Origin of the sequence: Acetobacterium tundrae (genome assembly GCF_008086615.1) — a bacterium.
Classification (GTDB): Bacteria; Bacillota; Clostridia; order Eubacteriales; family Eubacteriaceae; genus Acetobacterium; species Acetobacterium tundrae.
Genome location: NZ_RXYB01000001.1, coordinates 173,015 through 288,357, shown reverse-complemented (window position 1 = coordinate 288,357; position 115,343 = coordinate 173,015). Strand labels below are relative to the sequence as shown.

General features: G+C 38.1%; 108 protein-coding genes, 3 tRNA genes and 1 pseudogene (2 of these 112 running past the window's edge). 24 read left to right on the top strand and 88 right to left on the bottom strand.

From position 1 onward, the window contains the following. Nucleotides 1–6: the start of an anthranilate synthase component II gene (locus FZC40_RS01320; RefSeq protein ID WP_148602133.1), read on the bottom strand. It extends 579 nt beyond the left edge of the window; 6 of the gene's 585 nt are visible here — the first part of the coding sequence; it begins with the start codon at nt 4–6; the stop codon falls past the left edge of the window. After that, nucleotides 6–1,469: an anthranilate synthase component I gene (gene trpE, locus FZC40_RS01315; RefSeq protein ID WP_148602132.1), complete on the bottom strand. Its 1,464-nt coding sequence runs from the start codon at nt 1,467–1,469 to the stop codon at nt 6–8. Before trpE ends, FZC40_RS01320 begins: the two co-directional genes overlap by 1 nt. A 531-nt stretch (nt 1,470–2,000) precedes the next feature. Here trpE and FZC40_RS01310 point away from each other — a divergent pair. Next, nucleotides 2,001–3,371 (top strand): PhoH family protein, encoded by a 1,371-nt coding sequence (locus FZC40_RS01310; protein WP_148602131.1) that lies wholly within the window; start codon nt 2,001–2,003, stop codon nt 3,369–3,371. A 129-nt stretch (nt 3,372–3,500) separates the two neighbouring features. Here the strand turns inward: FZC40_RS01310 and FZC40_RS01305 are convergent. From FZC40_RS01305 to FZC40_RS01235, 15 genes are all read right to left on the bottom strand, one after another. After that, nucleotides 3,501–3,588: transfer RNA gene (locus FZC40_RS01305), tRNA-Leu, on the bottom strand. 116 nt (nt 3,589–3,704) lie between these two features. Then, nucleotides 3,705–4,322: a dephospho-CoA kinase gene (gene coaE, locus FZC40_RS01300; protein WP_148602130.1), complete on the bottom strand. Its 618-nt coding sequence runs from the start codon at nt 4,320–4,322 to the stop codon at nt 3,705–3,707. A 9-nt stretch (nt 4,323–4,331) separates the two neighbouring features. Beyond that, nucleotides 4,332–6,974 carry a DNA polymerase I gene (polA, locus tag FZC40_RS01295; RefSeq protein ID WP_148602129.1) on the bottom strand — a complete coding sequence of 881 codons (2,643 nt, stop codon included), beginning with the start codon at nt 6,972–6,974 and terminating at the stop codon, nt 4,332–4,334. Nucleotides 6,975–7,128: 154 nt separating this feature from the next. Beyond that, complete coding sequence (gene gltA / locus FZC40_RS01290; protein ID WP_148602128.1) at nt 7,129–8,511, bottom strand: NADPH-dependent glutamate synthase; 1,383 nt, start codon at nt 8,509–8,511, stop codon at nt 7,129–7,131. 3 nt (nt 8,512–8,514) lie between these two features. Beyond that, nucleotides 8,515–9,399: a sulfide/dihydroorotate dehydrogenase-like FAD/NAD-binding protein gene (locus FZC40_RS01285; RefSeq protein ID WP_148602127.1), complete on the bottom strand. Its 885-nt coding sequence runs from the start codon at nt 9,397–9,399 to the stop codon at nt 8,515–8,517. A gap of 133 nt (nt 9,400–9,532) precedes the next feature. Then, on the bottom strand, nt 9,533–10,030 hold the full coding sequence (gene ilvN, locus FZC40_RS01280) for an acetolactate synthase small subunit (RefSeq protein ID WP_148602126.1): 498 nt from the start codon (nt 10,028–10,030) through the stop codon (nt 9,533–9,535). Between the two features lie 10 nt (nt 10,031–10,040). After that, nucleotides 10,041–11,678, bottom strand: coding sequence for a biosynthetic-type acetolactate synthase large subunit (ilvB, locus tag FZC40_RS01275; protein WP_148602125.1), 1,638 nt, complete (start codon nt 11,676–11,678; stop codon nt 10,041–10,043). A gap of 99 nt (nt 11,679–11,777) precedes the next feature. Next, nucleotides 11,778–12,953, bottom strand: coding sequence for a DUF362 domain-containing protein (locus FZC40_RS01270; RefSeq protein WP_148602124.1), 1,176 nt, complete (start codon nt 12,951–12,953; stop codon nt 11,778–11,780). Further along, the gene (locus FZC40_RS01265) at nt 12,943–13,782 is read right to left on the bottom strand and encodes a CvfB family protein (RefSeq protein WP_148602123.1); all 840 of its coding nucleotides are present in this window, start codon (nt 13,780–13,782) and stop codon (nt 12,943–12,945) included. Before FZC40_RS01265 ends, FZC40_RS01270 begins: the two co-directional genes overlap by 11 nt. Nucleotides 13,783–13,912: 130 nt before the next feature. Then, entirely contained in the window at nt 13,913–14,359 is a 447-nt protein-coding gene (locus FZC40_RS01260; protein WP_148602122.1) for a hypothetical protein, read from the bottom strand. Then, on the bottom strand, nt 14,356–14,853 hold the full coding sequence (gene coaD, locus FZC40_RS01255; protein ID WP_148602121.1) for a pantetheine-phosphate adenylyltransferase: 498 nt from the start codon (nt 14,851–14,853) through the stop codon (nt 14,356–14,358). Before coaD ends, FZC40_RS01260 begins: the two co-directional genes overlap by 4 nt. Then, entirely contained in the window at nt 14,846–15,412 is a 567-nt protein-coding gene (gene rsmD, locus FZC40_RS01250; RefSeq protein ID WP_148602120.1) for a 16S rRNA (guanine(966)-N(2))-methyltransferase RsmD, read from the bottom strand. The genes coaD and rsmD overlap by 8 nt, the downstream gene beginning before the upstream one ends. Nucleotides 15,413–15,420: 8 nt before the next feature. Next, nucleotides 15,421–17,460, bottom strand: a complete 2,040-nt coding sequence (recG, locus tag FZC40_RS01245) for an ATP-dependent DNA helicase RecG (protein WP_148602119.1) — start codon at nt 17,458–17,460, stop codon at nt 15,421–15,423. Nucleotides 17,461–17,495: 35 nt separating this feature from the next. Beyond that, nucleotides 17,496–19,109, bottom strand: a complete 1,614-nt coding sequence (locus FZC40_RS01240; RefSeq protein WP_148602118.1) for a DAK2 domain-containing protein — start codon at nt 19,107–19,109, stop codon at nt 17,496–17,498. 12 nt (nt 19,110–19,121) lie between these two features. Continuing rightward, the gene (locus FZC40_RS01235) at nt 19,122–19,466 is read right to left on the bottom strand and encodes an Asp23/Gls24 family envelope stress response protein (RefSeq protein ID WP_148566620.1); all 345 of its coding nucleotides are present in this window, start codon (nt 19,464–19,466) and stop codon (nt 19,122–19,124) included. A 139-nt stretch (nt 19,467–19,605) separates the two neighbouring features. Here FZC40_RS01235 and rpmB point away from each other — a divergent pair, with 139 nt between their 5' ends. Continuing rightward, nucleotides 19,606–19,794 carry a 50S ribosomal protein L28 gene (rpmB, locus tag FZC40_RS01230; RefSeq protein ID WP_148566621.1) on the top strand — a complete coding sequence of 63 codons (189 nt, stop codon included), beginning with the start codon at nt 19,606–19,608 and terminating at the stop codon, nt 19,792–19,794. A gap of 72 nt (nt 19,795–19,866) precedes the next feature. Here rpmB and FZC40_RS01225 read toward each other — a convergent pair whose 3' ends face one another. From FZC40_RS01225 to FZC40_RS01165, 13 genes and pseudogenes are all read right to left on the bottom strand, one after another. After that, a complete protein-coding gene (locus FZC40_RS01225; RefSeq protein WP_148602117.1) occupies nt 19,867–20,502 on the bottom strand; it encodes a thiamine diphosphokinase in 636 nt (211 codons plus the stop codon). Further along, nucleotides 20,499–21,389, bottom strand: coding sequence for a ribosome small subunit-dependent GTPase A (gene rsgA / locus FZC40_RS01220; protein WP_207724209.1), 891 nt, complete (start codon nt 21,387–21,389; stop codon nt 20,499–20,501). Before rsgA ends, FZC40_RS01225 begins: the two co-directional genes overlap by 4 nt. A gap of 19 nt (nt 21,390–21,408) precedes the next feature. Beyond that, entirely contained in the window at nt 21,409–23,337 is a 1,929-nt protein-coding gene (gene pknB / locus FZC40_RS01215) for a Stk1 family PASTA domain-containing Ser/Thr kinase (protein ID WP_148602116.1), read from the bottom strand. After that, nucleotides 23,327–24,073 (bottom strand): Stp1/IreP family PP2C-type Ser/Thr phosphatase, encoded by a 747-nt coding sequence (locus tag FZC40_RS01210; protein ID WP_148602115.1) that lies wholly within the window; start codon nt 24,071–24,073, stop codon nt 23,327–23,329. Before FZC40_RS01210 ends, pknB begins: the two co-directional genes overlap by 11 nt. Next, nucleotides 24,070–25,101, bottom strand: a complete 1,032-nt coding sequence (rlmN, locus tag FZC40_RS01205; protein WP_148602114.1) for a dual-specificity RNA methyltransferase RlmN — start codon at nt 25,099–25,101, stop codon at nt 24,070–24,072. The genes FZC40_RS01210 and rlmN overlap by 4 nt, the downstream gene beginning before the upstream one ends. Before the next feature lie 299 nt (nt 25,102–25,400). Continuing rightward, nucleotides 25,401–26,723: a 16S rRNA (cytosine(967)-C(5))-methyltransferase RsmB gene (gene rsmB, locus FZC40_RS01200; protein ID WP_148602180.1), complete on the bottom strand. Its 1,323-nt coding sequence runs from the start codon at nt 26,721–26,723 to the stop codon at nt 25,401–25,403. Beyond that, a complete protein-coding gene (locus tag FZC40_RS01195; RefSeq protein WP_186843613.1) occupies nt 26,723–27,421 on the bottom strand; it encodes a zinc metallopeptidase in 699 nt (232 codons plus the stop codon). The genes rsmB and FZC40_RS01195 overlap by 1 nt, the downstream gene beginning before the upstream one ends. 83 nt (nt 27,422–27,504) lie before the next feature. Beyond that, a complete protein-coding gene (gene fmt, locus FZC40_RS01190; protein ID WP_148602113.1) occupies nt 27,505–28,446 on the bottom strand; it encodes a methionyl-tRNA formyltransferase in 942 nt (313 codons plus the stop codon). Next, the gene (gene def, locus FZC40_RS01185) at nt 28,443–28,883 is read right to left on the bottom strand and encodes a peptide deformylase (RefSeq protein WP_148602112.1); all 441 of its coding nucleotides are present in this window, start codon (nt 28,881–28,883) and stop codon (nt 28,443–28,445) included. The genes fmt and def overlap by 4 nt, the downstream gene beginning before the upstream one ends. 23 nt (nt 28,884–28,906) lie before the next feature. Continuing rightward, nucleotides 28,907–31,294, bottom strand: coding sequence for a replication restart helicase PriA (priA, locus tag FZC40_RS01180; RefSeq protein ID WP_148602111.1), 2,388 nt, complete (start codon nt 31,292–31,294; stop codon nt 28,907–28,909). A 124-nt stretch (nt 31,295–31,418) separates the two neighbouring features. Then, nucleotides 31,419–31,595, bottom strand: a pseudogene (gene rpoZ / locus FZC40_RS17645) (DNA-directed RNA polymerase subunit omega); the annotation flags it as partial. A gap of 2 nt (nt 31,596–31,597) precedes the next feature. Then, the gene (gene gmk / locus FZC40_RS01170; RefSeq protein ID WP_243135716.1) at nt 31,598–32,230 is read right to left on the bottom strand and encodes a guanylate kinase; all 633 of its coding nucleotides are present in this window, start codon (nt 32,228–32,230) and stop codon (nt 31,598–31,600) included. 56 nt (nt 32,231–32,286) lie between these two features. Continuing rightward, nucleotides 32,287–33,165: a YicC/YloC family endoribonuclease gene (locus FZC40_RS01165; RefSeq protein WP_148602108.1), complete on the bottom strand. Its 879-nt coding sequence runs from the start codon at nt 33,163–33,165 to the stop codon at nt 32,287–32,289. A 498-nt stretch (nt 33,166–33,663) separates the two neighbouring features. On the opposite strand from FZC40_RS01165, the gene FZC40_RS01160 reads away from it, so the two are divergent. Beyond that, nucleotides 33,664–35,433: an Rqc2 family fibronectin-binding protein gene (locus tag FZC40_RS01160; protein ID WP_148602107.1), complete on the top strand. Its 1,770-nt coding sequence runs from the start codon at nt 33,664–33,666 to the stop codon at nt 35,431–35,433. Between the two features lie 105 nt (nt 35,434–35,538). On the opposite strand, the gene FZC40_RS01155 is transcribed toward FZC40_RS01160, so the two are convergent. The 40 genes from FZC40_RS01155 to FZC40_RS00960 form a co-directional block, all read right to left on the bottom strand. Next, nucleotides 35,539–36,456 (bottom strand): RluA family pseudouridine synthase, encoded by a 918-nt coding sequence (locus tag FZC40_RS01155; protein WP_148602106.1) that lies wholly within the window; start codon nt 36,454–36,456, stop codon nt 35,539–35,541. 24 nt (nt 36,457–36,480) lie between these two features. Next, complete coding sequence (locus FZC40_RS01150; protein ID WP_148602105.1) at nt 36,481–37,218, bottom strand: YlmH/Sll1252 family protein; 738 nt, start codon at nt 37,216–37,218, stop codon at nt 36,481–36,483. A gap of 37 nt (nt 37,219–37,255) precedes the next feature. Continuing rightward, complete coding sequence (locus FZC40_RS17725) at nt 37,256–37,525, bottom strand: YggT family protein (RefSeq protein WP_148566636.1); 270 nt, start codon at nt 37,523–37,525, stop codon at nt 37,256–37,258. A gap of 8 nt (nt 37,526–37,533) precedes the next feature. Next, nucleotides 37,534–38,019, bottom strand: a complete 486-nt coding sequence (locus tag FZC40_RS01140) for a cell division protein SepF (protein ID WP_243135713.1) — start codon at nt 38,017–38,019, stop codon at nt 37,534–37,536. Between the two features lie 10 nt (nt 38,020–38,029). Next, nucleotides 38,030–38,680 carry a YggS family pyridoxal phosphate-dependent enzyme gene (locus FZC40_RS01135; RefSeq protein ID WP_148566638.1) on the bottom strand — a complete coding sequence of 217 codons (651 nt, stop codon included), beginning with the start codon at nt 38,678–38,680 and terminating at the stop codon, nt 38,030–38,032. A 12-nt stretch (nt 38,681–38,692) separates the two neighbouring features. Continuing rightward, on the bottom strand, nt 38,693–39,763 hold the full coding sequence (locus tag FZC40_RS01130) for a biotin/lipoyl attachment domain-containing protein (RefSeq protein ID WP_243135700.1): 1,071 nt from the start codon (nt 39,761–39,763) through the stop codon (nt 38,693–38,695). A gap of 187 nt (nt 39,764–39,950) precedes the next feature. Next, nucleotides 39,951–40,027, bottom strand: a tRNA-Pro gene (locus FZC40_RS01125). Between the two features lie 177 nt (nt 40,028–40,204). Continuing rightward, the gene (gene aspS, locus FZC40_RS01120) at nt 40,205–41,974 is read right to left on the bottom strand and encodes an aspartate--tRNA ligase (RefSeq protein WP_186843614.1); all 1,770 of its coding nucleotides are present in this window, start codon (nt 41,972–41,974) and stop codon (nt 40,205–40,207) included. 258 nt (nt 41,975–42,232) lie between these two features. Further along, on the bottom strand, nt 42,233–43,699 hold the full coding sequence (hemZ, locus tag FZC40_RS01115; protein ID WP_186843615.1) for a coproporphyrinogen dehydrogenase HemZ: 1,467 nt from the start codon (nt 43,697–43,699) through the stop codon (nt 42,233–42,235). Between the two features lie 4 nt (nt 43,700–43,703). Then, the gene (locus tag FZC40_RS01110; protein ID WP_148602102.1) at nt 43,704–44,333 is read right to left on the bottom strand and encodes an MBL fold metallo-hydrolase; all 630 of its coding nucleotides are present in this window, start codon (nt 44,331–44,333) and stop codon (nt 43,704–43,706) included. Between the two features lie 9 nt (nt 44,334–44,342). After that, nucleotides 44,343–44,795, bottom strand: a complete 453-nt coding sequence (gene dtd / locus FZC40_RS01105) for a D-aminoacyl-tRNA deacylase (RefSeq protein WP_148602176.1) — start codon at nt 44,793–44,795, stop codon at nt 44,343–44,345. Between the two features lie 9 nt (nt 44,796–44,804). Continuing rightward, nucleotides 44,805–46,994, bottom strand: coding sequence for a RelA/SpoT family protein (locus FZC40_RS01100; protein WP_148602101.1), 2,190 nt, complete (start codon nt 46,992–46,994; stop codon nt 44,805–44,807). A gap of 34 nt (nt 46,995–47,028) precedes the next feature. Beyond that, nucleotides 47,029–47,547, bottom strand: coding sequence for an adenine phosphoribosyltransferase (locus FZC40_RS01095; protein ID WP_148602100.1), 519 nt, complete (start codon nt 47,545–47,547; stop codon nt 47,029–47,031). 10 nt (nt 47,548–47,557) lie between these two features. After that, nucleotides 47,558–49,666, bottom strand: coding sequence for a single-stranded-DNA-specific exonuclease RecJ (gene recJ / locus FZC40_RS01090; RefSeq protein ID WP_148602099.1), 2,109 nt, complete (start codon nt 49,664–49,666; stop codon nt 47,558–47,560). Between the two features lie 99 nt (nt 49,667–49,765). Next, nucleotides 49,766–50,668, bottom strand: a complete 903-nt coding sequence (gene secF / locus FZC40_RS01085; protein WP_148602098.1) for a protein translocase subunit SecF — start codon at nt 50,666–50,668, stop codon at nt 49,766–49,768. A 14-nt stretch (nt 50,669–50,682) separates the two neighbouring features. After that, the gene (secD, locus tag FZC40_RS01080) at nt 50,683–51,945 is read right to left on the bottom strand and encodes a protein translocase subunit SecD (protein ID WP_148602097.1); all 1,263 of its coding nucleotides are present in this window, start codon (nt 51,943–51,945) and stop codon (nt 50,683–50,685) included. A gap of 155 nt (nt 51,946–52,100) precedes the next feature. Continuing rightward, complete coding sequence (locus FZC40_RS01075) at nt 52,101–52,202, bottom strand: glutamate--tRNA ligase family protein (RefSeq protein ID WP_148602096.1); 102 nt, start codon at nt 52,200–52,202, stop codon at nt 52,101–52,103. A gap of 121 nt (nt 52,203–52,323) precedes the next feature. After that, nucleotides 52,324–53,268: a tRNA epoxyqueuosine(34) reductase QueG gene (queG, locus tag FZC40_RS01070; RefSeq protein WP_148602095.1), complete on the bottom strand. Its 945-nt coding sequence runs from the start codon at nt 53,266–53,268 to the stop codon at nt 52,324–52,326. Between the two features lie 107 nt (nt 53,269–53,375). Continuing rightward, nucleotides 53,376–53,960 carry a ribosome biogenesis GTP-binding protein YihA/YsxC gene (gene yihA, locus FZC40_RS01065; protein WP_148602094.1) on the bottom strand — a complete coding sequence of 195 codons (585 nt, stop codon included), beginning with the start codon at nt 53,958–53,960 and terminating at the stop codon, nt 53,376–53,378. Nucleotides 53,961–53,987: 27 nt separating this feature from the next. Beyond that, nucleotides 53,988–56,330: an endopeptidase La gene (lon, locus tag FZC40_RS01060; protein ID WP_186843630.1), complete on the bottom strand. Its 2,343-nt coding sequence runs from the start codon at nt 56,328–56,330 to the stop codon at nt 53,988–53,990. 282 nt (nt 56,331–56,612) lie between these two features. Then, nucleotides 56,613–57,884 (bottom strand): ATP-dependent Clp protease ATP-binding subunit ClpX, encoded by a 1,272-nt coding sequence (clpX, locus tag FZC40_RS01055; protein ID WP_148602092.1) that lies wholly within the window; start codon nt 57,882–57,884, stop codon nt 56,613–56,615. 11 nt (nt 57,885–57,895) lie between these two features. Continuing rightward, nucleotides 57,896–58,513, bottom strand: a complete 618-nt coding sequence (clpP, locus tag FZC40_RS01050) for an ATP-dependent Clp endopeptidase proteolytic subunit ClpP (RefSeq protein ID WP_148602091.1) — start codon at nt 58,511–58,513, stop codon at nt 57,896–57,898. A 29-nt stretch (nt 58,514–58,542) separates the two neighbouring features. After that, the gene (tig, locus tag FZC40_RS01045; protein ID WP_207724210.1) at nt 58,543–59,841 is read right to left on the bottom strand and encodes a trigger factor; all 1,299 of its coding nucleotides are present in this window, start codon (nt 59,839–59,841) and stop codon (nt 58,543–58,545) included. A 437-nt stretch (nt 59,842–60,278) separates the two neighbouring features. Further along, entirely contained in the window at nt 60,279–60,983 is a 705-nt protein-coding gene (locus FZC40_RS01040) for an ABC transporter ATP-binding protein (RefSeq protein ID WP_148566652.1), read from the bottom strand. A gap of 10 nt (nt 60,984–60,993) precedes the next feature. Then, nucleotides 60,994–61,752 carry an ABC transporter ATP-binding protein gene (locus tag FZC40_RS01035; RefSeq protein WP_148602089.1) on the bottom strand — a complete coding sequence of 253 codons (759 nt, stop codon included), beginning with the start codon at nt 61,750–61,752 and terminating at the stop codon, nt 60,994–60,996. After that, nucleotides 61,749–62,756 (bottom strand): branched-chain amino acid ABC transporter permease, encoded by a 1,008-nt coding sequence (locus FZC40_RS01030; protein ID WP_148602088.1) that lies wholly within the window; start codon nt 62,754–62,756, stop codon nt 61,749–61,751. Before FZC40_RS01030 ends, FZC40_RS01035 begins: the two co-directional genes overlap by 4 nt. 3 nt (nt 62,757–62,759) lie before the next feature. Then, a complete protein-coding gene (locus tag FZC40_RS01025; protein ID WP_148602087.1) occupies nt 62,760–63,638 on the bottom strand; it encodes a branched-chain amino acid ABC transporter permease in 879 nt (292 codons plus the stop codon). Between the two features lie 101 nt (nt 63,639–63,739). Then, on the bottom strand, nt 63,740–64,888 hold the full coding sequence (locus FZC40_RS01020; protein ID WP_243135693.1) for an ABC transporter substrate-binding protein: 1,149 nt from the start codon (nt 64,886–64,888) through the stop codon (nt 63,740–63,742). Between the two features lie 88 nt (nt 64,889–64,976). After that, nucleotides 64,977–65,618: an endonuclease III gene (gene nth, locus FZC40_RS01015; protein WP_148602086.1), complete on the bottom strand. Its 642-nt coding sequence runs from the start codon at nt 65,616–65,618 to the stop codon at nt 64,977–64,979. Continuing rightward, entirely contained in the window at nt 65,619–65,966 is a 348-nt protein-coding gene (locus FZC40_RS01010; RefSeq protein ID WP_148602085.1) for a cupin domain-containing protein, read from the bottom strand. After that, the gene (locus tag FZC40_RS01005; protein ID WP_148602084.1) at nt 65,963–68,236 is read right to left on the bottom strand and encodes a transglycosylase domain-containing protein; all 2,274 of its coding nucleotides are present in this window, start codon (nt 68,234–68,236) and stop codon (nt 65,963–65,965) included. Before FZC40_RS01005 ends, FZC40_RS01010 begins: the two co-directional genes overlap by 4 nt. A gap of 13 nt (nt 68,237–68,249) precedes the next feature. Further along, the gene (locus FZC40_RS01000) at nt 68,250–69,125 is read right to left on the bottom strand and encodes an RluA family pseudouridine synthase (protein ID WP_279233302.1); all 876 of its coding nucleotides are present in this window, start codon (nt 69,123–69,125) and stop codon (nt 68,250–68,252) included. 299 nt (nt 69,126–69,424) lie between these two features. After that, nucleotides 69,425–70,132, bottom strand: a complete 708-nt coding sequence (gene radC, locus FZC40_RS00995; protein ID WP_148602082.1) for a RadC family protein — start codon at nt 70,130–70,132, stop codon at nt 69,425–69,427. 218 nt (nt 70,133–70,350) lie between these two features. Then, the gene (locus FZC40_RS00990) at nt 70,351–71,784 is read right to left on the bottom strand and encodes an aminopeptidase (RefSeq protein WP_148602081.1); all 1,434 of its coding nucleotides are present in this window, start codon (nt 71,782–71,784) and stop codon (nt 70,351–70,353) included. Nucleotides 71,785–71,803: 19 nt separating this feature from the next. After that, nucleotides 71,804–72,406: a DUF896 domain-containing protein gene (locus tag FZC40_RS00985; RefSeq protein ID WP_148602080.1), complete on the bottom strand. Its 603-nt coding sequence runs from the start codon at nt 72,404–72,406 to the stop codon at nt 71,804–71,806. Nucleotides 72,407–72,450: 44 nt separating this feature from the next. After that, nucleotides 72,451–73,755 (bottom strand): methionine gamma-lyase family protein, encoded by a 1,305-nt coding sequence (locus FZC40_RS00980; RefSeq protein WP_148602079.1) that lies wholly within the window; start codon nt 73,753–73,755, stop codon nt 72,451–72,453. A 31-nt stretch (nt 73,756–73,786) separates the two neighbouring features. After that, entirely contained in the window at nt 73,787–74,737 is a 951-nt protein-coding gene (gene miaA / locus FZC40_RS00975; protein WP_148602078.1) for a tRNA (adenosine(37)-N6)-dimethylallyltransferase MiaA, read from the bottom strand. After that, the gene (gene mutL / locus FZC40_RS00970) at nt 74,738–76,768 is read right to left on the bottom strand and encodes a DNA mismatch repair endonuclease MutL (RefSeq protein ID WP_243135680.1); all 2,031 of its coding nucleotides are present in this window, start codon (nt 76,766–76,768) and stop codon (nt 74,738–74,740) included. Nucleotides 76,769–76,884: 116 nt separating this feature from the next. Further along, nucleotides 76,885–79,272: an endopeptidase La gene (lon, locus tag FZC40_RS00965; RefSeq protein WP_148602076.1), complete on the bottom strand. Its 2,388-nt coding sequence runs from the start codon at nt 79,270–79,272 to the stop codon at nt 76,885–76,887. Nucleotides 79,273–79,308: 36 nt separating this feature from the next. Beyond that, a complete protein-coding gene (locus FZC40_RS00960; protein WP_243135620.1) occupies nt 79,309–79,716 on the bottom strand; it encodes a MarR family winged helix-turn-helix transcriptional regulator in 408 nt (135 codons plus the stop codon). Nucleotides 79,717–79,977: 261 nt separating this feature from the next. On the opposite strand from FZC40_RS00960, the gene FZC40_RS00955 reads away from it, so the two are divergent. After that, the gene (locus FZC40_RS00955; RefSeq protein ID WP_148602074.1) at nt 79,978–80,733 is read left to right on the top strand and encodes a peptidylprolyl isomerase; all 756 of its coding nucleotides are present in this window, start codon (nt 79,978–79,980) and stop codon (nt 80,731–80,733) included. 121 nt (nt 80,734–80,854) lie between these two features. Here the strand turns inward: FZC40_RS00955 and FZC40_RS16995 are convergent, their stop codons facing one another. Further along, nucleotides 80,855–81,028: a hypothetical protein gene (locus tag FZC40_RS16995; protein WP_186843616.1), complete on the bottom strand. Its 174-nt coding sequence runs from the start codon at nt 81,026–81,028 to the stop codon at nt 80,855–80,857. A 160-nt stretch (nt 81,029–81,188) separates the two neighbouring features. Here FZC40_RS16995 and FZC40_RS00950 point away from each other — a divergent pair, with 160 nt between their 5' ends. After that, nucleotides 81,189–81,923 carry a MerR family transcriptional regulator gene (locus FZC40_RS00950; RefSeq protein WP_148602073.1) on the top strand — a complete coding sequence of 245 codons (735 nt, stop codon included), beginning with the start codon at nt 81,189–81,191 and terminating at the stop codon, nt 81,921–81,923. 128 nt (nt 81,924–82,051) lie between these two features. On the opposite strand, the gene FZC40_RS00945 is transcribed toward FZC40_RS00950, so the two are convergent. Genes FZC40_RS00945 through pyrB form a run of 8 tightly spaced genes read right to left on the bottom strand, consistent with a single transcriptional unit; the run spans nt 82,052 to nt 88,192 of the window. After that, the gene (locus FZC40_RS00945) at nt 82,052–82,573 is read right to left on the bottom strand and encodes a type 1 glutamine amidotransferase domain-containing protein (protein ID WP_148602072.1); all 522 of its coding nucleotides are present in this window, start codon (nt 82,571–82,573) and stop codon (nt 82,052–82,054) included. Between the two features lie 26 nt (nt 82,574–82,599). Beyond that, entirely contained in the window at nt 82,600–83,175 is a 576-nt protein-coding gene (gene pyrE / locus FZC40_RS00940) for an orotate phosphoribosyltransferase (RefSeq protein ID WP_148602071.1), read from the bottom strand. A 46-nt stretch (nt 83,176–83,221) separates the two neighbouring features. After that, a complete protein-coding gene (locus FZC40_RS00935; RefSeq protein ID WP_148602070.1) occupies nt 83,222–84,127 on the bottom strand; it encodes a dihydroorotate dehydrogenase in 906 nt (301 codons plus the stop codon). Then, nucleotides 84,120–84,821: a dihydroorotate dehydrogenase electron transfer subunit gene (locus FZC40_RS00930; RefSeq protein WP_148602069.1), complete on the bottom strand. Its 702-nt coding sequence runs from the start codon at nt 84,819–84,821 to the stop codon at nt 84,120–84,122. The genes FZC40_RS00935 and FZC40_RS00930 overlap by 8 nt, the downstream gene beginning before the upstream one ends. Next, the gene (gene pyrF, locus FZC40_RS00925; protein ID WP_148602068.1) at nt 84,812–85,672 is read right to left on the bottom strand and encodes an orotidine-5'-phosphate decarboxylase; all 861 of its coding nucleotides are present in this window, start codon (nt 85,670–85,672) and stop codon (nt 84,812–84,814) included. The genes FZC40_RS00930 and pyrF overlap by 10 nt, the downstream gene beginning before the upstream one ends. Next, nucleotides 85,647–86,819 carry a dihydroorotase gene (locus FZC40_RS00920; RefSeq protein WP_148602067.1) on the bottom strand — a complete coding sequence of 391 codons (1,173 nt, stop codon included), beginning with the start codon at nt 86,817–86,819 and terminating at the stop codon, nt 85,647–85,649. The genes pyrF and FZC40_RS00920 overlap by 26 nt, the downstream gene beginning before the upstream one ends. Nucleotides 86,820–86,835: 16 nt before the next feature. Continuing rightward, nucleotides 86,836–87,270 carry an aspartate carbamoyltransferase regulatory subunit gene (locus FZC40_RS00915; RefSeq protein ID WP_148602066.1) on the bottom strand — a complete coding sequence of 145 codons (435 nt, stop codon included), beginning with the start codon at nt 87,268–87,270 and terminating at the stop codon, nt 86,836–86,838. Then, complete coding sequence (pyrB, locus tag FZC40_RS00910; protein ID WP_148602065.1) at nt 87,254–88,192, bottom strand: aspartate carbamoyltransferase; 939 nt, start codon at nt 88,190–88,192, stop codon at nt 87,254–87,256. The genes FZC40_RS00915 and pyrB overlap by 17 nt, the downstream gene beginning before the upstream one ends. Nucleotides 88,193–88,557: 365 nt before the next feature. On the opposite strand from pyrB, the gene FZC40_RS00905 reads away from it, so the two are divergent. Next, on the top strand, nt 88,558–89,451 hold the full coding sequence (locus FZC40_RS00905) for a fumarylacetoacetate hydrolase family protein (protein ID WP_148602064.1): 894 nt from the start codon (nt 88,558–88,560) through the stop codon (nt 89,449–89,451). A 62-nt stretch (nt 89,452–89,513) separates the two neighbouring features. Here FZC40_RS00905 and FZC40_RS00900 read toward each other — a convergent pair whose 3' ends face one another. The 5 genes from FZC40_RS00900 to FZC40_RS00880 all read right to left on the bottom strand — a co-directional run bounded on the left by FZC40_RS00900 (nt 89,514) and on the right by FZC40_RS00880 (nt 94,766). Further along, nucleotides 89,514–90,314, bottom strand: coding sequence for an ABC transporter permease subunit (locus FZC40_RS00900; protein WP_148602063.1), 801 nt, complete (start codon nt 90,312–90,314; stop codon nt 89,514–89,516). Continuing rightward, nucleotides 90,311–91,210 (bottom strand): ABC transporter ATP-binding protein, encoded by a 900-nt coding sequence (locus FZC40_RS00895; RefSeq protein WP_148602062.1) that lies wholly within the window; start codon nt 91,208–91,210, stop codon nt 90,311–90,313. The genes FZC40_RS00900 and FZC40_RS00895 overlap by 4 nt, the downstream gene beginning before the upstream one ends. 81 nt (nt 91,211–91,291) lie before the next feature. Beyond that, entirely contained in the window at nt 91,292–92,155 is an 864-nt protein-coding gene (gene rsmA, locus FZC40_RS00890) for a 16S rRNA (adenine(1518)-N(6)/adenine(1519)-N(6))-dimethyltransferase RsmA (RefSeq protein ID WP_148602061.1), read from the bottom strand. A gap of 117 nt (nt 92,156–92,272) precedes the next feature. Beyond that, a complete protein-coding gene (locus FZC40_RS00885; RefSeq protein ID WP_186843617.1) occupies nt 92,273–92,926 on the bottom strand; it encodes an HAD hydrolase-like protein in 654 nt (217 codons plus the stop codon). Nucleotides 92,927–92,942: 16 nt separating this feature from the next. Further along, nucleotides 92,943–94,766, bottom strand: coding sequence for a sensor domain-containing diguanylate cyclase (locus tag FZC40_RS00880; RefSeq protein WP_186843618.1), 1,824 nt, complete (start codon nt 94,764–94,766; stop codon nt 92,943–92,945). Nucleotides 94,767–94,984: 218 nt separating this feature from the next. Here FZC40_RS00880 and hisZ point away from each other — a divergent pair, with 218 nt between their 5' ends. The 9 genes from hisZ to hisIE are packed head-to-tail and all read left to right on the top strand — an operon-like array spanning nt 94,985 to nt 102,519. Next, complete coding sequence (gene hisZ, locus FZC40_RS00875) at nt 94,985–96,241, top strand: ATP phosphoribosyltransferase regulatory subunit (protein WP_148602059.1); 1,257 nt, start codon at nt 94,985–94,987, stop codon at nt 96,239–96,241. Continuing rightward, on the top strand, nt 96,241–96,861 hold the full coding sequence (hisG, locus tag FZC40_RS00870; RefSeq protein WP_148602058.1) for an ATP phosphoribosyltransferase: 621 nt from the start codon (nt 96,241–96,243) through the stop codon (nt 96,859–96,861). Before hisZ ends, hisG begins: the two co-directional genes overlap by 1 nt. 12 nt (nt 96,862–96,873) lie before the next feature. Continuing rightward, nucleotides 96,874–98,154, top strand: coding sequence for a histidinol dehydrogenase (gene hisD / locus FZC40_RS00865; RefSeq protein WP_148602057.1), 1,281 nt, complete (start codon nt 96,874–96,876; stop codon nt 98,152–98,154). Continuing rightward, on the top strand, nt 98,154–99,218 hold the full coding sequence (gene hisC, locus FZC40_RS00860; RefSeq protein ID WP_148602056.1) for a histidinol-phosphate transaminase: 1,065 nt from the start codon (nt 98,154–98,156) through the stop codon (nt 99,216–99,218). The genes hisD and hisC overlap by 1 nt, the downstream gene beginning before the upstream one ends. Next, complete coding sequence (gene hisB / locus FZC40_RS00855) at nt 99,208–99,795, top strand: imidazoleglycerol-phosphate dehydratase HisB (protein WP_148602055.1); 588 nt, start codon at nt 99,208–99,210, stop codon at nt 99,793–99,795. The genes hisC and hisB overlap by 11 nt, the downstream gene beginning before the upstream one ends. Before the next feature lie 15 nt (nt 99,796–99,810). Beyond that, nucleotides 99,811–100,419 carry an imidazole glycerol phosphate synthase subunit HisH gene (gene hisH / locus FZC40_RS00850; RefSeq protein WP_148602054.1) on the top strand — a complete coding sequence of 203 codons (609 nt, stop codon included), beginning with the start codon at nt 99,811–99,813 and terminating at the stop codon, nt 100,417–100,419. Then, the gene (gene hisA, locus FZC40_RS00845; protein ID WP_148602053.1) at nt 100,416–101,135 is read left to right on the top strand and encodes a 1-(5-phosphoribosyl)-5-[(5-phosphoribosylamino)methylideneamino]imidazole-4-carboxamide isomerase; all 720 of its coding nucleotides are present in this window, start codon (nt 100,416–100,418) and stop codon (nt 101,133–101,135) included. The genes hisH and hisA overlap by 4 nt, the downstream gene beginning before the upstream one ends. Then, nucleotides 101,129–101,887, top strand: a complete 759-nt coding sequence (gene hisF / locus FZC40_RS00840; RefSeq protein ID WP_148602052.1) for an imidazole glycerol phosphate synthase subunit HisF — start codon at nt 101,129–101,131, stop codon at nt 101,885–101,887. The genes hisA and hisF overlap by 7 nt, the downstream gene beginning before the upstream one ends. An 11-nt stretch (nt 101,888–101,898) precedes the next feature. Then, nucleotides 101,899–102,519: a bifunctional phosphoribosyl-AMP cyclohydrolase/phosphoribosyl-ATP diphosphatase HisIE gene (gene hisIE, locus FZC40_RS00835; RefSeq protein WP_148602051.1), complete on the top strand. Its 621-nt coding sequence runs from the start codon at nt 101,899–101,901 to the stop codon at nt 102,517–102,519. Nucleotides 102,520–102,828: 309 nt separating this feature from the next. On the opposite strand, the gene gshAB is transcribed toward hisIE, so the two are convergent. From gshAB to FZC40_RS00820, 3 genes are all read right to left on the bottom strand, one after another. Next, nucleotides 102,829–105,144, bottom strand: coding sequence for a bifunctional glutamate--cysteine ligase GshA/glutathione synthetase GshB (gshAB, locus tag FZC40_RS00830; protein ID WP_148602050.1), 2,316 nt, complete (start codon nt 105,142–105,144; stop codon nt 102,829–102,831). 160 nt (nt 105,145–105,304) lie between these two features. After that, complete coding sequence (msrB, locus tag FZC40_RS00825; RefSeq protein ID WP_148602173.1) at nt 105,305–106,264, bottom strand: peptide-methionine (R)-S-oxide reductase MsrB; 960 nt, start codon at nt 106,262–106,264, stop codon at nt 105,305–105,307. A gap of 68 nt (nt 106,265–106,332) precedes the next feature. Further along, nucleotides 106,333–106,743: a hypothetical protein gene (locus tag FZC40_RS00820; RefSeq protein WP_148602049.1), complete on the bottom strand. Its 411-nt coding sequence runs from the start codon at nt 106,741–106,743 to the stop codon at nt 106,333–106,335. A gap of 142 nt (nt 106,744–106,885) precedes the next feature. On the opposite strand from FZC40_RS00820, the gene FZC40_RS00815 reads away from it, so the two are divergent. Continuing rightward, nucleotides 106,886–107,116, top strand: a complete 231-nt coding sequence (locus FZC40_RS00815) for a TetR/AcrR family transcriptional regulator (protein WP_148602048.1) — start codon at nt 106,886–106,888, stop codon at nt 107,114–107,116. 686 nt (nt 107,117–107,802) lie between these two features. Here the strand turns inward: FZC40_RS00815 and FZC40_RS00810 are convergent. Continuing rightward, nucleotides 107,803–107,879: transfer RNA gene (locus tag FZC40_RS00810), tRNA-Pro, on the bottom strand. Between the two features lie 182 nt (nt 107,880–108,061). Here FZC40_RS00810 and rlmH point away from each other — a divergent pair. From rlmH to FZC40_RS00770, 8 genes are all read left to right on the top strand, one after another. Then, nucleotides 108,062–108,541 (top strand): 23S rRNA (pseudouridine(1915)-N(3))-methyltransferase RlmH, encoded by a 480-nt coding sequence (gene rlmH / locus FZC40_RS00805; protein WP_148602047.1) that lies wholly within the window; start codon nt 108,062–108,064, stop codon nt 108,539–108,541. Between the two features lie 109 nt (nt 108,542–108,650). Next, a complete protein-coding gene (gene hslO, locus FZC40_RS00800) occupies nt 108,651–109,544 on the top strand; it encodes an Hsp33 family molecular chaperone HslO (protein WP_148602046.1) in 894 nt (297 codons plus the stop codon). Nucleotide 109,545: 1 nt separating this feature from the next. Further along, nucleotides 109,546–111,072, top strand: coding sequence for a 4-alpha-glucanotransferase (malQ, locus tag FZC40_RS00795; protein ID WP_148602045.1), 1,527 nt, complete (start codon nt 109,546–109,548; stop codon nt 111,070–111,072). 173 nt (nt 111,073–111,245) lie between these two features. Beyond that, the gene (locus FZC40_RS00790) at nt 111,246–112,412 is read left to right on the top strand and encodes an ABC transporter substrate-binding protein (protein ID WP_148602044.1); all 1,167 of its coding nucleotides are present in this window, start codon (nt 111,246–111,248) and stop codon (nt 112,410–112,412) included. Between the two features lie 109 nt (nt 112,413–112,521). Continuing rightward, nucleotides 112,522–113,415, top strand: coding sequence for a branched-chain amino acid ABC transporter permease (locus tag FZC40_RS00785; protein ID WP_148566775.1), 894 nt, complete (start codon nt 112,522–112,524; stop codon nt 113,413–113,415). Between the two features lie 14 nt (nt 113,416–113,429). After that, entirely contained in the window at nt 113,430–114,536 is a 1,107-nt protein-coding gene (locus tag FZC40_RS00780) for a branched-chain amino acid ABC transporter permease (RefSeq protein WP_148602043.1), read from the top strand. Further along, nucleotides 114,533–115,336 carry an ABC transporter ATP-binding protein gene (locus FZC40_RS00775; protein ID WP_148602042.1) on the top strand — a complete coding sequence of 268 codons (804 nt, stop codon included), beginning with the start codon at nt 114,533–114,535 and terminating at the stop codon, nt 115,334–115,336. The genes FZC40_RS00780 and FZC40_RS00775 overlap by 4 nt, the downstream gene beginning before the upstream one ends. Then, on the top strand, nt 115,323–115,343 hold the 5' portion of the coding sequence (locus FZC40_RS00770) for an ABC transporter ATP-binding protein (RefSeq protein WP_148602041.1). Its footprint extends 693 nt past the window's final position; 21 of the gene's 714 nt are visible here — the first part of the coding sequence; the start codon lies at nt 115,323–115,325; its stop codon lies beyond the right edge, outside the window. Before FZC40_RS00775 ends, FZC40_RS00770 begins: the two co-directional genes overlap by 14 nt.

Here is a 115,343-nt window from a genome sequence, read left to right as displayed (position 1 = left end):
TATCATTATTCAACCTCCTGGGCCCGTTCAAGCGCTTCAAACATCGCTCTCGCTTTATTGTGTGACTCATTAAATTCTTTCTCCGGAATGCTGTCAGCGACAATGCCGGCACCAGCGGAAACGTAGACTTTATTATTTTTCTTCACCGCCATCCGAATGGCGATGCACATGTCCATGTTTCCGGAAAAATCGATATACCCGACGGCACCGCCATACACGCCGCGTTTTTCGCCTTCCAGTTCATTGATGATTTCCATGGCTCTTTTTTTGGGAGCCCCTGACAGGGTTCCCGCCGGCAGTACCGCTGACAACGCATCAAATTGATCCAGATGCTCTTTTAAAATTCCTATCACGGTCGAGGCAATATGGGTAATGTGCGAATATTTCACCACCTGTTTGTATTCCTCAACAACCACCGTTCCAAATTCACTAACCTTTCCCAGGTCGTTTCGTCCCAAATCCACGAGCATGTTGTGTTCGCTCAATTCTTTTTCATCCTTAAGAAGTTCCGCAATAAAAGCTTCATCTTCATTTGATGTCGCGCCCCTTGGGCAGGAACCGGCAATCGGGAAGGTGGAGAGCTTTGAGTTTTTCAGTGATACCAGCGTCTCCGGCGAAGCTCCGGCAATTTGGATTTCGTCAAAGTCGATGTAAAACATATAAGGTGAGGGATTGATGGTTCGCAGCACCCGATAGGTTGACAGCAAATCGCCTTCAAACGCTGCTTCCATCCGGTTGGAAATCACCGCTTGAAAGATATCTCCCTGGTAAATATGTTCCTTCGTCTTTTCCACCATATTGCAGTAAGTGTCTTTGGAGAAAAGATAAGAAAAATCGGATGTGACTCTTCCTGAAAATTTTTCCGTACTGCTGCAATTCTTGATCAAGGATTCTATTTCCATGAGTTTGACGACCCCATCGATATAATTTTTTTCAAAATCATCCGTTTTAATATTAACGATGATCACCATCTTTTGCCGCAAGTGATCATAAGCAATGACTTTATCAAAAAGCATCAGTTCTAAATCATCAAAACCTTCAGCATTGTTATTTTCAAGCGTCAAATTTCTTTCGGTATACTTGACAAAGTCATATGAGACATAACCCACAAAACCGCCAGTGAAATCCGGTAAAAAATCCAGCTTCGGACTTTTCCATTCCGCAATGATTTTTCTAAGCACTTCTAAAGGATTATCTCTAACTCCGTCTTTAACCCTGCCGTTTTTTATTGTTACTTCCCCGTTTAAGCAGGTAACAGATAAGGTGGGATCAAATCCTAAAAATGAATAACGCCCCCATTTTTCACCCCCTTCAACACTCTCCAGCAAATAGCATTTCTTACTGGTCGATTTTAAGCATTTAAGCACCTCAATGGGTGTTTTAATATCCGAAAACAATTCCAAACTGATCGGGATACTCTGGTAGGTTTCACAGTATTTTCTGGCGTCTTCCATGGATGGTTTAATCATATCTTTATCCTTTCTTTTAAATAAAAATTGGTAATAAAAAAGCGCTCGTCCTTGATTAAATAAAATTAATCAAGGACGAGCGCAAAAATTCAGCCCGCGATACCACCTTCATTTACAGAGAAAATCCCTGTACACTCTGCAGAATACTAACATATTCCTCGCAACTTACGTATGCGTCACGTCGTAGAATACTCAGAAAACAAAAAATTCAGTTTCCTTTGGCTACGCCCTCAGTGGTCCATTTGATGGTCTGCGTTGTGCGAGGCTCTCAGCCTTCCTCGCTCTCTGTAACTGCACGATACACCGTTATCTCCACGTCAACGGTTTGAAGATTTATTAAATTAGTTAAAGCTTAATTGATTTCCCTTCTTTTGTCAATTGCTTTTTCTTTGATAAAGCAATCATTAAGTTATTTTAACAAAAAACGCATAATACTATTAAATTTAACATGATCAAAACATTTTAATTCTTTTTTTAGGTTAAAATCTAGTTGAAACTAAAAAACATAAAATAAATTTTATGGAGGTTTTTATGCAAAAAACATATGTGCTGGATACCAATGTTTTGATTCAATCACCTAATGCATTGTTATCATTTGAAGATAACAAAATTGTCCTTCCCATCGCCGTGCTGGAAGATTTGGACAAACTTAAAAACGATGATGGCGAACGTGGTTCCAACGCAAGACAGTCTATTCGATTTTTAGAACAATTAAGAAAACTTGGTAACCTTTTTGAGGGCGTCGAACTTAAAACCGGTGGCACGCTTAAAATCGAAGCAAATTTTGCTTCAGTGGAGCTTCCATATAGCTTTCAAGGCAATTCGATTGACAATCGAATTTTAAAGGTATGCAAAGGTCTGATCGATCAAGGTGAGCCAGTCACGCTTGTTACCAAAGACATTGTCGTTCGATTAAAATCTCAAATGCTTAATATTCCTACGGAAGATTTTTTTGCCGAACAATCACCCCTCTTTGAGGAACAATATACCGGACGCATGAACGTGTTTGCATCCGATGATGACATGGAAGATTTTAAGAAAAAAGGAATTCTTCCCGAAAACATCTATATTTTAAATGATCAGAATACTAAATCTTACATTACCCCCGAATATAATCAGTTTTTTATTATTCAATCTGATACAAAAGATAGAAAAACATTACTCGGACGATTCAACGGGAAAAAGATTGTCTCACTAAAAAGTTTAGATATCGAACCTTTTGGAGTAAAGCCTAAAAATGTCGGACAACGCTTTTTGCAGGAAGCTTTAATGCAAGATGCTGATACTGCGCCTTTAGTGATCATAAAAGGTCCTGCCGGAACGGCTAAAACTTTTTATTCCCTTGCGGCAGGGTTGCATCAAACACTGGAAACAGATTTAAAAGGATATCGAAAAATTTTAATCACGCGGCCCAATGTCCAATTTGATGAAGAAATTGGTTTTTTACCTGGAAATGAGCAGGAAAAAATAGCCCCTTTATTACGCCCAATCATTGATAATCTGGAAGTTTTAATGGATCGTAATGATAAATCCCGATATCAAAATGAAGTTGAAACCCATCACAAAATAGATGAGCTTTTTGAGCGTGGTATTATCACCGCGGAGGCAATGAATTTTATCCGAGGTCGATCCATCACACATACTTTTTTAATAATCGACGAAGCTCAAAATCTGACTCCCAAACAAGTAAAAGGTATTATCACACGGGTTGGAAAGGGTACGAAAGTCGTTCTACTTGGAGATCCAATGCAAATCGACCATCCTTTGTTAGATGAAAAAACCAACGGACTAAGCTATGCTTCAGAAAAAATGAAGGGAAGTCCTCTTTGTTTCCAACTGACTATGTTCACTGATGAATGTCTGCGTTCACCATTAGCTTTTGATGCCGCCCAAAGAATGTAGAAAATAGCTGTTAGCAGTAGCAAATAATTAGCATTAGGAACTCAACATCACTCATAAAGGAAAATACTTTCCTTTATGTTACATAATTAAAGCCGATTGCTTCCGCAATCGGCTTTTTATTCATAATAATGGTGCGAGGAAAGGGACTTGAACCCTCACTGCAATATTTTGCAACAGGCCCCTCAAGCCTGCGTGTCTGCCATTCCACCATCCTCGCATAAAAGGCAGGATTTTTTACCCTGTCTTTTTATTATAAAGGAATCAATGAAAAAGATCAACAGAAATTTTATTTTTTTATCCAGATTGTCGATAAACCATCATACCGATCAATTGTTAATCAATCATATGCGCCATCCCAGGCTTACACCTATTGAAATATACCCTGATTGCCATACGCAAGTCGTCGAGACTGCCATTATTTTCAATAATGATATCTGCCCGTTTTATCTTTTCATCATCTGTCATTTGCATGGCGATCTTTTTTATGGCCAACTCCTGAGAAACTCCGTCTCTTTCCATGATACGCTTAATTCGAATCTCTTCATCTGCCACCACCAGCATGGTTTCATCAACATCGGTCTCAAGGTTTGTTTCAAAGAGGAGCGGACAATCATAAAAAACAAGACTTACTCCGTTATTCTCATAGAAATTGATTAGCTCATCATATAATCTTTTGACTTCCGGATGGACAATCGCATTAAGCTTTTTTCTCGACTCCTCATCCTCAGCAATAATTTCTCCTAAAAGACTTCGGTTCAGTTCGTCCTTTTCATTTAAACAGTTTTCGCCGAAGGCCTCGGCAATCTTTTGAAGGCCCTGGCTGCCGGGCTCAACTGCCTGTCTGGCCAACTTATCCGCATCGATAACCGGATAGTTGAAGCATTCCTTTAATACCCTTATCACTGTGGATTTTCCGGATGCAATTCCTCCGGTAACACCAATTATTTTCATATCAACGCCCTATTTTAACTCATACCAGGATGCTCCGCTGTTAACATCCACAGTGATGGGAACGCTCAGTTGAGCCGCCCCTTCCATTTCTTCTTTAATAAGACGTTCCACCTGTTCCTGCTCATTTTTCGGCGTATCGATGATCAATTCATCATGGACTTGAAGAATTAGCTCGGCTTCCAAATTTTCATCATTTAAGCGATTATATACCCTAATCATGGCCAGCTTGATGATATCCGCTGCGCTCCCCTGAATCGGCGTGTTTAGGGCCATCCGTTCGCCAGCCTGGACAAGGATGCCGTTTCTGGAATTCATTTCCGGGATATATCGCCTTCTTCCCCAAATGGACGTCACGTAGCCATCCTCTTTTGCCTGTCGTTTGACATTTTCCATATAATCCTGCACTTTTGGATAACGGGCAAAATATCGATCGATATAATTTTGAGCTTCATTTCTTGAAATGCCCAACTCTTTTCCGAGACTGAAAGCCTGCTTTCCGTAAATCAAACCAAAGTTAATCGCCTTTGCCTGTCCACGCTGCGTACGAGAGACCTCTTCGAGGGTAACCCCAAATATTTCAGAGGCGGTACGGGTGTGGATATCCTGTTCTTTATTAAACGCATCAATGAGATTTTCATCGCCTGACAGATGAGCCAGTACTCTAAGCTCAATTTGCGAATAATCGGCATCCACTAAAATATGATCCGCATCAGACGGAACAAAAACCCGTCTGATTTCCCTGCCCATTTCGGTCTTTATTGGAATGTTCTGAAGGTTGGGAGCGGAACTGCTTAACCGTCCGGTTGCTGCCACCGTTTGATTAAAAGTTGAATAGATTTTATTGGTTTTTGGCTCAACGAAAGCCATTAAGCCACGACCATAGGTTGAATCCAGTTTGGACAGGGTTCGATATTCGATAATTTTTTCAATAATAGGATGAAAATGGATGAGCTGCTCCAATACCTCAATATTGGTGGAGTAACCCGTTTTTGTTTTCTTCACCACGGGCAGTTTTAGTTTTTCAAACAGAACTTCCCCTAATTGTTTGGGCGAATTAATATTAAATTCGTCGGTTTCAGCCAGCTCATAAATTTCTCGGGTCAAGCCTTCCAGTTTGTCTTCAAAATCTTTGGAAAGCACTTTCAACTGGGATACATCAATTTTAAAACCAAGCTCTTCCATCGATGCCATGACTTCCAGCAGCGGCATTTCGATGGTCTTGAACAAGGTCATCATTCCTGTTTCATTGAGCTCTTTTTCCAGAACCGTTTTAAGCGCTTTCACTGTTTCACAATTTTTCACGAAATAGTCTGCCAAAAGCTGTTCCTCAACATCACCAATTTTAACCAGTTTTTTTCCTTTTCCAAACATCTCTTCATCATCCAGAATATTGCGATCCAAATATTTATAGGCCGCTGTTTTTAAATCGTATCGCTGATCTCCCGGACTCAGCAGATAAGTGGCAATATAGGTATCAAACGCTTCATTGACCTCTAAAATCCCCGCCTGATGGAAAATATGGATCAGATTTTTAAGATCCTGACTGATGATTCCCAGTTTATTGATATTTTGCAGGTTCCGAAGTTGTTCAAAAAAATTAAACTCTTCCACGATTTGAGGATTTAAATAAAAATACTGTTTTTCGATTTCCAATGCTAAATAAACATGACTCTCTTGCTGATGATAATAAATTGTCACTTCTAGAGCTTTTGATAAAGCTGCAAAGAGATCCTCCATTTCCTGACCTGTTTTTATCCACGTAAAATCGATCGCCTTTTCAATGAGTTGAACTTCTTCGGTGGCGTCTATTTTGGAAAGAATGTTTTTAAACTCCAGCTCTTTGAGCATCTCAATACTATCTGGATTAAAAATATTGTGAAAAGAAAGCTCTTCAAAATCACCTTCCCAGGGGACGTCCAGTTTAATGGTTCCCAACATTCGGCTCTTAAAGGCAGCTTCTTTCCCGGCGACTAATTTTTCCTTTTGTTTGCCTTTCTCTTCATCTATATGCTCATAAAGGTTTTCCAGCGATTCATATTTTTGTACCAGCTTAATACCTGTTTTTTCTCCGATCCCCGCGATTCCAGGGATATTGTCGGATTTATCCCCCATCAGTGCTTTCAGCTCAATGAGGTCTCTGGGAATGAGTCCGTATTGTTCCTGTATCCAGGCTTCGTCGACTTCTTCCAATTGCGAAATTCCTTTGATTGTATATAAAACTTTAACGGTTGGACTAACCAATTGGAAGGCATCCCGATCCCCAGTGATGATTTCAGTTTCAAAACCTTTTTGGGAGCCCAGCACAGCCAGGGTTCCGATAATATCATCGGCCTCAAAGCCCTCCATTTCCAGAATGGAAATATCCATTTTTTCCAAAAGTTCCTTCAGAATCGCAAACTGCTCTTCTAACAGTTCGGGCATTTTATGACGCCCGCCTTTATAATCATCATACGCTAAATGCCTGAAGGTCGGTGCTTTCAAATCGAAGGCAATTCCCAGATAATCAGGTTGGTATTCCTCCTGTATTTTAACTAATATGTTAACAAAGCCATAAATGGCATTTGTTGGAACGCCCTTTGAATTTGACATTTCGCGAATGGCATAGAATGTTCGATAAATCAGACTGTTTCCGTCAATGAGTATGCTTTTCATATAAATTCCTTTCCATTTTTCTATTCCGTTATTAATATTATACCAAAAGACTGGTTCATTGAACACCTTCATAAAATTTATATGTAAAAAGACCCATGAACGATTATGATTCAATCATTCATGGATCTTTTGTAATATGTATATTAAAATTTGATTATTTTTTCAAGTAATCGTCGATTGCCCGGGCAGCCTTTTTTCCAGCGCCCATAGCCAGGATGACGGTGGCTGCACCAGTGACCGCATCGCCGCCGGCAAATACCCCATCCAAAGTCGTTTCCCCGGTTTCTTCTTCGGCGATTAGGCATCCTTTTCTGTTGGATTCAAGCCCTGGGGTTGTCGAAGAAATTAATGGATTGGGTGACGTTCCCAGTGACATGATCACGGTATCAACATCGATTACGAACTCACTGCCCGGAATTTCAACCGGCCGCCTTCTTCCCGAAGCATCCGGTTCGCCAAGCTCCATTCGAATACATTTAATTCCCTTAACCCAGCCTTTTTCATCGGCAAGAATTTCAACCGGATTACATAACAGGTCAAAAATAATTCCTTCTTCAATCGCATGATGAACTTCTTCAGCTCGAGCCGGCAGCTCCGCCTGGGATCGTCGGTAAACAATGTGAACTTCTGCACCGAGTCTCAATGCGGTTCGGGCGGCATCCATGGCAACATTTCCGCCACCGACAACGGCAACTTTTTTCCCGGCTCTGATTGGGGTATCATAACCTTCCTTAAAGGCCTTCATCAAATTATTTCGGGTCAGGAATTCATTAGCCGAAAAAACACCATTGCTGTTTTCTCCCGGGATGTTCATAAACATAGGCAGTCCGGCGCCTGAACCGATAAATACGGCCTCAAAACCCTCCTGATGCATCAGTTCATCGAGGGTAACCGTTCGTCCGATTATGACGTTCGTTTCTATTTTAACCCCCAGTGCTTTAACATTATCCACTTCATGCTGGACAACGGTATCCTTGGGGAGTCTGAACTCCGGTATTCCGTAGACAAGCACGCCTCCCGCTTTATGAAGAGCTTCAAAAATGGTGACATCATACCCAAGTTTGGCTAGGTCTCCGGCGCAGGATAATCCCGAAGGTCCGGCCCCGATGACCGCCACTTTGCGGCCATTCTTCGGCAGCGTCTGACTTAAGTCAATATTATTTTCTCTTGACCAGTCAGCAACAAACCGTTCCAGCTTTCCAATGGCGACAGCATCGCCTTTTTTGCCGAGGACGCAGAGTTCCTCACACTGGCTTTCCTGAGGACAAACCCTTCCGCAAACGGCTGGAAGTGAGCTTGATTCCGCAATGACTCGGGCCGCTTCTTCAAATTCACTGTTCTTAACATGCTCGATAAATTCAGGAATATTGATCGATACTGGACATTGGGTCACACACATCGGTTTTTTGCAGTGAAGGCAACGCTCTGCTTCGGCAACAGCTTCAGACTCAGAATAACCGAGACAGACCTCGTCAAAATTTGATCGTCGTATTTCCGGAGCTTGTTCTTTAACGGGGACTCTTTTCTTTGTTTCCATTGTTTATTCCCCCAACCCTAAATTGCATACATGTCCTTCTGCTTTTTTCTGTCTCTCAATCTCGACTCTTCCTTCTTCGGTCTGATATTGGGTTGACCGTCTCATTGCTTCATCGAAGTCAACCAGATGTCCATCAAATTCCGGTCCATCAACGCATGCGAATTTGGTCACGCCGCCAACAGTCAGTCGGCAACCGCCGCACATGCCGGTACCATCAACCATAACCGGATTCATACTGACAATGGTTTTGATTCCATAATTTTTTGTAAGCTGGGCGATAAACTTCATCATAATCATCGGTCCGATGGCGACAACAAGATCGTATTTTTTACCTTCTTTTTCAATCAAGTCTTTTAATAAATCTGTTACAAAGCCCTTATATCCATATGAACCATCATCGGTGGCGACGTAAAGATTTCCTGTAACAAGTTTCATTTCTTTTTCCAGCAGCAGATAATCTTTTGATTTACAGCCAACGATGGCATCCGCATCAATTCCATGTTCATGAAGCCATTTAACCTGTGGATAGACTGGTGCAGCGCCAACGCCACCGGCGACAAACATAATGTTTTTCTTTTTCAATGCTTCAAGATCTTCTTCAACGAGTTCTGAAGGCTGACCAAGGGGCCCGACAAAGTCACTAAAGTTGTCGCCCGCTTCCATTAAGGCCATTTTTTTTGTTGAACATCCCACCGTTTGAAATACGATGGTTACCGTCCCGGCTGTTTTGTCATAATCGCAGATGGTCAGCGGGATTCTTTCACCCTTTTCATCCATTTTAACAATCACAAATTGTCCCGGATTTGCGGCTTTCGCAACTCGGGGTGCCGCCACATCCATCAGATAAATATTAGGTGCCAATAACCTTTTTGCTATAATTTTATACATCATTGAACCTCCTTGTTTTACTAGAATGTTCTATTCGAACTGATTATATAATAAAAGTAATTCTCTTACTACAAGTATTAACCGCTAAAAAGATTTTCAGCGGTTAATACTTGTTCGATTTAATTTTATATTCCTAAAAGGATAATACTTTAGCCCCACGTTGTAAGCCCGTATCGCCTGAGCGAATGAACTCCAGGATGCCATAGGGTTCAACCATATTGAAAAATGCATCAATTTTATCTCGGGTTCCGGTAATTTCGACAATCAGACTTTCTCTGGCCACATCCACGATATTTGCCCGGAACATATTTGAAATTTCAACGACTTGGTTTCTGTTGGTATCATCAGCTTTTACTTTTATAAATACAAGTTCTCGGGTAATTGATTCTTCCGGTTTTAATTCAATTACGGTAATCACATCAATGAGCTTGTTTAGTTGTTTTTTTATCTGCGTTAATATCTGTTCATCCCCGGTAACCGTAATGGTAATACGGGAAAATCTTGCATTCTCGGTTGTTCCAACGGTAAGGCTGTCAATATTATAGCCACGTCTTGCAAAAAGTCCTGAAATACGACTAAGAACTCCAAAATTATTTTCTACCAGCAACGACAAACAAGTTTTTTTCTCCATATCATTCTCCTTATATTCTAATGAAATCAGGATGCACCTGACATTGAATCAAGACCGGGCCCTGGTGCTTAATCGCTTCCGGCAAAACCTTGATAAAGTCTTCGTTCTTATCTACCTTGTAGCTTTTTATACTGTAAGCCTCGGCCAATTTCATAAAATCTATATCAAAATTTATATCCGTTCCGCTATAATGCCCTTTTCCATAAACGTCACATTGCAGCTGTCGAACCATTCCCAACTTTTTGTTGGTAATTAAAATAATCTTCACATTCAACTGATGTTCAGCGATTACACCTAACTCGCCCATACTCATTTGAAAACTGCCATCGCCGCAAACGGCGAAGACCTCTTTGGGATGATCAAGCGTTGCAAAGCATACCCCGCACGCAGCCGGAATACTGTATCCCATGGTACCCAGTCCACCAGAAGTGAAGAACTTTCGCTCTTTGCTGACATGGTAATAAAGTGCCGACCAAATTTGATTTAGACCAACATCGGCAACCAGTGTCGAATCATCCGATGTCATTTCCGACATCGATCTGAACATAACTTTGGGATTAATCAAATCACTGCAAGGCGGATCTGCATCGTAAACCAAAGGATGTTGTTCTTTAATTTCTTTAATTTTAGCAAGCCAGGTAGCATGATCTTTAGATGTATCTTTCGCAATAAAATCAATTAACACAGTTTTTGCATCCCCAACGATGGGAATCGTTGTTTCCATGTTTTTACCAATTTCGGCAGGATCTATATCAATATGAACAAAATCAGTATTTTCTTCAAAACTTGTTAGTTTCGATGTTGCCCGATCAGACATTCGCGCACCGATATTAATAATTAAATCAGCCTCATTCATGACAACATTTGAATATTCATAGCCGTGACTACCGACAATACCACAGTATAATAGGTGATCTTCCGGAAAAGCTCCAATCCCCATAAGAGACGTAATGACAGGTATATTGTCTTTTTCTGCGAAAGCTAAAAGTTCCTTTTCCGCGTGTCCTAACAGAACGCCGCCGCCAGCATAAATCACTGGTCTTTCAGCCTCTTTTATTTTTTTAGTGGCTCTCTTAATTTGACCGCTATGACCATGCAAATTCGGTTTATAACCGAGAATATCAACTTTGTCATAAGTCAATCCCGTTTTGATACTTTCCAATTGCACATCTCTCGGAATATCAATGAGCACCGGTCCCGGACGACCAGTCGAAGCAATATAAAACGCTTCTCTAATAATTCTCGGGATATCCGCTGCATCTTTTACCAAATAGCTGTGCTTTGTAAATGGCGCGGTTGCTCCAGTGATGTCGGCTTCCTGAAATGCATCAGTACCAATAAGATCACGATTAACTTGGCCGGTGATGGCCACAATCGGAATGGAATCAAGGTAAGCGGTTGCGATGCCAGTGACCAAATTTGTAGCTCCAGGACCTGAAGTTGCTAAGCATACACCTACTCGACCTGATTCCCGGGCATAGCCACTCGCATAATGCGGTCCAGCCTGTTCGTTTCTCACTAAGATATGTTTAATCGGAGAGGTTCTCAATGCTTCATAAAGGGGCAGCAGTGCACCTCCTGGATAACCAAACACAAACTCAACATTTTCTCGTTCGAGACATTTTAAAATTAATTTTGATGCTAACAATGAAATCACTCCTTTTTTAAGTATTAACAATTATCTTATAAAATTGGATATGATTTGTCAATCTATATTTTTGCTAAAACAATCATCTATCAAAATGTTCTATTTTTTATAGATCACTAATTTCCCCAGTATCGGTGTTTTTACTGAAATAGCACCAACTGGGCACATTTCCTGACAGCAATAACAGCGGATGCAACGATTATAAAAATATAGAGGATATTTTCTGCGTTTTCGCTGTACCATTTTGATTGCCTTTTTCTCCACCGGACAGCTTTGTTCACAAACCCCGCAACCAACACATTTGTTCTTGTCCACAACTGGTTTTTGGATAAGCAAGCTCTTTGTTATTTTGTTAAAAGATGCCAATTTAGAAGTGATCGTTTCGTCAATAGGCATCCGTACAACGTCAAAATCGGGATTGAAAAACTCCTCAATCGGATAACCTAAAAGTTCGATCTTTTCCGCGGCGGCATTTCCCAATCCCATTTCTTCACCATACACAATTGTCGGCACAAATTTCGGATCTAAATTTATCATTCTGGCGAAGGTCGCATCGAGAGCGACTGGATCATCAGATACTAATAGCACTTTCATTTGCACTGGTTCTCCTGATGCCGGTCCATTTCCCTCCATTGCAATGATGCCATCCATAATGAAAAGCCTTAGTTTGGGATTAAGGTATCGATTTAAATCCACTAGCATTTTCGAAAAACTATTGGCATCCGGATAGCGTGCGTGGGACATTCCTTTGTTTAAACCATAAACACAGCCAAACTGATTTTTAACCGCTCCCGTTATTCGGGTAAGGCCATGTGTTTTCATTTTTGACAGACTGATGATTCCATCACTTTCCAGTACACCCTGGGCAATTTCAAAACGTTTTGTCACATTCCCTAAATAAAAATCAACACTTTCCCCATGGTTGAACTCTTTTGAAAGAATTTTGTATTTTTCCGCAACGGCTGTCAGCCCGCTGTCTCTGGCTACCCCTGCGGGAGAGCCAAAGCCTGGCGAATCTCCATACCCCAGATTATTTATATCCGCTTCCTTTAAAAGTCTTATCACGGCTTCAAATACAGAAGGATGGGTTGTAACAGCCAAGGCCAGATTTTTTCCTCTTAGTAAATTCGGCTTGATTAATATTTTCTCATCTTTGTTTACAAATTTTTCTATCCCACCCAATAAATCAATGGCTGTTTTTAGTTTTTCGTAAACCAGTTCGCTATCATAGTCTCCGCAACCCATTATAACGACTTGAGATTTCTTATCTTCCATTTTTTTCTATACCCCGTTCTGTAATGCGAATTTTTTTCTCTTTCAGTAACTTACCAACAGCTCGTTTAAACGAGCTCTTACTCATATTCAATTCCTTTTTTATGATATTCGCATCCGATTTATCATTGAAAGGCAAAAATCCTTGACTTTCATTCAATTTTGTTAAAATCGTAATGGCATCATTTGGTATTTCTTTATACGCTTTTTTATTTGGACTTAAAATAAGTTTTCCGTCATTTCGAATTTCCGATATTCTGGCATGAACTTTTTCACCGCAATGAATATCGGAATCTGCATCTTTCATGAGTATCAATCCATGATACAGATTTTCAATAGCCACAAATGCTCCAATTTCCGGATTAATTTGATAAACATAACCTTCTACCCATTCTCCGACTTTATGCGTGGAACCAACCTTTAATAACGGATATATCTTCATCGTGGCACATAGGCGATCACTTTTATCAGTGTAAAGATTCACAAGATAATCTCGGCCCTTTTGAACCTTAAGGGTTTGTTCATTATAAGGTAATAAAAGGTCCTTCTCCAGGCCCCAATCTAAAAACGCTCCAACTTTTGTGATATCCACCACTTTCAGTGCAGCAAATTCGCCTAATTGAATTTTAGGCCGACGCGTTGTTGAAATGAAACGATCCTGGGAATCCCGATATACAAAAACCTCCATCTCGTCATTTACCCGAGCCGTCTTGGGGACTTCTTTTTCCGGTAGCAAGATCGCATTCATTTCATCATTTCCATCAGATAAATAGGCTCCAATGGCTGTAATCCGTTCTATTTTCAGTGTTTGTACTTTACCAACTTCTATCATTTTACTTAACCTCTTTTATTTTTAATAAATCAGCGGAACCACATAACACGAACCTCACCTGGTTTCACTTATAATCGCTGGGTGATAGTAAAAAGAGGGCATGCTCATCACACACCCCCACCTTTACACATTATTTCATGTTTTTTAATTCTCTACGATTTTGTTCGATTTTTTCGTTCATTTCCTTGAGTTGCAGCTGAAAACTATACAACAGTTTATCGGTATAATTTTGCGTCCCGGATTTTAATGCTTTCGCACTGGCATTGGCATTTCTCAATATTTCATTTGCCTGTGTTGTTGCTGTTTTCGTTATCTCATTTGTGTCAATCAATTCCTTAAGTCGCTTATCTGCTTCTGCTTTTATATGATCAGCTTCGCTTTGAGCGGTAAAAAGTATCTTTTTTCTTTCGGCAACAATTTTTTTTGCTTCTGATAATTCCTCCGGCATTGAATCCCGAATTTCATCGATAATTTCTATAAGTTCTTCAGGATCTATCAAAGCTTTGCTTGAGAAGGGCAGTGTGTTTCCCTTTTCCACAACTTCTTCTAATTCTGCTAACAAGTCAATTACCCTCATTTTATATATCCTTCCTCATACTTCTTTTGCAACGCAATTTCAACTTTTTTGGGGAGGAAATCAGATACGTCCCCCTGAAATTTAACAAGCTCTTTTACTAATGTCGAGCTTAAATAAGAATGCTTATTGCTTGATATCATAAATAATGTTTCAATATCATTATCAAGATGCTTATTTGTTAATGCCATTTGAAACTCATATTCAAAATCTAAAAAAGCACGAAGCCCCTTGACAATAATATTGGTGTTTCTTGATCTTACATAATCGATGAGGAGACCGTCATAAGAATCGACTTCAACATTGCCCAATCCTCCGATACAATCTTGAATTAACTGTACCCGTTCCTCACAGGTGAAAAGATAATCTTTGCTACTGTTAACCATAACACAAACAATCACCTTATCAAATATTTTAGTTGCTCTTTCAATCATGTCAAGATGACCTTTTGTTATGGGATCAAAGCTCCCTGGATAAACTGCAATTTTCTCACTCATAATTCTCCCCAGCATAATAACTAACTGTCGTGATACCATATTTTTTTGATTTGTAACACGTTAAATTCTTTTTTTCTATTGGCATTATAACAGATATTTTCGATTCTATCACTAACTTTCCATTTCCTGAAAGAATTTCTTTTTCAGAAATCATTTCTATGAAGCTTATTGTTTCCTCGCCCTGGGCATAAGGAGGATCCATAAAAATAATATCACAATTCACTTTATTTTTATATAACCATTCCAATCCTTTTTCCGCAGACAAATTAAATACTTTTGCCCTGGATTCATAGCCCGTTAAAGCCAGGTTCTTTTTTATAATCTGGACACTATCCTGTGACAGATCAAAAAAATACGCTGTTTCTACTCCGCGGCTTAAGGCTTCAATTCCCATCGCTCCTGTTCCTGCAAAAAGATCCACAAAAACTTTTGCTTCTCTTACTTCATTCTGAAGACTGTTGAAAATTGCGCCTTTTACTTTATCCGTTGTTGGTCGTATCTTATCTCCTGGAAAACTCATTAGTTTTTTCCCGCGCTTTTCTCCTGCTATTATCCGCATTTCCCCTCCTAAGTGAACGAAACCTCTTCAATATCCTGATAAAAGGATTGCAACACTTCATTGCGAAAGTTCATCATCTCTTTTTCATTTGATTGAAAAATCATATCGGCGATTATTTTCGTTTTTTCTATTAAAGCAAGCTCTTCCATCGGGTTAAGCAACCCGAATTTCGGAAGCCCATGTTGTTTAAATCCAAAATAATCCCCTGGTCCCCTTAAACGAAAATCTTCATCCGCAATTTTTTTCCCACTGCTGTTGTTTACAATAACCTTCATCCGAGATAAGGTCTCTTTGCTTTTTGAATTTGTAACAAGGAAACAATAGGATTGATGTTTACCACGGCCAACCCGACCGCGAAGCTGGTGGAGTTGCGAAAGACCAAAACGATCGGCGCTGAGTATCACCATGGCACTTACATTAGGGACATCGATACCGACTTCAATGATACTGGTAGCCACCAAACAATCAATTTCTCCCTGATTAAAGGCCTTGATGATTGATTCCTTATCGTCATTTTTCAAACGTCCATGCAGACAGCCAATCTGGTATTTCGGATTCATTTTCTTCTGCAACTCATTGTATACCGTCTCGGTATCCCGTACTTCCTCCATTTCTTCGGAAGCCTCTATAAACGGACAAATAACAAAACTTTGTCGGCCTTTAACTATTTCATCTTCTAAAAATGCAACTATTTTATGGAGTGAAGCTTCATCATAACAATATGTTTTTATAGGTTTTCTGCCCTTTGGCAATTCATCGATATAGGAAACACTCAAATCGCCATATAAAATCAGAGACAATGTTCTTGGAATAGGGGTTGCGCTCATCACCATGGTATGGGGTTGATTTCCTTTTAATGCAAGCTGACTTCTTTGTTTGACACCAAAGCGATGTTGTTCATCGGTAATCACCATACCCAGGTTATAATACTCTAGCGATTCTTGAATAAGTGCGTGAGTCCCTATAATGATGGAGACTGCTCCTTTAGCAACCCGATCAAGAATCTCTTTTTTTTCTTTTGCCTTGATACTCCCAGTAACGACTTCAACACTGATACCCATGTTAACCAACAATTCTTTAAAGTTTCTTCCATGCTGTTGGGCTAAAATTTCGGTTGGCGCCATATAAGCCGTTTGGTAGCCATTTTGTGCCATTAAACAGGCAGCAATGATTGCAATAACGGTTTTTCCTGAGCCAACGTCGCCCTGAACCAAGCGATTCATTACCTGTCCACTTTTTATGTCTGCCATCATGTCGTCAATCACAGCTCGTTGACTCTTTGTTAGTTCATAAGGCAGATTATTCATCAAAATATTGATTCCCTCAAATGAGGTGATGCTGATATCTGAAACCTTTTTCCCCCAGGAATTTGATATGATTCCGATATTTATTTTAAGCGCCTCATTAAATTTCAACCGCTCGATTCCTCGTAATACTTCATCTGCCCTTTTGGGAAAATGAATGGCTTTCAAAGCAGCTTTCAAATCCAACAGCTTTTCTGATCTTCGAATCGATTCGGGAAGATGATCCGCAATTTCCAAGTCATCACTAAAAATCTGAGTTAAGATTTTATGAATCGTATTGTTGGGAATTCCTGAAATATGCGAATAAACCGGTGTTAACTCAAAGAAACTTCCCGGATTTTCCACTGCTACAAACTGCGGGTTCATTATTTTCATCATGGCACCCGCAGTTTTGATTTTCCCATAAAAGAAGTATTCCTGATATTCATGTAAGGTATTTTTTAAATACGGCTGATTAAAGAATACCGCCGCAATTTTTTTATCTTCCCACAATAGCGATAATGTAAAAATTGAAAGGTTTCCACGAATGCGCTGAACTCGACCTTTATTTAAAACTTGAGCCCTAATGGAGACCTCAGACTCTTCAGAAATGTTGTCTGTCGATCCTAAAACATTACGATCGATATATTTTCTGGGATAAAAACTCAAAAGATCTCCAATCGTTTTTATGCCATGTTTTTCCAAGGCTTCTTTTCGTTTTGGTCCAACACCTTTTATGTTAATGAGTGAATCTTCCCACTTCATGACAGCATCCCCATTTCAATGTGTAACGATCAATACTACTCTACTGATACAATATAATAATACAGCGGTTGTCCTCCGTAATGAATTTCAACGTCACAATCTTCAAAAACTTCGGTAAGTTCATCGGCTAAAGCATTTGCTTCTTCTTTGGGGGTATCCTTCCCGTAATAAATAGAAATAAGTTCACTGTCCTCGTTGACCATCGAAGTTAATAAATCTCTTGTCACTTTTTGGATACTTTTTCCTGTAAATTTAATCTCACCACTGGTTATTCCAATTACATCTGACTTTTTAATTTTCAATCCATTGATTTTCGTATCTCTAACAGCATAGGTTACTTCTCCGGTTGCCACATTTTCAATCGCTGCTGTCATCGCCTCATGATTCTCTGCTGCCTGAGCTTCTGGAGAAAATGCCAACATCGAGGCAATACATTGCGGAATCGATTTTGACGGAATTACAATAACTTGCTTATCTGATATTTCACTCGCTTGTTTGGCCGCCATAATAATATTGCTGTTGTTTGGAAAAATAAAAATAGTATCCGCATTTAATTGATCCACTTCATTTAAAAAATCCTGGGTACTCGGATTCATTGTCTGTCCGCCGGAAATAACCTGCGTGACTCCCAGATCTTTAAAAAGTTTTGTTAATCCATCACCAGGCGAAACGGCAATGAAGCCGTATGGTTTTGGGATCGTTTCTGTTTTTGTTCCTTTATCTTCAAATTGCTCCCGCATATTATCTATTTTTAATCGGGTTAAACTGCCCAGGCTTCCAGCCCGTTCCAGAGCAAGACCGGGATGATCCGTATGTAAATGGACTTTGACAATCTCATCATCCTTAATAACTAATACACAATCGCCCAGGGTATTAAAGTATTCTCTTAACTCATCATCATTCACTTCTAAAGCATTTTTGATAATGAACTCGGTACAATAACCAAAGGTTATGTCTTCAGCTTTCATGTAAGAATCATCCACAAATTTATCAAGACTGCCTGAATTGATTTCAATCTCAACTCCGAGTTCTTCATTTATTAATGCTTTCAGAGCACCTTCCACGATACAAATAAGACCTTGTCCACCAGCATCGACTACGCCTGCTTCTTTTAACACCGGCAGCATTTCCGGAGTTTTTTGCAAGGTTGCTTTTCCATGGTTGATCACATCCAACAAATATGTTTCCAGCCCATCATAGTCATTTATTTTCGCCATCGCAAACTCGCCCATTTCCCGGGCAACGGTAAGAATCGTGCCTTCCGTTGGTTTCATAACGGCCTTATATGCCACGTCTGCTGCCAATTTAATGGCGTTTCCCAATAATCCCACATCCAGGTAGTCCTGACCTTTACAGCCTTCTGCAAAGCCGCGAAGCAGCTGCGATAAAATAACGCCTGAATTTCCACGAGCGCCAATAAGAGCACCTGATGATGCCGTTTTAGCTACGCTATAGACATTTAAAATTTCTATTTTATCAAATTCTGATACTGAATGGTTAAAGGTTAATGACATATTAGTCCCGGTATCTCCATCTGGAACTGGAAAGACATTGAGCTCGTCCACAATTCTCTTGTTGATTTCTAAATTCTTTGCACCATACCGGAACATTTTTACTAGCATCTCTCCGTCAATTGTCTGAGTTTTCATTCTGTCCTCCATTTATACGCGCACGCTTACGACATTTACACTGATTCGTCTTACCTTCAATGATGTTTGTTTTTCAACCTGATATTTCACATTAGAAATAATATTTTCTGCAACCACCGATATTTTTATGGCATATTCAATAATCACATAAAGATCGATAATTAGATGATCCTCTTCAATCTTAACGCCTACCCCTTTGTTTGCCTGATCCCCTGAGAGAATTTCGATCAAACCATCCTTGCCCCGTTTGTGGGCCATTCCAACTAAACCATAACACTCCATCGCCGCATTTCCGGCAATATCTGCAATGGCCTTTCGCGTAATATCAATGTATCCTAGATCATTAATTATTTTCATCGAATTTACTCCTTTGTTTTTTCTTTCTCTATTTTACATAATTATCTTCATGAAGTCAAAAATTCTATTGCTTTATTTTTATTTTTCATGATATAATACATTTTGTTTTATAAAAGGTAAGCGTAAGGGAGGTTATGTCATGGCTAAAGAATGTTTTGTATGTAAAAAAACCGTTGTTTCTGGCAATCAGGTCAGTCATTCAAATAAGCACAGTAAACGAGTTTGGAAACCCAATCTGCAGAGAGTAAAAGTTGTAGTTGAAGGTACGCCACTTCGAGTCAGTGTTTGTACACGTTGTTTAAGATCCGGAAAAGTTGAACGAGCTTAGGCTCCTTCATTTTCGGTAAGATAGTGAAAGAGTCTTTTTATGAGGCTCTTTTTTCTTTATCTAATAAACGCTTCAATCTTCAGATATAATAACCAGCAGCAGCCCCTTTTCAAAGGCGATTTTTTGTTCCTGATGAATGACAACATTACTGATTCCATAAGGCTTATTCATCGTCATTCGTCCATTAACGATCGGGTATTCAAAACCACTAATATTTATTTCCTCAACATCTCCCCCAATGGGCAATAAAGAAACCACTGTTCCGATGGGAAATTCAAAAGTTTCATTTTCTTTGATTAAAAATATAATGTTTTTCTCGTTGACGATCTTTCCTTTTATTCCGACATCCAGAAAGCACGTCAATAAAAATATATTCCCTAAACTATGATCCAGCCGAGATCCCAGTGCACCTAAAATGGTCACTTCTGAGGCGCCCATTTTGATGGCGTGATTAATGGCAAGTTCGGTGTCTGTTTCGTCTTTTCTAACCGGATAACGTTTGTATTTAACATTTCGATAAAATGCTGTTGTTTCCCGACTGATGGAATCCATATCACCTAAAATAATATCCGGCATGATATTGAGTTTTTTTGCAAAATTCGCTCCACCATCGGCACAAATAATGTACGGCTGATTGATTCTTTTTATATACGCTTCGTAAAATTCCAGACTGGTATAGTCTCCATTTGTAAAAATAATCACATTCATCTGAATTGGTCCTTCTTTATTTCCTCCAGCAAACTCACATAATGTTCGTATCGAACTGAACTGATACTGCCATTTTCCACTGCCTTTTTTACAATACACCCTGGTTCTTCATTATGAAGACAACTTTTAAATCGACATTCTCCTCTTGGAAATTCGGGAAAATAATCTCTTAGTTCTTCCGGTTTGATCATCTCTGATAATTTGTACGATGTAAATCCCGGCGTATCAAGTAAATAACCGCCATTTTTTGTCTCCAGCAGTTCGACATGACGGGTTGTATGCTTCCCCCTTTTTACTTTTATACTGAGGGTTCCTGTTTCCATGGTCTGGTCCGCACACAGGTAATTTGCCATTGTTGACTTCCCGACGCCTGATGGTCCTGCCATAAAAGCTGTTTTACCACCTATTTCCCGGATGATTTCATCCATTGCCGCTAAATCATCGTTACTGAAAAAGAATAGCTTATATGGGGTTTTTTCGTATATTTCTCTTAATGCGCCTTCCTCACCAGCACTTATTAAATCTCGTTTAGTAAAACAGATAACCGGTTTTACATTCTGAATTTCCGAGCTGATTAACAGCATATCTAAAAGCAGTAAATTGGGTTTTGGATTTTTCATCGAAAAAACAATGAGGCCAATGTCAACATTGGCCACAGGAGGTCTTAAAAATATATTTTTTCTTGGGAGAATGGATTCAATCATCCATTCTCCCGGGTTATCCGATTGAATCATCACTTCATCACCAACAGTTGGAATGATTTTTTGATGTCTTAATACGCCTCTTGCTTTACATTCCAAAACTTCATCAGATATCTGAGTTTTTACATAATAAAATCCGCCGATTCCCTTTATTATTTTTCCAATCACGCTTTTGTCTGATATCAAGTATCAAACCTCCTTGTTTTTAAAAATCAATATAACTGGTCCCAACGCTGGCCCCATCAATAAACACTTCATAAATTTCTCGACCAACTCCCTCTGCATTCACAGAGAAGGTGTCATCTGACATATTTGTTCCCTCATATATCGTTTTTTCACTTTTATCATCAGCATACAAGACAACCTTGACTTTGACTGATTTTGTCGGTTTTGTTTTGATATAATCACTTAAGCTAATACTTATTTTCTGAGTCGATATTTTTCCACTGCTCTCAACAAGTGCCACTTCTGAACCGGAAACTGCCTGGGTTCCATCACTTGGCGATTGTCTGATCACCATTCCCTGAGCATACTGGGTACTTGTTTCGTAGGTTATTGTTCCCATTGTCAAGCCGGCATTGGTAAGGCTGCTTTTGGCATCGGCTTCGGTTTGACCAATCACGCTCGGTACCGTTACAAGATTTTCACCTTTGCTCACTGATATGTTCACTTTTGTACCTTCATTAGCCGTTGTATTTCCTGTTGGACTCATTTGAAATACAATATCCGCGTTATAGTTGCTGTTGTATTCTCTTTTTATTTCACCAACAACAAAATTTGCTGTTTCAATCGCTTTAACGGCCTCTGATTCGCTCATTCCTATGACACTCGGGACTGTTCCGGTTTTGACACCAAGACTCACCGTTACTTTTACCGTTTTTCCCGTTTTTATTGCTGTGGCACTCTCGGGATTTTGGCTGATCACCAGCCCTGCCGCAACATCGGTATTGTAAACTTCTTTTTCGTCCTCTAGCGTTAAGCCAACTTTTTGAAGGGCTGCCGTCGCCTCGGCTACTGTTTTACCTTTGATATCCGGTACGGAAACTGTTTTTGCCGAAAAAAACGTATAAGCAACGGCTCCTAGCGCAATTAGCGCAATAGCCGCTAAAACTGAAAACAAAATAATCTTGCGTTTCTTTTTTCGTTTAGCTGTTTCTTCAGGTGTTTCATAATAATAGTCATCATCGTCGTCATCGTCATCCGGATGGACCGCTTCATGACTTCCGGTATTCTCGACTTGAAACAATCCTTCGCGAATAATATGGGTGTCATTTCCACCGTTCATCAGGGTTTTTCCGTCTCCACTGCCGGTATTTGAGTTTTCCAAAATTGTTTCCAGATCTTCCATGAGTTCATCTGCATTTTGATACCGATCATCCGGTTTTTTCATGGTGAGCTTCAGCACAATTTGATTAACACTTTCCGGTATGCTCGGTTCTAATTCTTTTGGCGGAACAATCTGTTCCTGAATATGTTTAATGGCAATCGTTACGGTATTTTCTTCATCAAACGGAAGCTTTCCAGTTAATAATTCATAGTACAAGATTCCCAATGAATAGAGATCTGACCGTTCATCAACAAATCCCCCTCGGGCTTGTTCAGGTGAAATATAATGTACTGATCCCATGGTTTGATTCGTCATGGTTACCGTTGAACTGGTAATGGCTCTGGCTATGCCAAAATCTGCTACTTTCGGAACTAAATCCCGGGTTAGCAAGATATTGTGTGGCTTGATATCACGATGAATGATTTTATTTTCGTGGGCACATCGAAGCGCATTTGATATATCCATTACAAATCGTGTTGCTTCGACATAGTCTAAGCGACCCTTCTTTACGAGGTATTGCTTGAGCGTAATGCCATCCACGAATTCCATAATGATATAATAAATATTATCTTGAACCCCAACATCATATATTCCCACAATATTGGGATGTGACAAACAGGCAACGGCCTGGGATTCTCGATCAAATTTTTTAATAAACTGTTCGTTTTCGGTATATTCTTCTCGGAGTACTTTTACCGCTACATAACGGTTTAGTTTAAGATCCCGAGCTTTATAAACGTAGGCCATTCCGCCTCGTCCGATGAGCTCTACAATTTCATATCGTTTTCCTAATGTTCTACTGAGCATCTGGCACTCCTTCCAAAGGATTGAATAACACAACGGTTATGTTATCTCTTCCTCCATTTATATTAGCTAAATCGATCAATTTTTTGGCCGCATCTTCTAAATTATTTTCAATCACGATGGCCCTCATATTAGTATCCGAAACCATATTAAAAAGACCGTCTGAACATATCAGGTATGTTGCATCTGGATTAATTTCATAACGATAAAAATCAACATTGACCGAATTATCTGTTCCCAAGGCCCGGGTAATCACATTTTTCTGCGGATGAATTTCTGCTTCGGCCTGGGTTATCTTGCCTTCATCCACCAAGATTTGCACCAATGAATGGTCTTTTGTTAAACGAATTATTTCATCATTTGTTATGCAATAAGCGCGACTGTCGCCGACGTGACAAATACATAAAAAGTTGCCATCGACAATGCACATCGTTAAAGTTGTTGCCATCCCTAAACGGGCGGGCTCGTCATCTCCAATTTTTTTCAATTCTATATTGATGTCCTTCACAAAAGACATCATTTCTTCCGAATCAAAATAATTGCGGATCCTGGATAAATTACTTTTTATAAAATCAACTGCGGTTTTACTGGCAATTTCTCCACTGCGATGTCCGCCTAAACCGTCCGCTACTGCAAAAACATAAGAAATTCGATCAACATTTTTTATCGTTGCTGCCAAATAGGCATCTTGATTTACCTTCCTTAATGACCCAACATTGGATCCATAGGCACATTTCATAAACTCACCTTATCCTCACATCTTTTTTTTCGAAGCTGACCACAAGCCGCATCAATTTCTCTCCCCATTTTACGTCTCATGGTAACATTTATTCCCCGTTTTTCCAACTCTTTAAAAAAATAGTTCAACCGGCTGCTTTCTTTATAAGCAACTTCTTCAATTTCATTTAAGCCAATAAGATTTAAGTGATTTTGAGAACCTTTCAGTAGTTTTACCAGTCCATTAATATCTTCATCCCGGTCATTATATCCATCCATTACTGCATATTCATAAGTGATTCGCCGTCCTGTTTTCTCAAAATACTCCTGACAAGCTGAAATCAATGTGTCCAATTTATATTTATTTGCAATCGGCATTATTTCTTTACGACGTTCCTGAAATACGGAATGAAGAGAAATAGCTAGATTTATCTGTAGATTTTCTTGTGCTAATGCCTTAATTCCCGGCACGATCCCACAGGTGGACAGACTAATTTTTCTTTGGCCAATCCCAAAACCATCATTGGCAAGATGAATAAATTTAAGAACCTCCTGATAGTTTTCAAGTGGTTCGCCTATTCCCATGATCACAATATTTGATATCCGAAGATCATCGTTTTTTTCCACTAAAAAAATCTGATCCAATATTTCGCCGGCAGTCAGATCGCGAATCTTGCCGCCTTTTGTTGATGCACAAAATTTGCAGCCCATATTGCATCCAACCTGTGTTGATACGCAAAGTGATGCCCCATGCTGATAATGCATTAAAACTGTTTCGATGTATTGTTTATCAAAAAGTTCAATTAGAAATTTCTTTGTGCCGTCATGGTGATCTTCCTGTATCTGTGCAATTCTACCATGAGTCAATAGAAAATCTTTTGATAATTTCTCTCTAAGCTGATTTGAAAAATTCGTCATTTCATTAAAAGATTCACTTCTTTTTTCATAAAGCCATTGGAACAGCTGATCTCCACGATACTTTGCCTCTTTACGATCAACCATCAGGGTTTCACATTCTTTTAGATCTTTTCCGAAAATATTTTCCTTCATGTTTTGCCCCCTAACTTCTGACGAAGTATTATCTTCAATGAGCTTTCTTTACATAGACTAATCTATTATATCAAAAAAACTGCTTTTATACAATTTTTTCAAATTTTTTTCTCTTTAAATTGCTATGGTATAAAAATCATTGTTTTATAACAACCGACAATAAAGACGATTTATGCGTTTCACTGTGGTTCCAGCCAGTCTATCCATGAGTATTTCGTTTAACAACTGACTTTGTCAAAATTAAATATAAAAGCTGCATTATTTCTAAGGCAGCTTCAAAGTTTTGCAAGAACTCATTTTTATTTTTTTAGCAAACACATAAAGAATGCATCACTGCTGTCCATTAATGGACTGGTATAGGTATAAGCCTTGTCATTTTTATCTGGAATCACTTTAAGTTCCGGAAACTTCAGTAAAAGTTTATTTATTTGATTTTCATTTTCGTCTTTGTTTATTGTACAAGTTGAATACAAAAGTTCTCCGCCCGGTTTTAAATAATTAACCGCGTTTTCTAAAAGTGTGCTTTGAATTTTTACTAAGTCTTTTCTTCCCTCTTTGGTGCCATGATACTTTATTTCGGGTTTTCGTCTAATGACGCCTAACCCTGTACAGGGAACATCCAGTAAAATTTTATCAAAAGATTCTTTATCTCTCGCCAAAAATTCACAGCCATCTTGTTCTTCCAATAAGATATTCGAACAATCCAATCGTCTCATTGCCTGTCTGATCAGTTTCAACCGATTGGGAAAGATATCCCGGCCAATAATTTCGCCTTCGTTGTTCATCAGTTGGCTAAGATAGGTCGTTTTTCCGCCAGGTGCTGCACACATATCCAAAACCCTTTGGCCGGGCTTAGGATTGAGACGTTCAACCGTCAATAAAGCGGCCTGATCTTGAATTACAAAAAATCCTTCTTTGTATAAAAAGGTGTCTTCTATATTGTTTTCGAACACTCCCAAATTATTTAGCTGAATTGCCTGTGGCGACAACGTCCCGGGAACCGCTTCAACACCAAGTTTTTCGAAATTTTCGATTAAATCTTGTCGGGATGTTTTTAATGTATTACACCGAATCGTAAACGGCGGTTTTTCATTAAGCAGTGGTATGATTGATTCTGCCTCTAGTTTTCCATAGGTCTCATAGTATTTATGTACGATCCAAAGCGGTACTGAATAACGAACCGATAAGGCTTCCTTTTCATTTTTCCAGTTTTCAAACTTAAATTCTTTGCCATCTTTCTCAATTTTTCTCATGATATTTCTCAAAACACCATTAATAAATCCTTTCGCTTGTGGCTGAACTGCAGCCGCCAAATTAACCGATTCATTGACAATGGCATAATTGGGTATCTTATCTAGAAAATATAATTGATAAATAGCTATTCTCAGAATTTCACTGACTTCCTTGTGAAGCTTATTCACCGGTCTGCTGCTATGCTGTTTAATAATATAATCTAAATAAATTTGATTTTGAAGGCACCCGTAAACAAGATTAAGGAAAAGCCGTCGATCCTCATCCTTCATTGGATTCTCAGACAATGTCTTTTTAATTTCAAGATTTGAATAAGCGCCATCATAATTAATTTTCAGCAGCGTTTCTAATGCTTGTTGTCGAATATTCATCAATCCCTTGAACCTCTTAATATTATTAATCGTAAAAGCGTTAATAAAGACATTAGCGCGGCTGCAACATAAGTCAAGGCGGCGGCTCGCAATACTTTTTTTACGCCCACTTCTTCCCCCGGCAGAATCAGATGATTATCCATCAGGGCCGCAATGGCTCGTCTACTGGCATTAAATTCTACTGGCAAGGTGATGACGCTAAATAACAGCGCGAGTGAAAAAAGAATAATTCCAAAGTCCATGAACGCCATTCCCCATGATGTCTGTGCAAAGAAAAATCCCAGAAAAAACAAAGGCCAGGCCAGATTTGAGGCAAATCCGGTAATTGGAACCATAAAGCTTCTGAAACGAAGTGGCCAATATCCTTCTTTGTCCTGAATAGCATGTCCTGTTTCATGGGCTGCCACACCGACGGCGGCAATGCTCGCCTGTTGGCCAACCCCCTGTGATAAACGCATCACTTTACTCCTTGGATCATAATGATCCGTTAAATTACCCGCTACATTCTCAATACCAATCATACTTAGTCCATTACTGTTTAATAATGTTCGAGCCGCTTCAGCACCGGTAACACCAGTTTTGGTTGCAACTTTACTGTATGCTTTGTAAGCGCTACTTACCTGATATTGGGCAAAAGCAGCTAAAATCACTCCTGGAATAAGTATTAAAAATGTCCAATCAAATGGTATAAAATACATCTGTTATCCTCCTAGTATTAAGGGTTGTTTATAATTTCATAATGTCAATTATTGTATCATGGTTTTCTAAAGAACTTCTTAGTCTATTTTAAAATTGTTCCAATCTGCATGGATTTTCCACGAAGAAAAACGGTTGACTTCATTCTTTTTTTTCCTGGCGCTTGTATATCTCCGATTATTAATGCTCCATCTTTTGTCTTGACAATCATTCCTTCTTTATCATTGGCCATCAGCACAGTTCCTGGTGTTTCTTCACCTTCCCAAGTCATTATCTTTGGAGAAAAGCATTTTATTTTTTCTTCTTTATAAAACACGTAAGCACCAGGATGCGGATCTGTTCCATTTATTAATGACAAAATAGCTGAACTTGTTTCGTTCCAATTAATGTGTCCGGTATCCTTCTGTATTTTGTCCGCATAAGTAGCCTGTTCTTCATTCTGGGGAATCGGTTGTGCCTTGCCTGTTATTAAATCTTCCAGCGTGATCATTAACAACTCAGCCCCGGCTGTAGATAATGCCTCATGCAGAGCTTCATAAGTTGTTGTTTCCGTAATTGGACATTCTGCTTTGGCTATCATATCACCAGTGTCCATTCCCTCCCTCATTTGCATGATGGTTACTCCTGATTTTGGCTCACCATCAATGATAGCCCGTTGAATAGGTGCCGCGCCGCGATATTTAGGCAGCAGCGAACCATGGATGTTCAAAGAACCATAGTGGGGCATTTGCAGAATTTCTTTTGATAAAAACTGTCCATAAGCAGCGACAATAAAAACATCCGCTTGATAGGTTTTCAATTGCTCAACAAATTCCTGCGCTTTAATCTTTTCCGGCTGTAAAACCGGAATGCCAAGCTCCACAGCTTTTTCTTTTAATGGCAGGATTGCTATTTTTTTTCCTCTTTTATTCGGTCGATCCGGTTGACACACAACGGCGGCCACCTTGTAGCCGGACAAAACCAATTTTTCCAGAGCCGGAACACCAAAGTCTGTTGTTCCCATAAAAACAATTTTTAAATTTTTCATTCTATTACGTGATCAATAAATAAAATGCCATCAAGATGATCCAGTTCATGGCATACTGCTCGGGCTAACAAGTCTGAACAGCTAAGGCGAAAAATTTTGCCTTCGATATCAGTCGCTTCCACCACCAATGATTGTGGACGAGAGACTTTTCCAGAACATTCAGGTAAACTTAAACAGGCCTCTTCATCAATCACTTCGCCATCTGTTGAAAGAATGCTTGGATTGATAAATGCGACCGGGCCATCCCCGACATCAATCACAACGATTCTTTTTAAAATACCGACCTGCGGCGCTGCCAAACCAACTCCGTCAGCAGATTTCATCGTTTCAATCATATCTTCACTTAAAATTCTTATTTTTTCATTAACATCTTGAATGACCTTTGATTTTTTTCTAAGAATTGGGTCATCATCGATCCTTATTTGTCTAATTGCCATTTATTCCTCCTTGATTTTATATTTTATGGATTAATCTGAATTGAAACTTTTGACTTCAATTTTTCAATTACACCCAATTTAATTATTTCCATCATGATCTTCTGAAATGTGCTTAAATCCGATATTTTTAATACAATCTGATACTTCACATTACCGCCTTTCGTAATGCCAAGGCGAATCGGTTTATAAATCGCGTGCCAGTCACCAGCCTTTTTGAAACTGCTCTTTAGCGCAACGTACAATTTAAATGCATCATTTTCTGTTTCTTTTTCATTTTTTTGAAATACCCCAAAAACAATCATATTGACGATTGGCGGATATTTCATTAGTTTTCGATAACGTATTTCTTCCCGATAGAATTCCTGGAATTCTTCATTGACGATTGAATAAATCGTATCATTTTCCGGTTCGTTTGTTTGAATGAGTCCAACCGTTTCATTTCCCATTGTTTTCTCGAAAAAGCGGCTGTATGTTTGATAAACAGTTTCTGATGCTCGATAATCCCCTTGATTGAGATCCTGATCAATCAAAATAGCAGCTGTTAAACCGACGTGAAAAAAGCTGAAATGATTGATCAGCACCTGGGTTCCGATAAAAATATCAATTTCTCCGTTTAATAACGCTCGATTTGTTTTCTTTATTTCCGATCGATTTAAATTTCCCTGCACTGTTTTGATTCGGGCATTTGGAAATATTTTTTTTATATTTTCTTCTAGTTGATCAATACCGAGACCCAGATACCGAATTTTATCGCTGCCACAAACAGAACAGTGAACTGGAATCGCTTCTTGATGTCCGCAATAATGACAATGCAAAGCATGATCATTTATAAAATATTTTAAAGAAACGTTGCAGTTCGGACATTTTATAACATGTCCGCAATTTCTACAGAAAATACTATTCGCATAACCCTTATTATTAATAAAAAGCACGCTCATGCGTTTCTGTTGTAAAGACAATTTAAGCTGTTTAATTAATTGACGGCTCAAAACACTCATATTGCCACTGCGTATTTCTTTCTGCATATCTATAATTTCAATTTTATTTTGACGCTTCTGCGGTTCTCCAATTTGAAGTTTGTTTAGTTCTTTGTTCTCAATTTGATACCAAATGGCGATCCTTGGCATATCATCTGCCAAAATATAAGCTATTTTCATTATTTCACTAATTTTTTTGGCAATATCTGTAATGTGAAATTTAGGAGCCGATATGGTAGTATGTGACGAATCATGTTCATCATCAATAATAATAAGCCCTAAATTTTTAAATGGTAAGAATAAAGAAGATCCAACGCCAATAACTACTTGGATGCGGCCACTTTTAACATTTTCAAATAACGCAAATCGTTCTTTTGGCGTCAGTCGGCCATGAAAAACGCCAACTTTTTCGCCAAAATATTTATAGAACATTTCCATCCGCTGAAATGTCATATTCACTTCAGGGAAAATAACGACAACGGATTGATTTGCCTTTATTTTGTCTTCAATTGCCTTAAAAAACAAACGGTATTTACTGACTGCATCAAAGACATGAAAGAAGATTCCATGATTTTTTTTTATTAACTGGTTGTATTTGTTATACTTTGTTTTTTCTTCATCGGTGAGGATAACCGCGGGTCCATTAATCTTATTAATTTCTGAAAATGTACCCGTTTCTCCCTGAAATAAAACCGCCGTCCTGGTTATATAGGCTTTTAAGATCAGCGGCTCTAAGCTTTTATCAAAACGAGTGGAGCACATTTTCAGTTCGGCTCCGCTCATATCCTTGCAGTTTAAATATTCAAGAAGCATTCGCTGCTTTTTTCCCAATTTTTTATCATTCTGAAGTAATTGACGTCCAGTTTCCGTTAAATGATAGGTATCGTGCGTCTGCTCTTCATTCGCAAAAATGGTTTTCCAAGTTTTAACTGAATCAATCACTTTTTTTTTAAGGAGCTGATCTAATATAACTTGGTCATCTTGTTTTACTTTTCTATGCGATACTACTTCATTTCCCGTGTTAAAATAATGATTCATAAACCAATTCTCATTTAAATCCAGAGAAAAATTACCTTGATTTTTAAAATAATTAATTTCCTGAATGGTTTTAATGCCCATGGTGAAATAAGAAAGGGCTTCATAAAATAAAGAACAATAGCAGGCCTTCATCCAAAGACACAGTTCTATTTGTTCTTCATTTAAAATTGCTTCTTTATCAATGTTTTCGTGTATTTTTTTTATTTTACCCGGATAGTCAGATGCCTCTTTCACACCAGTGACAAAACCTTCCATTCTGCGATTTCCAATACCAAAAGGAACTACTACACGCATCCCTTTTTTTATTAAAATTTCCAGTTCTTGGGGAACAACATAATCATAGGCATGGTCTATCCGCTTGTTCTTTTGATTTAAAAAGACTTCCGCAATTTTCACAGTACCGTCATTCCTATGCTTTTATAAACGATGAGACTTCAATTTTCTCGTCAACAAACAGTATCATGTCCGATTCATCCTTATTATTATCTTCTTCTAATTCTGATTCTTTTTTGGGTGCCAAACGAATCATATCTTCTGCTATTTCATTGGTTGCAATCGTCACCGGGTTGTCAATTTTTATTTTCACTAGGGGTTCATCCCCTTCAACTATCTCTCTCGCTCTTTTCGCCGTTGCATTCACCAACGAATACTTATTGCCCGCTTTTTTTATTAAATCATTTAATGCTGGATATCGCATCTTTACCTCCCAAGTATATCTTCAATTTTATTTTTCAATCGTTCTGTCCGACATTTTTCCGCAGTAATAATACTTTGAACTCTTCGTGCGGCATCTTCAAGGTCATCATTAATAACGATATAACTATAATCGTCAGCATTTCTCATTTCTTCATAGGCACAGTTCAATCGCATTTCCATTTGTTCCGTACTTTCAGTACCCCGTTCTTCAATTCTTCGTCGTAATTCCTGCATTGAAGGTGGCACAATAAAAATATAGATTCCTTCTTTGAAATTACTTCTCACCTTTGCTGCACCTTGAATATCGATCTCCAGAATAACATCATATCCGGATTCAAGTAAGTTTTCAACATAATCTTTGGGGGTTCCATAATAATTTTCGTAAACCGTCGCATACTCTAAATATTGTCCCTGCTCAATTCTTGTTTCAAAACTTTCTTTTGAAACGTAAAAATAATCTCGCCCCTGTTTTTCATAATTCCGTGGTTTTCTAGTAGTTTCAGAAATGGAAAGACGGAGGTCCGGATTTTTTTGACATATTATCTTACAGACACTTCCCTTTCCTGCACAGGATGGTCCTGATATGACGATAAGAATACCTTTTTCTCTTTCGAAAAATAGCTCCGATAATTGCATTTTATTTACTTCCTGGTTTTCAATTGGACAATCACTCATAGACTTAATAAACACCCCTACTCAATATTTTGAATTTGCTCTCTTATCTTTTCGATTTCGCTTTTTACATCTACCACAATATTTGCTATCGCTAAATCATTGGCTTTTGATCCAATGGTATTAATCTCTCGATTTATTTCCTGAATTAAAAAATCCAATTTTCTTCCAACCGGTTCAGTTTCAACTATAATTCCTTCTAATCGTTCTAAATGACTTTGCAGACGAGTTAATTCCTCATCAATGTTAAGTTTGTCCGACATGAGCGCAACCTCTGTCAATAGACGTTTTTCGTCTAATTCAACAGATTCAACATAAGAAGATATTTTTTCCCGCAGTTCTTCTTTGTATCGTTCAAGCATATCTGGACTTCTCTTTTTTATTTCTATTACATAATTTCGAATCGCTTCGCAGCGATTTGTAACATCTTTTTGCAGGGCGCTTCCTTCTCTTTCCCGACTTGCCTCAACTTCCGCTAACGTCTTTTGTAAAATCGGTTCGATCTTCAACCAAATACTTTCATAATCATCATGATCTTCCTCAATCATCATCACATCGGGAAATTTCGAAATCAATGATAAGCTCAAGTCATCACCGATCATGGAATCAAGCCTGCGGATTTCATTTAAAACCGAGATATAATTCTTTGCCAAATCGCGGTTAAAAACAATCCGTTTATTTTTTGCTCCAAGTTCGGTATATTTTATGAATACCTCAATTCGCCCTCTTGAAATGCTTTGTGATATCGTATTTCTGATTTTTTCTTCAATTGGATTAAGTGTTTTGGGAATTTTTATGAAAAAGTCTCTAAAGCGATGATTAATTGTCTTAATTTCAATTGAACAATCTACTTCCTCATCACGAAAATCTTTTCGTCCAAAGCCTGTCATACTTTTCATGGCGTTTCTCCATTTCTACTAAAATCAGCTATGTTAATTCTTCCTTTAAACCATTTTACCGGGTTGCCTCTATATTAAGTACTTCCTCAAGAAACCTTGCTATCTATATTTTGATCGGTTTTTCTAATCTTTTGATCACCGTTACAGATAAGTAGGTACCCGTTCCACTTTCCTCAGTAAAACCAACACCCCTTTCCCTCATGATCACATTAATATGTTCACACCACCAAGCCTTCACAAATTCACACTGCATTTAATTTCGTTTTAAACTCATTAAGTACTATCTCTCATATATCTTATTATACACTACATAGTTACTTAATTTATACACTATATCGAATTCTTCTTAAAAAGTCAAGAATCCACCCTACATTTGTTGTTGAATTCAATATCCATTTAAATTTCAACTGTCATCCTCTTTTATTTTTTTAAAAGACTTTTACATCTTAGCAGAACATGATAAAATCAAGCCAACAATTCGAAAGGAGCATCATTAATATGGCTTATGACGGCGTTACCCTGTATCATTTAATTAAAGAATTTAAAGTCCTCTTAATTGGAGGCCGTATTCGAAAAATATATCAACCGGAAACTGATGAAATTAGGATGCTGGTCAATGTAGGCAAAGAAAATCATCATGTTCTCCTGTCTGCCAATGCCAGCAATCCCATGGCTTACCTCACTAAAACAAAGAAAGAGAACCCCAGTGCTCCGCCAAGCTTTTGCATGGTTCTGCGAAAATATATTCTAAATGGCACCATTGTTGACATTACCCAGCATGAAACAGATCGTGTTTTGGAGATATCAATCTCCTCCAAAAATGAATTTAATGATACGGTTGTTCGAAAGCTTCTTGTTGAAATCATGGGGCGAAACAGTAATATTATCCTAGTTGATGAATCCCATAAAATTCTGGATTCCATGAAAAAGGTCGGTTCAACTTCCAGTCGATATCGGCAAATTCTACCTGGCCGGGATTACATTTATCCACCTGAAAACAACCGTTTGAATTTTTTAAAGTTCGACACCGATTCCTTTAACAACATCCTTCTTCTCAATCAGGATGTGACGGTTGAAAAAACATGCATTCAGGCATTTTTAGGAATTAGTCCTGCTATTGCCAGGGAAATCGCCTTTAGAAGTGGGATTAATCCCAACAGCAGTATATCTGAACTCAGCAAAAAGCAAGAACAATATTTTTATGAAGGTTTTTGCCAGGTTATTGATTCTTTCAAAGAGAACGCTTATCCTAATATAATTTACCAGAATAGGAGCATGGTTGACTTTTCAACCATCGACCTTCACCATTTAAGGGAAGATTATCACCATGAAACATATTCAAGTGTATCGGAGATGCTTGAAGACTATTACTATAAACGTGATAAAGCAATCCGTTTCAAAACACGAAGTGCAAATCTCCGCCATCAACTGGATACCCTTCTTAAAAAGAATGTTAAAAAATTAAAAAATTTACATCTTGATGAGGAATCATCCCATAAAAGTGAAAAATACAAACTCTATGGCGATTTGATTACCGCTAATATTTATGCCCTTGAAAAAGGTCAGGAAACTGCCACTCTTATTAATTATTATGACCCTGATTGTCAAAGCATTGAGGTACCGCTAAAAGTCAATCGAACACCTGCTCAAAATGCTCAAAGTTATTATAAAAAATATAATAAGAGTAAAATTGCATTACAACACTTAAGTGGCTATATCAAGGAAACCGAAGATAAAATTTACTATTTAGAAAGTCTCATCAATGGATTGGATCAATCCACTGAACTCGATGAGCTGGATGAAATTCGGCATGAATTTCTTCATTCCGAGTTTAACAAAAAAGCACTTTCCAAAGAAGATAAAAAAAAGCAAACTCCTTCAAAACCCCTTCACTATCTTTCATCCGAAGGTTTTCATATTTTTGTCGGAAAAAACAACTATCAAAACGATTATATCTCCACAAAAATGGGGAAAGATGAAGATTGCTGGCTTCATGTAAAAGATGCCCCTGGCTCTCACGTTCTGATTATGGCAAATGGACGTTTCATTCCTGAGAAAACCGTATTGGAAGCAGGAGTTTTAGCCGCTTTTTACAGCAAATCAAAAAATTCCAGCAATGTGCCGGTGGATTATCTCGAATTCAAATATTTGAAAAAACCGAGCAAAGCAAAACCTGGGATGGTCATTTTCACCAATCAGAATACTATGTACGTCACGCCCAGCCAGGACGCCGTTGATGCCATGGAAATCGTCGTCGATAATATCTAAAAACCAAACATATCCCTCAGGGGCGATCCGTGATCGCCCCTGCCAAACAATAGCCGCATTCGGTTTCATAAGACAACTGTTTTTCCTTAAAAATAATGTTTTTTTCTATTTTAATCCTTTTAAAAGCTCAACGAAATTATCCGGCAAATGAGCCTTAAATATAAGGCTTTCCCCCGTTCTGGGATGTACAAAACCCAGCGTATGGGCATGCAAACACTGTCCCTGTGTTTTAAAGGGATTTTTTTTGTCCCCCTTGCCATACAGAGGATCTCCTGCAAGGGGATGCCCTATTTTTTCCATATGTACTCGTATTTGGTGAGTGCGCCCTGTTTCAAGCTGAAAACGCACAAAAGTATATTGAGCAAATCGTTTGATCACCTCAAAATGGGTGATCGCATCTTTCGAGTTCTTTTCAACCACCGCCATTTTGATTCGATCCACAGGATGTCGCCCAATGGGCATGTTCACGGTTCCTTTATTGGGTTTTATCACACCCTTAACAAGACCGTAGTACTGCCGCAGAATGGTATGCTCTTTAAGCTGCTCAGACAACCCATGATGCGCACAGTCCGTTTTCGCGATCATCAATAGTCCAGAGGTATCTTTATCAATTCGATGAATGATTCCCGGTCGCATAACACCGTTAATATTCGAAAGATTCTTGGTATGGTATAAAAGCCCATTTACAAGTGTTCCCTGATGATTTCCCGGGGCCGGATGAACCACCATTCCCTGAGGCTTGTTGAGTACAATGACGTCATCATCTTCATAAATAATGTCTAAAGCCATATGTTCCGGCACGATATGACATTCCCGAGGTTCTGGAATTGTAAGTGAAATATTTTCCCCACCTTTCAGGTGATAACTGGCCTTCTTTTTTTGACCATCTATCAACACATTTCCTGCTGTTATCAACCGTTTTACATATTCTCGTGAATAATCACCAGGCAATGTACAGCAGAACTGATCTAAGCGTTGATCACTTTCTAATGGCACTATGTAGTCAAATTGCTGTTTATTCATTAATATTTCTCCCTTTTATGCCTATCAGATGTACTTATCGACTTCCACTCGGATATTTCCTTTTTTTGTTCGATCTTCCATGCTGATAATCTTGGCTTTGCCTTTTCCTCTTAAAGAAACGATATCTCCGGAATTGATTCGAAAATCATTCTTGTTAATTTCGGAATAATTAACCCGAACCTTTCCCTGTTTAATAAAAACCAAGCTGTTTTGCCGGGAGAATCCCCAAATTTTATTAATAATGCCATCCATTCGATTGGATGCAACAACAAATGAAACACGTTCGAAATTTTTATCAAAGGTCATCATTTCAGATGATTCTTTAATTTGTATTTTTATTTCTCGACCTTTCACTTTATTAAAATTTATCCATAAAAAGTCTTGGAGCCTTTTATTTGCAATCAATTGGACTCGCTCTTCACCAACATTAATATCACCAATGCTTTCTCGGGTAATGCCTAGGTGCATCAGTTCTCCAAGAATATTGCGATGATCAAGAGGCATTTTTTTCTCAAACTCGATCGCAAAAATCGGCCATTCCAAGTCTTCTTCATTCACATAATCCGGAAAAATGCACAACATTTTTCTTTCCGCATCCTGGCAACCTCCAAAAAACAGATAAGGGACACCATAATTTTTTATGGTGTCCGCTATTTTTTGCTGGAATATTTCATCGTAGAAATCAAAAAAACGGGGTGCAAAATTATTATTGCAGGCATCTACCACACGTGATAATAAAAAAACATCTTTTTTTTCTGTCATAAGACATCCTTTCATATTTCCGAAATTCATCCTCATCTTAAAAGATAAGTGTAATTATCTTTTGGTAAAGGGGATAGAAAACCATTTGCAATAACAGAATTGCAGCAAAAGGGGAAAAGTCAATCGGTCCAAATACTGTAAATCGGCGTAATGGTGACAGGATCGGTTCTGTCAGACCGTAAATTGTCTTTACAATAATATTGTCTGGATCCGGTCTCACCCAGCTAAAAACGATATTAACAAAGATTAAAACCGTAATCAGCTCAAACAAATAATATCCTGCTGTTATAAAAATTCCCTGAAGCATAGGCAATCCTATTCCATGTCCTCATCCCACTCCAAGATTGGTGCATTAAAATCGACATCATCTCTTTCGGGATTGGTTAATACTGATACTGCTTTTGGAGCTAAAATGAATACATTATCCGCGATTTTATTAATTGAACCATCCAATGCGAACAATGCGCCACTTAAGAAATCAAAAATCTTACGGCCATTTTCATAGTCGGTATTTTTCAAGTTTAATACTACTGTTTTGTTATTTCGAATTTTATTACAAATACTTGGAGCATCTTTAAAAACTTCAGGTTCTAACACTAATACTTCCGGACCTTCATCAAAGGATAATTCACTATGTCGTGTTGTCGATGTTTTTTTTGCTTTTGGCGAACTGAATGCACTCTTGTTATCTTCAGTGTGGTCATCATAAACATCCTCTTCATAGATTTCATCGTAACCATCCTCATTATCCACTTCCATACCAAAAACCTTAATAATTTTATCCTTAAATTTTTCTGCCATCATATATCTCCTAACTACTAAATATTTTTCGTCCAATTCTTATCATATTGGAACCCTCTTCTATTGCAATTGTGTAATCATCAGTCATACCCATGGACAAGTAAGTCATTTGTATAACGTCGTCCAAAATTTTCTCTTTTATTTTATCATAAATTCTTCGTAATTCCACAAAAATATTCCGAATTTCTTCATTATTTTGTGTTAACGGACCAATTGCCATAAGGCCTTTTACTTTGACATATTTATACTTAGGAATCGCTTTTAGCACTTCCTCCAGATCTTCTATCAAAATACCTGATTTACTATCTTCTCGAGCTAAATTTAATTGCAGTAATACCGACGTAACCGTCTCTTGTTTTTTGCTTTCCTTTTCAATTACATCCAATAATTCGAGAGAATCGACTGAATGTATCAGAAAAGTTTTTCCAATCAAGTACTTCACTTTGTTTTTTTGCAAATGTCCAATAAAATGCCAACGCGGTTCATTTCCAAATTCTTCGTATTTTTTTAAAAAATCCTGAACCTTGCTTTCGCCTAGATCATGGACCCCCGCATCCAGCACTGCTTTTGTATCTTCAATGCTGTGATACTTGGTGACAGCAACAAGCGTTACATTATTTGGAATCTCTGCTTTTATCTTATTAATATTATCAGAAATCACACTTTCACTTCCTTATGGATGAATGCTTATTCGCATTCCACTACCTAAATTGGGATTATCTATTTCTTTCAATATCGCATCCCCATTGTTATATTTTTCTACCGAGACGGCTAATGAATTTTTAAAATAGTCTTTTGTAACAATATTTACTTTTGTTTCACCATTTTCTTTAAATACTGCACTTTTAGGTATTTCAAATGCATTGTAATCTTGAATATATATTGCTGCATCCCCAATAACCACATCAGAAAAATCATTGACATAATCTTTAACCATCAGCACAATTATCTTTTGATTACCCGCTGTTACAATATCAACAAAATAACCAGAATATATTTTTTTATTATACTCAAACCGAAGTTCCGGAAAATAATAAAGTTGATCGATCCGTTTGATTAAAAAATCATAATATTCTTGATTAATTCCGCTATCTGCAGTCCCCATCATCTCAGCTTTAAGAGAAAGCACTTTATCCTCTCCCATTATACTCTTATCTTCTGGAATTGTAAAAGCAACATAGACATGATCGTTGTTGACCACTTTAAAAAGACTTTCTGATTCTTGATCAATCTTGCTTACTGAATCTAAAAAAGCAGTATTGATATACGGCAATATGTTTTCATCTAATGTTTTTTCAACCGGTTTAATCGTTGTATAAACGTAACCACTCGAAAGCATTCCTAAATTATTAAGCGTTATCTCTTTTTCTTGTCCGCCGAGTAAACCAACAAACTTCTGACGCTTTGCCTGCAACCCATTCAAGTCAAGTCCCATGTATTGAACCGATTCAATTAGGAAATTTTTGCGTTCCCGCTCAGTTTCCCCAATCTGACTTGTAATACTGGTCATCCCTTGATAATTTGTAACAATATCGCCAACAATTCTGCCCCAGTTATTATAATACTCCTCTGAAATGATTGTATCAATCACTTTGATTTGTTCATTTAAATAATCTGTATTGACAACTTTTGGCGTATTGGTGAGCGGTTGATATCCATTGGCCTTTTCGCCCTCAGCTAGTGAGAGATCACTAGCTGAAAAATTATCAAGTATTCGATAATCAACATCTTTAAAAAAATACATTTCTGTTTTATATGACTCCGTATACTCTTTCTTCTCAAGAAGCATACTCATGCTACTACGATAACCTGAAACAACAATTATCGCTACAATAAAAAAAAAACGATGCCAACAGTTGTTTTCTTTAATGAATTGACTCGTCTATTATTTTTCCGTTTTACTTTTCCCATATTATCACCTTATAAAAAAATGGTCTGAGTGAGAGGATTTGAACCTCCGGCCTCTTGACCCCCAGTCAAGCGCGCTACCAAGCTGCGCTACACCCAGACGGTAAACATATTATAATGATTAATGGCCTATTAATCAAGTTATTTTTCATTTTTGTTCATTTAGTTCAGTAAAATTTAGTTTGGATTAAGGGTATCTAGTTTCTTAACTCACAGATACCCATTATATTTTTATCTCATTGCTCATTAAATCGAGTTCTTTTATGTTATTTTTATATTAAATCTCATCAACACTGATACCAAGATCAATCAGCTGATCAAGCTCTGCTTCTGCGGGAGCATTCATCATCAGGCAACCATGATTTTGCGTTTTGGGGAACGCAATAACGTCACGAATATTATCACTATCCGTAAGCAGCATAACCAATCGGTCTAATCCAAATGCTAAACCGCCATGAGGAGGTGTTCCATATTTAAGGGCTTCCAAAAGAAATCCAAATTGTCTCCATGCCGACTCTTCGGTAAAGCCCAAAGCTTTAAAGACTTTGCTCTGTATCTCCTGGTTGTGAATACGAATACTCCCACCACCAAGTTCGACGCCATTAATAACCATATCATAAGCATCTGCCCGGACTTTTAACAGATCCGTTTCAAGATATGGTATATCCTCCGACAATGGCATTGTAAAAGGATGATGTTTTGCAGTATATCGACCCGCTTCAGCATCGTACTCCAACAAAGGAAAATCGGTAACCCATAAAAAATTATATTGATCTTTTAAATCATAGTCCAGTTTTCTGGCTAATTCTAATCGCAACTGTCCCAACGCATTACAGACAATTTCATTGGTATCTGCAATAATGAAAATCAAGTCGCCTGGTTCTGCATTGGTTCTGTCAAAAATCGCCTGTTTTTCGGCATCAGAAATAAATTTCAGAATTGGTGACTTCATTTCGCCTTCTGAAACATCGATCCATGCAAGCCCTTTTGCTTTATATATTTTTGCAAAACTTTCAAGTCCTTTAATAGCCTTTTTACTTAGCTTATCCTGAGCTCCTTTGGCATTGACTGCCCGGACGCTTCCGCCTTTTTTGATAGCCCCTGAAAAGACTTTAAATTCAGAATTTTTAACAATATCTGACAAATCCATAAGTTTCAACCCAAAACGTGTATCCGGCTTGTCCGAACCGTATTGATCCATAGCTTCCTGATAAGTCATTCGCATCATCGGAATCTGTACCTCAATGCCTTTGATTTCTTTCATTATCCTAGCAATCATACCTTCACTGATGGCAATGATATCGTCCTTATCAACGAAGGACATTTCCATATCGATTTGGGTGAACTCCGGTTGACGATCCTGCCTTAAATCTTCATCTCTAAAGCATCTGGCGAGCTGATAATATCGATCAATACCGGAAATCATTAAAATTTGTTTGTATAATTGAGGCGACTGCGGCAGCCCAAAGAATTTTCCCTTTTGCACGCGCGATGGCACCAGGAAATCTCTTGCTCCTTCTGGAGTAGGTTTAGCAAGGATAGGCGTTTCAACTTCGCAAAAGCCCTGTTCATTTAGATAATTTCTGGCAATTGTTGCAGTTTTTGCACGGGTCATCAATATCTTCTGAAATTTCGGTTTTCTCAAATCAAGATAACGGTATTTCAGCCGTACCGCCTCGTTTGTCTGATCGTTGTCTTCAATATAAATCGGCGGTGTTTCAGCGGTATCAAGAATTTTCAGATCTTGTATTTCAACTTCAATTTCACCAGTAGGAATATTGGGGTTAACATTCTGTTCGGTTCTTAATACGACTTTGCCCTTAATATTTAATACATATTCATTTCTAACCTTTTCAGCCGTTTCAAACGCTTCCGGTTTTTCTTCATTAACAACGAGTTGAATCTTGCCAGAACGATCTCTTAAATCAATGAAGAGAACCCCGCCAAGATTACGACGGTTATCCACCCATCCTGACAGTTCAACAATTTTTCCGACATTTTCTGCTTTTAATTCGCCACACATGGCATTTCTATAAAAAGTCTTCATTCTACCTCCGATATATATCTACATTTTTATCATCTTAACTAACCTATATATTATAATGATGTTCTTACTAAATTGTCAAGTATGATTCCCCCAAAACAAAGATTTAAAGTAAACTTTTGAACAAAACCAAGTATAAAAGAACATACTTTTTAAGTTTCTTATAATCGTTCGCAACCAAAAATATTGGAAATTCTAAAAGCCAATTCTTTATCCTTTAGCATAATAAACACCGCAGATAAACAATTGGCCCTAATATTTTTATTTTTTCGCAATGAAAAGCTCATACATTTTAAGCTTTTTCATAACAATCTCTTCAAACCGATCATTATAAGTCTTGACGTCTTTCACCGTAAAAACTTTTTGGATACAGTCATTAGTTGGTTCATAGAGGTTACCAGTTGAGCCGGCACCAATACCAATGGTTGACTGACACTCGGACATCATCATGATATTGTATATCCCTTCATGTCCAGGTTTTGAGTAACCAATATTCTCGCTGTTGCCCCTTGTGTATTTTAAACGGTATAAATAATAGGGGTCGTAGGTTTGTTCATGCAGACGATTTTTAACCGTTTGATAGAATTCCTCTCCATATCCTTTACTAACAACAATACCATTCTGATTTTTTATTTCAGAACCTTTTTTTATCGAAAGATTATGAATTGTTATATTCTCCGGATCGAATGATATCACTTTTTTTAATGTATCGAAAAAGTCATCCGGACCTTCATCACCCAGACCTATAATAAGATCCATATTTAACGTTTCAAAACCAATTGATTTTATTAGCGCTACCTGTTTTTCAACCAAGCCCTCTTCCCACGGCCTTGCAACTGCAAGCATCGTTTGAGGATTCATCGATTGCGGGTTGAGGCAGACTCGCTGAACACCATGTTTTTGGGCAACTTCCAATTTTTGCTGAGTAATCGTGTCCGGACGTCCGGCTTCTAAGGTATACTCTCTAAGATTGGAAAGATCAAAAGAACTTTCCAAGACTGTCATCAAACTGTCTAACTGCTCAGCACTTAATACGGTTGGTGTCCCGCCGCCAATATAAAGCGTATCAACAGATATTTCCAATATCTTAAATAGTTTTCCAACTCGATCGGCTTCCAACAGTAAATTATTGAAATACGCATTTAAATTAATTCCTTTTTTGTCAACAATGGTTGAAACAAACGAACAATAAGCACATTTAGAAGGGCAAAGCGGAATTCCCACATAAATACTCACCCGTCTCTTGCCATTACAATCTATTTCTGGAATCATAAAAGGTTTTTGTTTTTCAGCCAGATCAATCAGGAGTTTTGCCCGATCACTGCTGACCCGATAATCTGCTCTGAATTTTTTTTCGATTTTGGGGGAATCCAATCCCATCTCAAAATATTTTCGTGCCATTTTTACAGGCTTTATTCCGGTTAATGTACCCCACTGAAGATTTCTCTCGAAATATTCAGACAAAAAATCATAAAGAAACCCCTTGTAAACACTGTTATCAAGGGAGTCTTCAATACTCTTAAACGGGAACCGTCGTACTAATGATTTCTTGTCCTTCCAGGACAAAGACAGAACAACGCGATCGCCTTCATTTTTTTGAGAAAGCACACCTTCTGCTTCACCCTCCAGAATATTTTTAACGCCTGGATCGAAGGCCTGATATAATTCATGAAAATTGTATTCCAGTGATGGACGCTCTAAATCAAAACGAAGAACTCTTATTTCCATTTTCCTATACACATCCTTTGAAAAATGGATTGTGTTTTTTTTCATAGCCAATGGTTGTATTTTCCCCATGTCCAGGCAAAACTTTTGTATTATCATCCAAAACAAACAGTTTTTTTTGGACGCCGCTTAGCAGTTCTGCCAGATCACCATCTGGAAAATCAGTTCTTCCAATCGATGTGTTGAATAAAGTATCTCCTGCAAAAAGCGTATCACCTACTAAGAAACAGACGCCGCCTTTTGAATGGCCAGGCGTATAGAAGACTTGAATATTCATATCTCCAACCTGGATTTTTTCTCCTTCAGATAAATAGCCATCTGCCGGTGCCAGATCAAAAGGCATCCCAATCACCGTTGAAAGATTTCTTCCGGCATTAGTTAGACAATCGGCATCACTTTTATGAATCAGAACCTTGGCTCCTGTTATATCTTTGATTTGACTAACACCGCCAATATGATCAAAATGTCCATGGGTTAACAATATATATTTAACCTTTAATTTATTTTTTTCTATGATTTCGACAATCCGTTGATCCTTAAATCCGGGATCAATCACTGCCGCTTCTAGAGATTTTTCATCCCAAAAAACATAGCAGTTTGTTCCCATTTGACCAAGGGATTTTTTAATAACTTTCATAATTTCTCCCTAAAATTGTTTTTCACTGTCCAGTAATAATGTCACTGGGCCATCATTAATGATCGATACTTCCATTTCTGCCTGAAAAATTCCTGTTTCAACTTTTTTTACCGGCTGTTCTCTTATTTTTTTAACAAAAACATCATATTTTTTCTGTGCTTCCTCCACCGATCCACTGCGAGTGAATCCCGGTCGTCTTCCTTTTCTGCAATCACCATAAAGTGTGAATTGTGAAACCAACAGTAATTCGCCCGCTATGTCTAAAATGGAGAGATTCATTTTACCCTCGGTATCATCAAATATTCTCAAATTGACTAGTTTATGGATTATATAATCCATATCTGCTTCTGTATCATCGGATTTTATACCCAGAAACACGTTCATCCCATAACCAATCTTGCCAATGCTTTCCTGATTAACCCGTACCTCTGAAGACACTACTCGTTGTATCACTGCCCGCATCATTTCTCCTTACACTCTGTATATCTGAATAATTTCCTTGATTTTACTTAAATTTTTAATGAGCAAATTTAGCTCTCGACGGCTCTTTACCTCCAGGGTTGCCGTAAAATAGTCATATTCGTTTTTTTCTGTTTTTACATTCAGCGCCGTAACCGGAATTTTCATTTCAAGAAACATTTTTGAAATTTCTATAATCGTTTTGGGTGATTCATTCGCTTTAATATGAATTTCTGCTGTAAAAGACCCGGTACTGAATTTGTTCCATTCGACTTCAACTATTCTTTCCGGATCACTCAAATTCAGAACATTTGAACAATCAGCGCGATGAACGGATATGCCCCGCCCCTTCGTTATATAACCAACTATTTTATCACCAGGCACCGGATTGCAACACTTCGCAAAATGAACGTCAATCTCATTGTGTCCGGCAACGATGACCGTGCTACTAGTCTTCTTCTGTTCTTTTTGAGGCTTTTTAAAGACAATTTCTTCGGCTTCCTCTGTAAACTCCTTGGGAAACAGAAGACGCATTTTTTGCAATACGGTCCCCGTTTTGATCCCATTGTATCCAATTGCTGCATAAAAATCATTGAGACTTTTATAGCCGCATTTTTCGGTAAGAATTTCTAAATTAACTAAGTTTAAAAGATTGGAATGCTGTAATCCTTGCCGTTTTATCTCCCGTTCAAGTACTAAGCGACCCTTTTGGATGTTTTCATCTTTCTCTTCTTTTTTAAAATACTGTTTAATTTTATTTCTGGCATGAGGACTTTTTACAAAACTCAGCCAATCTCGACTGGGACCATTTGAGTTCTTTGATGTCATGACTTCGACAATATCGCCGCTTTTTAATGGGCTGTTTAACGGCACAATCTTATTATTGACTCGCGCACCAACACAATTATTTCCAATATCACTATGAATCCGATAGGCGAAATCCAGTGGACATGATCCTGCCGGCAAAGGAACCACGGCTCCTTTTGGAGAAAAAACGTATACCTCGTCATTAAGCAGATCCACTTTTATTGTCTCTACCAACTCACCGGCATCTTCTGAATCTCTTTGAAGTTCAAGCATTTGGCGTAGCCAGGACATCTGCATTTCATATTTGTTGTCCTTCGCATCTTTTGAATCGACTGAATCCGTCCGCCCTTCTTTATATTTCCAGTGGGCAGCAATACCGTATTCTGCGGTTTCATGCATCTCTCTTGTTCTAATTTGGATTTCAAAGGGTTCACCTTTTGGCCCCATAACAGTTGTATGAATTGACTGATAGAGATTTGGTTTTGGCATCGCAATATAGTCTTTAAATCGTCCCGGTATCGGTGTCCATTGGGAGTGGACAACCCCTAGAACGCCGTAACAGTCTTTTAATGAATCCACAATCACCCGAACTGCAATAAGATCATAGATTTCATCAAAACTTCTGTTCTGCTTTTTCATTTTTCGATAAATACTATAAAAATGTTTTGATCGGCCATAGATTTCTGCATTCGTTCCAACTTTTTCAATTTCTCGTGTTAATACTTTGATCACATCAGCAATATAAGCTTCTCGAGCACTTTTCTTGATTTTAATTTTATGAACCAAATCATAGTAACCTTCGGGATCCAGATATTTCAACGATAAATCTTCAAGTTCCCATTTTATCGTTGAAATTCCCAGACGATTTGCCAATGGGGCATAAATATCCAAAGTTTCTTTAGCCTTCTCAATTTGCTTCGATTCACGCATATATTCCAGTGTTCGCATGTTATGAAGTCTGTCAACTAATTTTATTAAAATGACTCGGATGTCTTTTGACATTGCTAGAACCATTTTACGCAAATTTTCGGCCTGGCTTTCTTCTTTCGATTGAAAGCCTATTCTGCCGATCTTAGTGACTCCTTCAACTAAATCAGCTATATTTTCATTAAATGCCTCTTTAATATAATTATAGGAATAAATGGTATCTTCAATTACATCATGTAAAAGGGCAGCTACAATTGTTTCAGTATCCATCTGCATTTCTGCCAAAATATAGGCAACAGAAACCGGATGAATTATATAATCTTCCCCTGAAAGTCGCTTCTGATCCTTGTGAGCTTCCTTGGCAAGTTCATATGCCTTATAAATCATTTCGGTATCGGCATCTGGATTGTTTGCTTTTACTAGGTTTATTACATTGTCAATTTTTCCTTTTACTGCATCATTTTCCATATTGTATCTGCCTTTTTTCTATTTTAAAAAAATTTTAATAGGGATAAGTCACAATTGAATGAACAAAATAATCTTTTAGTAAATCACGGCCGCCTAATTCTGTGAGTTCGATCAGCGTAATTATCCCGGCAATCTCCCCCCCCAGCTTTTCGATAAGCCTTGTGGTTGCCATCAATGTTCCGCCTGTTGCGAGGAGATCATCCACAACAATGGCCCGATCACCTGGTTTAATTGCATTTTTTTGTATTTCAACAATATTTGATCCATATTCCAGATCATACGCTACTGAAGAAACTTCACCTGGCAATTTCCCGGGTTTTCTAACCGGCACCAAACCCGCTCCAATTAAATAAGCCAGCGGTGTCCCAAAAATATAGCCTCTTGCTTCAGGAATCGCCACCAAATTTGCATCCAAAGCCTTTGCAACCTTTGCCATTTCATCAATGACATATTGAAAAGCGCTGGGGTTTAAAATCAAGCTGTTAATATCCTTAAAGCTAATCCCGTCTTTGGGGAAATCTTCATACACCTGAATTTTATCTTTTAGATCCATCTCTTCTCCCTCACTCGTCACTTATTATTTTTTCTAATTTTATCATTAGTTTCGTATTTTGAATATCCTTTTTTTCATTGGCTGGAATTATTTTGGAGAAAACGATCTCATTTTTTATGCCATATGCAATCAATCCTGCTTCTCTTAGTATCTCACAAGACATTAGCACATGAAATGGTGAAACATTCTGACTGCCTTCACCGACCTTTTGGATTGGCACTCCATATTCTTCGCTCTTTTTTAAAAGAACATAAATTTTGCGAATCATCACGACACTTAATTTCAGTTCTTCTAATAAATTCTCATTCATTAATATTTCAATTTTTTGTTTCGGATTTTCTTCCATAACAATTGTCTTTACCAACTGCATTGCCATATTGACTTGCCAAACAGGATTCAGCTTAATATCTTTTATCTGCAATTGCAAGGTTGTATTGCCGCGATACTCATTCATATCCAATCGACAAACTAACATGACGCCATTGTAATCTCCACCTAAAACATCAACTTGAGTGGAATAAAAATCTCCCAGTCCGAAACCAACAGCTTTTAAACCATTTTTTAGACTCATGCGCAAATGATTGTTTTCTCTGCCCATCGTTCCCATGGATATTGCCGTAAGATTATTCATCAGAAACTGGATTCCAGGATTTCCCATACCACATGGTTCAAATAATGCCAATTCATCTAAAGTTGTCCAAGTGATGTCCGTTTCGTTTATTTGTGCATCGTAATACACTTTTTTTATCAACTGTTTTTTTATATCAACCGATTTTCCATAGTCAATGACTTTCGCTTTCATCATTTCGATGTTTTCTTTTTTGATGCTGAAACCAGCCGCTTGCTCATGTCCGCCAAAACTGATAAAGAGTTCTTCGCATGATAACAGTGCTTCAAAAATATTAAAGCCATCCACACTCCGGCAGGATGCTTTTCCTACTCCATCCTCAACACTGATCGTAATAACTGGGTTATAATACTTTTCCTGAATCCGGCTTGCGACGATGCCAATAACACCACTATGCCAATTTTCTCCCACAACAACGATAATTTCATCCTTATAAAGTTCTAATGAATCCACTGTTTGCAAAGCTTCTTCGAGAATTTTACTTTCTAATTCCTGCCGTTTTTTATTTTCATCGCGTAGGAAGCATGCCGTTGACATTATTTTTTTAGTATCTGTTCCAATTAAAAGTTCCACAACATGGTCTGCTTCACCAAGACGTCCGGCGGCGTTAATTTTTGGACCCAGCACGAACCCGAAATGCCAAGCTTTTAAAGTCTTCAATTCGCTGACTTCCATCAAAGCCTGTAGTCCTGGGTTTTTAGGACCATTATTAAGATAATTCAATCCTAATGACACCAAACAACGATTTTCATCCTGAAGGGGAACGAGATCAGACACAGTCGCTAATGCCACGCATTCAATACTTTCCTGGAGATCTATGACTACATCGAGTATTTCACCCAATGCCTGAACAAGTTTGAATGCCACACCTGCTCCGCATAGTTCTTTAAATGGATATGCAGCATTTGGTACCTTTGGATTAATGATTCCATAAGCCTTTGGAAGGCTTCCATGACATTCATGATGATCTGTGATAATCACGTCACATTTTTTTTCATTGCAAAAATCGACTTGTTCATTTGCTGAAATTCCATTATCCACTGTGATTAATAAAGTCACGCCTTCATCTATTATATCCTGCAGGGGAGAAGTGTGTAGTCCATATCCTGTAACCAGACGGTTAGGGATAAAATAAGTCACATCAAATTCCTGTTCTTTCATGAATTTTAACAGGATTGCCGTACCGATTGTCCCATCTGCGTCATAATCTCCATAGATACATATTTTTTCATTATTTTCTCTGGCATCAATAATCCTCTTCACAACTTTTTCCATGTCTTCAAATAAAAATGGATCATGCAAATCGTTTAAGTTTGGTTCTAAATAACAGCGTCCCTCTTCGATGGAGGAACACCCTCGATTGATGAGAAGATCCGCAGCTAAAGCACTTAACCCAAAACTGCTGATTAAATCTTCTTCCAATTTCGTCCTGTTTTCTTCTCTGATGTTGTTTTTTTTGTTACGTAATATCCATTTTGTTTTTACTGTCATTACTCGACCTCTAAATTATTTTCTAGGTGTTCTATCCTTAATGGATAAAAACAAAGCGCCAGAGATATTTCTCTGACGCTTAAGCTTACTCAGCCTAAATTAAACTTTTGTCCCGGTTATTTTCATGCTCTTTTTATGCTGATACGTTTTAATGACATACCAAAGAGCTCCAGCGTTGAAAATAGAAGAATACGTTCCAATAACGACCCCAACCATTAACGGCAGTGCGAAATTCTGGATAGCCGGCACTCCAAAAATATACAGTGATGTAATCGCAACGAATGTCGCAACGGAAGTAAAAATACTACGTCGCATCGTTTGTGTTACACTGGCATCCAACAATTCTCCATAGGCATACTTCCCAAACTTTGGACGATTTTCCCGGATACGGTCAAATACGACAACGGTGTCCATAATGGAATAGCCAAGAATTGTTAAAATTGCCGCAATAAATGGCGAGTTCACTTGAATTTGGAAAACTGAATAAACACCGACAACAACAATCAAGTCATGAACCAATGCCATAATAGCGGTTATACCAGAGATGAGTTCAAATCGAAAGGTAATATAGAGCAACATTAACACGACTGCAACAAGTACGGCTTTAACTGCATTAGTAGAAGCCTCGGCTCCAATAGAAGGATTTACCGTATCGACTGATATAAGGTCAGTATTCGCCAGATTATATTTTTCTTGAAAACCTGAGAATAAAGCCTGACGTTCTTCGGTAGTAAAACTCTTTTTAGTCGTGATAACCGCCTCCGTCTGGGCATCACCTGCATAGGTCACATCTGCACTTGGATCGAACTTATCGACAATAGCACGAGCATCTGCATTTTCAAATGGCGTATGTAATTCAATACTAATAATAGTTCCGCCGATAAAATCGATTCCAAAATTAAGCCCCTGAATCAAAAGGGAACCTAAACTAATGGTAATCAATACCAGGGAGATGCCAAACCATATTTTAACATTTTTTGCGATATTTAAATTCTTTTTCATAATGGCTCTCCTCCCTATAGTCCGTAAAAAGCATTATTGTTAAATAATCCTGTTTTGACCAAAATTTTTACTAACTGTTTCGTAATAACAACGGCCGTAAACATACTCACCAAAATACCCAAAATCAAGGTGACTGCGAAACCTTGGACGCTTCCGCTTCCGAGAAAGAAAAGTACAAATCCGGCAATCAATGTTGTTGCATTTGAGTCGATGATTGTCCCAAGCGCTCTTTTAAAACCATTATCGATGGCCGTCAGCAATGATTTTCCAAGTCGGGATTCCTCTTTAATTCGTTCGAAAATGAGAACATTGGCGTCCACCGCCATACCAACCGTAAGAATCAGCCCGGCAATACCCGGAAGGGTCAACGTTACATTTAGTGCTGTCATAAGTATCAACAAAATCATGATATATATAATCAAAGCTAAATCAGCTAATACACCAAATCCGCGGTAAGCAAGCAGCATGAAAATAAGCACTGCGCTAATCCCAATAATACAAGCATGAAAAGTATCATTCAGCGAATCTTGTCCTAATGTAGGGCCAATCGTCTGAACTTCTACTGGTTCAAGCGTCACTGGAAGGGCCCCACCGCGAATTAATTCAGCCAAACTTCCGGCTTCATCAAGACTCGCCTGTCCTTCAATCACTGCCTCGCCATTGGTAATTGCAACATTAACTGTCGGCGAAGAAATAACTTGATCATCCAATTTTATTTTTATCACTTGCCCGATATATTTTTGTGTCGCATCAGCAAAAAGCTTGGTTCCTTCTTCATTGAATTTAAGAGTTACCACAGGCTTTTGTACCCCGCTGCTATCGGTTTGCATAACACCCTTGGAATCTTCAATGTCTTGTCCTGTCAGAATAACTGAATCATCCGGGCCTAAAAACTCAAGCTGAGCCGTTTTCCCAATGAGACTCAGTGCTTCTTCCTGGTTGCTGATTGACGGAATCGAAACACGAATTCGATTATCGCCCTGTTTCGTAATGGTCGGCTCGGAAACCCCGATGGAATTAATTCTTTGACTAATTGTTGAAATTGTCGAACTTATTTCATCAGATGTTACCGCTCCTCCATCAGTACTTGTGGCTTCTAAAACAACGTTAACCCCTCCGGTCAAATCCAAACCATACTTAATTGTGTTTTGAATTTTACCAATATCGTACACGTTAACGGTAAAGCCAACAAATAACACATATGCTGCAACAATAATAAGCAGGATAATACCTATTAATTGGGCTATACTTTTCTTATTTACTTTCTGTTTATCCACACGCTCTCCTCCTTCGTTGATTCACAATTTTGTGAATCAAATTATATATTTTTATTCAATAACAGACTCAATTGAACTTAATTGGGACCATACTTTTTCGTTTTCCCAGACATCCATAATCAATATAATACCCCGACCATGCCTTTCGCCGATTATTATGATACGGCTTGACATATACAATAATTATATAGGGTTGTCCGTAAATTGCCAACATGAACATTTCCAGTTGGACTTGGTTCAACTGGATCTCGTACCATTTATTCCTCCATATTTAATTAATTTAACAAATTTTCCAACTTGCTATGGTTGATAACCTTAATTATTTTGTCAACCGCTTCAAAGTTCTTCAACCTGCTTATTATAGCATTAATGAATAAATTAATCATTTTTTTTTTCATTTTTTTCAATCAACTGTGCATTACGTACAATCGTTTTTTTTCCTCGCCATCCAGCAGCCGTTTTCCCAAATCTTTCTTTAAAGATTTTATTTGTCATTACTAAAATATCTTCAATATCGGGATAAGCTAATTCAGGACTTGTCCAAAATCGTCTTTCACTTGTTTTTTTCAAATCCTTGTTATAAGGGCAGACCTTCTGGCATAGGTCACATCCATAGAGGTAAGTTTTGACTCTTTTTTCTTCATCCGTTGAAAGCGTCTTTTTTTGTGTTATATATGAAATGCATCGTGAAGGATCAAGGGTATATCCTTCACCTAGCGCCTGATAGGGACATGCATCCAGACAACGACGACAATCTCCACAGCCATTGGAAATTTTTTGTGCTGGATTAAATGCTATCTCAACATCCAGTAAAACTTGACCAATAAAAAAGTATGATCCTAACGTTTGACTGATCAGAAGATTGTTTTTGCCGAAGAATCCTAATCCGGCACGATAGGCAGATCCCCGATCAATCAATGGGCTGTTATCGACAAAGGCTTTATAAGTTACCGTCGGCTTCCTTTGAGCAGTTAAATTCTCATTAATCTTTTCCATTAAATGATTTATTAAATTTCGCAGGACAACATGATAATCTTCGCCCCAGGAAACAGATGCCAAATCGGCTCTTTTTTTGTCATCACTTGGTTTCTTTAGTTTTTGATAACTACTGACTCCAATAACAATTCCTGATTTTGCATTTTGAAAGAAGTGTTGATAATTGATTCGATCTTTAGGCTGGCCACCTTCGAATCCAGTAATTAAGCCGGCTTCGTATCTTTTTATTAGATATGGAAGACACTCAACCAGCGGTTCAACCGAAAAAAAGCCAATGAGATCGATTCCTAAATCAAACGCAATTTTTCGAATTTCTGCTTCCATCATTTTTTCTTGTCCGCCTTTTTTAATTCTTGCTATCAAAGTGAAAAGAGCTACCCTGAGGAAGCTCTTAACTTAATATACATCATCTGCACAAACCAAACTATTCATGTCTATTTTAATACCGACTCGATTAGTTTCCATGATTCTTCTTTTCCTAATTTTGTTTCAGAAGAAAAAAGAATCACCTCACGAGAATTTTTTAAATTCAAAGTTTTAGCTATTTGATTCATGGATTTTTTTTGATTTGTTCTTGAAATTTTATCAGCTTTAGTACCTATAATTACAGGGTTTAATTCATAATATGTTAACCATTCATACATCAAGAAGTCATCTTCCGATGGTTCATGTCGGGAATCAATCAGCTGAAAGATCATGACAACATTTTCTCTTTGCCTTAAGTATTTTTCGATCATCTTTCCCCATTTATCGCGTTCAGATTTGGATGCTTTCGCATAACCGTAACCCGGCATATCAACAAAACGAAAAAGGTCATTAATTTGATAAAAATTCATTGTTTGTGTTTTCCCGGGCTGCTGGCTCGTTCGCGCCAAGTTTCGACGCTCAATCAGCGTATTGACAAATGTTGATTTACCAACATTTGATCGTCCAAGAAGAACAACTTCGGGAAGATTATCACCTGGATACTGAGCTTCTGCTACAGCACTGATGACAATCTCCGCTTTATTTACTTTCATAGTATCTCCATTTCTAACGAGCCTGGCCTAATTACTCTGTTTCAATTGATTAAAAACTATTTCAATGACCTCACTCATGTTTGAAACAGACTGGATGTGTAAAGCTTGCAAAACAACTATTGGAATATCTTCAAGATCCTTTTCATTTTCTTTTGGCAAAATAATTTCCTTGATTCCCGCACGATGCGCAGCTGTTAGTTTTTCCCGCAGCCCTCCAATGGGAAGGACTCGGCCTCTGAGCGTAATTTCACCAGTCATCGCCAGATTTTGTGGGACCGGCTTATTTGTTAATGCCGATACTAGCGCAGTCGTAATAGTGATTCCCGCTGAAGGACCATCTTTGGGAACCGCACCTTCCGGGACGTGTAAATGCATATCCTTTTTAGAATAAAAATCAGGATTAATTCCCAGCACCTCTGCCTGGGAACGGATATAGCTAATTCCAGCCTTGATCGATTCTTTCATAACATCACCAAGTTGGCCGGTAAGTTCTGTTTTTCCAGTACCATCCACAACCATCACTTCAATCTGAAGCGTGTCTCCTCCAACTGATGTCCATGCCAACCCATTTACCACGCCAATCTCTGTTTTGTCACCAACCGTTTCATACGAGTATTGATGTTTTCCTAAAAATTTCTCAAGATTTTTTTTAGTTATACTAATACTTTTTCGGTCATTTTCGACTATTTCTTTAGCGGCGACTCGACATATTTGCGCAATTTTACGTTCAAGCTCACGTACTCCAGACTCCCGGGTGTGATACTCAATTGTATCTTTGATAACCCCTTCACTGAACTTGCAGGTTGACTTTTTCAGCCCATGAATTTCCAGTTGCTTGGGAATGAGATATTTTTTAGCAATCTCCACTTTCTCACTTTCAACATATCCATTCACCTCAATGACTTCCATTCGATCCAACAACGGTCGTGGAATCGTTGATAATGAATTAGCCGTTGTAATAAACAGAACCTGGGACAAATCAAAAGGGAGCTCTAAATAATGATCGGTAAACGTGTTGTTTTGCTCAGGATCTAATACTTCAAGTAAAGCAGAAGCCGGATCGCCATTAAAATCTTGTCCTAATTTATCAATTTCATCTAAAAGGAAAAGAGGATTTCTGGTTCCACACTTTTTGATATTATAAAGAATTCTACCTGGAATTGCGCCAACATAAGTTCGACGATGGCCTCTAATCTCCGCCTCATCTCGCATTCCACCCAATGACATCCGCACATATTCACGGTTAAGGGCTCGGGCAATGGACTTGGCTATTGATGTTTTTCCAACCCCAGGAGGTCCAACTAGACAAAGGATCGGTGATTTTAAATTTTTTGAAAGTTTTAATACTGAAATATATTCTAAAATTCGTTCTTTGACGTTTTTAAGGCCATAATGATCTTCATCCAATATTTTTCTGGCAACAGCAACATCAAATGTCTCTTCTGTTAATGTGTTCCAGGGTAAATCCAAAATCCATTCGATATAGGTTTGAATCAGGCCAGCTTCTGAAGAACCTTGGGGCACCTTATTCAATCGGTTGATTTCATTTAAAACTTTGTCACGCACCTCATCATCCACATCAAGGGCTTCTAAACGATCTTTATAAACGTCTAACTCATTTTGGACATCACCTTCACCCAACTCATTTTGAATGACTTTAATCTGCTCACGCAAATAATATTCGCGCTGATGCTTATACATTTCACTGCGGACTTTCTCGTCGATGTTGTGTTCGATCTTTATCATTTCAACTTCTTCAACAAGAATTTCATAGGCAATAACTAATCGCTTATTCACATCGGTTTCTTGAATTAATCGTTGACTGTCTTCTAAGTCTAAAAATAGATTTGCCCCAATGATGTCAATAAGCTGATCAGGATCATCTAATGAATCCATTGCCAAAATCAGATCGGTCGCAACTTTTCTTGTCACATTCATGTAATTTGCAAAAGATTCTCGAATCATTCGTATGAGCGTTCTGTTTTCCTTTGTGTCATAGAATACTGAATGGATCGGATTTGTCGTAACTAAAAAATATGGTTCCAAACTATCAAACTCGACAATTTTTCTTCGCTCTTGAACTTCTACTAAAACACGGACAAGATTATCCGGCATTTTTAACAGCTGCTTAACTTTTACCTTACAACCGATGTTAAAGAAATCATCAGGTGTGATATCTTCTTTAATCACTTCTTTTTGAGTGACTAAAAATGCCATTTGATCCCTTTCCATTGCTGCTTCAAGTGCTTTGACAGATTTTTCCCGACCAACATCAAAATGAACAACCATCCCAGGGAAAACGCTCATTCCGCGTAATGGTATCAACGGTAGAGTTTCTTTCTCCTGAACAAATAATTCGGGTTCAGTCATACCTACTCGGCCAGTTACTTCATCTGTAATTTCTTTTTCTTCGATACTCAACTTTATCAGCTCCTTACTTCTTTCGTTATAAGACTATTTCTTCAAGAAACCAAAAGAAATACGTTTTGCGAGTTTCTCTGTGGTTCGCAGGCAATCACTAAGTAAGTACATGCACTCATTTGCCGCATCGCCTTCACTTAAATAAAAGACCGTACAAAAACTTCAAATACACGGTATTGACTACCAATAAGTAATTGGACTTTTTGAACGGCCATGAAAGTTATCCGGCTATTAAGATACTACATCACTGCTTACATCTACACATTCATTTTTCTGTCCTAAAATCATAATTGGTTCCACTTGTTTTTCAACAACATCCTTTGTTATGATTACTTTTTGAATGTTTTCGTTAGAGGGCACCTCAAACATAATATCAAGCATGATATTTTCAATAATTCCGCGAAGACCTCGAGCACCTGTTTTAGCATCGAGTGCTTTTTTTGCAATCGCAACTAACGCATCTTCTTGAAACTCAAGCTCAACGCCTTCAATTTTAAACATTTTTACATATTGTTTAACCAGAGCATTACGTGGCTCTGTCAATATTTGAATTAAAGCTTCTTCATCCAAATGTTCAAGCGATGCAATCACTGGAATTCTCCCAATAAATTCAGGAATCAGACCATATTTCAATAAATCCTGGGGTTGAACGGTATTCATTTTTTCATCGATGAGTTTTTCTTTGCCCTTGCGAATATCAGCTCCGAAACCCATTGAACTTTTCTCGGTCCGCTGTTCAATCACTTTATCGATGCCATCAAAAGCACCACCACAAATGAATAAAATATTGTTGGTATCAATTTGAATAAAATCTTGATGAGGATGTTTACGTCCTCCCTGCGGAGGAACATTAGCCACCGTTCCTTCTAGTATTTTAAGCAACGCCTGTTGAACACCTTCTCCACTGACATCTCGTGTTATGGATGGATTGTCACCTTTTCTGGCAATTTTATCAATTTCATCAATATATATAATTCCCTTTTCTGCTTTGGAAACATCAAAATTTGCAGCTTGAAGGAGTTTTAATAATATATTTTCAACATCTTCGCCAACGTATCCCGCTTCCGTTAAAGATGTTGCATCGGCAATGGCAAATGGAACATTTAAAACCCGCGCCAGTGTTTGCGCTAGAAGTGTTTTCCCTGAACCTGTTGGACCAATCAATAAAATATTACTTTTTTGCAACTCAACTTCAGCATCGGTCTCTTCCATGGAAGTAATGCGTTTATAATGATTATATACCGCAACGGCTAATGCCCGTTTTGCCCTATTCTGAGCAATAACATACTCACTCAATTTTTTCTTGATTTCTTTTGGTTTTGGAACATCTTCAAATACTATTTCATCTGGTAAATTATCCACGTCTATAATCTCTTCACAGAGTTCGATACATTCATTACAAATGTAAACACCTGGACCAGCAACCATTCGCTTAACCTGAGACTGGCTTTTACCACAAAAGGAGCAACGAGCATTTTCTATGCCATCTTCATTTCTTGCCATTTTTAAACCTCCTATCTTGAAACAAGGATCTCATCAATCAATCCATAGATCTTAGCTTCTTCAGGGTCCATAAAATTATCACGATCTGTATCCTTGGCGATAGTCTCTAGTGGTTGTCCCGTTCTCTCGCTAAGAATTTCATTTAGTTTTTCTCTCGTTTTAATCAAACGTCTAGCATAAATCTCAACATCTGTGCTTTGTCCTTGCGCACCACCTAGCGGTTGATGAATCATGATTTCACTATTAGGCAACGAAAACCGCTTCCCTTTTTCCCCAGCTGTCAACAGAAACGCCCCCATTGATGCCGCCATTCCAACACAGATAGTTGAAACGTCACATTTAATATAGTTCATCGTATCAAAAATAGCAAAACCTGCCGTTACTGATCCTCCTGGGCTATTGATATATATTTGTATATCTTTTTCTGCATTGTCAGCTTCTAAAAAAATTAGTTGCCCAACAATAAGTGACGAAAGGTTCTCATCAATCTCTCCATTTAAAAATATAATTCTTTCTTTTAATAATCTCGAAAACAAATCATAGGATCTTTCCCCACGACCTGTTTGTTCAACAACCATTGGCACCAGACTATTTGAAATCAATGATTGTGTTGTTTTACTTTTTAGCATGAACACTTTTTCCTGCTTTCTGATTTAATTTACTCTGCACTCTTAACAGTGGCAGTATCGATCAACATTTCAATCGTTTTACGTCGAATGATATTTGCTTTTATGTATTCTAGCATTCTTTCCTTAAGACCTTTTTTATATTCCTCAAAATCATGGCCATATGCATCTGCAAATACTTTTATTTCTTCGTCAAGCTCTTCTTCAGTTGCATCGATTGCTTCTACCTCGCCTATTTTCGAAAGAACCAATTCCATACGAATATTTCGTTCAGCATCTCCTTTGAGACTTTTTCTAAAATCTTCACGATTTACATTGGTGTATTTGAAATAATCGTCAAGTGAAAGTCCCTGTTCCTGCATTTGTTTTTCAAAGTTTTCTATATTGTGATCAACTTCTTCTTCGATCATAATGTATGGGATATCGATTTCTGCATTATCAACAGCAAAATTTACCGCTGTTGCTTCAGCTGTTTTCTTTAGTTCATCTGCTTTTGCTTCTTTTAAACGACCTTCAATATCTGCTTTCAACTCATCCAACGTATCAAATTCACTGGTGTCTTTAGCAAATTCGTCATCTAAAACAGGCAGTTCTTTTTCCTTAATTGATTTGACCTGTACTTTAAATACAACTGCTTTTCCTTTAAGATCTTCTGAATGGTAATCTTCCGGGAAAGTTATGTTTATTGTTGCTTCTTCGCCAAGTTTCGCACCGATGAGTTTTTCTTCAAACCCAGGAATAAAAGTCCCACTGCCAATGATTAAATCATAATCAGTGTCTTTTCCGCCAGCAAAAGGTTCATCATCTAAAAATCCTTCATAATCAATTGTAACGGTGGCACCATCTTTAACCTCACCGCTTTCCAAAGTAATCAAGCGTGCGTTTTGATCTTGCATTTTTGCCAGTTCTGTACTCATTTCTTCTTCAGTAATTGTTGCTTCCAGGGAGTTGACCTCTGCACCTTTATAATCACCCAAGGTGATTTCTGGTTTTACACCAACCTTAACAATAAAGGTGGCGCCGTCTTCTTCACTGATTTTTTCAATATTTTCTAGATCAGGACGGGTCACTGGCTTAATTTCAGTTTCTTTCAACGCACTTTCATATGCGGGCCCAAATGCAAAATCAATGGCATCTTCCATAAAAACATTTTTTCCATAATGCGCTTCTACGATGCTTTTTGGTACCTTACCTTTTCTGAAACCAGGAACCGAAAACCGCTTTTTGTTTTTATCATATGCTTTTTTGACAGCCTTTGAGTAATCCTCAGGACTAATTTCAATTTTTATGGTTGCAATATTCTTTTCAATACTTTCTACTGTAGAACTCATGTTATCCTCCGTATCTTTCACTATAAATTATATTCACATTCAATTTTAACAGTATATCATAGGTATATTTTCATATCAAGAACGAAAATACACGTGTTTAAGAAATCTTAGTGCTTTGCAAACAAAAGGAGCTGTCGCAAAACTCTGATTGAATTATCCGAGCGTCTATCATCATTGTCACGCACATTGAGTGGACACACTTTGGTATTCGCTCAATGAGCCTCAATGGATAATGAGCAACAACAGACAATTTAACAGATTCAAGTAAAACCATGAATCGGTTTTACTTTATTTTGCAACAGCCCCTGAGCTTGCAGACAAAATAATCACAATCATATCTTAAAGTTTTTCAAAATTGCAATTATTTCATTACTTTATATACCTCAAAACGGTCTGGCATAGCCTTTACTAACTTATGGGCTAAACTTTTAATTTAATCAACCGCCTAAATATGCTTGTTGTACCTCTGGATTAACCAATAAATCGCTGGCATTTCCAGAAAGTTTTATATATCCCGTTTCCAACACATAGGCACGATTGGCAATGTGTAAGGCTTTGTTGGCATTTTGCTCGACTAAAAGCACCGTTGTCCCAGCCTCATTGATTGTTTGAATCATGTCAAATATCTCATCGACTAAAATTGGCGCCAGACCCATTGATGGTTCATCCAATAAAATAAGTCTTGGTCGCGTCATCAGTGCTCTACCCATAGCCAGCATTTGCTGTTCGCCGCCACTAAGCGTTCCGGCAATCTGCTTGACTCTTTCTTTAAGACGGGGGAAGCTTAAAAACACTTTTTCAATATCTTCTTGTATTTGCACCTTGTCCTTACGAATATAAGCACCCATCTGCAAATTTTCATAGACTGTCATCTCTGCAAATATTCGTCGTCCTTCTGGAACATGTGCAATACCTAATGCCGGAATTTGATAAGCATGAATTTTGTTAAGATTTTCGCCTTCAAAAGTTATCATCCCCTCACTTGGTTTTAAAATACCAGAAATTGTTTGTAAAATTGTTGTCTTTCCAGCTCCATTAGCCCCAATGAGGGTTACAATTTCTCCTTCATTGACCTCAAAACTGATACCCTTTATTGCATGAATTTTTCCATAATGCACGTTTAAATCTTTTACTTTAAGCATCTGCGGCCTCCTAATTTCCCAAGTAAGCACGAATAACTTCAGGGTTTTTCAGAATTTCATCTGGAGTGCCTTCTGCAATTGTTTTACCATAATCCACAACAATAATACGTTCACAAATTCCCATTACCAGTTTCATATCATGTTCAATTAATAAAACAGTAATATCGAACTTATTACGTATAAAATGGATTGTCTCCATTAATTCCGCAGTTTCGGCGGGATTCATGCCGGCTGCCGGTTCATCCAACATCAGAACTTTAGGTTCTGATGCCAGAGCGCGGGCTATTTCTAGTTTTCGTTGCTGTCCGTAAGGTAAATTTTTTGCAAGTGTATCAGCATATTCTCCCATATCAAAAATATCCAAAAGTTTCACACATTCTTCATGTGCTTTCTTTTCTTCTGTCCAAAACTTTTTTGTTCTAAACATTCCTTGAATCATATTATAATCGATAAAATTATGATATGCAATTTTCACATTCTCAAGGGCTGTTAAATCTTTAAAAAGACGAATGTTTTGAAACGTTCTACTCGCTCCCAGTCTAACAATATCATGGGGTGTTTTTTTGATAATACTTTCATCGTTCAAAATAATTTCGCCGCTTGTCGGCACATATACGCCTGTAAGCATATTAAATATCGTTGTCTTCCCTGCCCCGTTTGGTCCTATTAAACCAACCAATTCGTTGGCTTGCAATTCAAGATTAAACTGATCAACGGCTGTTAGTCCACCAAATTGCATCGTAATATTTTTTGCTGCCAGCACTGTCATCGTGTTTCACCTCCGTCAATCGAGTTTTTAATATCTTTTCGGAGAATGAGGGACTCGATGAATTTTGTAAGCGAGAATTCTGATCGCCCTAACATTCCTTGCGGTCGGAAAATCATCATAACAATAAGTGCCAATGAATAGACAAGCAACCGATATTCAGCAAATCCTCGCAGCATTTCCGGAAGCACCGTTAATACAATTGCGGCGACAATTGAACCAGTAAGACTTCCTAGTCCCCCAAGCACTACAATAACAAACATTTCTATAGAAAACATAAAACCAAACTTGCTTGGTTCAACGAAAGCCTGATAATGGGCATATAAAGCTCCGCCAATTCCAGCAAAAAAGGAGGAAACCGTAAATGCCAGAACCTTATAGCGTGTCGTCGGAATTCCAGCAGCTTCTGAAGCAATCTCATCTTCCCTAATTGAAATAATGGCTCTTCCCTGTTTTGATCGTCCAAAGGTAAATATTAAAATTATAATGACGATTGTTATCCAATAAACATTATTAAAATTAACCAACTTTGTAATCCCTTTTAGTCCAGCAGCTCCGCCGGTCGGCTCAAAATTTATGAAAAATATGCGTATAATTTCAGAAAAGCCAATCGTTACAATCCCCAGATAATCTCCGCGGAGTCTGAGTGTCGGGGTTCCAATAAGAAATCCCATGATACCGGTTACGATTCCGCCGACAAGCATTGCCAAAATTAACACAATAATATTAGGCAATGGGAATCCGGTATCCATCAGTGCGATTGAAAAATACGCTGATGAATAAGCGCCAATAGCCATAAAGCCGGCATGTCCAAGGGCCATTTCACCTAAAAATCCAGCAACAATATTTAAACTCATCGCCATAATAATCATGATGCAAGTCATTATTGCAATTCCCATAAAATATTTATTCATTACCTTTGTTTGTATCAGTATGAAAAAGACAAGATAAAGAGAAATAATTGAGATGGTGTTTATGATATAAGCTTTTCTTTTGTTTTTATCCATTTTTTACACCTTCTCTCTTGTGTTTTTCCCAAGTATTCCTGTCGGTTTGAAAAGCAGCACTAAAATCAGGATGATATAAACAATCGCATCTGCCCAAGTCGTTGACAGGTATGCCTTTGTCATAGTTTCCACCATACCAATGATGAATCCCCCCAGCATTGCCCCCGGTATTATTCCAATCCCACCTAAAACAGCGGCAATGAAAGCTTTTAAGCCTGGCATTACCCCCATCGTTGGAAAGACCTGAACATATGCAACACTATAAAGAATTCCGCCAAGAGCGCCTAAAGCCGAACCCATCGCAAACGTTAAAGAAATGGTTCGGTCAACATTAATTCCCATAAGAATCGCAGCGTCCTTGTCTTCCGATACGGCACGCACGGCGCGACCCTGTTTTGTTTTTCTAATATAAAGATCCAGTAATACCATAAAGAACAATGACAGACCGATGGTTACCAATGTGGTTGAGCTGATTTCTACTCCGCCTAAATTGATAATTGTTTCGGGGAAAAGTTTTGGCATTACTTTTGGATCCGCCTTAAAAATAAGCAGGGCCAGATTTTGCAAAAACAAACTCACCCCAATTGCCGTGATAAGCGCTGATAATCTGGGTGCATCCCTAAGTGGTCGATATGCAATAAATTCAACAGCAACGCCAGCCAAGGCCATAATAATCATTGGCACCAAAATTACAGCCCATACTGGCATTCCAAAACTGGTAGCAAAAATAAATGCGAAATATGCACCGAACATCATGATTTCACCATGGGCAAAGTTTATAAGTTTAATAATTCCATATACCATGGTATAACCGATTGCGATGAGCGCATAAATACTCCCTACATTTAGCCCGTTGATCAGCTGTTGCAGAAATAAATCCATGATGTTTCCTCCTTTTATCGAATATACAATAAAATGGATATAGAAGAGATTTTACTCTTCTATATCCCCTTTGAAAGTTATTTTAATTTGTTAATTAACGACTACTTGTTTACTATTGTTGTTTCAAACTTGAGTTGACCGCCATCAATTTTTATTATTGTAACTTCTTTATCCTTAGGATTGCCTTCTGAATCAAATTTCAGAGTTCCGGTAACCCCTGTGTAATTGGTATTGTTAAGTGCCGTAATAATAGCTTTTGAATCAGTTGAACCAGCCGATTTAATAGCTTCAGCCATAGTATGAACAGCATCATAACCTAAAGCAGCAAAAGAGTTTGGATCTTTATTGCTGTTTGCAGCTTTATATGCCTTAATAAAGTTCTGAACCGTTTCCGATGGTGAATCTGCAGCATAATGATTGGTAAAGTAGTTACCCTGCGCTGCATCAGCGTATTCAGTTTGAACGCCATCCCAGCCATCAGCTCCGACAAATTTTGCTGTAATTCCCATTTCTTTGGCTTTTTGAAGGATTGGTCCAACAATTTGCACATAATCAGGTACAAAGACTACATCTGGATTCAATTCTTTAATCTTCGTTAATTGAGCACTGTAATCTTTATCTGAAGCACTGTATGATTCTTCATCGGCAATTGTTCCGCCATTTGCAGTAAACGCTCCTTCGAATGCAGCACTAACTCCTTCTGAGTAAGGATTTCCCTTGCAAATCATGACCGCAGCGGTCTTTGCACTTAGATTACTTGTTGAGAAATTAGCAGCTGCCACTCCTTGATAGTCATCTAAAAAACAAGCTCTGAAAATATTTGGTGCATTAGCCGTTACATCTACTGCTGTTGCAGTTGGTGATAATACTGGCATATTGTCCTGAACCATAATATCTTTCATTGCTAAAGTTTCACCGCTTAGGACACCACCAATAACAGCAACCACCTGATCTTGATCTCTTAATCGGTTATAGGCATTGATCGCTTCGGTTTGATCACCTTTAGAATCATATGCTATTAATTCAATATTTTTACCATTAATACCTCCGGCGGCATTAATCTCTTTCACTGCTAAATCTGCGCCTGCTTTTGCAGAAGTTCCATAAATAGCAGCATCCCCACTCAATGGCCCAATGAAGCCAATCTTGATAGTATCTTTACCGCTTCCTGATGATGAACATCCGGCAAATGTAAAAATCGAAGCACAAAACAATACAGCTAGCAAAACACTTACAACTTTCTTTTTCATTTTTTTCCTCCTTTTTCTTTTCATAATTATTCATAATGATTATCATAAACCATTCTTAAGGAAAACACAAGAAATAATTGTTTCAAAATTATGCTTCTTTCAAATACTGCTTACCATAATCACATAGCGTCTGCAGCTTACATTCAGCACATTTTGGATTACGTGCAACACAACATCTTCTTCCATGCCATATTAACCAGTGATGCGCATGTGACCACTGTTCTCTGGGAATATTTTTCATCAATTCTTTTTCGACTTCTAAAACCGTTTTTCCCTTTGCTAAACCAATACGCTTTGCAACCCTAAACACATGTGTGTCAACGGCAATTGCCGGAATATCAAATGCATTGCTCATGACCACATTGGCTGTTTTACGTCCAACTCCAGGTAATGATATTAATTCATCCAAACTTTTGGGAACAATGCCATCATATTCACTTAAAAGACGGCCACATGTTAAAATGATATTCTTAGCTTTGGTATTTGACAAACCACATGATCTTATTTTTTCAAGTAATCCTTTTTCGCCGAGCGATAAAATTGTTTCAGGCGTATTGTAACAATGGAACAGATCTTTTGTCACAATATTAACGCGCACATCTGTACATTGAGCCGAAAGGATGGTTGCAATCAGCAACTCAAAGGGCGTATCAAAATCCAAGCCACATTTTTCCAGCCCGTAAAGGCTTTCTAATGTGGCTAAGACTTGTTCTCTATTCTTCTTCGTCATTTAATCACGCAGAATCAAGGCCATAATCACCAAATTTTCCGTTCCGTTATTTGATACGCTGTGAAAGCTTCTGTCTGGTGTTATCATCACATCCCCAGGCCCTACCCCAATTTGTTCCTCATTATCTGTCACAATTCCACTTCCACTTAGAAAATAGAATATTTCCTTTTCATCAATATGTTGATGATTTCCGATGGAATCTCCTGGTTTGATTATTATTTCAGCATATAGGCGAGCATTTTTACCTAAATTTTCATTTTTCAAGACATGGGTGATTTCAATTTCGCCCTTACCCTCGTGCATATTTTTTTTCACTTCAATTTCCCTAGCATTTTTGTTAACAATCATTGGTCTCCTTTCTTTGTGTCATTATTGGAGTTTGTTGTCGGCGTCGTTGGCGTCGTTGGCGTTGTCGGCGTTGTCGGTGTTGTTGGTGTCGTTGGTGTCGTTGGTGTCGTTGGTGTCGTTGGATCTGTCGTCGGCGTTGTTGGATCCGTCGTCGGTGTTGTTGGCTCCGTTGTCGGCGTTGTTGGATCCGTCGTCGGCGTTGTCGGCGTTGTTGTTGGTGTCGTTGTTGTTGGTGTCGTTGTCGTCGTTGTTGTTGTCGGCGTCGTTGTTGTCGGCGTCGTTGTTGTCGGTGTCGTTGTTGTTGTTGTTGAATCTGTCGTTGATGAATTACTGCTCTTCACGTCTTCTTCTGAAGTACGGTCTATAGTTGTCGTTGTCAACAAATCCTGATTAATGATCTGTCTCAAATAACTCCCGTATATTGTGGCTGACATATAACTTCCGCCGCCAATGACATAATTATCCGGACTTCCAAGCCATACCGTTGTCGTCAGATTTCCAGTTATTCCCGTAAACCATAAATCTTTATCATCATTCGTCGTACCGGTCTTCCCTGCTGTTGGATAAATCTGCGCAGCGCCACTCCCGGTACCATAGGATACCTCATCGGTTAGAATACTCATCATATTGGTCGCTGTAGTATCTGTCATAACCTTACGCGTTGCCAGTTTAGCATCAGCTTTTGTATAGATTTCAGTCCCATTAATTTGGTCAATTTTTTTAATGCAATAGGGTTGATTATACACCCCTCCATTATTGAAAATATTGAAAGCCGCCGCCATTTCATAGGGTTTTATTCCATAAGTCATTCCGCCAAGGGCCGTTGCCAGATTATAATCATCATCTTCAAATGTTGAGATCCCCATTTTTTGCATAAAGGCAATGGCATTGTCAACGCCAAACATATTGAATACTTTAACAGCCGGAATATTATAAGAGTTAACTAAAGCTGATCTAACTGTAACATTCCCATGATAGCCGTAATCATAGTTATGGGGGGCATATCCATTAAAATCGACGTAAGCATCCAAGATCGTCGTTGACGGCGTGATTAATCCTGCCTCCATAGCACCCGAATAAAAAAGTGGTTTAATATTGGATCCCGGCTGTCTTGGGGTATCGGCCATATCGATCTGGGTATTTCCCCCATAATAGGCGACAACACTCCCATCTAAATCAAGGGTTACGACTGCACCTGTTTCATTATCTAAGCCGTATCCCTCTAATCCAGAGGTCAAGCTGTCAATGGCATCAGTCTGGGCCTTTGAATTAATCGTTGTATAAATACGATAGCCTCCGCTAGCGATCGTCTCTTTAATATAGTCAAGCGCCTGATCTTTTGTAATACCACGTTCCTGCATAACGGATGACGCTTTTGTCTCAGCATACTCGTCCAATGCCTTGCCAACAAATGCTTCATATCCATCAACAATTTGATTATCCGTATTTAAAGTTTCTGGATCTCTAATCGTTAATTCTGTAGCTGCTGCTGCATCAGATTCTGCCTGAGTAATGTATTTTTCTTTAACCATTCGGGCTAGAACTTCAAGCTGACGTTTTTTTGCAGCTTCAAAATTAGTATTGGGTGCATATGCACTCGGTGCCTGCGGCAGGCCTGCAAGCATTGCCGCCTCAGCAAGATTTACTTCTGAAACAGGTTTGTTGAAATATGTCTCAGAGGCCTCTTGTATCCCATAGGCCCCAGAGCCGAAATAATATTCATTAAAATACATTTCCAAGATTTGCTGTTTTGTATATTTTTGTTCTAATTGAAGGGCAATTGATATTTCCTTCATTTTTCGAACAATAGACTGACTAAAGGTTTGCTCTGTCGCTATATCTGGTAAAAACAATACTCTCGCCAGCTGCTGAGTAATGGTACTGGCACCTTCACCAGAGTTATGGTTAATAATATTTGAAAAGAAAGCACGCACGATACCATAAATATCAATACCAAAATGGTCATAAAAGCGGGAATCTTCTACCGAAATCAATGCCTGTTGCAGTTGCACCGGTATCTGATCTATCGTCACATTGGTACGATTTTCTGTGTATAATTCTGCAATAACCGCATTATCGGCAGAATAAACTTCTGTTTTATCTTTTATCTGATAAGTATAATCTGATATATCTACCCGATTGGCAGCATAAATCGAATAGCAAACACCCACTGCCAAAACTGCTAAAACCAAAAAAACAACTAATATTTTGACCCATATGTGTTTTTTCTTTTTACGTCTTTTTATACCTTTTGTTTGTTTTTCACTCATTCTTTCACCTTTTCTATTTATATTCTTTTAGACGATTTCTAAGGTCTTTCAACTCATTATTCAGATCCGCTTCAACATACAAATGCTTCTTCATCGGTAAAGATAAATTAAGCGATTTTGCATGAAGTGCCTGATGTGACATTCCAAATTGTTTTTCTTTTTTATTCCCATCACAATTATATAAAGGATCTCCGATAATCGGATTGCCGATATGATGCAGATGAACCCGTATTTGATGGGTTCTTCCGGTTTCTAAAATCACTTCTACCAAAGATGCCTGATTATACTCCTCAAGCACTTTGTAGTGGGTGATTGATGGTTTTCCCTTATTCATTACAACTCGTTGAATACTATTTTCAAAAGGTTGTCCAATCGGTGCATCGATAACACCTTCTTTACTCGGAAGCTTTCCATTAACAAAAGCATAATACACTTTTTTCACGCTTCCCGCATTCATTTGTTTTTGCACATAATGGTGAACGTATTTATTTTTTGCAATTGCTACAACCCCAGTCGTATCCCGATCCAGCCGGTTTATAAAACGAATTTTTGCAGATACACCACTGTTCATCCAATAATAGCTAATATAATTTGCTAAAGTATCCAACTGATGACTTTTAGTCGGATGTGTCACACAAAAGGCTGGTTTATTAATGACTAACAATTCATCATCTTCGTATACAATATCTAATTGTCCTAATACAGGTTCCCCATCAATTGCTTCACAAGGCATTTGAATTTCAACATTGTCCCCGGCTTTAATCTTTTCACCAAGCTGACACTCTTTGCCATTCAAACTAATTTTTCCAATTCTTTTAATTTCTCGAATTAATCGACTGGAGTAATCATAACGCTTAACTAATTCTTCACGTAATAATTCTTCATGGATTTCTAAAATAGGGTACTTATAAACAAGACCGATAACGATACCTCCCTGGTGAATTGTTTGATGATCGGGTGAACTATAATTGCTAAATAATTTATTGAAAAACCAGCTTTAAACCACAAGAAACATGCTTTGCAAGTTTCTCTTCGTTCATAAGCAATCACCAAGTGAGTGCAAGCATCTATTTGGCGATTGCTTACGCAAATAAAGTTCTAAATAATAAATAAAATCACAAACTACATTATACCCTAAAAAATAAAAATTTCATTAGAAATATTTCATCATATATCACTTTTATTTGATTAAATCAGTTTTTCCTGTTTAAAGCTTAAATAGGTTCCACGCCCAATAACAATATGATCCAAAACAGGAATTCCCAACAACTCACCGGCATCGCATAGTCTTTTGGTAATATTTTTGTCTTCCAGACTTGGTTCTGGATCCCCTGATGGATGATTATGGGCCAAAACAATCGCTGCCGAGTGTTGCCTGATTGCTTTAACAAAGACTTCCCGGGGATGAACCAGGGAAGCATTGAGTATCCCCATACTGATGCCCTCAACTTTTATAACTTTATTTTTTGTATCTAAAAGAATAATCTTAAAGCACTCCTGTTTTAAGTACTGCATTTCTTCCATTAATAAATCGGCAATATCCTGAGGCGATGTGATTTTAACATCAACGATATCCTTTTGTTTCATTCGAAGGCCCAGCTCAATCGCTGCTTTAATTTGGCAGGCTTTGACGATGCCAATTCCTGCTAAATTTGGATTTCTTTGTAATTCCAGAATATCCACTTGATGAAAATATGATAGATCATTGTCTAAATACTGCATGATCTTCCGGCCAACTTCTATCGAAGTTGCTTCTCGAGTACCCGTACGTATAATAATAGCCAGCAGTTCCGCATTACTTAAACTTTTTGCACCAAATTGCATCATTTTTTCTTGCGGTCGCTCATCCTCTGGCATTTCTTTAAGAGAAGCGTGACTGACAGACTTTTCTTTCAATGTGAGCCTCCTAATATTAATATTATTCACATCCTACCAGATGACTTAACTATTTTACACAAGTTTCCTAAAATTCTCATTAAGAAAATTCATGTGTCATACCTTCTCAAAAAAGTTCGCTGAAATAAAAAAGTGGGAAACTCTTTAACGAGCATCCCACACAGAAGGTAATACTATCAACTAATATTTCAATTGCCACATAATTATGCTTTTAGGCATTAAACCAAAAATGCTTTATATCCTTTATAACACATATACACATCGACTTTTGATGCCAATTCAAAGGGCGCATGCATACTTAATAAAGCGGGCCCGCAATCCAGCACATCCATACCATATTTTGCTAATATATAGGCGATGGTCCCTCCGCCGCCAAGATCCACGCGGCCAAGTTCACCCATTTGCCAAACCACACCTGCATTATCCAATGTTTTTCTCATTTTTCCCATAAACTCTGCATGAGCGTCATTTGAACCGGATTTACCACGCGATCCGCCATATTTCGAAAGGACAATTCCCTTTCCAATATACGGTGCATTATTTTTATCGTGTGTTCCTGAAAAATTCGGATCGACACCAGCTGTAACATCTGCAGAAAGCATTTCTGAATTCATTAAACAACGTCGAACCACCATTTCCGGTTTCTCAATATTCATAAGATCAATCATTTCTGCAACAGAATTTTCAAAAAAGAGAGAATGCATACCGGTATTTCCGCAGCTCCCGATTTCTTCTTTATCTGCTAGAATAACACAAAGTGTTCGTTTAGGATTATCACGTTCAAGTATTGCCTTGAGTGCTGTATATGCGCAGATTCGATCATCCTGACCGTAACTGCCCACCAAACTTTCATCAAAGCCCACATTACGCGCAGCACCTGCCGGAACGACTTCTAATTCTGCTGTTGCAAAATCTTCCTCCACCATACCATATTTTTCGTGAAGAATATTTAAAATATTTAGCTTCACACCTTCTTTCAGATCCTTCTCTTTATAAGGCTGACTTCCAACGATAATATTCAAGCCTTCTCCGGTTATGCCTTCATTCATTTTTTTTGCATTTTGCTCCTGGGATAGATGAGGCAATAAATCAGTGATACAAAAAACAGGATCCGTCGGTGCTTCACCGATGGAAATATTAATAGTTTCTCCATCTTTTTTAACCACCGTTCCATGTATTGCCAGTGGAATGGTAACCCAATGATACTTTTTTATGCCGCCATAGTAATGGGTCTTGAAAAAAGCCATATCGTCACTTTCATAAAGGGGCGTGGGTTTTAAATCCAAACGGGGCGCATCGATATGGGCACCTACAATAGCCATGCCGTTTTCAATTGAGTCTACACCGGCAATAAATAATGCAATCGTCTTTCCCTTATGTACCATGTAAATTTTGTCACCAGCTATGATTCCACCACTTTTTTTGTAATCATCCAGTGGTTTGAATCCGGCTTTTTCTGCCATTTTTGCACTGATTTCCACACATTGGCGTTCGGTTTTTCCACTTGTCAGATATGAAAGGTACTCATCACTGATTACCTTCATTTTATGAGTTTCCTCTTCATTTAAATCATTCCATGCAATTTCCCATTTTTTTGTCAGCTGTTCCTGCAGCAATATTCCTGGTGTTTTTTCTTTTTCCTCAGTACTCATCACTCTATATTCTCCCTAACTAGTCTGCTTTGTTTGTTTCATCATTTGAACCTGCCATGACTTCATGGATATTTGTTTTATTTTTTTCTCCTGCTTCTTCAGCCACGTGATAACTCAAATCTTCACCGCCAGCTTCACCCTTTTGCTTCATCGCTGCATCCTGGGCATTTTCATAAATCCGCTCTGAATGCTCTTCTTTTGGTGAAACACTTTTTTGAGGATATTCCTTTATAAAGGATTCTTCATATTCAGTTTCATCTTTTGGACCGGCCATAACTTCATGGATATTTGTTTTGTTTTTTTCTCCCGCTTCTTCAGCTGCGTAATATATTGAATCTTCACCGCCAGGTTCACCTTTTTGCTTCATCGCTGCGTCTTCCGCATTTTCATAAATACGCTTGTTATCATCTTTTTCCATTTTAGTTCCTCCTTTATTTTTATCACATTGTGGTTCATCCACAATTGTAATATTATCTAATTGATCTCTAAAATTTCTTCTGACTGCCTGAAGATATTCAACTCGAAGAGATTGTTGTTCTGCTCGTTCTTCTTCAGTTAAAACCATTGTCTTTTTTTTATTTGCGAGGGTATTAATTCGCTCAATTTTTTCCTTAGTTATCATAAATTGTATCCTTTCTAAATTATACCACTAAAAATTCATTCTAATCATATTATAATGAGTTTTTTATCCCATAATCTTTGCAAGCTTAATAAGATCCCCAACTTCCCATGATAATGCGTTAAGCCCCCCTGAAAATAAACAATGTAGGGTTCCCGCATGGGTGCGTCAGCTGAAAGTTCAATAGAAGATCCTTGAATAAATGCTCCTGCAGCCATAATAATGGGATCCGCATATCCTGGCATATTCCATGGTTCCGGTGTTAAGTGGCTGTCTACTGGTGCTGCCTCTTGAATCGCCCGGCAAAATATTTTCACCCCTTCGCCGGTGTTCAAACGCACACTTTGAATAATATCACTGCGATAATCCGTCACCTCCGGACAAACCGCAAAGCCAAGTTTTTTATAGCATGCCGCCAATAATATTGCCGATTTAATCGCCTGGGCAACAACTGTCGGTGCCAAAAACAATCCCTGCAGAAAGGTTCGATTGATTCCCATGGTAGCTCCCGTTTCCCTGGCTATTCCAGGGGCCGACAAGCGACAAGCTGCCAAGTGGACAAGATCTGAACGACCGGCAACGTAGCCGCCAGTCGGAGCCAGCCCTCCGCCTGGGTTTTTTATTAACGACCCGGCAATGAGATCTGCGCCAATCGATACCGGTTCAACACGATCTAAAAATTCACCGTAGCAATTATCAACAAAGACCACCACTTCTGACTTGACTGCCCGTATTTTTGTGATCATTTTTTCCATTGCATCAAGCGTTACCGCTTTTCTCCAACTGTATCCAGTGGATCGCTGCAGATAAATCATTTTTGTATTGGGGGTAATTGCCTTTAAAATCGCTTCCTCATCAAAGCTTCCATCCTCCAATAATTCTACCTGATCATAGGTTACTCCATATTCTTTAATGGTACCAAGTCCCTGATATTTATCTTCTAAACCAATTACCGACCGGATGGTATCATACGGAGACCCTGTTATCGCCAATAACTGATCTCCCGGTCTCAGAACACCGTAAAGTGCCAGGGAAATGGCATGTGTTCCGGAAGAAATATGTGGCCGAACCAACGCATCTTCTGCTCCAAAAACATCTGCATATATTTTTTCGACAACTTCCCGGCCGATATCATCATATCCATATCCAGTGGCTACGGCAAAATGCCGCTCACTCAGTCCCGCCCGCTGCATGGCCTTAATAACACGATATTGATGAAATTCCGCCGTTAAATTCAAATCATTTAATGGCTCTACAATTTCATTTTCAATTTCTTCAACAAAATCAATCACTTCTTGCGAGATATTAAAATCTTTTTCTAGATAATCTTTAATGTCTTTTCTTTTAATCAAAAAAATACTCACTTTCTTTTTTTCTTTGTTACTATTCGCTAATCTGTGAAGCGATCACAGTGAGGCACTCTTCCAAAAGCATTTCGAGTTTCTTATCTTCACTCATTTCAATCCAGTGAATGCGTTCAGCCTTGCGAAACCAGGTCATTTGTCTTTTGGCATAATGACGAGAATCGCGTTTTAAGATGGTTACTGCCTCTTCCAACGATGTTTCGCCCTGAAGATAAGGCCTTAATTCCTTATAACCGATGGCCTTAAGTGCCGTTAGATTCCACTTGTATCCACGATTGAGAAGCATTTGAGCCTCTTCTATTAAACCCGTCTCAATCATCAGGTCAATACGTCGATTAATTCGATCATACAGAATTTCTCTCGGCCATTTCAAACCAATCATCACATAATCATATGGGACTTCCTGCGTTTTTGTTTTTTCGTCAAAATATGATTTCGGCTTTCCGTTAATTTCATAAATTTCCAATGCCCGGATGACTCGATTTAAATTATTGGGATGGACCGTTTCGGCAGTGATCGGATCCACGTTCTTTAACCGCTCGTATAGAGCATGCTTGCCAAAGACTTCTGCTTCGGCCTTCAACCTTTGCCTAATTTCTTCATTGCCGTCATTTTTCTGAAAATCCCAAGGAAGCGTCAGACTATTGATGTACAAGCCCGTTCCGCCGACGATAATGGGAAGTTTTCTCCTTCCTATAATAGTTTCGATAGATTTTAATGCCGCTTCTTTGAATTTTGCAACGCTAAACTCCTCGTCAGGTGAAACGAAATCTACAAGATGATGGGGCACGCCCTGCATTTCCTCAGTCGTTACTTTTGCCGTTCCAATTGTCATGTATTTATAGATCTGCATGGAATCAGCCGAAATAATTTCACCATTTAGTTTTTTTGCAAGCGCCACTCCCAGAGCCGTCTTACCACTCGCTGTTGGTCCAACCAAAACAAGAATTTTCGGTTTGTTGATAGCCATTCATATCACCCGTTTAAATAACTTCATTAATTCATATTCCTTAAGCCGCGTGATGATGGGTCGGCCATGCGGGCAGGTAAAGGGATTGTCCAGTCGCATCAAATCAGTCAATAGTTGCTGAATTTCTGCCTGCGTGAGTGGTTGTCCACCCTTTATAGCCGCTTTACATGCCATACTGATTAATTTATTCTTTATTCTAAGCGAAACCACATTATCTGAGCCAGAATATTCTTCATCCGTATCGCATATATTCTCATCAATTGCACTTTTTAGTAACTCAATGGTTTGCGGTTCACCCATTAGTACCGGCACACTGCGAACCAGTAAACTATCTTCGCCAAAGACCTCGCATTCATAACCTATCTTTTTATAGAATGCCAATGCATTTCTTACTCCGTCTAAATCTTTGGGCCTTATTTTAACGGGAATCGGTGTTACCAGTCCCTGGCTGGGTATTAAACCACCGCTTTTAAAAAGTCCTTCCAACTCTTGGGTGAGGAAAGCTTCATGAGCGGCATGCTGATCAATCAGATAAATCTCTTTCATTCCTTCCAAAAGGATATAACCATTGAACAATTGGCCGACAATTTTCATTTTCAACAAATCCGGAAGGTTCTCCTTTTTACTGGTCGGCGCTTGATCCCTGACTATAAACGTATTGGTTTTTTCAAATACACTTTCGCTGTTTTTTTGATTGATCTTCGATTCGAAGAAAAGCGTCTCGTTTTTATTCGACATTTCTCGATCTTTATCAGCTTTACTGGATTCATTCTGCGATTGATGAGTGACGTCTTTAGAATTCGTTACGATTGGATCTATTTGGGCAATATGAACCTGAGCTTTTTCTTCGATTTTTATCATCCGGTCATTGAAATTTGATCCAGTCTGTTTTTGCATTTTATCCCTATCGGGGGAACACTGATCATCTTTTGTCTTCTTTTTGATAATATCAGCACTCGAATTTTCTATTTTTTTGTCTATTTCTATCTTATTGATAATTTGTGTCATTTCTTTTTCTGAAAGCTGTTCTTTTCCATCCCCAATATTCACCACTAAATTTGCTCCGCGCAAAGTTTCCCGTATTCCCTGTTTAAATAACAGACAAATTAAACTTTCGTTTAATATTTTTATTTCAGTTTTTGCGGGATGGATATTAATATCCAACATTCTGCCAGGAAGTTCTATAAAAATAATACCAAAAGGATGTTGGTGCTTCATGGTGTAACCCATGTAGGCTTCATCCAAAGCCTGGGCTAATTGAGGATTCTTGATATAACGTCCGTTGATAAAAAATATTTGATCCTCACGGTGATTTCGCATCATCTTAAGATTACCGATGTAACCACCCAGCTTCATGGGACTGTTTTCATAATCAATGGCAATCAGATTGTTCCCCTCTTCCCACCCATATAGCACATTTACAACATCTATTACTTTTCCTGAACCCGGTGTATCTAAAACAGAACGCCCGTTACACTTTACCTGAAATGCAATATTCGGATGTGACAATGCGATTTTATTCATTAAATCACGGATTAAGCCTTCTTCTTTTTTATCCTTTTCCATATGTTTTCTTCGTGCCGGCGTATTAAAAAAAAGATCCCAAACTTTTATTTCCGTCCCCTGGTTGTAAGAACACACCCGTTGATTAATAAGCATTCCACCTTCAAAAGAAGTAAAACTTCCCACTTCCTCATTTTCATTTCGGGTTGTTACTTGTACTCTGGCCACTGCCGAAACACTGGACAAAGCTTCCCCACGAAATCCCAATGAATTGATGGTTTCCAAATCATCAATAGTTGTTAATTTACTGGTCGCATGCCGTTTGAAAGCTAAAGGTATTTCATTATAAGCAACCCCGCAGCCATTGTCTCTGATTACAATTTGATTTTTTCCTCCGGCTTCGATCATAACCGAGATGTGATTTGCTCCGGCATCAATTGCATTTTCAACTAATTCCTTAACCACCGAAACGGGTCGAATAATAACCTCACCGGCAGCAATTTTATTGATTGTTTCATTATTTAACATTTTAATTTTCATAAATTTATTATAGCATAAGAAAATAGCACCGTCGATATAACCTAATACTAAAAATAAAAAACAGGAGCCATCAATTGACAACTCCTGTTTTCATTTTTACTGTTTTATTTTTTCAGCATGTTTAATTGACTTTTCGGTTCCATGTTCGGTCGATTTAAAACAAGCTTAGGTTCAGGCAGTTCGATGCCCAGTGCTTCTTTAAAAACATCTTCAATGCTTGAAACATACTTAAATGTCAATTCATTTCGCACTTCATCCGGAATATCAGGGACATCTCTTTCATTGTCTTTTGGTAAAAGAATCGTTTTGATCCCACTGCGTTGCGCAGCAATGACTTTTTCTTTAATTCCACCAACCGGAAGCACTTGACCGCTGAGGGTAATTTCTCCAGTCATGGAAAGCTTAGAATCAACCTGTTTTCCTAAAATAAGCGATGCCAGAGCCGTTGTCAAAGCCACTCCGGCGGAAGGCCCGTCTTTAGGTGTTGATCCCGAAGGCACATGAATATGAGTATCGTATTTAAAATAATCAAATCCATTGGCTAGTTCTCCTAAATGAGAACGAATAAGGCTCATTGCAATGGTAGCACTTTCCTGCATAACATCTCCCAACTGACCTGTGAGTGTCAGTTTCCCGCTGCCTGGCATTAAGCTGGCTTCTATGAAGAGAATTTCGCCACCCACGGTTGTCCACGCCATACCGGTTACAACTCCCGGCTTATTATTTTCTCCCGCTTTTTCATGTCGTCTTGTTTTATTCCCCAAAACATCGCTAAGATTTTCGGTTGTTACAACAAATGGCAATTCAACTGTTTTCGATACAATTTTTTCTGAAACGAACCGAGAGATTTTTGCTAATTGCTTCGTTAACCCTCGCACTCCAGCTTCCGCTGTATAGTTTTCAATAATCGCTTCAATAGCGGTTTCTTCAATTTGAAGCATCTGATCGGTTAAACCATGCTCTTCCAATACTTTTGGCAACAGGTGATCAAGAGCAATATGCTTTTTCTCACCATTTGTGTAACTCGACAACTCAATGATCTCGGCACGGTCCAAAAGTGGCGCCGGTATAGTACTTAAATCATTTGCTGTGGCTATGAAAAACACATCGGATAAATCATAAGGAATTTCTAAATAATGATCTGAGAATGAATTGTTTTGCTCAGGATCTAAAACCTCCAGCAACGCTGCCCCTGGATCACCTTGATTTGATATTCCCATTTTATCTATTTCATCCAGAACAAAAACTGGGTTTTTGGCTTCGGCATTACAAATTCCTTTAATAATTCGTCCCGGCATTGCTCCTAAATATGTTTTTCGATGGCCACGTATCTCAGCTTCATCACGAACACCGCCTAAACTGGCTCTCACATATTTTCGGTCAATTGCCTCGGCAATACTCTTTCCTAAACTTGTTTTTCCCGTTCCCGGAGGTCCCACTAAAAGAAGAATTGAGCCTTGTTTGTCTTCTTTTAATTTCATAACCGAAAGATGTTCAATGATTCTTTTCTTCACATCATCAATTCCATAATGATGCGAATCCAGAACTTTTCGGGCATGTTCGATATCAATTTCTTTCTTTTCACTTACCCACGGCATTTCAAGTAATAAATCAAGATAATTCATGATCACATTACCCTCTCCGCTGTTTGGAGGGGTGTTTTCCAGCTTGTGCACTTCTTTTAGCGCAATTTTCTTGACATCTTCAGGCATATCCGATTCCAGTACGTGAGTCCGATAATCCTCGTCTTCTTCAACATCCCCATCCATTTCTCCGAGTTCTGCCTTAATATTTTTCAGCTGTTCCCGAAGCATTGCTTCACGATAGGATTTGTCTTTTCTTTGAGAATACTTTTTACTGATTTCTAATTGCAGATGCACTGAATCTTTTTCTCGTACAATGTAATCAATAAAATTAAGGGTGCGTTCTTTGACCGAGTCGATTTCCAATAAATCCTGTTTGCTTTTTAATGGAATTCCCATCATGGGAACGGTATATCCCATGATTTCTTCTAATGAAGGTAATCCTTCTAAAATGGTTATAAAGTATTCAGCCCCTTTAAATTTGTTGCTCAAATCCTTCATTAAGCCTTTAATATATACGATCATTTCTTGTTCTTCAGCTTCCGTGATATCCATAATGTCTTCTTGATCGGTATAGGATGCTGTAATTTGTTTTTCTTCAAAAGTAAAATCATATATTTTCACACGATTAATTGTTGTAATATCAATGACAAACCCAGTATCCGATTTCTGTATGTTATCAAATTTCATCAACACGCCGATTCGATAAAATGAGTCAGATGTTAATTGAACTAATCCTTTGTAGTCTTTTGTTGACAAACCAATCGCCAATGTATTATTCTTTACAATAAGCTCTTTGATATTGTTTCCGATATCATCATTCACAAAAATCCGGGTGCTAATTCCAGGATAAATCACAGTCTCTGTAATAGGGATTAATGGTGCATTTTTGATTTCCAGTACGTTCATTTTTTTCCTCCTAATCCTCTAACCTTATATTTTATTTTAAAGGATTTTATTTAGTAAAGTGATAAATTGATCCAGTTCTTCATCTGTAAGACTATTTGTAATACGCTCCACAAGGAGCACCTGTGTTTTTTCTTCAGCTCTTGCAATGGATTTGCCTTTAGGTGTTAGATAAATAAAATACACCCTGCCATCCTCTGGAGAACGTTCTCGATAAACACATCCCATTGAAATGAATTTACTGATCAATTCAGTAATCGTCGGTTTTGAATTTCGCGTTTCCTGAGCAAGCTGGCTAAATGTCACCCGATAATTCTGATCGATGATTCGCAGATAATATACCTGTTTGATTGTTATATCTCGTGCCTGACCTTCTTCAAGAAAGTCCGCTTCCATCTGAAGCAACTTTTGATAGGCCTGATATAATTCATTTTTCTTACATGTCATAATATCACCCAACTGATTTTATTAGTTAGTTTTAACCTAACTACTTGATAGAAGTATAGCTCTCTTACTGACAATTGTCAAGAAGAGAACTATACTTTTGCTAATCAATTAAGTTTTATTTAATTATCTATTTGAATTGATGTTCTCGGACATTTTATATTGCTTTTTTCCATAATAAGCATTTACTCATCTATATATTGACAAAAAACATTGAAAAGGCTATGATCTTTATTAAATAAATTAATTTTCAAGGAGATAATTATGGAAAAAACCCCTTTAGCTACCGTAGGTAGTAAAACAATTTACACCGCGGATTTAGATGCCTTAATCAAACAATTACCCCAGGAACAGGCGAATCAGTTCTCATCTCATGAAGGTCGTCGACAGTTATTAGAAGAGCTCATCGCCCAGGAACTTTTTTATTTAGAAGGTAAAGAAGAAAAGGCTGATGAAAGTGAAGAATTTAAAAAAATGCTCGTTGATGCTGAAGAAAAGCTTTTGAAAACACATATGATTGCTCAATTTATGACGAATGTCACCGTGCAAGATGAAGAAATTGAAAAATTCTACAATGAAAATCCCACCCAATTCATCGCATCTGATAGTATTCGTGCAAGCCATATCCTTCTGCCAACGGAACAACAGGCAATTGATATTATTGAAGAGATTAAAAATGGTAAATCCTTTGAAGCAGCCGCCAAAGAATTTTCAACTTGTCCTTCTAGCGACAAAGGCGGGGATTTAAGTTATTTTTCAAAAGGTCAAATGGTTCCAGAATTTGAAACCGCTGCCTTTGCCTTAGAAATCGATGAAATGACAGAAGTTCCTGTACAAACTCAATTTGGATACCACATCATTAAACTCACCGATCGAAAAACATCACAGACCATTCCCTATGATGCAGTAAAAGAAAATGTACGCAATTTTTTGCTGCGTGAAAAACAAAACAGAGCCTTTATTGGCAAGGTTGACGAACTCAAGCAAAAATATCCAGTAACCATGGAAATGGGAATATAATCAAAAAAGGAACTGTGCTATAAGACAGTTCCTTTTTTATTTTGGGAATCGTCAATCATCAAATGATCATATCGTCAACTTGGCAACTGTCGATTCCCAATAAACTTACAAAGCCTATTTTTTAAAACTCGTCCGAATCTTTTTTGCACAAAAATTTATGACCTAAAATAAAACCGACTATCACAAAGAATGCTGCAAAAACACCCAACACACATGGAATAACTTTTTCTTTGTGCTCAATAAAACAGCACTGGCTCTCTTCACTCTGACTTTCTTCTTTTTTATGACAGCACATTCTTTTTTCCTCCTAATTTAGTTTTTCCTTATTTTTATATTATATACCCATTTCTCCTAAATTTAACCTACTATATTTAATTCCAAAATTTTTTTTCAATAATCACTTGACTCTTACCTTAAGTAATAGTTTATTATTGAACTTGTAAGGAGGTCATCAAATGAAAATGACTGTAAAAGAAGTCTCCTATCTCACCGGAGCTAGTGTGCGCACCCTTCACTATTATCACAGTGAAGGAATTCTTATTCCGAGCGAGATTTCTCAAAATAAATATCGATACTATGATGAAGACAATCTAAAGAAATTGCAGAATATTCTTTTTCTTAGGGAACTGGATTTTTCAATCCAGGAAATAAAACATATTCTTTTAGATCCAAATTATGATCAAATTGAATCTTTTACAAAACAGCGAAACCTTCTTTTGCTAAAGCGAGATCGTTTGGACAACCTTATTACTTTATTAGATAAAAAAATAAAAGGAGAAAACAACATGAATTTTGAACCATTTGACATGAAAAAAATTGAAGAGATGAAAACAACATATGAAAAAGAAGTAAAAGAACGTTGGGGAAATTCCCTGGCGTATACCCAGTATGAAAACAAAACAGACCACTATACCCCTGAAAATTGGGAAGAAATTCACAATGAAGCTGAAAACATCTACACTGACTTTATTAAAAACATGAACAAATCACCAGAAGATCCTGAAGTTCAGGAATTAGTCGCTAAATGGCAGCAACACATCAGCAATCATTATTATGACTGCACGAAAGAAATTCTTTCCGGACTAGGTCTTATGTACATTCATGATGAGCGTTTCAAAGAAAACATTGATGAACATCATGAAGGATTAGCGCAATTCATGAGTGATAGCATCCGTATTTATTGTCTCTAAAACAACTTTTAATTCTGAGTATTGCTAAGCTCAAATATTAAGGCCAACTATTTATCGCTGCATACTGCAGCAAGATAAAATAATTGGCCTTGATTTTTTTGTTTTAACTTCTAGTTAATATTCAACTCTTATTTTTGTTCTTTTAAAACTTTAATATAATCCTTCATATATTCAGGCAAATCGGGGGGACGTCGACTTGATACGATATGGCCGTCAATAATGGACGCCACATCATGCCAGATGGCGCCGGCATTTCTCATATCATCCCTGATGCCCGGAGTACTGGTTACATTGATACCTTTTAGAATCCCTGCCGAAATAAGAACCCATCCGGCGTGGCAAATCTCGCCAATCACTCGTTTTCGAGTATCCATATTTTGTATCATATCCAAAACGACGGGAAAACGTCTTAACGCATCAGGTGCCCATCCTCCGGGTACCAAAATACCGTCGTAATCCTGGGGATTAATATCAGTAAAAGAATAATCCGAAACACAGGGCACTCCGTATTTGCCGACATACTTTTTACCTGCCGTTTCTCCCACAACATGAACAGTGACGCCTTCTTCGCGTAAGCGAAGCACCGGGTACATTAATTCAAGATCTTCAAAATCATTGCTGATCAATGCGATAATCTTTTTGCTTTCCATATTGTTCCTCCTATCATTTTTATTTGTTAGGCATTTCCTCTGGAGCCGGGTTTAACCAGTTGAATTTTTCCGACTTTACAAACTGGACAATCTTTTGCATCCCACGCCGTTATTTCTAGCTTAATTGAAGAATAAATCGGCATGTCTATTTCAACTCCCGGGGCCCGACGATCAGCTATGCAGGCAACCCCCAATACTTCAGCGCCCAAAGCTTCCAGTACTTTCTTCGTTTCAATAGTTGATTTTCCGGTGGTTACAACATCTTCGGTGATAATCACTTTTTCACCGGGTTTGATCTCAAAGCCTCTTCGCAGCTGCATTTCGCCATCTTTACGTTCTGTGAAAATGGATTCTTTTCCCAGCTGTCGGCCAATTTCATAAGAAACAATGACCCCGCCCATGGCTGGCCCAACCACCTTATCGATATCTAATGCTTTTAACTGTTCCACCACCGGTGCCAATACCTTGGCAGCTTTATCCGGGAAACGCAACACTTTTGCACATTGCACATATTGGTCACTGTGTTTGCCGGAAGATAGTAAAAAGTGTCCTTCTAAAAATGCATCCGTTTCTTTTAATATTTTCAATACTTCTTGATTCATCCTATTTCCTCAATTCTATATTTTAATCTTTCGCTTAACTTGCCGTTTAGACAATCCCACGGATCTCCGAGATATTGGAAAGCCCTTCTTTTTCACAATAGACTTCCAGTCCCTCAATAATTTCAATCGGTGCCAGAGGATTAATGAAATTCATGGTCCCAATTTGAATACAGGTTGCTCCTGCCATAATAAATTCCAGCGCGTCTTCCCAGGTGCTGATTCCGCCCATCGCCATTATCGGTATGTTAACCGCCTGACAAACCTGATGCGTCATTCGCAGGGCAATGGGTTTAACCGCCGGTCCCGAAAGCCCGGCGTACAGGTTGTCAAAAACAACAACCTTTTTTTTATAATCAATGGCCATCCCCTGAATGGTATTAATCAGAGAAATACCTTGAGCGCCGGATGCTTCACAAGCCACCGCTATCTCGGCCACTGAATCCCCGTTTGGAGATAATTTTACCATCACCGGGTGATTCGAAATGGCCACCACTTTTTTAGTGATATCCCCTGCGGTCTCCGCTGTCATGCCATATGCCATTCCGCCCGCCTTCACATTAGGGCAGGAAATATTCAGCTCAATGAGCTTCACATCGATAGCATTCAGTTTTTCAATGGCCTTCAGATAGGATTCTTCATCTTTTCCCCCAACATTGACAATGGTTACGGTGTCAAGACTCTTTAGATGCGGCCATTCGTTTTCGATAAAAGCATCGATTCCCGGATTTTCCAAACCGATGCTGTTCATTAAGCCTGCGGGTGTTTCCCATAAACGGATGCCGGTGTTTCCAGATTGTGGTGCTAAGGTCAGGCCTTTTGAGCACAGTCCGCCAAGTTTTTCCAAATCATAATATGCTTCATATTCCCGGCCAAAGCCAAAAGTACCGGAAGCGGGAACAACCGGATTTTTAAAGAGAATCTCGTTGAATTTTGTTTCAAGTTGTTTAGACATAAAACACCTCACCGCTTAAAAAAACCGGACCATCTTGACAGACTTTTTTATTTCCGTATTTTGTCGCACAGGTGCAACCCAGACAAGCACCGATTCCACAAGCCATATGGGCTTCCATTGATACATAAACCTGATTTTCTGCAGGCGTTACTTTTGCGACTGATTTCATCATTACTTCCGGACCGCAGGTTACGACCACCTCGCTGGCTGCTACTTTCAGTTGATCGGTGATAATTCCGCCGATATTCAAATTCACTTCATCAGCAATCGCATTAAAGGATTCCACACAATAGGAGCTATCTCGAAAACCCAGGTATACCCGACAATTTCCATGCGGATTTTTTTTCTTGTAATCTTTCATGAGATAGTATAATGGCGCGATTCCAATGCCTCCGCCAACCACACAGAGATCCCCGACAATCTGGGGAAAGCCATTACCCAACGGTCCCTGCAAGGTCACTTCACTCTGAGCTTTTAGACAGGATAAAATTTCGGTTCCTTTACCAACCACTTGGTACAAAAAGGTCAATTTTCCGTCCTCATAATCGTGAACGCTAATCGGTCTGGACAATAAGGGATCTTTATCCCAGGCTCGCAGCATAAAAAATTGACCCGGTAAAACCGCACCGGTAAACGCAACCGTCATTTTGCAAATCCCGGGACTAACAAATTCGTTACTCTGGATTATAGCCATTGAAGAATGTCCTCCTTCATTGCCAGCGTCGCATTTCGGATGTGCTCTGCAAAACCCTCATCTTCACAGCCTGCTTTTTGATGACCGGTAATCAGGCCCCGGGATGAATTGACAACCGCACATCGGGTGCGTTTAAGAATCTTTGCGATATCTTCCCCTTTGCCTCCCTGGGCACCATAACCCGGCACCAAAAAGAAGGTATGAGGGCATCTTTTTTGAATGGCTTCAAATTCGTCTGGTCGCGTCAAACCGACAACGGAACCAATGGAACTGAATCCACATTCGCCTCTGAACGCACTGCCCCATTTTTCGATTTTATCGCCCATGATTTCATAAATGAAATCATCCCGAACTTTCAGGTTTTGCAGATCAACTGCCGATGGGTTTGAAGTGCGTTGAAGAATAAAAATGCCCTTATTATTGTCTTTAATATAAGAATAGTAGGGTGACACCGCATCTTCTCCCATATAAGCATTAACCGTCATAATATCCACTTCAAAATCACCGCTAAAATGACCTTTGGCATATTGGTCTCCGGTGGATGAAATATCCCCCCGCTTCACGTCCCCAATCACCACAATGTTTTTGCTTCTGGCATATTTTACCGTTTCGCTATATGCCTTGAGCCCATCTAACCCGAGAGATTCATAGCATGCAATTTGAACCTTGTAGGCAGCTGCCAGATCTTCTGTGGCATCTATCACCTTTTTATTGAAGGCTATTATTTTTTCACCATCAGACCAATCCTTTAGAAGTAAATACTGCGGTAAAAATTTAAGTGTTGTATCAAGTCCCACACAAATTGGGCCTTTTTTTATCGCATCTTTATAGAGTCGATCCATTATCATCATATTTTATATTTCCCTTCACCATCGTCATTAAAACTTTGCCTTTAAGGGTTTCTCCCCCAAATGGATTGTTTCTGCTTTTAGAAATGAAATTTTTGGGATTGATTTTACCCGCCCAATTCAGATCAACTAAAACTAAGTCTGCCGGATATCGTTCTTTAACAAGACCGGCCTTTATCCCCATCCGTTTTGCTGGTGCATAGCTTAACATTTCACTCAATTTTTCCAGTCCGATTTTATTTTGATTAAACACAGTATAATACATGGAAAATGCCATCTCAAAATTATTAATGCCGGGTGCCCCATTTTGTTTATCTTCCTCTGAATGTGGGGCATGGTCCGTCCCACACATATCAATCATCCCGTCTTTAATGCCTTCAATTAATGATCGACGATCTGGGTAGGTTCTAAAAGGGGGATTCACTCGGTATTCCATCGCTGATGCAAAAAGATGATGGGGTGTCACTTCACAGGTTATATCCAGACCTTTTTGTTTCGCCATCTGAATGACTTCCAATGTATCTTTCTTGCTGATATGACAGACATGCAAATGGCCGCCATAACTTTCCAGAAGCTCAACATCCCGTTTAACCAAAGCTGTTTCCGGATCACAATGGGTTAAAAGAATAAAATCATTTTCTGCGGATGCTTTCAAACCTTTTACCATGGTATCCTGATTTAAAATAGAAACGCCATCATTGGAAAAGACGTTGGTCAGTGTTCGCAATGCTTCAAAATCGACTAATTCCTCTTCACTGAAATTCTTGGTCACTGCCGACACTTGAATCAGCTTACAAAGATCCAAATCGGTTGCTTTTTTTAAATTTTTTTCGAGGATTTCTGCATTATCAATGATTGGTTTGGTATTTGCCATGGCAACTAAAGACGTGAATCCGCCCTTCAAAGCTGCCTTCATCCCAGTCTCCATGGTTTCCTTGTATTCATAGCCAGGATCTCTTAAATGACAGTGCATATCGATAAATCCCGGCATCAGTACATGTCCCGCTCCATCGATTTCCTTATCGTACGCTGCGCGAACCACGCCTTTTTCTTTGTAAACTTTTTTTATTTTTCCATCTTCTATTAATACCTTGCCGGATCGCAGTCCTTCAGCATCTACAATTTCAATGTTTTTAATCAAGGTTTTCATGTGTCCCTCCTTCTTTTTAGTCTTCTTCAATAAAGGTCGTATACGCGTCACAATATTCACAACGATACTGCTTTTTTTCCTCATTAACTAAATAAAATTTTATTCCTCTAACGTCTTCATACTGAGTAATACAGCGAGGATTTTTACATTTCATGATTCCATTGACAACTTGTGGCAGCGTGAGTTTGATCTTTTTACACATTTCTCCATTTTTGACAAAATTTATGGTCACATTGGGATCAATGAGGCCTAAAACAGTCATATCAATTTGCATATCCGTTTCAATTTTAATCAGATCTTTTTGTTTCATTTTTTTACTTGGAATGTTTTTCAGCAGGACGACCACATCATCAATATCATTGAGGTGGAGCGCCTTATAAATCTCAAAGCCGTGACCTGCTTCGATATGGTCAATAATGATTCCCTTTTTTAGTTTAGATACATTTATCATTTTTATCCTCCACCCCCAAAAGTTTAGCAATCAGTGCCATTCGCACATACATTCCATATTTTGCCTGGGTAAAATAAACCGCTCTGGGATCATCATCAACCTCTGTGGCAATCTCATTAACCCGTGGCAATGGGTGCATCACGATCATATCTTTTTTTGCACTCTTCATTTTCTTTTTATCAAGTACATAATAGTCTTTCAACCGAAGATATTCTTCTTCACTGACAAAACGTTCCCGTTGAACTCTGGACATATAAAGTATATCCAAGTCTCCAATCACTTCATCCAGGTTTGTGGTTTCTTTATAAATCCCGTCATTCAACAGATTGAGAATATTTTCGGGCATCTGCAGTTCTTTTGGCGATATAAAGACAAACTTTACCCCCTGATATCGACTTAGCATTTTTACCAACGAGTGAATCGTCCGGCCAAACAGTAAATCGCCGCAAACGCCAACCACGTGATTGTCATACCCACCTTTAAATTTCCGAATGGTCAGTAAATCGGTCAATGTCTGAGTTGGGTGTTCATGTCCCCCATCGCCAGCATTAATAATCGGCATATTCTTAGCAAACTTTGACACTAGCCGTGCCGTTCCTTCCCGTGGATGCCGGATAACGGCAATATCCGAATAACATTCAATGGTTCGGATGGTATCCCCTAAACTCTCCCCCTTAGAAACTGATGAATTATTAGGATCATCGAATCCAATAATTTCACCACCTAAGCGAAGCATGGCGGCTTCGAAACTAAAACGCGTACGAGTCGAAGGCTCATAAAAAAGGCTGGCTAATAATTTTCCCTTACAAACCATAGAATAACCCTCTGGGTTTGCAATAATATTATCAGCCAGCTGCATAATCGATTCAATTTCATCTAGCGAAAAGTCGTTAGGTTCGATTAAATGTCTTCCTTTTAACATAATGTTCCTCCTATTCATCAACACAATTGTGGGCAAAAAACAAGCCGCTTAAAAATAATAGCGGCATACTTTGTAATAGGCATTTTCCTAATTAAATGGTTTGTTTTTCACCTTTTATGCCACGCTCAATATGAGCATGCATACTAAATTACAATAATCATAATTTAATTATCCGAAATTGTCAATGCTCTTTCATTAAAGAAACCGTCATCTTAAGATATTATTTTGACTATTTTGTTTCTAACACTATGACGGCGATTCTATTTTTACTTTTTCACAACTTTCCTTTTGATAATAGATAAATCATCTGGAATTTCAATCGGTATAATGATATGATAAAAAAAGAAAAGAAGGAGGAATTCTATATGTATTTTGTAACTTATCAATATAATGCTTTTAATGAAGGCGGAATCCTAACCGAGGATGAAAAAAAAGTTTTACCAATTACAACAATTGGAAAGCTTATGGGTCTCAAATTTCCAGAACGATTAATCGATTTTATTCCGATAGCTACCGATAAATTGTTAGCTGACATTCAAAATAAAATGGCTGAAAATCCAAATCTTGGGATTAATCTCAGTCTGGTTAAACTGTTAGCTCCAATTCCCAAACCACCAAGAAATATCTTCTGTCTGGGAAAAAATTATGCGGATCATGCAAAGGAAATCAAAAATATTCCTTCATTGACCGAACTTCCGGAAAGCCCTATTTATTTTTCTAAGCTGCCAACGTCTGTCACCGGTCCTGATACGGTTATCCTATCTCATGCCAAGGCAACCAAAGAAATTGACTATGAAGTTGAACTTGCCATTATTATTGGAAAAGAAGGCTCGGATATCCCCAAGGAAAAAGCCGAGGCGTACATCTTTGGCTACACCATCGCCAACGATATTACTGCTCGTGATTTGCAAAAAAAACATTCCCAGTGGTATAAAGGTAAAAGTCTTGATACTTTCTGTCCACTCGGACCAAAAATTCTTCATAAAAGCGCATTGAAACTTCCTTTTAATATCGCATTAACCTGTCGGGTCAATGGCGAAATCCGACAGCATTCCACTACAAGTCATATGATTTTTGACATTCCAACAATCATCAGCGACTTATCTAAAGGGATAACACTACTTCCGGGAGATATCATTCTTACCGGAACACCTGCCGGAGTTGGGTGTGCAAGAAAACCACCCCTGTTTTTACAGCATGGCGACAAAATCGAAGCAGAAATTGAAAAAATAGGGGTTCTAAGAAATATTATTGAATAATCATCTTGAATTTAGAGTATAAAAAAGCGCACCCAATAATTTCGGATGCGCTTTTTGCGATTTTAAACAGGCAGACGCTTAATTCCAAAAGCGCCGACTCCTGCTGCAAATAAAAGCAGACTAATTGTTAAAAAGCCGACACATATAGTCACAATATTCGCTTCGCCTTTTACAATCGCAAGGCTGTTAAAAGCATTATATAATGAATATTTTCCTAAAAAAGCAGTTAGGTCCGAAATACCACTGAGTATCGTAAACAGGAAAAAGATAATGAGGATTCCTGCGCCAAAACCTAAAGATAATGTCGTGTCATTAAACAAACAAGAAAAGAAAAAACAAATCATTCCAACTGTTATTGTCAATAGACACGCACAGAGATTAAGTTCAAAAAATACGGACTTATCAAGTGTTCCTGGAAAACAATACCCACTTACTGCCAAGCCCACAAGAAAAAGAACAGAAAATAAGACAATGATGGAAAATACCATATATATGCCTTGAGTCACAATGATTTTCACGCGACTATTTGGGGTTGTTAATAAACAGGCAAAAGAACCATCATTGACCCATTTTGCGACCAAACGATTTCCGAGGATAATACAATAAACCATTGGAAAAAGATAAATTATAATTCCGTAGAATAAACTGCCGATAAAACCAGTTAGCCCACTGTCAATTGTGCTAAGTCTCATAGCCTTTACCAATGCAACTGGTAATAATGACAACATATCCACAAGTGCTCCGACACCATTTGGATCATACATATAAATAATAACCCCCAGATACAACGACATCAAAAAAACAAAAATTAATAGCAGGAAAATGTTATCTTTTATGTCTTTAAGAAACAAAGGAATACTCATGCGTTTATCGCCTCCTTACTATAATACTTTTGAAAAATTTCTTCCAATGTCTGCGTGTTTGAGTTGAATACTAAAACCTTCTCATGAGATAATACTTTTACTAAAGCATCAATACGATCCCCTTGACAAAGTATTTCATAATCTTTTTCAGAAAACTGTTTGTAGCCAAAGCCATATTTTTTTAATTGTTCTAAATTCGGATGATCTTCAAATCGCACAAAATACGATTTTATCTCTGCCGATTTCACCTGAATAATATCATCTTGGGCAACAATGCGCCCTTCTTTTAAAATTCCTACCCGATCACAGGTACGTTCGACATTTTCAAACATATGTGTTGCCATTAAAATTGTCTTTCCCTGGCGTTTTTCTTCAATGATCAAATCAACAAATCGCGACTGCATAAGAGGATCGAGTCCATTTGTGGGTTCATCTAAAATCAGAACTTCCGGATCATGCATGAAAGCAGTAACAATTGCCAATTTTTGCTTCATATCATTTGACAGGTTCTCAATTTTCCCTCGGGTTTCCAATTCGAAACGTTCAATCAATGAATCTCTCAATTCCGTTTTCTTTGACCCACTTGAACCGCGCATTCGCGAAATAAAATTAAGATATTCTTTAACCCGCATCCCATCAAAAAAAGAAGTTTGCTCTGGAATATAGCCAGTTATTTTTTGAATGGCTGCTGCTTTATTAAAACAATTCAATCCATTTATGGTTGCTAACCCTTTGCTGGAATGACTTAATCCCATTAAGACCCGAATTGTTGATGTTTTTCCAGCCCCTTTTGGCCCAATGTAACCAAAAGCTTCACCTTTTTCAACCTTAAAATTTAAGTCGAATATTCCTTTACTGCCTGAATACTTAAGGGTGATATCCCTTGTTTCAATCATACTTTTCTCTCCTTTAAAACAAATAATTAATTTCGAGATTTTTTATTGTCAAGTAAACCAACTGTATTCTTTATCGCTTTTTCAATTTATATAATTGTTCAAATGATTGGCAATATTAGCGAACTCAGACCCTGTTAATGTTTCGCCTCGAATACCTGGTGCGATGCTGCATTCTTCTAATACCTTAAGCAGCACTTCTTTATCAAAAATGGTGTTCATTGTTAAACCGTTGATCAAAGTCTTTCGACGATTTAAGAAGCTTGCCTTTACAACCGATAAAAACAGTTCTTTGTTTTCCACCTTGAATTTTGGAGAATCCAGTTTTTTAAAGGTAACGACAACGGAATCAACCTTTGGTCTGGGAATAAAAACATGAGATGGTACACTAAAATCAAGTTTAATATCGGCATAAAATTGAGCAACAATACTCAATGAACCATACGCTTTTGTACCCGGTCCACCGCAAATACGCTCTCCGACTTCTTTTTGAATTAAAAAAGTCATCGATTCAATGGGTAAGTCTGATTCCAAAAAGCCCATAATGATTGGAGTTGTAATGTAATAAGGTAAATTCGCAACAATTTTAATCGGCAACTTCCCGATGTCATCACCAAGAAGTTCTCGCACATTCGTTTTAAGAATATCTCCTTGTATGATTTCAACATTATTGCATTCTCTCAGTGTTTCATGAAGTACCGGAATCAGTTTTTTATCTATTTCCACCGTGACGACTTTCTTGGCATTCTCGCTAAGAACTTGAGTCAGGGTTCCAATCCCGGAGCCAATTTCTAAAACGAGATCTCCTGTATCAACTTCTCCAGCCATCACAATTTTCCTTACAATATTTTCATCGATTAGAAAATTCTGTCCAAATCTCTTGTTAAAGTGAAGGTCATATTTTTTTAATAGTGTTTCAATTACGTGTGGAGATGTTAATTTTTCCATAAAATCCTTTCAATTTTTAAACTTTGCTGCAGATAATAAAATTACGATTAAAAATTAATAACTTAACTATTATACACTGTATTCTAATTTCCGTGAAGCCCCTTCGTTTATTATATTCTAAGCCATCTTAATTTTATTGTTCTTCCTTACTATATCGATAACTTCCCATAAATTTTCTATCATAAATGTTGGTTTGCAGCGTTCAAGAGCAATCGGTGTATTGTAACCCCAATTTACTGCAACCACATCTACCCCAACCTTTTGGCATGCTTCAATATCACGGGATTCATCTCCCACATATAACATTTCCCTTGGATCAATATCATATTTTCTTAATACTTTTTTTATTTTTTTTCCTTTGGACATTAAAGCCGAACACATAATAAATTCAATCTCATGACTCAATTCATAGGTCTTGAGAAACTGCGCAACGGTCTTTTTTATATTCGACGTTAAAATACCAGTATGATCTGTTTCTTTTCTGAGTTCCGTAAAAAAAGCATGAATATCTGGAGAAAATGCATTAATATCACTGGATTCTTCCTTTAATAACTTCTGTCCTTCTCTCAGTACCCTGGGAAACTGATAAAATGGGATATCGACAATTTCTTTTATTTCCTTAATATGAAGATTTTTTATATGCTGCAATTCTTCCATTGTTACAGTACTGTATTTGTATTTTGATGCCAGTTGATTGTATATGTTGAAGGCTTTCTCTTCAGTATCAGCGAGAGTACCATCAAAATCAAAAACCACACATTTATAGGTCATATATAACTCCTCTAATTTAATAGTTAATTGTTCTGTACTTCTTCATTTTTTCCTTTACGTCCAGTTCCAAATCTTGATTGTAAAAATAATAATCGACATTCAAATGCTGTGCTTCATGCATTGCAGCACTTGCAAAACGAACAAGATCTTCTTTGCAACTTGCATGCTCCGGAAATTTTGAAACGCCAATATGACTTTCCAGTTTTATTTGAGAATCTTTCACCGTAAAGGGTATCTTTAATAACTCAGTAATTAATTTGCAGAGCTCGGTTGTTCTTTCCTCATCAATATCACAAGGATAAAATAAAACAAATTGATTCGCATATCGCCGGACAAAAAGTCCGTATTTTCCAATTGCACTATACAAACGCTCGCTGATCAACCTTATCACTTGATCTTCTGCACTTTGTCCGAACCCGTCTGCGACAACAAAAAGTCCTTTGATATGAATGAATAATAAGACCAGATGCTTATCTTGTCTTATTCCGTTTTTTTTAAAATAATTATCCAATACCTGGTCCAATTTATAACGATTGGGAAGTTTTGTAATTGGATCCAATACAAATGATTCTTCAAGTGCTTTACGTCTTTTAATTGTCTCACTAATATCAATGCCAAGAAGGATATTTGCAAATTCATTATTTTTTTTCGTAAACGTTGCGTGATCCCATTGGATATAATGAATATCGCCAGTGTAATCTTTCATGGGCATAGGCTTCTTGAAATTCATATTTTCTTCAACAAATTTTCTATGAGTTCGATTTAATTTCCCGAAAACATCAAGTAATTGTTTTCCCCGAGCAGCTTCATTATTTATCCCAATCAGATGACTAACCTGATTATTAATGCTACTGACTTGAAAATCACTGTTACATTCAATATATAGTAGACTACAGTTGTTTAAAACCGTATCCGTATAAGTAAGCTGCGCATTAAGTTCGTCTCGTAAATCGACTTGCGCCGTTATGTCCTGCAGGATCCCTATTGTTCTTAAATGTTCATTGGTGTCCGAAAAAAAATGCCGAATTCTTAAATAAATATCGCGGATTTCACCTCGATTATTTTTTATTCGATACTGTGTATCCACTTTTTTTTGGTTCTGGAAAGCACTTAAAAAAGCCTTCCACACGCGGTTTTGATCATCTTCATAAGCCATGGAATAAATAATATCAAGAGTTGGCTCAACCTCACCCTCTTCATAACCTAGTATACTATAAAGTTCTCGTGACCAGTAGATCTTTTTTGTTAAATAGTCGATTTTCCAATAGCCTAATTTGGCCAAATGTTGTATCTCTAACAACTCATCCTGTTGTTGATTAATATAATCATCTTTTTCATTTGTCTTTTTTAAATCAACTGCGGTAACGCAATAAAACGTTTGTGGTTCATTTTTCATATTTTCAACTGCAATCAAATGAACCTCAACATGAAAAGGAATAATATCTCCACTACTGTGAAAAAATTTTGTATCAAATTCATAAATTCCGCACTCTTCTAATGCCTTCGCAAATGCGTCCTCATGATCACTGTGAATATAGTCTATCTTCAGTCGTTGAATATTTTTATTAATAATTTTTTCTGATGTCTTTTCACAATATTTCAGAAATTCATCATTCACAGTTTGAATGACTCCAGTATCATTAACAATAAATGCACAATCCTTAATCAGATTGATCAGCCCATCATAAAGTTTTAGCCGGACCTCATAGTTATTAATCCTTCGTTTGGTTTCTTTCGACTTCAACGCTACAAATAAAATCCAACCAAAAAAAACAATGGTCGCAACGACTACCATCATTATTATATGGTCACTGGTGAAAATTTTAGAAAAATCAACCATCGTGAATACCTTACTTTCTGATGCCACACTTTCGATACAAACTTATACAAACGTTTTTTATATTTTAACTTATGATTCCACGATTTGCCTTTAAATCATGGGTATACTATAATAAATAAATATTAAAAACCCATTAAAAGCTTTGACAAATAAAATAAAAGTGTTAAAATGATATTATCGCTTTAGCGAACTACTGTAATAAAGTATTGGAGGTTCATATGCTTTTTAACTACAACATTGATGGCTTTGAAAACATTCAGCATCAAGATTATTTCTCATTACAAAAAAACATCAATCAACTCATGTCGCTTTACCGGTCCTATGGGTACCAGCAGATATCAACACCGACCTTTGAAACCTATGATCTTTACGTTCATGAAGATTCTATTCCCAGCGACGATCTTTTTAAGTTGGTGAATCATCAGGGAAAAGTTCTCGTATTAAAACCAGATGCAACCCTGCCAATCACTCGGATGGCAGCCATGAATCATCCAAATTCTGATGAAATCATTAAATATTCATATCAAACTAATATTTACCGAAATTTTTCTTCACCTGAGATGGTTAAAAAAGAAATTACACAAATTGGAATTGAATATTTTGGAAATAATAGTCCAGAATGTGACGGCGAAGTGATTGCCCTTGCGATTCTATCGCTTCTCGAGTACGGCATTAAAGATGTTCACATTGATCTCGGCCATGTCGGATTCATAAATTATCTTTTTGATGAATTAGCCTTATCACCTAAATCAAAAGAAACACTTTTTCGATATATTGAAAATAAGAACATTGGTGATATTGCCACCTATTTAGAACAGCTGAAATTACCCACTGACAAAAAAGACATCATTCTGAAGCTTCCCACGCTATATGGCAAACCGAAAACCGTGCTGAAAGAAATGAAAAAACTCTGTATTAACGAAAAAATGGAATGGGTTGTTGAACAAATTTCAGAAATATATCATCATTTAGAAGTGATGGGACTTTCCAACTATGTTATCTTTGATCTGGGATTTACCAACCAAATGAACTACTACACAGATATTAATTTTAAAGGTTATATCAACAATTGCGGCGAACCGGTTATTAGTGGTGGGCGTTATGATAATTTATCCGAAAAATTTGGAATACCCCGACCCGCATGCGGTTTTGCCATTGATCTTCTAAAGGTCATTGATTACATGGAACAGGAAAATTTGTTGCCTCAGGATGATCAAAACAAGAATGTCATTTTTTATGATTGCACTGACAAGGCTGCCGCTTATCAATTCGCCGAAAAATTTAGAGCGAATGGCTCTATTGTAGAAGTTTTTTTGAGTAAACAAACCTGGGAAGATCATGTTCGCTCATTTCGAAAAAGTGAGCTTTATAAAAATGCAAAACTCTATTTTCTATTTGAAGGAAAACTTTTCGCTGAAAAAAACAATGAATTTTTGCCCTTTGATTCCATAGCTATTGAAAGTGAGGTGGAATAATGGTTATCCGTTTTGCTCTTGCAAAAGGCCGTGTTGCTCGAAAGGCCATTGAACTCCTCGTTGCATTGGGATATATTTTTGAAGATTATTCAGAAAAAAGCCGTAAACTTATTTTTACCGATACAACCGGCACCATCGAATTCTTTTTAGTGAAATCCCCTGATGTTCCCATTTATGTCGAAAAGGGTGCCGCTGATATTGGCATCGTGGGAAAGGATGTTTTAATGGAACATCCTGCTCAGGTATATGAAATGCTTAACTTGAATATCGGACGTTGTAAAATGTGTGTTGCCGGATATAAAGACCGACCCATTCCCTATGGAAAGAAACTGGTGGTTGGCACCAAATATCCAGTTATTGCCAAAAAATACTTTCACACTAAAGGTCAATCAGTGGATATCATTAAATTAAACGGATCGGTTGAATTAGCACCGCTTATCGGTTTATCTGATTGTATTGTTGATATCGTTGAAAGCGGCAACACCTTAAAAGAAAACGGTCTGACCGTATTAGAAGAAATCTGTGACATTAGTTCACGCTTAATTGTGAATCAAGTCAGTTTAAAAACCAAGCATGAGTTAATTAATCCTATTATTAAGGAATTTGAAACTCAGCTTTGAGGAAGGAACATTATGAAAACTATTATTTATGATCAAACAATGGATCTTGATAAAATCCTGAAACGAAATGAGGATGTCCGAGATGATATCCGAAACGCTGTCCTGGAAATAATCAAAGACGTAAAAACAGATGGTAATGCCGCACTATTGTACTACACCAAAGTATTGGATCACTGTGAGCTGACCCATCTTCAGGTAACTGAAGATGAAATACAGGAAGCCTTCGATTCCGTTTCTGAGAGCTTGCTTGAGATCATCAGAGAAGCTGCCGGTAATATTCGTTCTTTCCATGAAAAGCAACGGGAAACCACCTGGACCTATGAACCCAAACCCGGTGTTGTACTCGGTCAGCACATTACTCCAATCGAGCGCGTAGGATTATATGTACCGGGAGGAAAAGCAACTTATCCCTCCACGGTATTAATGGATTCCATTCCCGCCCTGGTTGCTGGTGTTCAATCATTAGTTATGGTAACGCCTCCTGGTAGAGATGGAAAAGTCAATCCCACAATTCTGGCCGCTGCTAAAATTGCCGGGGTTCACGAAATATATAAAATTGGCGGAGCTCAAGCAATCGCTGCGCTTGCCTACGGTACCGAAACCATCAAACCGGTTAATAAAATTGTCGGGCCTGGAAACATCTATGTGGCCACCGCTAAGAAAGAAGTTTTTGGAAAAGTCGACATTGATATGATCGCTGGCCCCAGTGAGGTCCTCATTATCGCTGACGAAAACGCCAATCCCGTTTATGCTGCCGCCGATTTATTATCCCAGGCTGAACATGATGAAATGGCAATGCCCATTCTCGTTACCACCTCAGAGGATCTTGCCAAACAGGTGATCGAAGAAGTATACCGACAGATCAACGAGGACTTAGGCCGCAAAGAAATTGCAAAGAAATCAGTGGATGATTTTGGGTTTGTTTTTATTGTCAAAGATCTAGATGAGGCCTTTGAACTTTCCAACAAAATTGCTCCGGAACATTTAGAGCTTCTCATTGAAAATCCGATGGATTCTTTGAAAAAAGTGAGAAATGCCGGTGCCATTTTCATGGGAGCCTACACTCCGGAGCCTCTGGGTGATTATTTTGCGGGGCCTAATCATACCCTTCCCACTTCCGGGACGGCAAAGTTTTCTTCCCCTCTTGGTGTTTATGACTTTATTAAAAAATCAAGCATTCTTTCTTATGATCAGAATTCTTTGGAAAATGTGTATGAAAAGATAGCCGCCTTTGCCCGTTCAGAAGGTCTTGATGCTCATGCAAAAGCAGTTGAAAGGCGGTTTGAAAACTGATGGAGACCTTAATTCGAAAAAACATCCGAGACCTTGTTGCTTACAAAGTCGATGCCCCTCAATACGAAATTGTTGTAAATGCCAACGAAAGTCCCTATGACTTTCCAATGATTTTAAAACGACAATTTACTGATGAGATCTGCAATACCGACCTCAACCGATATCCGGAAGCCTGCTTTCCCGAATTATTAAAAGAGCTTCGTGCTTATACCGGTGTTCCAACCGATGGGATTATTTGCGGATCAGGCTCTGATGAGCTGATTGCCATGATTAATCAGGCTTTTGTTAATGCCGGTGACGTGGTAGTTTCTCATTCGCCATCCTTTGATATGTATAATATCTGGGCGAAAATTTCGGATTCCAAACACATTCGCGTCCTTGATTTGCCCGGCCATATACCGGATGTCGACGGTATTATAAAAGCTGCCTGTGACAATCACGCTAAACTATTATATATTTGCAATCCAAATAATCCAACCGGTTATACTTTCGCCAAAAAAGACATTATCAAAATATTAGCTGCGGTTCCTTCTCTGGTTGTTTTAGATGAAGCCTATATCGAATTTTTTGGCGAATCCGATGTGGATTTATTGCCTCATTATCCGCGGCTTTTAATTCTCCGCACTTTATCAAAAGCCTTTGGTCTAGCCGGTATTCGTTGCGGCTACGCATTGGGAAACAAGGATATCATCGATGTGCTTTACAAGGTAAAAGCTCCCTATAATCTGAATGTTCTCACTCAAAAGCTGGCAGTGATTGCGCTTCAGAATCGGGATAAAGTTTTTAAAAATCTTGAAGAAATTAAAGCCGAACGTGAAAAAGCAATGGCTGTTTTGAAAGAATTGCCTTCGCTCACCGTTTATCCTTCCGGTGCAAACTTTATTTATTTTGAAACGCCTTACGCTGAAAAAATATATGAGACACTGCTCAATCGCAATATTCTTATCAAGCGTTTTAAAGAAACCGGTTCCTGTCCCGAAAGCATCCGTTTTTCAATCGGTAAACCGAAAGAAAACCAAAAGATTCTGGAAATTATCAAGGAGGTCGTGTACAATGAAGCGTAACTGTGCATTAAACCGAACAACGACTGAAACCACTATCTCGCTTTCTTTAAATATCGACGGTTCCGGGATTGCCAATGTCAACACCGGCGTTGGTTTTTTTGACCACATGCTGATACTTTTTGCTAAACACGGAAAATTTGATTTAACCATTGATGCTACTGGCGACAGCGCTGATAATCACCATGCAATTGAAGATATTGGTATTCTTCTTGGGAAAGCTTTTTATCAAGCCCTTGGTGATAAAGCCGGTATTAACCGCTATGCCTTTCAATTCACCCCAATGGATGAGGCTTTATGCCGTACCTGCGTTGACATCAGCGGTCGCAGTTATCTGGTCTTTGATGTTCCCTTAACCCGAGAATTTATTGGTGATTTTGAAACTGAGCTTTTAGAAGAATTTTTTATCGCCTTTACCACTAACAGTAAAATGACCCTTCATGTTGCTTCCTTGTATGGAACCAATAATCATCATATCGTCGAAGGTATTTTTAAGTCATTGGGACGAACACTCAAAAATGCCTGCTACATCGAAGCCGGCAATAAAGAAATTCCTTCAACTAAAGGAATTATTGAATAACAAGGAGGAACACAAATGATAGCAATTGTTGATTACGACGTTGGGAATTTAAAAAATGTCTATACTGCCCTCGGGGATGTTGGCCTGGAAGGAATCATAACCAGAGATAAAAAAGTGCTGGATCAGGCGGAAGCGATTATTCTTCCCGGTGTTGGTGCATTTTCTGATGCGATGGAAAATTTAAAAAAATTTGACCTCATCGACACCCTCGATGCCAACGTCAAAAAAGGGAAAATTCTTTTAGGCATCTGCTTGGGGATGCAGCTTCTTTTTGATAAGAGTTATGAAGACGGAGAATTTTCAGGCCTTTCCTATATTCCTGGAGAAATTGTTAAATTCACTGCACCTGGCATTAAAATTCCCCATATGGGATGGAATAATCTTATCATTAACCGGGAAAGCCCTTTGGTGAAAAAAATCGCCACTGAAGATTACGTTTATTTTGTTCATTCCTACTATGCTAATCCAGTCGATTTCAATGATGTCATTGCTTATGCAGAATACAGCGTTAAAGTCCCTGGAATTGTGCAAAGAGGCAATGTCATCGGGATGCAGTTTCATCCTGAAAAAAGCTCAACCGTCGGACTTCAATTATTAAAAAACTTTAAGGAGATATTATCATGATTGTTTTCCCTGCAATTGATTTAAAAAACGGTAAATGCGTTCGTTTAATGCAAGGACAAAAAGATGCTGAAACCATTTATTTTAATGATCCTGTGGATGTCGCACTAAAATGGCAATCTAAGGGGGCTCAATTCTTACACTTAGTTGACTTGGATGGGGCCTTTGACGGTCAGCCCAAAAATTTAGAACTCATAAAAAAAATTGTAGAAGCCCTCGACATTCCAATCGAATTAGGCGGTGGTATCCGGAATTTGGATATTGCCAAAGAATACATCAATATCGGTGTATCGCGAATTATCATTGGAACTCAGGCAGTCAAAGATTTTGGTTTTATCGAAAACCTTTTGGACCTCTATGATGATAAAGTCTGCGTTTCTATTGATGCAAAAAAAGGTATCGTGTGTACCGAAGGCTGGGTTGAAAGCAGCAATATTGAAGCCTTGGAACTGGCCAGCAAATTAGAGCGATACGGTTTGTCAACCCTGGTGTACACTGATATTTCTAAAGATGGCATGATGACCGGTCCTAATTTTGAAATGCTTGGAGTGCTTAACAATCATTTAAATATGGATATCATCGCCTCTGGAGGAATTTCCAGTATTGAAGATATGAAACGACTGAAGTCAATGGGTCTGTATGGCGCCATCACCGGAAAAGCACTTTATGAAGGCACTATTGATCTTGAAAATCTGTTAGAGGAGCTTAAATCATGCTGACTAAACGGATCATTCCTTGCCTGGACGTCGATCATGGCAGGGTCGTAAAAGGAAAAAAATTTCAAAACATACAAGACGTAGCGAACCCTGTTGAATTGGGGCGATACTACTCTGAACAAGGTGCTGATGAATTGGTTTTCTATGACATTACCGCAACATATGAAGATCGAGATATTTTCATCAATATTGTTGAAAAAGTAGCTGAAGCGATTCGCATTCCCTTTACCATTGGTGGCGGCATCAGCAAGGTGGAAGATTTCAGAAAGGTTCTCATGGCTGGAGCCGACAAAGTTTCCGTCAACTCTGCTGCCGTTATGAATCCCCAACTCATCAAAGAAGCTGCCCTGAAATTCGGTGCTCAGTGTGTTGTTCTTTCTATTGATGCCAAACGAAACAACCATGGTTCCTGGGATGTTTATGTTAAAGGTGGTCGCGAGAACACCGGAATTGATGCCATTGAATGGGCACAGCGTGGTCAAAATTTAGGTGCCGGAGAAATCTGTATTAATTCCATCGATACAGACGGCGTAAAGAAAGGCTATGACCTTGAATTAAACAAAAAACTTTCAGATCTTTTAACCATTCCGATTATTGCATCCGGGGGGGCCGGAAAAATGCAGGACTTCAGCGATGTTTTAAAAGTTGGTGCAGATGCCGCCTTAGCCGCCTCTGTATTTCACTATAAGGAAATTTTAATCTCTGATCTGAAAAATTATTTACACAATGAAAGCATTCCCGTGAGACGGGTTTAGAAAGGTTAATTATGGATTTAACAACTATTAAATATAACGATGCTGGTCTTGTTCCGGCAATTGTACAGGATTATAATACCCGTCAGGTTTTGATGATGGCCTGGATGAACGAAGACTCTTTAAAACAAAGCGTTGAAACAAAAAAAGCGACTTTCTATAGCAGAAGCCGCCAACAGTTATGGGTTAAGGGAGAAACATCAGGTAACACTCAAACAATTATTTCAATTGATTACGACTGTGACGGTGATACTTTACTCCTTCAGGTCATTCCAGCCGGACCAGCTTGTCATACCGGAAACACTAGCTGTTTTTATCGAAATATTATGACCGATGAAAAAAATGATCTCGGTAATATTGACATTCTGCCGAAACTTTTTGCATTGATTGCTGATCGTAAAGAGAACCCCGTTGAAGGTTCTTACACCAACTACCTGTTCAGAGAAGGCGTTGACAAAATTGGTAAAAAAATCGGTGAGGAATCTGCTGAAACAATTATTGCCGCTAAAAACAATGATCCAACTGAACTCATTTATGAATCGTCCGACTTAATCTATCATCTATTTGTAATGCTTAATAATCAAGGTGTTGATTTAGAATCTATTTTCAAAGAACTGACCAATCGACATAAATAGAAAAAATACTTATTTCTAACTATTTTCAATTGATCAAAATAAGTTTTTCAAAGCAGACTGAATCAAAAGATGTGATTATAAAATAAATGCATCTATTTTATAATCACATTTCCCCGAAACCACAATAGCTTGTGATTCCTTAATTTTACTTAAATTCAACCAATTCCAAGTCTCTTTTAAGGTTCAAGACCTATCATAAAGTTGCGAGATGAAAGTCTCCCCTTTTTCTTTTCATTCCTAATATAAAAAACAGCAGGTCATCCGGACCTGCTGTTTTTTTATTGATAAAAATTTGTTCTCTTTTTAGTATTACTCCGCCAATCCAATCGTTTTTAGGATGTTGTACCCCAGCCGTCTTTCTTTTCCTTCAAACGGATAAGCATGCATCATAATTGCAGGATTAAAGTTTAATTCGATAATTCCGTAAGCGGATTCAGGATTTTTATAGTCTTCAATAATGATGTCTATCCCACAAAATTTTGCATCAAATGCTCTTGCTGCAGCTAAAGCAATCTTACTAAAATAAGGATGCATTTTTTCCGTATAATCAATGCTGTCTCCGCCCGTACTGATATTTGAATTTCCCCGTAAATAAACAACTTCGCCAGGCTTAGGTACTGATAAGACCGAAATTCCCTGTTTTTTCAAAAACATTTGAGACTGATCATCCAGTTCAATTTTTTTCAAAGGACTGGTATGTCCATCTCCACGATAAGGATGCTGATTTTTTATATCGATCAATTCCTGAATGGTTAGAATTCCGTCTCCAACAACGTTTGCCGGTCGTCGATGAAGTACTGCAACAACCTCATCTCCCATGGTTAGAAAGCGGTATTCCAAACCAGTAATATATTCTTCTATGAGGATCGTATTATCGTGTTCAAAAGCAATTCGTGCACCTTCTAATAACTCATCAAGGGATCCACCACGATTATAAATGCATATTCCTAACCCAAAATTAGTAGACTTTGGTTTGATGACAACTTTCTTCCCAACGTATTTAGGAAGCCTAACTCTTGCTTCTTCAAAGGAAAAAAACTCTTCACCATTAGGAACCGGTATCCCATTTTCTTTGAGGATCATTTTTGTAACAACCTTATTTTCCATTAATAATGGTGTGATGTAGGTATCTACGCTTGTTTTTGTGGCTTGCTTCACATACTCTTTATGGCCGTCTTTTTCCAATGCAATGATATTTTCTGATGCATCCACCGGTGTCACTTTAATCCCTCGGGTGAGAGCCTCTTTAATTAAAATCTGGCTTGACAGTTCCCATTTTTCGAAGCCCTTTAGCCGATAATGCTCTTTTACCGATTCAAGTTTATATTTATTTGCCAGCTCTAAATTAGCCCTAATATACCCTTTCTCCGTCATCAGTTCTTTAAGACGATATGCATAAGTTGTTTGTGGATTCTTCACTCGATTCAGCATCACTTCGATGCAATGATCTTGTTTTAAATTCAAATATTCATTAATCTCGGCCATTTTTCCCAGAATATCTTCCGCCCAAGCTGTTTTTAACGTCCAATGCTGCTTATCCAAAAGCTCTAAAGCTGATTCAAGTCCATGTTCCGCCACAGCAACCTCATTAATAAGTGCTTCCTGTTGCCAGGTTTCAAAAAACTCTTCGCCTTCTAATAAAAGAAACAACATGAAGATATTTAAAAACTCAAGATCAACTTTCGCAATACCGCATTTGTCAAAGGGGTTAAGATCTATCGTACGAATCTCTAAATATTGGATGCCATCCTTTTCCAGAGATCCTAGCACATTTGTAAAATCTTTAGGTTTTAAGCGGATCTGAGCATATAACTCTTTTGCCTCAGAAATATTTTTTCTGTTGATAAATTCCTTTACACTGCCGATAAATCCACTGACCGAAGAATAGTCAGGATACAAGTCAATTTCATTTTTGTAACCACTACAATTTCCATTTCGAGCTGATGTTCCGCCCTGACTTAAAAATGTCTGATGTCCGTTTTCTTCCATACATTCCAAACATTTTTTGATATAAGACTCATGCAATCCCGGAGTACATCCCATTAAATAAATGATTAACCAGCGGTAACGCAAATAATTCCTTAACACCTTTAAATAAATTTTGTCCTTAAAGTCTTTATAAGTTAATTCACTGCCAGATTCTTTCCAAAGTATCTCTAAAAAATCATCACTAAATGAAAAATTATAATGAATTCCTGAAATTAGCTGGCGTTTCCCGCCATATTTCGCCATCAGTTTTTCACGATATTCTCTGGCTTTTTTTCCAGATTCACCCTGATATGTTGAAATTGGGATATCTTTATCTTCGGGTATATCACACGGCATGGAATAAGGCCAAAAGAGCTCTTTATCTCCATCAATTTCATTGATAACAATATCTGTTAGTGCCTCTAAAAAATCGTAGGTTTCCGTCACCGAATAGCAAACCGGTGTAACTAATTCCACCTGACTTTCTGAAAAATCAGTTGTTATATAGGGATTTTTGAGTTTGTCTCCAAAAATTTGCGGATGTGGAATTAATGCCAGTTTACCTTGAGGTGTTACTCGAAGTCCTTCTCTTTCCACGCCAAACCCTGCGGTTAAAATACTCTCTGGTGTCATTTTATTTTTTAAAATTTCAATCATGCGTATAACCTCTCCATTGTCGTACAGGCGAAATGGTGTAAACTGTACAAAATTTTATTTATTATACCATAAAAACGAATAATTCTATCTACCCTAATTCCCTTTGATTTGTCGGATATATTTTTTTTTAAATTGCATGATTTCACCTGAAAGCAAGTACTTATTTTTTGTTTGTTAGGAGTGGCATATATTCTGCATATCCTTCCTGTTTCATCTTATCTTTTGGTATGAACTTTAGTGCGGCACTGTTGATACAATATCTCATTCCACCCATTTCTTTTGGCCCATCATCAAAAATGTGTCCCAGATGTGCATCACCGATTTTGCTTCTTACTTCAGTACGCACCATTCTATTCGTTTTGTCTGTGCTTTTCACAATAATATTTTCATCAATCGGCTTAGCAAAACTAGGCCATCCACATCCCGATTCAAACTTATCACTTGAAATAAAGAGTGGTTGTCCAGTTGTAATATCTATATAAATACCTTCTTCGAATTCATTAAAATACTCGTTTTGGAAAGGCGCTTCCGTGGCATTATTCTGTGTTACATCATACTGAACTTCTGATAAATTTTCCTTTAATAGCTTGCTCGATTTTTTTAGATATTTCTTACTTAAATCAACAGAATTGTTTGCCTTTTCAAATTTTTCTGCTCCAATATGACAATATCCATTCGGATTCTTATCCAAATATTTTTGATGATATGCTTCTGCCTTAAAATAATTCAAAAGTGGCTTCACTTCAATTACTACCCGTTCCCGATACTTTTTCTGCAGTTGAAAAAGCGAGTCTTTGATAATCTCTTCATCTTCGGGATTTATATAATATATTCCTGTTCTATATTGTGTACCTATATCACCACCCTGTCTATTGATACTTACCGGATTGATGACGTCATAAAATAACTCTAAAATGAAAGCTAAACTGATTTTATTTTCATCATAGATTACTTTTACTGTTTCAGCATGGCCAGTATTTTGGTGGCACACTTCTTCATATGTTGGTTTCTCCATATTGCCATTTGCATAACCAACCTCAGTTTCTATGATACCTTTAACATTCTCAAGATATTTCTCGGTTCCCCAGAAGCATCCCCCTGCCAAATATATTTCTTTTATCATATTCATCCCTCCATTTTTCTGTATTTTAAACCTATTCTTTTGACTTGTAAAATTATTCAGGTTATTTAGCACACAATATTTTTTTTTAAATATTTTTGATACGCACTTGTGATTACATTCTCCAACTCCGACTCTAACTCTGAGAAATCGCGATATGCTAAAATTTCCTTTTCCAGAATTTGAGGAAGACGAACTTCTTTTATAAAAATGATTGTCATCGACATATCATCTGCAACATTCAAATAAAAACGGGTGAGGTCATCAAGCACCTCATTTTCCAAACTCCCTGGGTTAATAATACATAAAAATGCTTGGTAGAAAATTAGATCCGCATAATAATCAGCCTGAACAACAGAAAATTCTTTTGAAGACAAATGCTCAATTACACTAAAATTTTCATATTGGTCTAATCCCAACGTAATGATCCTCTTCATTTTTTCATCACCTCTCGTAACGTGTTTCATAACTACATTCAAAACATATATACCTCTCTTTATTATTATAAATACCCTAATGATAAACTAAAATGCAAATATAATAGATTAATCTCGTTACTTCCTTGTTCTTGTTCTCAAAATATGCTATCTTTAAACATTAGAACCAGATAAGGAGAATACCATGTACGAAAAAGGTGTCCAGACACGAAATCATCTTTACCAAACCGCTAAACAACTATTTTATACCCAGGGCTATGAGAAAACAAGAATAAAAGATATTGTAGAAACAGCTGGTATGCCCATTGGTCTATTTACCTATTACTTTAAAACAAAGGATAATATTGTCCATGAAATATACTCCGAATATTACCAAATAGAAAAGAGGATGTACCTAACCAAATTAACAGATTAATTTGGTTAGGTACACCCTCTTTTTCTCATAAAGTCAATAAAGAATTCATATAAACTTCTTGTTGACGTTATTCTTTGTTAAAACATTTTTTTAGTCATTTTGTCGATTTCGTCGTCGGTTGCTTCGTAACCACCTGGGAACGAGCTGACATTTAACCCCGATCTTTCTCCTTTCACATTGAAGCAATTCTAAATCGATAATCACTGCAGAATTTTTGATTATTCCAAGATTTACTTTAAACTCATCCACTTCCATTAAGCAACAATAAAAATTATAATTATAAATATTTTTATAAATTCTTTGCGCTCGTATTCATTACCAAAGTCAATCACTACTTTAGTATGTTTTGTATATTTACTGTATTAATCAAATGTAATCGTTATTATTCCGATATTCACCTTGCAATTTTATTATTTTTCCTATATTCAGTGTATTTTCTGTTTTCAATTTATTAATCGATTTCTGTTCAATATTATAATATAAATTTCTTTTACTATTTTCATGGTTTTAGTCGACCAGTACTTCACGCCAAAAATGATAGCCAGAAATTATTTAGTCCTGTCATTTTAACCCAAAAAAAAGAATCAACAAAAATGTTGATTCGATCAATTCAGTAAGAAAGATTTATGTTTATCTATAAAAACAGCACCTTTTTCAAGATCCTGAATATCGATAAAATAAAGAAATGGTCGGAGTGAGAGGATTTGAACCTCCGGCCTCATGGTCCCGAACCATGCGCTCTACCAAGCTGAGCCACACCCCGTTGATAATGTTTTAATTCCAACTGTTGCAATTCCGACTTATTTATTGTAAACTATATTTAGAAAAATATCAATCCTTTGGAGGAAAAAAATTATGCACACAAAAAATAAATGGTATCGTATTGGCGCATTAGTATTGGTTGCTGTCATTGCTGTTAGTATGCTTGCGTTATATGCATTCTAAATGAATATCCGAATTGTCGCGGTGGGGAAAATCAAAGAAAAGTACCTTAAATCAGCGATTAGCGAATATTTAAAGCGCTTAAGCGCTTATTGTCGTCTGGAGATAATTGAAGTTAAAGATGAAAAAATCCCTGAAAAATCAAGTGATGCCCAACGAATGAAAGCCTTGGAAATTGAGGGAAAACGAATTCTTCCTTATTTAAGAGATGAAGACATTCTAATAACCCTTGAAATCCATGGACATCAAATGGATTCTCCAGCTTTCGCAAAAAAAATTGAAAACTATGGAATTCAAGGAAAAAGCCAACTTACTTTTGTTATTGGCGGCTCAATCGGGTTATCATCAGAAATTACCAATTGTTCAAACTGGAAATTATCTTTTTCTGAAATGACTTTCCCCCATCAGCTCTTTCGCGTCTTGCTTTTAGAACAATTGTATCGTGCCTTTAAAATCAATCGTGGAGAAACCTATCATAAATAAGACTTCTGTGGAAGTTATTATAAAATTCTGCTTAAGCATCCAGATGAAACAATTGTCATTTGGATGCTTCATTAGATTTACTCAAAATTATTAAACTAAGAGGTGAAATATGCCAGATTATGTAGTGAAAGCCACCGCCGGAAATGGACAAATTCGAGTATTTGCCGCCACAACACGAAACATTGTTGAAACTGCACATACAATCCATCAAACCAGCCCCGTTGTAACTCAAGCCCTGGGTCGACTTCTTACCGCGGGATCCTTAATGGGGTCTATGATGAAAAATGCTGATGAAGTGATCACCCTAAAGATAGCAGGAGATGGTCCTGTGAGGGGTTTATTAGTAACTGCAGATGCTAACGGTAATGTTAAAGGTTATCCTTATGCAAATAATTTAAATGATTCATACAAGTCACCCATGGCTGTTTCAGAAGCTATCGGCGAAGGTGCTTTAAATATTTTGAAAGACATTGGCCTTAAAGAACCTTATGTGGGATATTCCCCTTTAATAAGTGGAGAAATAGCCGAAGATTTGACCTATTATTATGCCCAGTCGGAACAGATTCCGACTTCTGTATCTTTGGGCATTCTGTTAAATGAAGATGGTTCTGTTAAACAAGCAGGCGGTTTTATTATTCAGCTGATGCCTGATACCGATGATGCAACCATTGATGCCCTGGAAAAGGCATTGGCAAGTACTCCTTCCATGACCAAACTATTAGACGAAGGAAAATCCCCAGAAAATATTTTAGCAGAGCTCTTTAAAAATATTGGGGTGAAAATCTCAGAAACAGAAGAAGCCCATTTTTTCTGCGACTGTTCCCGTAATCGCGTCATAAAAGCCCTCACTGCCATTGGCACAGCGGATCTCATCGATATTATTGCTGATCAGGAAATTATTGAAATCAAATGTGATTTTTGTCAAAAAAAATATCATTTTACACCTGAACAACTTCAATCGATCGTCGATCTTATTCAAAATGAAATAAAAAAAGGGGAATAAAATGCAGTTAACAAAACGTTCAAGCGGAGTTCTCATGCACATTTCATCCCTTCCGGGTGACTATGGCATTGGTACTTTAGGTCTGGAAGCTCAAAATTTTATTGATCTTCTTGTTAGTATGAATTTCACCTATTGGCAAATCCTTCCAACCGGACCAGTAGATGACTATTTTTCGCCTTATAAAAGCATTTCAGCTTTTGCCGGCAACCCTCTCCTGATTGATTTGGACATCCTTTTTCAATGGGATTTGTTATCAAAAGATGAACTATCAAGTTGTCAGTCTTTTGATTCACCTTATTCAATTAATTACTCAACTCTTATTAAAAATCGTAAAACAATCTTCAAACTCGCCTTCTCTCGTTTAACTCACAAGCAAAATGAAAGAATCCGGAATTATTGTGAAGCCAATAGTGAATGGCTTCCCGATTTTTCTCTTTACTCGGCTCTTTCAGATTTTTTTTCTGAAAATGATTGGACGAAGTGGATTGATACAAACCTTGTTCATCGTAACCCGTCGGCCCTTTCTTCTGCGCGAGCAAAATTAGCAGAAGAAATTAATTATCATAACTTTCTTCAATATGCATATGATAAACAATGGCGAGATCTTAAAAACTATGCCAATTCAAAAGGAATTAAGATCATCGGTGACCTTCCTATTTATGTTGCTCATACTAGTTCAGATGTGTGGAGTCATCCCGAACTTTTCCAATTGAATAATAAAGGTTATCCTCTTGAAGTTGCCGGTGTTCCTCCCGACTATTTTTCTGAGAATGGTCAACTTTGGGGCAATCCCCTTTATCGGTGGGATGTCATGAAAGAAAATGGCTATTCATGGTGGATGAATCGATTAAAAACAGCTCTACTAACCTATGACTACGTTCGGATTGACCATTTTCGAAGTTTTTCTGCCTACTGGTCTATCCCCGCATCTGAACCAACTGCTAAAAATGGTCGATGGGTTTCTGGACCTGGCATTGATTTTTTTAATGCTTTAAATAATTGTTTCCCCAATCCCAATATTATTGCAGAAGATCTTGGACTACAGGACGTTGCACTCACCGAACTTCTGTATCAAACAGGTTTTCCAGGAATGCGAATCATGGAATTCGCTTTTATGGATAACAACGACAATATCCACCTGCCACATAATTACAAACCAAATATGGTCGTCTACTCTGGCACTCATGATAATAACACCCTCTTAGGCACCCTGTTTGAATATTCTATAGCGCAACGAACCTATGCATTTGACTATTGCGGTTATAACGATCAATGGGAAAACCAATGGCAGATTGGCGGATATCACAGTTTATCCTGCCGGGCATTTATTCATACCCTTTGGCAAAGCGTTGCCAATTTAGTAATTCTCCCCATCCAGGATATTTGCGGCTTTGGAAACGATACCCGAATGAACAAGCCTGGAACAATAAATAATAATTGGCTTTTTAGAATGACTCGAGATGGTTTATCACAAATTGACATCGACTGGATGAAACAAATGAATTCAATTTACAAACGTACCATTTGATAAATTCAACTCACCTGCTGTAATTAGCCATTTTTTTAGCAAATAAAAAATAATAGACAAGTGTCCGCAGTCTTCAAACATTTTTTCAATATAACCTTGCAATGAAACCTTAAGTTTTGGTATAATAACCAAAGGTAAATTTAAGGAATGAAAAAAAAGAGGAGGACTTTACCATGAAAAAATCACTATCATTGCTGTTATGCTTAGCATTAGTTGCTACCATGACCGCAGGATGCTCTGGATCATCTACTTCTTCAGATAACAGCGACGTTATCAAAGTAGGTGTATTCGAACCTTTAACCGGTGCAAATGCTTCCGGTGGAGAATTAGAACTTGAAGGGGTTCAATTGGCCAACCAATTACACCCTGAGGTATTAGGCAAAAAGGTAGAACTTGTCGTTGCTGATAATAAATCAGACAAGGCCGAAGCGACTACCGCCGCAGCTCGATTAATCGAGAAAGACAAAGTTTGTGCGATACTGGGTTCCTGGGGATCTTCACTTTCCATGGCAGCTGGTGACATTGTGAAATCAAATAAGATTCCAGCTATTGCTCTGTCCGCAACAAATCCACAAGTTACATTAGGAAATGATTATTATTTCCGCGTCTGTTTCTTGGATCCTTTCCAGGGAACTGTAATGGCCAACTATGCATACAAAACTTTGGGTGCCAAAAAGGTTGCCATTGTTCAGGAAGTTTCCAATGACTATTCTGTTGGCTTAGCTAAATTTTTCACCGATGCATTTACAAAATTAAGCGGTGATGCCAGTGCAATTGTTTCTACTGGTAACTATAACACCGGCGACCAGGATTTCAACGGTATTTTAACCAATATCAAAGCAACCAACCCAGATGTAATCTTTGCACCTGGTAATTACACAGAATCCGCTTTACTCATTAAACAAGCCCGTGCACTTGGCATTACTTGTCCAATTATCGGTGGGGATACATGGGAAACCAACGAGTTTATCACTGTCGGTGGAGCTGATGTTGAAGGTGCTGTTATGTCAACGTTCTTTGATGATACCAACCCCCCAACTGAAGCAGGAAAAACTTTTGTAGCAGAATATAAAAAACTTTATCCTGATCGTCAAAATGTACCCGCAGTAACGGCTCTTGGTTATGACGGTTACATGATGCTCATGGATGCCATTGAACGCGCCGGATCTGCTGATCCACAAGCCATTCGAGATGCCCTGGCTACAACAACTAATTTTGAAGGTGCTACCGGTGTTATCACCATTAATGCCAATGGCGACGCTGAAAAGAATAGTGCCATTGTAAAAGTTGTCAAAGATGGTAAATTCACTTATTTGGACACTGTTACCATTACCCAATAAAACAAACATCAATACGAATGAGATAGTTTAAACTTTGAGGGTATTTGTTTTTGGATACCCTCAATTCAATTCTAAAGATATAAATGAGGTTATAATTATGGTCGTCGGAATGACACTTTCAACATTCTTACAGCAACTCATTAACGGATTATCGCTTGGAAGTTTATATGCCTTAATTGCCATTGGCTATACAATGGTTTATGGAATATTAAAGCTTATCAATTTTGCCCATGGCGACATATTCATGATGGCTGCTTATTTTGCATATTTTGGGATTTCAGTCTTTTTTCTCCCATGGTATGTGACATTTATTATTACAATTTTACTAACGATGCTTTTAGGTGCCGGAATTGAGCGAATGGCTTATCGCCCATTGCGTGAAGCACCAAAAACATCACTTTTAATCTCTGCTATAGGGGTTTCTTTTTTGCTTGAAAATTTAGCAACCTATCTTTTCTCAGGCAAACCTCAAGCATTCCCGGAATTTCCAGTTATGACGACGCCTATTTTCGTTGGAGGATTATCCATTCAGCCGGTTTCCATTGTTATCCCAATTGTTGCTTTTTTTCTCATGACAGTACTGCTTTTTATTATCAACAAAACAAAAGTTGGGATGGCAATGCGAGCCGTATCTGTCGATTATGACACCGCAAAATTGATGGGTATTAAAATCGATAACGTCATTTCCTCAACCTTTGCAATTGGTTCCGGTCTTGCCGCTGTTGGTGCACTTTTGTGGTGCATGAAATATCCATCGGTATTACCGCTCATGGGTGTTGTTCCCGGATTAAAATGTTTCATCGCCGCTGTTATCGGTGGCATCGGTAATGTTAAGGGAGCTGTTCTTGGGGGTCTTATCCTTGGATTTTCTGAAGTTCTAATGGTTGCCTTCTTCCCTTCACTGACCGGTTATCGAGATGCAGTTGCTTTTATTATTTTAATTATTATTCTCTTGTTTCTTCCCAACGGAATTCTTGGCAAAAAACAAGTTGAAAAGGTTTAGGGGGGGTACCAGAAATGAAAAATACTCAGAACAGTTTAGGTGCCTACTTAAAAAAGCATTGGAAAACAGTCGTTTTTTTAGTTTTAGTTTTAATTGGTATCGGTATTGCGGATCAATTTGTTAATTCTTTCATGCGCAGGCTCTTAAATCTTAGCGCGATTTATACAATTGTTGCTTTATCCATGAATTTAGTTAATGGTTTTACCGGACAATTTTCCCTGGGTCAGGCTGGTTTCATGGCTATAGGAGCATACACAGTCGCTATATTTACCGTTCCGGTCGGACTCCGTTCAACTATATTTTACCTGGCGCCGATGGCACCCTTGCTAGCAAATATTCAATTACCATTTGTTGTTGCACTCATACTTGGTGGATTTTTATCTGCTGGCGTTGCTTTTCTAATTGGTTCACCGTGTCTTCGACTTCGAGGGGATTATTTAGCGATTGCCACGCTTGGTTTTTCTGAAATCATCAGAATTATCTTCACCAATACTCAAACCATTACAAATGGTGCTCTTGGAATCAAAAGCATTCCAACCATCAGCAGTCTTTGGTGGACTTTCGGGATTGCATTAATTGTCATTATCGCGTGCTTCCTGCTTATAAATTCTTCCTATGGACGCGCCTTTAAATCCGTTCGAGAAGATGAAATTGCCGCCGAAGCGATGGGAGTCAGTTTATTCAAAACCAAGATGACCTCCTTTTTAATCAGCGCTTTTTTTACCGGAATTGGCGGTGGCTTATACGCAGCACTTCTGGGTACAGTCGATCCAAAACAATTCTATTTCACCTTAACTTATAACTTCTTGCTCATTATTGTTCTTGGTGGTATGGGCAGTATTTCAGGAACTATAATTGCCAGTTTTGTTGTTACTTTAGGACAAGAAGCGCTTCGCTTCCTTGATGAACCCATGGCCTTCGGATTAGATCTTCCTATTTTCAGGCCTGGTTTGAGAATGGTCGTTTTCTCATTTCTGCTAATGGTTGTTGTTCTCTTTTACCGAAAAGGTTTAATGGGTACCAATGAGCTCACCTGGAATTTCATCGCAAATAAATACCGCTCCATCAAATCACGGTTTACTAAAAAAGCGGCATCAGCACAAGGAGGTGACAGTAAATGAGTCTTTTAAAAACTGAAAATGTCATCATGCAATTTGGCGGGGTTATCGCTGTCAATGATTTAAATATAGACATAAAAAAGGGTGAATTAGCTGCCCTGATCGGTCCCAACGGGGCCGGAAAAACGACGGCATTTAATGTGATCACCGGCGTCTATACTCCGACCAGCGGAAAGGTTCTTTTTTCGCCTACAGACAACGGCGGTGTCGCCTCTGAAATTGACATCAGCGGAAAAAGACCTGATAAAATTACCGGCCTGGGTATTGCCAGAACTTTCCAAAATATTCGGTTGTTTAGTGATCTCTCTGTTTTAGAAAATGTTCTGATTGCAACTCATTTAAACATAAATTACAGTTTTTTATCTGCCATACTGCGCATGCCAAAAGCCCGTAACGGAGAACGCGAAGCAAAAGAAAAATGCGAGTTTCTTTTGGAACGCATGGGACTGATCGACTTGAAAGATGAGAAGGCTTCATCTCTTCCCTATGGGCAACAACGCCATCTTGAAATCGCTCGGGCGCTTGCTACAAATCCTCAGCTTTTACTTCTTGATGAGCCGGCAGCCGGAATGAATCCACAGGAAACAGATGAATTAACCGATCTTATTTTTAAATTGAAAACAGATTTCGATCTTACTATTTTCATGATTGAACACCATATGGACTTGGTTATGGAAATCTCGGATCATATCTATGTATTAGATTTCGGATGCACCATTGCCAAAGGAAATCCAAATGAAATTCAGAATGATCCTAAGGTAATTGAAGCATATTTGGGGGTAGACGAAGATGTTGAAGATTAGTAATTTA

Bases quoted from the DNA above. Each gene is read 5' to 3' on its own strand.
- FZC40_RS00815 (WP_148602048.1), top strand. From the start codon at position 106,886: ATGTACGAAAAAGGTGTCCAGACACGAAATCATCTTTACCAAACCGCT.
- rlmH (WP_148602047.1), top strand. From the start codon at position 108,062: ATGAATATCCGAATTGTCGCGGTGGGGAAAATCAAAGAAAAGTACCTT.
- FZC40_RS00950 (WP_148602073.1), top strand. From the start codon at position 81,189: ATGAAAATGACTGTAAAAGAAGTCTCCTATCTCACCGGAGCTAGTGTG.
- hisA (WP_148602053.1), top strand. From the start codon at position 100,416: ATGATTGTTTTCCCTGCAATTGATTTAAAAAACGGTAAATGCGTTCGT.
- pyrB (WP_148602065.1), bottom strand. From the start codon at position 88,192: ATGTTAAAAGGAAGACATTTAATCGAACCTAACGACTTTTCGCTAGAT.
- coaE (WP_148602130.1), bottom strand. From the start codon at position 4,322: ATGAAAATAATTGGTGTTACCGGAGGAATTGCATCCGGAAAATCCACA.
- FZC40_RS01225 (WP_148602117.1), bottom strand. From the start codon at position 20,502: ATGAATGTGATTATTTTTACAAATGGAGACTATACCAGTCTGGAATTT.
- fmt (WP_148602113.1), bottom strand. From the start codon at position 28,446: ATGAAAAATTTAAAAATTGTTTTTATGGGAACAACAGACTTTGGTGTT.
- malQ (WP_148602045.1), top strand. From the start codon at position 109,546: ATGCAGTTAACAAAACGTTCAAGCGGAGTTCTCATGCACATTTCATCC.
- FZC40_RS01155 (WP_148602106.1), bottom strand. From the start codon at position 36,456: ATGAATAAACAGCAATTTGACTACATAGTGCCATTAGAAAGTGATCAA.
- recG (WP_148602119.1), bottom strand. From the start codon at position 17,460: ATGAAGTGGGAAGATTCACTCATTAACATAAAAGGTGTTGGACCAAAA.
- hisD (WP_148602057.1), top strand. From the start codon at position 96,874: ATGAAAACTATTATTTATGATCAAACAATGGATCTTGATAAAATCCTG.
- FZC40_RS01140 (WP_243135713.1), bottom strand. From the start codon at position 38,019: ATGGCAGAAAAATTTAAGGATAAAATTATTAAGGTTTTTGGTATGGAA.
- clpP (WP_148602091.1), bottom strand. From the start codon at position 58,513: ATGCTAAAAAGTAAAACAACACAATCATTGATTTCAAATAGTCTGGTG.
- FZC40_RS01160 (WP_148602107.1), top strand. From the start codon at position 33,664: ATGGCTTATGACGGCGTTACCCTGTATCATTTAATTAAAGAATTTAAA.
- FZC40_RS00955 (WP_148602074.1), top strand. From the start codon at position 79,978: ATGGAAAAAACCCCTTTAGCTACCGTAGGTAGTAAAACAATTTACACC.
- coaD (WP_148602121.1), bottom strand. From the start codon at position 14,853: ATGAGTGAGAAAATTGCAGTTTATCCAGGGAGCTTTGATCCCATAACA.
- FZC40_RS00945 (WP_148602072.1), bottom strand. From the start codon at position 82,573: ATGGAAAGCAAAAAGATTATCGCATTGATCAGCAATGATTTTGAAGAT.
- FZC40_RS01095 (WP_148602100.1), bottom strand. From the start codon at position 47,547: ATGGATCTAAAAGATAAAATTCAGGTGTATGAAGATTTCCCCAAAGAC.
- FZC40_RS00960 (WP_243135620.1), bottom strand. From the start codon at position 79,716: ATGACATGTAAGAAAAATGAATTATATCAGGCCTATCAAAAGTTGCTT.
- hisZ (WP_148602059.1), top strand. From the start codon at position 94,985: ATGCTTTTTAACTACAACATTGATGGCTTTGAAAACATTCAGCATCAA.
- hemZ (WP_186843615.1), bottom strand. From the start codon at position 43,699: ATGGAAATAAGAGTTCTTCGTTTTGATTTAGAGCGTCCATCACTGGAA.
- FZC40_RS01020 (WP_243135693.1), bottom strand. From the start codon at position 64,888: ATGAAAAAGAAAGTTGTAAGTGTTTTGCTAGCTGTATTGTTTTGTGCT.
- FZC40_RS00775 (WP_148602042.1), top strand. From the start codon at position 114,533: ATGAGTCTTTTAAAAACTGAAAATGTCATCATGCAATTTGGCGGGGTT.
- FZC40_RS01285 (WP_148602127.1), bottom strand. From the start codon at position 9,399: ATGTATAAAATTATAGCAAAAAGGTTATTGGCACCTAATATTTATCTG.
- FZC40_RS01010 (WP_148602085.1), bottom strand. From the start codon at position 65,966: ATGATTGTTAACAAAAATGCTAGGGAAATTGAAGTGAAAAAAAATATG.
- FZC40_RS01035 (WP_148602089.1), bottom strand. From the start codon at position 61,752: ATGACAGTGCTGGCAGCAAAAAATATTACGATGCAATTTGGTGGACTA.
- pknB (WP_148602116.1), bottom strand. From the start codon at position 23,337: ATGCTCAGTAGAACATTAGGAAAACGATATGAAATTGTAGAGCTCATC.
- hisIE (WP_148602051.1), top strand. From the start codon at position 101,899: ATGGATTTAACAACTATTAAATATAACGATGCTGGTCTTGTTCCGGCA.
- FZC40_RS01075 (WP_148602096.1), bottom strand. From the start codon at position 52,202: ATGGTACGAGATCCAGTTGAACCAAGTCCAACTGGAAATGTTCATGTT.
- FZC40_RS01240 (WP_148602118.1), bottom strand. From the start codon at position 19,109: ATGAAAACTCAGACAATTGACGGAGAGATGCTAGTAAAAATGTTCCGG.
- FZC40_RS00930 (WP_148602069.1), bottom strand. From the start codon at position 84,821: ATGGCTATAATCCAGAGTAACGAATTTGTTAGTCCCGGGATTTGCAAA.
- hslO (WP_148602046.1), top strand. From the start codon at position 108,651: ATGCCAGATTATGTAGTGAAAGCCACCGCCGGAAATGGACAAATTCGA.
- hisF (WP_148602052.1), top strand. From the start codon at position 101,129: ATGCTGACTAAACGGATCATTCCTTGCCTGGACGTCGATCATGGCAGG.
- FZC40_RS01040 (WP_148566652.1), bottom strand. From the start codon at position 60,983: ATGCTTAAAGTAAAAGATTTAAACGTGCATTATGGAAAAATTCATGCA.
- pyrE (WP_148602071.1), bottom strand. From the start codon at position 83,175: ATGAATCAAGAAGTATTGAAAATATTAAAAGAAACGGATGCATTTTTA.
- clpX (WP_148602092.1), bottom strand. From the start codon at position 57,884: ATGGCAAGAAATGAAGATGGCATAGAAAATGCTCGTTGCTCCTTTTGT.
- ilvN (WP_148602126.1), bottom strand. From the start codon at position 10,030: ATGGAGAAAAAAACTTGTTTGTCGTTGCTGGTAGAAAATAATTTTGGA.
- FZC40_RS00880 (WP_186843618.1), bottom strand. From the start codon at position 94,766: ATGGTTGATTTTTCTAAAATTTTCACCAGTGACCATATAATAATGATG.
- lon (WP_148602076.1), bottom strand. From the start codon at position 79,272: ATGAACGTACTGGAAATCAAAAATGCACCATTAATCCCTATTACAGAG.
- FZC40_RS00990 (WP_148602081.1), bottom strand. From the start codon at position 71,784: ATGAGTACTGAGGAAAAAGAAAAAACACCAGGAATATTGCTGCAGGAA.
- FZC40_RS01150 (WP_148602105.1), bottom strand. From the start codon at position 37,218: ATGACAGAAAAAAAAGATGTTTTTTTATTATCACGTGTGGTAGATGCC.
- FZC40_RS01165 (WP_148602108.1), bottom strand. From the start codon at position 33,165: ATGAAAAGTATGACAGGCTTTGGACGAAAAGATTTTCGTGATGAGGAA.
- FZC40_RS00785 (WP_148566775.1), top strand. From the start codon at position 112,522: ATGACACTTTCAACATTCTTACAGCAACTCATTAACGGATTATCGCTT.
- hisC (WP_148602056.1), top strand. From the start codon at position 98,154: ATGGAGACCTTAATTCGAAAAAACATCCGAGACCTTGTTGCTTACAAA.
- tig (WP_207724210.1), bottom strand. From the start codon at position 59,841: ATGAGTTCTACAGTAGAAAGTATTGAAAAGAATATTGCAACCATAAAA.
- FZC40_RS01195 (WP_186843613.1), bottom strand. From the start codon at position 27,421: ATGTATTTTATACCATTTGATTGGACATTTTTAATACTTATTCCAGGA.
- rpmB (WP_148566621.1), top strand. From the start codon at position 19,606: ATGGCTAAAGAATGTTTTGTATGTAAAAAAACCGTTGTTTCTGGCAAT.
- hisH (WP_148602054.1), top strand. From the start codon at position 99,811: ATGATAGCAATTGTTGATTACGACGTTGGGAATTTAAAAAATGTCTAT.
- FZC40_RS00900 (WP_148602063.1), bottom strand. From the start codon at position 90,314: ATGAGTATTCCTTTGTTTCTTAAAGACATAAAAGATAACATTTTCCTG.
- secF (WP_148602098.1), bottom strand. From the start codon at position 50,668: ATGAAAAAGAATTTAAATATCGCAAAAAATGTTAAAATATGGTTTGGC.
- FZC40_RS01005 (WP_148602084.1), bottom strand. From the start codon at position 68,236: ATGAGTGAAAAACAAACAAAAGGTATAAAAAGACGTAAAAAGAAAAAA.
- FZC40_RS17725 (WP_148566636.1), bottom strand. From the start codon at position 37,525: ATGCTTCAGGGAATTTTTATAACAGCAGGATATTATTTGTTTGAGCTG.
- FZC40_RS01100 (WP_148602101.1), bottom strand. From the start codon at position 46,994: ATGGAAAATGATGCAGTAAAAGGAAAAATTGACAATGTAATAAACCTA.
- FZC40_RS01130 (WP_243135700.1), bottom strand. From the start codon at position 39,763: ATGTATTTTTTTAAAGATGTTGATTATCGAATACTTGATAATTTTTCA.
- rlmN (WP_148602114.1), bottom strand. From the start codon at position 25,101: ATGAAGGAAAATATTTTCGGAAAAGATCTAAAAGAATGTGAAACCCTG.
- hisB (WP_148602055.1), top strand. From the start codon at position 99,208: ATGAAGCGTAACTGTGCATTAAACCGAACAACGACTGAAACCACTATC.
- nth (WP_148602086.1), bottom strand. From the start codon at position 65,618: ATGACGAAGAAGAATAGAGAACAAGTCTTAGCCACATTAGAAAGCCTT.
- FZC40_RS01260 (WP_148602122.1), bottom strand. From the start codon at position 14,359: ATGAGGGTAATTGACTTGTTAGCAGAATTAGAAGAAGTTGTGGAAAAG.
- FZC40_RS00790 (WP_148602044.1), top strand. From the start codon at position 111,246: ATGAAAAAATCACTATCATTGCTGTTATGCTTAGCATTAGTTGCTACC.
- trpE (WP_148602132.1), bottom strand. From the start codon at position 1,469: ATGATTAAACCATCCATGGAAGACGCCAGAAAATACTGTGAAACCTAC.
- FZC40_RS01270 (WP_148602124.1), bottom strand. From the start codon at position 12,953: ATGGAAGATAAGAAATCTCAAGTCGTTATAATGGGTTGCGGAGACTAT.
- FZC40_RS00885 (WP_186843617.1), bottom strand. From the start codon at position 92,926: ATGACCTATAAATGTGTGGTTTTTGATTTTGATGGTACTCTCGCTGAT.
- FZC40_RS01025 (WP_148602087.1), bottom strand. From the start codon at position 63,638: ATGGATTTATTTCTGCAACAGCTGATCAACGGGCTAAATGTAGGGAGT.
- FZC40_RS00915 (WP_148602066.1), bottom strand. From the start codon at position 87,270: ATGATAAATGTATCTAAACTAAAAAAGGGAATCATTATTGACCATATC.
- FZC40_RS00920 (WP_148602067.1), bottom strand. From the start codon at position 86,819: ATGAAAACCTTGATTAAAAACATTGAAATTGTAGATGCTGAAGGACTG.
- FZC40_RS00935 (WP_148602070.1), bottom strand. From the start codon at position 84,127: ATGTCTAAACAACTTGAAACAAAATTCAACGAGATTCTCTTTAAAAAT.
- pyrF (WP_148602068.1), bottom strand. From the start codon at position 85,672: ATGATGATAATGGATCGACTCTATAAAGATGCGATAAAAAAAGGCCCA.
- hisG (WP_148602058.1), top strand. From the start codon at position 96,241: ATGGTTATCCGTTTTGCTCTTGCAAAAGGCCGTGTTGCTCGAAAGGCC.
- aspS (WP_186843614.1), bottom strand. From the start codon at position 41,974: ATGAAGACTTTTTATAGAAATGCCATGTGTGGCGAATTAAAAGCAGAA.
- FZC40_RS00895 (WP_148602062.1), bottom strand. From the start codon at position 91,210: ATGATTGAAACAAGGGATATCACCCTTAAGTATTCAGGCAGTAAAGGA.
- FZC40_RS00780 (WP_148602043.1), top strand. From the start codon at position 113,430: ATGAAAAATACTCAGAACAGTTTAGGTGCCTACTTAAAAAAGCATTGG.
- FZC40_RS01210 (WP_148602115.1), bottom strand. From the start codon at position 24,073: ATGAAATGTGCCTATGGATCCAATGTTGGGTCATTAAGGAAGGTAAAT.
- rsmB (WP_148602180.1), bottom strand. From the start codon at position 26,723: ATGAATATTCGACAACAAGCATTAGAAACGCTGCTGAAAATTAATTAT.
- dtd (WP_148602176.1), bottom strand. From the start codon at position 44,795: ATGCGGGCAGTGATACAACGAGTAGTGTCTTCAGAGGTACGGGTTAAT.
- FZC40_RS01310 (WP_148602131.1), top strand. From the start codon at position 2,001: ATGCAAAAAACATATGTGCTGGATACCAATGTTTTGATTCAATCACCT.
- gmk (WP_243135716.1), bottom strand. From the start codon at position 32,230: ATGCAATTATCGGAGCTATTTTTCGAAAGAGAAAAAGGTATTCTTATC.
- lon (WP_186843630.1), bottom strand. From the start codon at position 56,330: ATGACTGAACCCGAATTATTTGTTCAGGAGAAAGAAACTCTACCGTTG.
- rsmA (WP_148602061.1), bottom strand. From the start codon at position 92,155: ATGGAAAAATTAACATCTCCACACGTAATTGAAACACTATTAAAAAAA.
- gshAB (WP_148602050.1), bottom strand. From the start codon at position 105,144: ATGATTGAAATTTTAAAAAATAAAATGACACCAGAGAGTATTTTAACC.
- mutL (WP_243135680.1), bottom strand. From the start codon at position 76,768: ATGTTAAATAATGAAACAATCAATAAAATTGCTGCCGGTGAGGTTATT.
- miaA (WP_148602078.1), bottom strand. From the start codon at position 74,737: ATGGCTATCAACAAACCGAAAATTCTTGTTTTGGTTGGACCAACAGCG.
- FZC40_RS01265 (WP_148602123.1), bottom strand. From the start codon at position 13,782: ATGATAGAAGTTGGTAAAGTACAAACACTGAAAATAGAACGGATTACA.
- queG (WP_148602095.1), bottom strand. From the start codon at position 53,268: ATGATGGAAGCAGAAATTCGAAAAATTGCGTTTGATTTAGGAATCGAT.
- FZC40_RS00905 (WP_148602064.1), top strand. From the start codon at position 88,558: ATGTATTTTGTAACTTATCAATATAATGCTTTTAATGAAGGCGGAATC.
- recJ (WP_148602099.1), bottom strand. From the start codon at position 49,666: ATGACAGTAAAAACAAAATGGATATTACGTAACAAAAAAAACAACATC.
- FZC40_RS01110 (WP_148602102.1), bottom strand. From the start codon at position 44,333: ATGAAAGTTATTAAAAAATCCCTTGGTCAAATGGGAACAAACTGCTAT.
- FZC40_RS16995 (WP_186843616.1), bottom strand. From the start codon at position 81,028: ATGTGCTGTCATAAAAAAGAAGAAAGTCAGAGTGAAGAGAGCCAGTGC.
- rsmD (WP_148602120.1), bottom strand. From the start codon at position 15,412: ATGCGGATAATAGCAGGAGAAAAGCGCGGGAAAAAACTAATGAGTTTT.
- def (WP_148602112.1), bottom strand. From the start codon at position 28,883: ATGGCAATTAGACAAATAAGGATCGATGATGACCCAATTCTTAGAAAA.
- FZC40_RS01235 (WP_148566620.1), bottom strand. From the start codon at position 19,466: ATGAAAATAATTAATGATCTAGGATACATTGATATTACGCGAAAGGCC.
- FZC40_RS00985 (WP_148602080.1), bottom strand. From the start codon at position 72,406: ATGATAACTAAGGAAAAAATTGAGCGAATTAATACCCTCGCAAATAAA.
- gltA (WP_148602128.1), bottom strand. From the start codon at position 8,511: ATGGAAACAAAGAAAAGAGTCCCCGTTAAAGAACAAGCTCCGGAAATA.
- polA (WP_148602129.1), bottom strand. From the start codon at position 6,974: ATGAAAAGCATACTCATTGACGGAAACAGTCTGATTTATCGAACATTC.
- yihA (WP_148602094.1), bottom strand. From the start codon at position 53,960: ATGAAAGTAAATAAAGCGGAGATTGTCATCAGTGCTGTAGCAGAAGCT.
- FZC40_RS01030 (WP_148602088.1), bottom strand. From the start codon at position 62,756: ATGGATAAAAACAAAAGAAAAGCTTATATCATAAACACCATCTCAATT.